Annotated in this window: 103 protein-coding genes and 1 other annotated feature (1 of these 104 only partly in view); of the genes, 29 read left to right on the forward strand and 74 right to left on the reverse strand. The window is 36.6% G+C overall.

Annotated features, from left to right (window positions below; all coding sequences use genetic code 11):
- Positions 1-168 precede the first annotated feature (168 nt).
- The 9 genes from MHI57_RS08770 to dnaE form a co-directional block, all read right to left on the reverse strand.
- Positions 169-558, reverse strand: coding sequence for an FxsA family protein (locus MHI57_RS08770; protein ID WP_095372307.1), 390 nt, complete (start codon positions 556-558; stop codon positions 169-171).
- A 114-nt stretch (positions 559-672) separates the two neighbouring features.
- A complete protein-coding gene (locus MHI57_RS08775) occupies positions 673-2,304 on the reverse strand; it encodes an SLC13 family permease (RefSeq protein ID WP_095372306.1) in 1,632 nt (543 codons plus the stop codon).
- 264 nt (positions 2,305-2,568) lie between these two features.
- Complete coding sequence (gene pyk / locus MHI57_RS08780) at positions 2,569-4,329, reverse strand: pyruvate kinase (protein ID WP_340975882.1); 1,761 nt, start codon at positions 4,327-4,329, stop codon at positions 2,569-2,571.
- Between the two features lie 29 nt (positions 4,330-4,358).
- Positions 4,359-5,318, reverse strand: a complete 960-nt coding sequence (gene pfkA, locus MHI57_RS08785; RefSeq protein ID WP_095372304.1) for a 6-phosphofructokinase — start codon at positions 5,316-5,318, stop codon at positions 4,359-4,361.
- 340 nt (positions 5,319-5,658) lie between these two features.
- Positions 5,659-6,636, reverse strand: a complete 978-nt coding sequence (gene accA / locus MHI57_RS08790; RefSeq protein ID WP_095372303.1) for an acetyl-CoA carboxylase carboxyl transferase subunit alpha — start codon at positions 6,634-6,636, stop codon at positions 5,659-5,661.
- Entirely contained in the window at positions 6,630-7,499 is an 870-nt protein-coding gene (accD, locus tag MHI57_RS08795; RefSeq protein ID WP_095372302.1) for an acetyl-CoA carboxylase, carboxyltransferase subunit beta, read from the reverse strand. The genes accA and accD overlap by 7 nt, the downstream gene beginning before the upstream one ends.
- A 194-nt stretch (positions 7,500-7,693) precedes the next feature.
- Positions 7,694-8,317 (reverse strand): FadR/GntR family transcriptional regulator, encoded by a 624-nt coding sequence (locus MHI57_RS08800; protein ID WP_340975885.1) that lies wholly within the window; start codon positions 8,315-8,317, stop codon positions 7,694-7,696.
- A gap of 9 nt (positions 8,318-8,326) precedes the next feature.
- A complete protein-coding gene (locus MHI57_RS08805) occupies positions 8,327-9,565 on the reverse strand; it encodes an NAD(P)-dependent malic enzyme (protein WP_095372300.1) in 1,239 nt (412 codons plus the stop codon).
- Between the two features lie 356 nt (positions 9,566-9,921).
- Positions 9,922-13,293 (reverse strand): DNA polymerase III subunit alpha, encoded by a 3,372-nt coding sequence (dnaE, locus tag MHI57_RS08810; protein WP_324837514.1) that lies wholly within the window; start codon positions 13,291-13,293, stop codon positions 9,922-9,924.
- Positions 13,294-13,453: 160 nt separating this feature from the next.
- On the opposite strand from dnaE, the gene MHI57_RS08815 reads away from it, so the two are divergent.
- Positions 13,454-13,792, forward strand: a complete 339-nt coding sequence (locus MHI57_RS08815) for a YtrH family sporulation protein (protein WP_095372298.1) — start codon at positions 13,454-13,456, stop codon at positions 13,790-13,792.
- Positions 13,789-14,295, forward strand: a complete 507-nt coding sequence (gene ytrI, locus MHI57_RS08820) for a sporulation membrane protein YtrI (RefSeq protein ID WP_095372297.1) — start codon at positions 13,789-13,791, stop codon at positions 14,293-14,295. Before MHI57_RS08815 ends, ytrI begins: the two co-directional genes overlap by 4 nt.
- Before the next feature lie 21 nt (positions 14,296-14,316).
- Here ytrI and MHI57_RS08825 read toward each other — a convergent pair whose 3' ends face one another.
- A complete protein-coding gene (locus MHI57_RS08825; RefSeq protein WP_322909667.1) occupies positions 14,317-15,261 on the reverse strand; it encodes a DHH family phosphoesterase in 945 nt (314 codons plus the stop codon).
- Positions 15,262-15,393: 132 nt separating this feature from the next.
- On the opposite strand from MHI57_RS08825, the gene MHI57_RS08830 reads away from it, so the two are divergent.
- Positions 15,394-15,705 carry a YtpI family protein gene (locus MHI57_RS08830; RefSeq protein WP_095372295.1) on the forward strand — a complete coding sequence of 104 codons (312 nt, stop codon included), beginning with the start codon at positions 15,394-15,396 and terminating at the stop codon, positions 15,703-15,705.
- A 113-nt stretch (positions 15,706-15,818) separates the two neighbouring features.
- Here the strand turns inward: MHI57_RS08830 and MHI57_RS08835 are convergent, their stop codons facing one another.
- The 3 genes from MHI57_RS08835 to MHI57_RS08845 form a co-directional block, all read right to left on the reverse strand.
- Positions 15,819-17,135, reverse strand: coding sequence for a CBS domain-containing protein (locus MHI57_RS08835; RefSeq protein ID WP_095373634.1), 1,317 nt, complete (start codon positions 17,133-17,135; stop codon positions 15,819-15,821).
- A 79-nt stretch (positions 17,136-17,214) separates the two neighbouring features.
- The gene (locus MHI57_RS08840; protein ID WP_328197335.1) at positions 17,215-17,460 is read right to left on the reverse strand and encodes a hypothetical protein; all 246 of its coding nucleotides are present in this window, start codon (positions 17,458-17,460) and stop codon (positions 17,215-17,217) included.
- A gap of 277 nt (positions 17,461-17,737) precedes the next feature.
- Positions 17,738-18,418 carry a metal-dependent hydrolase gene (locus MHI57_RS08845; protein ID WP_224935770.1) on the reverse strand — a complete coding sequence of 227 codons (681 nt, stop codon included), beginning with the start codon at positions 18,416-18,418 and terminating at the stop codon, positions 17,738-17,740.
- 170 nt (positions 18,419-18,588) lie between these two features.
- On the opposite strand from MHI57_RS08845, the gene MHI57_RS08850 reads away from it, so the two are divergent.
- Positions 18,589-19,686, forward strand: a complete 1,098-nt coding sequence (locus MHI57_RS08850) for a Xaa-Pro peptidase family protein (RefSeq protein WP_340975896.1) — start codon at positions 18,589-18,591, stop codon at positions 19,684-19,686.
- Positions 19,687-19,725: 39 nt separating this feature from the next.
- Here MHI57_RS08850 and MHI57_RS08855 read toward each other — a convergent pair whose 3' ends face one another.
- From MHI57_RS08855 to MHI57_RS08870, 4 genes are all read right to left on the reverse strand, one after another.
- Positions 19,726-21,222 (reverse strand): SLC13 family permease, encoded by a 1,497-nt coding sequence (locus MHI57_RS08855; RefSeq protein ID WP_233435211.1) that lies wholly within the window; start codon positions 21,220-21,222, stop codon positions 19,726-19,728.
- Between the two features lie 313 nt (positions 21,223-21,535).
- A complete protein-coding gene (panF, locus tag MHI57_RS08860; RefSeq protein ID WP_095372291.1) occupies positions 21,536-23,008 on the reverse strand; it encodes a sodium/pantothenate symporter in 1,473 nt (490 codons plus the stop codon).
- Positions 23,005-23,274, reverse strand: a complete 270-nt coding sequence (locus MHI57_RS08865; RefSeq protein WP_340975899.1) for a YhdT family protein — start codon at positions 23,272-23,274, stop codon at positions 23,005-23,007. The genes panF and MHI57_RS08865 overlap by 4 nt, the downstream gene beginning before the upstream one ends.
- Before the next feature lie 250 nt (positions 23,275-23,524).
- Positions 23,525-23,677 carry a hypothetical protein gene (locus MHI57_RS08870; RefSeq protein WP_340975901.1) on the reverse strand — a complete coding sequence of 51 codons (153 nt, stop codon included), beginning with the start codon at positions 23,675-23,677 and terminating at the stop codon, positions 23,525-23,527.
- 107 nt (positions 23,678-23,784) lie between these two features.
- On the opposite strand from MHI57_RS08870, the gene MHI57_RS08875 reads away from it, so the two are divergent.
- On the forward strand, positions 23,785-24,270 hold the full coding sequence (locus tag MHI57_RS08875; protein ID WP_340975902.1) for a universal stress protein: 486 nt from the start codon (positions 23,785-23,787) through the stop codon (positions 24,268-24,270).
- A gap of 26 nt (positions 24,271-24,296) precedes the next feature.
- On the opposite strand, the gene argH is transcribed toward MHI57_RS08875, so the two are convergent.
- From argH to pbp4b, 3 genes are all read right to left on the reverse strand, one after another.
- The gene (gene argH, locus MHI57_RS08880) at positions 24,297-25,685 is read right to left on the reverse strand and encodes an argininosuccinate lyase (protein WP_307319277.1); all 1,389 of its coding nucleotides are present in this window, start codon (positions 25,683-25,685) and stop codon (positions 24,297-24,299) included.
- On the reverse strand, positions 25,682-26,890 hold the full coding sequence (locus MHI57_RS08885; RefSeq protein ID WP_095372287.1) for an argininosuccinate synthase: 1,209 nt from the start codon (positions 26,888-26,890) through the stop codon (positions 25,682-25,684). The genes argH and MHI57_RS08885 overlap by 4 nt, the downstream gene beginning before the upstream one ends.
- Positions 26,891-27,193: 303 nt before the next feature.
- Positions 27,194-28,537, reverse strand: a complete 1,344-nt coding sequence (gene pbp4b, locus MHI57_RS08890) for a penicillin binding protein PBP4B (protein WP_445293216.1) — start codon at positions 28,535-28,537, stop codon at positions 27,194-27,196.
- Between the two features lie 134 nt (positions 28,538-28,671).
- Between pbp4b and MHI57_RS08895 the strand changes: the two genes are divergently transcribed.
- Positions 28,672-28,986 carry a hypothetical protein gene (locus MHI57_RS08895; RefSeq protein WP_095372285.1) on the forward strand — a complete coding sequence of 105 codons (315 nt, stop codon included), beginning with the start codon at positions 28,672-28,674 and terminating at the stop codon, positions 28,984-28,986.
- A gap of 39 nt (positions 28,987-29,025) precedes the next feature.
- Here the strand turns inward: MHI57_RS08895 and MHI57_RS08900 are convergent, their stop codons facing one another.
- From MHI57_RS08900 to MHI57_RS08930, 7 genes are all read right to left on the reverse strand, one after another.
- Entirely contained in the window at positions 29,026-29,538 is a 513-nt protein-coding gene (locus MHI57_RS08900) for a MogA/MoaB family molybdenum cofactor biosynthesis protein (RefSeq protein ID WP_328198105.1), read from the reverse strand.
- 9 nt (positions 29,539-29,547) lie between these two features.
- Positions 29,548-30,381 (reverse strand): EcsC family protein, encoded by an 834-nt coding sequence (locus tag MHI57_RS08905; RefSeq protein ID WP_095372283.1) that lies wholly within the window; start codon positions 30,379-30,381, stop codon positions 29,548-29,550.
- A 340-nt stretch (positions 30,382-30,721) separates the two neighbouring features.
- Positions 30,722-31,909 carry an acetate kinase gene (locus MHI57_RS08910; RefSeq protein ID WP_095372282.1) on the reverse strand — a complete coding sequence of 396 codons (1,188 nt, stop codon included), beginning with the start codon at positions 31,907-31,909 and terminating at the stop codon, positions 30,722-30,724.
- A 284-nt stretch (positions 31,910-32,193) separates the two neighbouring features.
- A complete protein-coding gene (locus tag MHI57_RS08915; RefSeq protein WP_307319286.1) occupies positions 32,194-33,183 on the reverse strand; it encodes a class I SAM-dependent methyltransferase in 990 nt (329 codons plus the stop codon).
- A 272-nt stretch (positions 33,184-33,455) separates the two neighbouring features.
- A complete protein-coding gene (gene tpx / locus MHI57_RS08920) occupies positions 33,456-33,956 on the reverse strand; it encodes a thiol peroxidase (RefSeq protein ID WP_095372280.1) in 501 nt (166 codons plus the stop codon).
- A gap of 181 nt (positions 33,957-34,137) precedes the next feature.
- Positions 34,138-34,593, reverse strand: a complete 456-nt coding sequence (gene ytfJ / locus MHI57_RS08925) for a GerW family sporulation protein (RefSeq protein ID WP_095372279.1) — start codon at positions 34,591-34,593, stop codon at positions 34,138-34,140.
- A 20-nt stretch (positions 34,594-34,613) separates the two neighbouring features.
- A complete protein-coding gene (locus MHI57_RS08930) occupies positions 34,614-35,309 on the reverse strand; it encodes a DUF2953 domain-containing protein (protein ID WP_340975910.1) in 696 nt (231 codons plus the stop codon).
- 601 nt (positions 35,310-35,910) lie between these two features.
- Between MHI57_RS08930 and MHI57_RS25045 the strand changes: the two genes are divergently transcribed.
- Together MHI57_RS25045 and MHI57_RS08935 are read left to right on the forward strand one after the other, a co-directional pair.
- Positions 35,911-36,240, forward strand: coding sequence for a transposase (locus MHI57_RS25045; RefSeq protein WP_251161713.1), 330 nt, complete (start codon positions 35,911-35,913; stop codon positions 36,238-36,240).
- A complete protein-coding gene (locus tag MHI57_RS08935) occupies positions 36,237-37,088 on the forward strand; it encodes an IS3 family transposase (protein ID WP_328200406.1) in 852 nt (283 codons plus the stop codon). The genes MHI57_RS25045 and MHI57_RS08935 overlap by 4 nt, the downstream gene beginning before the upstream one ends.
- Positions 37,089-37,159: 71 nt before the next feature.
- Here the strand turns inward: MHI57_RS08935 and MHI57_RS08940 are convergent, their stop codons facing one another.
- Together MHI57_RS08940 and sppA are read right to left on the reverse strand one after the other, a co-directional pair.
- Complete coding sequence (locus MHI57_RS08940) at positions 37,160-37,681, reverse strand: RDD family protein (RefSeq protein ID WP_095372277.1); 522 nt, start codon at positions 37,679-37,681, stop codon at positions 37,160-37,162.
- A 17-nt stretch (positions 37,682-37,698) separates the two neighbouring features.
- On the reverse strand, positions 37,699-38,709 hold the full coding sequence (gene sppA, locus MHI57_RS08945; protein WP_307316836.1) for a signal peptide peptidase SppA: 1,011 nt from the start codon (positions 38,707-38,709) through the stop codon (positions 37,699-37,701).
- A gap of 172 nt (positions 38,710-38,881) precedes the next feature.
- On the opposite strand from sppA, the gene MHI57_RS08950 reads away from it, so the two are divergent.
- Positions 38,882-39,679 carry an NAD kinase gene (locus MHI57_RS08950; protein ID WP_095372276.1) on the forward strand — a complete coding sequence of 266 codons (798 nt, stop codon included), beginning with the start codon at positions 38,882-38,884 and terminating at the stop codon, positions 39,677-39,679.
- Between the two features lie 228 nt (positions 39,680-39,907).
- On the opposite strand, the gene rarD is transcribed toward MHI57_RS08950, so the two are convergent.
- The 5 genes from rarD to hutG all read right to left on the reverse strand — a co-directional run bounded on the left by rarD (position 39,908) and on the right by hutG (position 46,678).
- Positions 39,908-40,837, reverse strand: a complete 930-nt coding sequence (gene rarD, locus MHI57_RS08955) for an EamA family transporter RarD (protein WP_095372275.1) — start codon at positions 40,835-40,837, stop codon at positions 39,908-39,910.
- Positions 40,838-40,913: 76 nt separating this feature from the next.
- Positions 40,914-42,503, reverse strand: coding sequence for an amidohydrolase (locus MHI57_RS08960; RefSeq protein ID WP_307316834.1), 1,590 nt, complete (start codon positions 42,501-42,503; stop codon positions 40,914-40,916).
- Between the two features lie 112 nt (positions 42,504-42,615).
- Entirely contained in the window at positions 42,616-44,202 is a 1,587-nt protein-coding gene (gene mbcS / locus MHI57_RS08965) for an acyl-CoA synthetase MbcS (RefSeq protein WP_322910342.1), read from the reverse strand.
- 305 nt (positions 44,203-44,507) lie between these two features.
- Complete coding sequence (gene gltS / locus MHI57_RS08970; protein ID WP_095372272.1) at positions 44,508-45,713, reverse strand: sodium/glutamate symporter; 1,206 nt, start codon at positions 45,711-45,713, stop codon at positions 44,508-44,510.
- Positions 45,710-46,678 carry a formimidoylglutamase gene (hutG, locus tag MHI57_RS08975; RefSeq protein WP_340975917.1) on the reverse strand — a complete coding sequence of 323 codons (969 nt, stop codon included), beginning with the start codon at positions 46,676-46,678 and terminating at the stop codon, positions 45,710-45,712. Before hutG ends, gltS begins: the two co-directional genes overlap by 4 nt.
- Before the next feature lie 154 nt (positions 46,679-46,832).
- Here hutG and MHI57_RS08980 point away from each other — a divergent pair, with 154 nt between their 5' ends.
- Positions 46,833-47,717 (forward strand): LysR family transcriptional regulator, encoded by an 885-nt coding sequence (locus MHI57_RS08980; RefSeq protein ID WP_307316827.1) that lies wholly within the window; start codon positions 46,833-46,835, stop codon positions 47,715-47,717.
- Between the two features lie 53 nt (positions 47,718-47,770).
- Here the strand turns inward: MHI57_RS08980 and MHI57_RS08985 are convergent, their stop codons facing one another.
- The 3 genes from MHI57_RS08985 to MHI57_RS08995 form a co-directional block, all read right to left on the reverse strand.
- Complete coding sequence (locus MHI57_RS08985; protein WP_066191274.1) at positions 47,771-47,971, reverse strand: alpha/beta-type small acid-soluble spore protein; 201 nt, start codon at positions 47,969-47,971, stop codon at positions 47,771-47,773.
- Between the two features lie 117 nt (positions 47,972-48,088).
- Positions 48,089-49,294: a tRNA uracil 4-sulfurtransferase ThiI gene (gene thiI, locus MHI57_RS08990; protein ID WP_340975920.1), complete on the reverse strand. Its 1,206-nt coding sequence runs from the start codon at positions 49,292-49,294 to the stop codon at positions 48,089-48,091.
- Positions 49,294-50,436, reverse strand: a complete 1,143-nt coding sequence (locus MHI57_RS08995) for a cysteine desulfurase family protein (RefSeq protein ID WP_307316820.1) — start codon at positions 50,434-50,436, stop codon at positions 49,294-49,296. Before MHI57_RS08995 ends, thiI begins: the two co-directional genes overlap by 1 nt.
- A gap of 380 nt (positions 50,437-50,816) precedes the next feature.
- On the opposite strand from MHI57_RS08995, the gene brnQ reads away from it, so the two are divergent.
- The gene (gene brnQ, locus MHI57_RS09000; protein WP_095372267.1) at positions 50,817-52,160 is read left to right on the forward strand and encodes a branched-chain amino acid transport system II carrier protein; all 1,344 of its coding nucleotides are present in this window, start codon (positions 50,817-50,819) and stop codon (positions 52,158-52,160) included.
- Between the two features lie 184 nt (positions 52,161-52,344).
- Here brnQ and ezrA read toward each other — a convergent pair whose 3' ends face one another.
- Complete coding sequence (gene ezrA, locus MHI57_RS09005) at positions 52,345-54,042, reverse strand: septation ring formation regulator EzrA (protein WP_340975923.1); 1,698 nt, start codon at positions 54,040-54,042, stop codon at positions 52,345-52,347.
- Between the two features lie 309 nt (positions 54,043-54,351).
- Between ezrA and hisJ the strand changes: the two genes are divergently transcribed.
- Positions 54,352-55,158, forward strand: a complete 807-nt coding sequence (gene hisJ / locus MHI57_RS09010) for a histidinol-phosphatase HisJ (protein WP_322910344.1) — start codon at positions 54,352-54,354, stop codon at positions 55,156-55,158.
- Here the strand turns inward: hisJ and refZ are convergent.
- Positions 55,144-55,785 (reverse strand): forespore capture DNA-binding protein RefZ, encoded by a 642-nt coding sequence (refZ, locus tag MHI57_RS09015; RefSeq protein WP_340975927.1) that lies wholly within the window; start codon positions 55,783-55,785, stop codon positions 55,144-55,146. The two genes, hisJ and refZ, sit on opposite strands and share 15 nt — an antisense overlap.
- 178 nt (positions 55,786-55,963) lie before the next feature.
- Here refZ and MHI57_RS09020 point away from each other — a divergent pair, with 178 nt between their 5' ends.
- A complete protein-coding gene (locus MHI57_RS09020; RefSeq protein WP_095372263.1) occupies positions 55,964-56,443 on the forward strand; it encodes a GAF domain-containing protein in 480 nt (159 codons plus the stop codon).
- A gap of 60 nt (positions 56,444-56,503) precedes the next feature.
- On the opposite strand, the gene megL is transcribed toward MHI57_RS09020, so the two are convergent.
- Both megL and MHI57_RS09030 read right to left on the reverse strand, forming a co-directional pair.
- Complete coding sequence (gene megL, locus MHI57_RS09025; RefSeq protein ID WP_322910345.1) at positions 56,504-57,691, reverse strand: methionine gamma-lyase; 1,188 nt, start codon at positions 57,689-57,691, stop codon at positions 56,504-56,506.
- 287 nt (positions 57,692-57,978) lie between these two features.
- Entirely contained in the window at positions 57,979-59,835 is a 1,857-nt protein-coding gene (locus tag MHI57_RS09030) for a sensor domain-containing diguanylate cyclase (RefSeq protein ID WP_233435210.1), read from the reverse strand.
- Positions 59,836-60,459: 624 nt separating this feature from the next.
- Here MHI57_RS09030 and rpsD point away from each other — a divergent pair.
- Complete coding sequence (rpsD, locus tag MHI57_RS09035) at positions 60,460-61,062, forward strand: 30S ribosomal protein S4 (protein WP_095372261.1); 603 nt, start codon at positions 60,460-60,462, stop codon at positions 61,060-61,062.
- A 258-nt stretch (positions 61,063-61,320) separates the two neighbouring features.
- Here rpsD and MHI57_RS09040 read toward each other — a convergent pair whose 3' ends face one another.
- The 9 genes from MHI57_RS09040 to MHI57_RS09080 all read right to left on the reverse strand — a co-directional run bounded on the left by MHI57_RS09040 (position 61,321) and on the right by MHI57_RS09080 (position 70,220).
- Positions 61,321-61,734 (reverse strand): MerR family transcriptional regulator, encoded by a 414-nt coding sequence (locus tag MHI57_RS09040; RefSeq protein WP_095372259.1) that lies wholly within the window; start codon positions 61,732-61,734, stop codon positions 61,321-61,323.
- A gap of 455 nt (positions 61,735-62,189) precedes the next feature.
- A complete protein-coding gene (locus MHI57_RS09045; protein WP_095372258.1) occupies positions 62,190-63,230 on the reverse strand; it encodes an NAD(P)-dependent alcohol dehydrogenase in 1,041 nt (346 codons plus the stop codon).
- Positions 63,231-63,659: 429 nt separating this feature from the next.
- Positions 63,660-63,890: a hypothetical protein gene (locus MHI57_RS09050; protein WP_328198123.1), complete on the reverse strand. Its 231-nt coding sequence runs from the start codon at positions 63,888-63,890 to the stop codon at positions 63,660-63,662.
- Complete coding sequence (locus MHI57_RS09055) at positions 63,887-64,021, reverse strand: hypothetical protein (RefSeq protein ID WP_340975934.1); 135 nt, start codon at positions 64,019-64,021, stop codon at positions 63,887-63,889. Before MHI57_RS09055 ends, MHI57_RS09050 begins: the two co-directional genes overlap by 4 nt.
- A 381-nt stretch (positions 64,022-64,402) precedes the next feature.
- Positions 64,403-65,365 carry a ketoacyl-ACP synthase III gene (locus MHI57_RS09060; protein ID WP_328198131.1) on the reverse strand — a complete coding sequence of 321 codons (963 nt, stop codon included), beginning with the start codon at positions 65,363-65,365 and terminating at the stop codon, positions 64,403-64,405.
- Positions 65,366-65,470: 105 nt separating this feature from the next.
- Positions 65,471-65,812, reverse strand: coding sequence for a hypothetical protein (locus tag MHI57_RS09065; protein WP_095372256.1), 342 nt, complete (start codon positions 65,810-65,812; stop codon positions 65,471-65,473).
- A gap of 249 nt (positions 65,813-66,061) precedes the next feature.
- Positions 66,062-67,453, reverse strand: a complete 1,392-nt coding sequence (locus MHI57_RS09070; RefSeq protein WP_370873355.1) for an APC family permease — start codon at positions 67,451-67,453, stop codon at positions 66,062-66,064.
- 11 nt (positions 67,454-67,464) lie between these two features.
- The gene (locus tag MHI57_RS09075) at positions 67,465-68,901 is read right to left on the reverse strand and encodes an aldehyde dehydrogenase family protein (protein ID WP_322910348.1); all 1,437 of its coding nucleotides are present in this window, start codon (positions 68,899-68,901) and stop codon (positions 67,465-67,467) included.
- The gene (locus MHI57_RS09080) at positions 68,898-70,220 is read right to left on the reverse strand and encodes an aminotransferase family protein (protein ID WP_095372255.1); all 1,323 of its coding nucleotides are present in this window, start codon (positions 70,218-70,220) and stop codon (positions 68,898-68,900) included. The genes MHI57_RS09075 and MHI57_RS09080 overlap by 4 nt, the downstream gene beginning before the upstream one ends.
- A 213-nt stretch (positions 70,221-70,433) precedes the next feature.
- On the opposite strand from MHI57_RS09080, the gene MHI57_RS09085 reads away from it, so the two are divergent.
- The 6 genes from MHI57_RS09085 to MHI57_RS09110 all read left to right on the forward strand — a co-directional run bounded on the left by MHI57_RS09085 (position 70,434) and on the right by MHI57_RS09110 (position 77,661).
- Entirely contained in the window at positions 70,434-71,822 is a 1,389-nt protein-coding gene (locus MHI57_RS09085) for a sigma-54 interaction domain-containing protein (RefSeq protein WP_095372254.1), read from the forward strand.
- Between the two features lie 288 nt (positions 71,823-72,110).
- A complete protein-coding gene (locus tag MHI57_RS09090) occupies positions 72,111-73,637 on the forward strand; it encodes a phytoene desaturase family protein (protein WP_340975939.1) in 1,527 nt (508 codons plus the stop codon).
- A gap of 12 nt (positions 73,638-73,649) precedes the next feature.
- Positions 73,650-74,513 carry a phytoene/squalene synthase family protein gene (locus tag MHI57_RS09095; protein ID WP_307316792.1) on the forward strand — a complete coding sequence of 288 codons (864 nt, stop codon included), beginning with the start codon at positions 73,650-73,652 and terminating at the stop codon, positions 74,511-74,513.
- Between the two features lie 12 nt (positions 74,514-74,525).
- Positions 74,526-76,016 carry a phytoene desaturase family protein gene (locus tag MHI57_RS09100; RefSeq protein ID WP_307316789.1) on the forward strand — a complete coding sequence of 497 codons (1,491 nt, stop codon included), beginning with the start codon at positions 74,526-74,528 and terminating at the stop codon, positions 76,014-76,016.
- Positions 76,017-76,021: 5 nt separating this feature from the next.
- Positions 76,022-77,155, forward strand: a complete 1,134-nt coding sequence (locus MHI57_RS09105) for a glycosyltransferase family 2 protein (protein ID WP_095372250.1) — start codon at positions 76,022-76,024, stop codon at positions 77,153-77,155.
- Entirely contained in the window at positions 77,152-77,661 is a 510-nt protein-coding gene (locus tag MHI57_RS09110) for a glycosyl-4,4'-diaponeurosporenoate acyltransferase CrtO family protein (RefSeq protein WP_095372249.1), read from the forward strand. The genes MHI57_RS09105 and MHI57_RS09110 overlap by 4 nt, the downstream gene beginning before the upstream one ends.
- Positions 77,662-77,706: 45 nt before the next feature.
- Here MHI57_RS09110 and tyrS read toward each other — a convergent pair whose 3' ends face one another.
- Positions 77,707-78,957, reverse strand: a complete 1,251-nt coding sequence (tyrS, locus tag MHI57_RS09115; RefSeq protein ID WP_095372248.1) for a tyrosine--tRNA ligase — start codon at positions 78,955-78,957, stop codon at positions 77,707-77,709.
- 65 nt (positions 78,958-79,022) lie between these two features.
- Positions 79,023-79,246: a binding site (T-box leader), on the reverse strand.
- Between the two features lie 179 nt (positions 79,247-79,425).
- Here tyrS and MHI57_RS09120 point away from each other — a divergent pair.
- On the forward strand, positions 79,426-82,344 hold the full coding sequence (locus MHI57_RS09120; protein WP_307316783.1) for a transglycosylase domain-containing protein: 2,919 nt from the start codon (positions 79,426-79,428) through the stop codon (positions 82,342-82,344).
- A 781-nt stretch (positions 82,345-83,125) separates the two neighbouring features.
- Positions 83,126-83,371, forward strand: coding sequence for a small acid-soluble spore protein Tlp (gene tlp / locus MHI57_RS09125; RefSeq protein WP_307316780.1), 246 nt, complete (start codon positions 83,126-83,128; stop codon positions 83,369-83,371).
- Between the two features lie 409 nt (positions 83,372-83,780).
- On the opposite strand, the gene acsA is transcribed toward tlp, so the two are convergent.
- The gene (gene acsA / locus MHI57_RS09130) at positions 83,781-85,499 is read right to left on the reverse strand and encodes an acetate--CoA ligase (protein WP_095372244.1); all 1,719 of its coding nucleotides are present in this window, start codon (positions 85,497-85,499) and stop codon (positions 83,781-83,783) included.
- Positions 85,500-86,189: 690 nt separating this feature from the next.
- On the opposite strand from acsA, the gene MHI57_RS09135 reads away from it, so the two are divergent.
- The 3 genes from MHI57_RS09135 to MHI57_RS09145 are packed head-to-tail and all read left to right on the forward strand — an operon-like array spanning position 86,190 to position 88,652.
- Positions 86,190-86,822: a GNAT family N-acetyltransferase gene (locus tag MHI57_RS09135; RefSeq protein ID WP_095372243.1), complete on the forward strand. Its 633-nt coding sequence runs from the start codon at positions 86,190-86,192 to the stop codon at positions 86,820-86,822.
- Between the two features lie 25 nt (positions 86,823-86,847).
- Complete coding sequence (locus MHI57_RS09140; RefSeq protein ID WP_307316775.1) at positions 86,848-87,489, forward strand: acetoin utilization AcuB family protein; 642 nt, start codon at positions 86,848-86,850, stop codon at positions 87,487-87,489.
- Positions 87,490-87,494: 5 nt separating this feature from the next.
- Entirely contained in the window at positions 87,495-88,652 is a 1,158-nt protein-coding gene (locus MHI57_RS09145) for an acetoin utilization protein AcuC (RefSeq protein WP_340975945.1), read from the forward strand.
- 426 nt (positions 88,653-89,078) lie between these two features.
- Here MHI57_RS09145 and MHI57_RS09150 read toward each other — a convergent pair whose 3' ends face one another.
- From MHI57_RS09150 to MHI57_RS09170, 5 genes are all read right to left on the reverse strand, one after another.
- On the reverse strand, positions 89,079-90,341 hold the full coding sequence (locus tag MHI57_RS09150) for a hypothetical protein (protein ID WP_340975946.1): 1,263 nt from the start codon (positions 90,339-90,341) through the stop codon (positions 89,079-89,081).
- Positions 90,342-90,393: 52 nt separating this feature from the next.
- Positions 90,394-90,840: a DUF6376 family protein gene (locus MHI57_RS09155; protein WP_307316769.1), complete on the reverse strand. Its 447-nt coding sequence runs from the start codon at positions 90,838-90,840 to the stop codon at positions 90,394-90,396.
- A 399-nt stretch (positions 90,841-91,239) separates the two neighbouring features.
- Entirely contained in the window at positions 91,240-91,695 is a 456-nt protein-coding gene (locus MHI57_RS09160) for a DinB family protein (RefSeq protein WP_095372239.1), read from the reverse strand.
- Positions 91,696-91,716: 21 nt separating this feature from the next.
- Entirely contained in the window at positions 91,717-92,082 is a 366-nt protein-coding gene (locus tag MHI57_RS09165; protein ID WP_340975948.1) for a cupin domain-containing protein, read from the reverse strand.
- Between the two features lie 2 nt (positions 92,083-92,084).
- Positions 92,085-92,639 (reverse strand): flavodoxin family protein, encoded by a 555-nt coding sequence (locus MHI57_RS09170; protein ID WP_095372237.1) that lies wholly within the window; start codon positions 92,637-92,639, stop codon positions 92,085-92,087.
- A 118-nt stretch (positions 92,640-92,757) separates the two neighbouring features.
- On the opposite strand from MHI57_RS09170, the gene MHI57_RS09175 reads away from it, so the two are divergent.
- Positions 92,758-93,669: a LysR family transcriptional regulator gene (locus tag MHI57_RS09175; protein ID WP_095372236.1), complete on the forward strand. Its 912-nt coding sequence runs from the start codon at positions 92,758-92,760 to the stop codon at positions 93,667-93,669.
- 296 nt (positions 93,670-93,965) lie between these two features.
- Here MHI57_RS09175 and MHI57_RS09180 read toward each other — a convergent pair whose 3' ends face one another.
- Complete coding sequence (locus tag MHI57_RS09180; protein ID WP_340978584.1) at positions 93,966-95,186, reverse strand: MFS transporter; 1,221 nt, start codon at positions 95,184-95,186, stop codon at positions 93,966-93,968.
- 143 nt (positions 95,187-95,329) lie between these two features.
- On the opposite strand from MHI57_RS09180, the gene MHI57_RS09185 reads away from it, so the two are divergent.
- On the forward strand, positions 95,330-96,217 hold the full coding sequence (locus MHI57_RS09185; RefSeq protein WP_095372235.1) for a LysR family transcriptional regulator: 888 nt from the start codon (positions 95,330-95,332) through the stop codon (positions 96,215-96,217).
- Between the two features lie 27 nt (positions 96,218-96,244).
- Here the strand turns inward: MHI57_RS09185 and MHI57_RS09190 are convergent, their stop codons facing one another.
- The 6 genes from MHI57_RS09190 to MHI57_RS09215 all read right to left on the reverse strand — a co-directional run bounded on the left by MHI57_RS09190 (position 96,245) and on the right by MHI57_RS09215 (position 101,786).
- The gene (locus tag MHI57_RS09190) at positions 96,245-96,784 is read right to left on the reverse strand and encodes a GrpB family protein (RefSeq protein WP_307316759.1); all 540 of its coding nucleotides are present in this window, start codon (positions 96,782-96,784) and stop codon (positions 96,245-96,247) included.
- 15 nt (positions 96,785-96,799) lie between these two features.
- Complete coding sequence (locus tag MHI57_RS09195) at positions 96,800-97,444, reverse strand: hypothetical protein (protein WP_307316757.1); 645 nt, start codon at positions 97,442-97,444, stop codon at positions 96,800-96,802.
- 150 nt (positions 97,445-97,594) lie between these two features.
- Positions 97,595-98,341 carry a flagellar motor protein MotS gene (gene motS, locus MHI57_RS09200; RefSeq protein ID WP_328198800.1) on the reverse strand — a complete coding sequence of 249 codons (747 nt, stop codon included), beginning with the start codon at positions 98,339-98,341 and terminating at the stop codon, positions 97,595-97,597.
- On the reverse strand, positions 98,328-99,149 hold the full coding sequence (gene motP / locus MHI57_RS09205) for a flagellar motor protein MotP (RefSeq protein ID WP_322910356.1): 822 nt from the start codon (positions 99,147-99,149) through the stop codon (positions 98,328-98,330). The genes motS and motP overlap by 14 nt, the downstream gene beginning before the upstream one ends.
- 214 nt (positions 99,150-99,363) lie before the next feature.
- Positions 99,364-100,362 (reverse strand): catabolite control protein A, encoded by a 999-nt coding sequence (gene ccpA / locus MHI57_RS09210; RefSeq protein ID WP_224938773.1) that lies wholly within the window; start codon positions 100,360-100,362, stop codon positions 99,364-99,366.
- Positions 100,363-100,712: 350 nt separating this feature from the next.
- Entirely contained in the window at positions 100,713-101,786 is a 1,074-nt protein-coding gene (locus tag MHI57_RS09215; RefSeq protein WP_285840908.1) for a bifunctional 3-deoxy-7-phosphoheptulonate synthase/chorismate mutase, read from the reverse strand.
- A gap of 239 nt (positions 101,787-102,025) precedes the next feature.
- Between MHI57_RS09215 and MHI57_RS09220 the strand changes: the two genes are divergently transcribed.
- Entirely contained in the window at positions 102,026-104,260 is a 2,235-nt protein-coding gene (locus tag MHI57_RS09220; RefSeq protein WP_322910357.1) for a cell division protein FtsA, read from the forward strand.
- 31 nt (positions 104,261-104,291) lie between these two features.
- Here MHI57_RS09220 and ytxJ read toward each other — a convergent pair whose 3' ends face one another.
- The 3 genes from ytxJ to MHI57_RS09235 form a co-directional block, all read right to left on the reverse strand.
- Complete coding sequence (gene ytxJ / locus MHI57_RS09225; protein WP_095372227.1) at positions 104,292-104,615, reverse strand: bacillithiol system redox-active protein YtxJ; 324 nt, start codon at positions 104,613-104,615, stop codon at positions 104,292-104,294.
- Between the two features lie 129 nt (positions 104,616-104,744).
- Positions 104,745-105,227 carry a YtxH domain-containing protein gene (locus tag MHI57_RS09230; RefSeq protein WP_095373626.1) on the reverse strand — a complete coding sequence of 161 codons (483 nt, stop codon included), beginning with the start codon at positions 105,225-105,227 and terminating at the stop codon, positions 104,745-104,747.
- A gap of 23 nt (positions 105,228-105,250) precedes the next feature.
- Positions 105,251-105,736 (reverse strand): DUF948 domain-containing protein, encoded by a 486-nt coding sequence (locus MHI57_RS09235; RefSeq protein ID WP_095372226.1) that lies wholly within the window; start codon positions 105,734-105,736, stop codon positions 105,251-105,253.
- 317 nt (positions 105,737-106,053) lie between these two features.
- Here MHI57_RS09235 and MHI57_RS09240 point away from each other — a divergent pair, with 317 nt between their 5' ends.
- Positions 106,054-107,169, forward strand: a complete 1,116-nt coding sequence (locus tag MHI57_RS09240; RefSeq protein WP_095372225.1) for an aminopeptidase — start codon at positions 106,054-106,056, stop codon at positions 107,167-107,169.
- An 80-nt stretch (positions 107,170-107,249) separates the two neighbouring features.
- Here the strand turns inward: MHI57_RS09240 and MHI57_RS09245 are convergent, their stop codons facing one another.
- The 7 genes from MHI57_RS09245 to MHI57_RS09275 form a co-directional block, all read right to left on the reverse strand.
- Positions 107,250-107,663 carry an acyl-CoA thioesterase gene (locus tag MHI57_RS09245; protein ID WP_340975961.1) on the reverse strand — a complete coding sequence of 138 codons (414 nt, stop codon included), beginning with the start codon at positions 107,661-107,663 and terminating at the stop codon, positions 107,250-107,252.
- 319 nt (positions 107,664-107,982) lie between these two features.
- Positions 107,983-109,278: a UDP-N-acetylmuramate--L-alanine ligase gene (gene murC / locus MHI57_RS09250; protein ID WP_095372223.1), complete on the reverse strand. Its 1,296-nt coding sequence runs from the start codon at positions 109,276-109,278 to the stop codon at positions 107,983-107,985.
- A gap of 273 nt (positions 109,279-109,551) precedes the next feature.
- The gene (locus tag MHI57_RS09255; protein ID WP_340975963.1) at positions 109,552-110,229 is read right to left on the reverse strand and encodes a hypothetical protein; all 678 of its coding nucleotides are present in this window, start codon (positions 110,227-110,229) and stop codon (positions 109,552-109,554) included.
- A gap of 29 nt (positions 110,230-110,258) precedes the next feature.
- Positions 110,259-112,895, reverse strand: a complete 2,637-nt coding sequence (locus MHI57_RS09260) for a DNA translocase FtsK (protein ID WP_340975964.1) — start codon at positions 112,893-112,895, stop codon at positions 110,259-110,261.
- 163 nt (positions 112,896-113,058) lie between these two features.
- Positions 113,059-113,868: a DUF1444 domain-containing protein gene (locus tag MHI57_RS09265; protein ID WP_224938783.1), complete on the reverse strand. Its 810-nt coding sequence runs from the start codon at positions 113,866-113,868 to the stop codon at positions 113,059-113,061.
- 338 nt (positions 113,869-114,206) lie between these two features.
- Positions 114,207-114,518 carry a thioredoxin family protein gene (locus MHI57_RS09270; protein WP_095372220.1) on the reverse strand — a complete coding sequence of 104 codons (312 nt, stop codon included), beginning with the start codon at positions 114,516-114,518 and terminating at the stop codon, positions 114,207-114,209.
- A protein-coding gene (locus MHI57_RS09275) for a PTS transporter subunit IIC (RefSeq protein WP_095372219.1) crosses the window boundary here: on the reverse strand, positions 114,515-115,343 show its 3' portion. It continues 206 nt past the right edge of the window; only the last 829 of its 1,035 coding nucleotides appear in the window; its start codon lies beyond the right edge, outside the window — the gene reads right to left on this strand; it ends in the stop codon at positions 114,515-114,517. The genes MHI57_RS09270 and MHI57_RS09275 overlap by 4 nt, the downstream gene beginning before the upstream one ends.

Genomic DNA, 115,343 nt, shown 5'->3' on the forward strand with positions numbered 1-115,343 from the left:
TCAGCCATTATAATAGATGCTAAATTTGAGGTACTCCTTTTTGAATCTCGACTACAAACCTATACTTCTCGCCAATGTAAAAATCCGAACATAAACGAATTGGAATATGTTCGGATCTCTTTTTGTCTATTCTTTTTTTAATATATGGGATCACCTTTGTCTAAATGCTCACCATTTTATCACTTTGATGTTACCATGGTTAATACGTCTTCTAAGGAAGTGATACAAAATAATTTTTAATTTATTTCTTATAAAAGGAATTAATAAAAGAACACCTATAAAATCTGAAATAAATCCTGGTAACACAAGGAAAATACCTGCTATGAATATACAAAGACCGTCTAGCATGGAATCACCCGGCATTTCCCCACGGCGCGTTTCCATCTGTACCTTTTTCATTACTTCCATCCCTTGCCTTTTTGCTATATAAACGCCAAAAACGCCAGTCAATATAATTAGAAGAAATGTCACGGCCACACCTAAAGCCTTACCGGCAAGAAGCAGTACAACAATTTCAATCGCCGGGATTAAAATTAGCGGTAATAATATATAGCGCATTTAGCCACCTCATTATATTTTATATATATAATGATATCAAAATTATGGGCTCGCGAGAAACATAACACATTTCCATCATTGGAAATTCCCACTTTATAAATTTTAGAACAAATGCTACTTAAACGAATTCGGGAAAGTACCTATATCGATACCCCATGCAATTGGCATATAGAAATAAATCATTACACCAACAAAGATAATTGTAAAAATACTTAACCAAAAACCGGATTTAGCCATATCACCTATCTTTAAATAGCCAGATCCAAAGACAATAGCATTAGGCGGTGTGGCAACAGGGAGCATAAACGCACATGAAGCAGCAATTGCAGCAGCTACCATAAGCGCATACGGATGAAGGTCTAACGCTAATGCTAAAGATGCCATGATAGGGAACATCATTGTAGCTGTTGCCGTATTTGATGTAATCTCAGTTAAGAATGTCACAAGTGCTGTTACGCATAGAATGACAATAACAAGATGCACACCCTCAAGAACGGTTAATTGCTCTCCAATCCATGTGGCTAAACCTGAATCCTTAAAGCCTTTGGCGATTGCTAATCCCCCACCAAATAGTAATAATATCCCCCAAGGAATATTCAATGCATCTTTCCAATTTAAAAGCTGAGCATCCTTACTACTTTTCGATGGTAAAAGAAATAGAATAATCGCTGCAGCAATCGCTATAATCGTGTCGTCGATTCGGCTCATAAAATCAAAAGGAATGAACGATCTTGTAATCCACGCAACCGCAGTAGCAAGAAACACTACTAATACTAATTTTTCCTCAAAAGATATATTTCCTAATCGTTTTCTTTCAGAAGAAATGATTTCTTTACCGCCTGGAAGCTCCTTGATTCTCATAGGAAAAGCCATTTTAACTAAGTAAAACCAGGCTACAAGTAATAAAATAGCCGCAAAAGGAACCCCAAATAGCATCCATGTAGCAAAAGAAATATCAATCCCATAAATTTCTTTTACAACACCTGCAAAAATCATATTTGGAGGTGTCCCAATTAAAGTACCTAAACCACCAATTGAAGCTGCATAGGCAATCCCTAGCATTAGTGACTTACCAAACCGGTTAGCAGATTCTCTTTCCGACTTCATGGAATCGTTTACATGCGTAATAACAGCAATGGCAATCGGCATCATCATCATGGCAGTTGCAGTATTCGATATCCACATTGAAAGGAAACCTGTAGCCACCATAAACCCAAGAACAAGCCTAGATGTACTAGTACCAACCACAGTAATGATACCAAGTGCAATTCTTAAATGGAGATTCCACTTTTCCATCGCAATGGCGATAATAAAGCCACCTAAAAATAAGAAAATGGTATTATCCGCATATGAACTCGTAATTCCTTCTGTCACTGCACCAGTAACGGGAAAGAGAATGATTGGCAATAGTGAAGTTACTGGTATAGGTATGGCCTCTGTAATCCACCAGACAGCAACCCATAGAGTACTTGCTAGCACAGCTTGGGCTTCTCTTGACATTCCTTCAGGTGAAACAAATAGGAGCGTTAAAGCAAAAAGAATGGGCCCTAATAATAATCCTATATTCTGTTTATTCGTTCTTTTTCTCTGTTTCGGATTCTCTCCATTATTTTCACCTGATTGCTTCAATTCATTTGAATGGTTCTTATCAGACTGGTTCTTCACTGAGAATAACCGTAATAAGTCCTTTATTTGATCATGCAACCTCCACATTTCCATCCAAAACCCTTGCATATAATTCAGCATATCCTCACCACTCCCTTTAATTATGTATTTATTTTTTTATTTCAATATTTCTATTCAAAATAATTTAAGAGATATGTTATCATTATAAATGTGATATATTATATTTAATATTATGTTATACTAATATAACGATATTGGCAACAATTATATTCTATTTTGAGTTAAAAATTTAATTAGGTTATCTAAATATCTTTTCAACCTTATTTTTCAATCTTATATAAAAAAAGAACTGCCGATTAATAATATCCGACAGTTCTTCTATATTTATAAGACACTCGCATGGCCGTTATAAATGACACCTCTTTGTGAGTCTACTGTAATGTCTTGACCTTCCTTAATTAATTTTGTAGCCATATCTAAACCGACAATAACCGGAATACCAAGGTTTAAACCAATTACAGCACCATGGCTCGTTAGACCACCTTCTTCAGTAATTAGAGCACTACATTTTTCAATAGCTGGGACCATTTCACGATCAGACCCAATTGTTACGAGTATTGAGCCTTCTGTAACCTTTTCCATTGCTTCTTTCGCATTGCGGGCAATAACTGCTTTACCAAATGCTGACTTTCTGCCAATACCTTGAGCTTTTGCAATGATATCGCCAACTACATGAATTTTCATTAAGTTTGTTGTTCCTGCTTCTCCAACAGGAACTCCAGCTGTTATAACAACAAGATCCCCCGAATGAACGATTCCTGTTTGTAGACTTTCTTCTACAGCTATATCTAGCATATCATCGGTTGTCTTAGCTTTTTGGCCAACTTGCGAATATACTCCCCATACAAGTGATAAGCGACGAGAAACGTATTCATGTGAAGTGACAGCTACAATTGGATTCACCGGTCTGAACTTAGCAATCATTCTAGCTGTATGTCCACTCTCTGTAGGTGTGATAATGGCGCTGACTCCCAAGTTTAGTGCTGTATGTGCAACAGATTGGCCAATGGCATCGGTCACATTATGTTTATTATTTTTACTTCTTTGAGATAAAATTTCTCTATGATTTAAGGCTGTTTCTGCACGAGAAGCGATATTATGCATCGTTTTAACTGCTTCTACTGGGTAAGAACCCGCTGCTGTTTCCCCTGATAACATGATTGCATCCGTGCCATCAAAAATGGCATTAGCAACATCACTTGCTTCCGCACGAGTTGGGCGAGGGTTTCTTTGCATGGAATCTAACATTTGTGTTGCTGTAATAACCGGCTTTCCAAGCTCGTTGCATTTTTTAATTAATTGCTTTTGTACAAGCGGTACTTCCTCCGCTGGAATTTCAACACCTAAATCTCCACGCGCTACCATTAAACCATCTGACACTTCTAGAATACCTTCAATATTATCCACGCCTTCTTGGTTTTCGATTTTGGGGATAATATGAATATATTCTGCATTATTTTCTTCAAGTAATTGACGAATTTCTAAAACGTCTGATGGTCGTCTAACAAAGGAAGCGGCAATAAAGTCAACTTCTTGCTCAATTCCAAAAAGAATATCCTTGGCATCCTTTTCTGTGATGCCAGGGAGGTTAACTGAAACACCTGGTACATTCACACCTTTTTTATTCTTTAACGTACCGCTATTTAAGATTTTCGCATGAATTTCTTTTTTCTCTTTATTGATAGCATTGACTTCCAAAGCAATCAACCCATCATCTAAAAGAATACTAGAGCCGATGTGAACATCATCAATGAGGCCACTATATGTAACAGAGAATATGTCTGTTGTCCCTTCCACTTCATTCATACTCACAATGATATTGTTACCCGCTTCTAATTCAATCGCACCGTCTTTCATATCATTCGTACGTATTTCTGGACCTTTTGTATCTAATAGGATTGCAACTGTCTTTCCAGTTTGCTTAGATGCTTCACGGATATTAGCAATTCGCTCACCATGTTCTGCAAAATTTCCGTGTGAAAAATTTAATCTTGCTACATTCATGCCAGCATTTATTAATTCAATAATTTTTTCAATACTTTCACTAGCTGGTCCAATTGTACAAACAATTTTCGTTTTACGCATATTAATATATACCTCCTAATTATGTACGCTTAAATTGAAAGCTCTCTTGATAACTCGTATAGGTCTAAATCTAACCTATTATGTTGACTTAAAACATCACGCAAGCTATTAGCTACGACTTGGTTATTATTCAAACCAACTGCTTGTCCACCTTTTTCTTTGGCAAGTAATTCCACTGCATGAGCACCTAAACGACTAGCTAAAACACGATCAAATGCCGTTGGAGATCCGCCTCGTTGGATATGACCAAGAACAGACACTCTCGTTTCAAGTGAGGTTGCACTCTCAACTTGTTTTGCGAATTCTATACCACTACAAACACCTTCAGCCACAATGATAATACTATGCCTTTTTCCTCTATCAAGTCCACTTTTGAGTTTTGTTGCAATTTCATCTATATCGTAATTTACTTCAGGAATAAGGATTGTTTCTGCTCCACCAGCTAAGCCTGCCCATAAGGCAATATCGCCTGCATCTCTACCCATTACTTCTATAATAAAGGTCCTTTCGTGTGAACTCGCTGTATCCCTGATTTTATCTATGGCATCAATGACTGTATTTAATGCTGTATCAAATCCAATAGTATATTGTGTACCTGCAATGTCATTATCGATCGTTCCTGGTACACCTACACATGGAAAACCTGCTTCAGTGAGGGCAAGCGCTCCTCGATAAGATCCGTCTCCACCAATCACAACCAGACCTTCTATTTGATGTGCCTTTAAGTTCTCTATTCCCTTTTGTCTTCCTTCTTCTGTTTTAAACTCTTCACATCTTGCAGAATAAAGAATCGTACCGCCACGATGAATAATATCACCAACAGATCCTAATTCTAGCTTTTCTATATTACCATGAATTAGACCAGTATAACCGCCATAAATACCATATACCTCGATACCATCATGAATGGCTTTTCTAACAACTGCGCGAACGGCCGCATTCATTCCAGGTGAATCTCCTCCACTCGTTAATACACCAATTCTTTTCATTTTCTCTATCACCTCTATTATGGGAAAACAATTTGTATTCTATTAATATGAACGAACCTAGGGGAAAGGAAAAAAGAGGACCTACAAAAGGTTAATAAGCTTCTTCTACTGTTAAAATAGCACGAAAAAATAAACATCACAATTATAATTTATTAAGTTTCGTTAAAGAATTATTACTAAAAGCACATTCAAGCCAAATATGAACAAAGGTATACATTGTATTTTGAAGCATATCAGAGTTTATATAAATTACTTTATAGCTGCTCTCGTTTGGTACAGATTATTATAATCTTTTTTAAAATAACGTGGATAATAGGAAAAACGTGCAATTCGCACGTTTTTATTTTACCCCAATATAATCTCTTAAAAACGAATATTTCCCAATTGATTTATATTTCTCATAACGATGGTCTACTAATTGTTTTTCATCTAGTTGAGATAAATCCTTTAATGACTGATAAAGAATATCTTCAATTGCTAGTGCTTGCTGCTCAACATCCTTATGAGCTCCACCTTTTACTTCAGGTATGATTTCATCGATAACTCCAAGCTCCTTTAAATCTGGAGCAGTAATGCGCATCGACTCAGCTGCTGTTTGAGCTTTCGCCGCATCTTTCCAAAGGATAGAGGCAGCTCCCTCTGGTGAAATAACAGAGTAAGTAGCATTTTCTAGCATATGAATATAGTTACCAATGCCCAACGCCAAAGCGCCGCCACTTCCGCCTTCTCCAATTACTATGCATACAACCGGTACTTTCAAACTAGCCATTTCAAAAAGGTTTTTAGCTATCGCTTCACTTTGACCTCTTTCTTCAGCTGCCTTGCCTGGATAAGCACCTTTCGTATCTATAAAACAAACAATTGGACGGCGAAACTTCTCCGCTTGCTTCATTAAACGCAACGCTTTTCGATAACCTTCTGGATGTGGCATACCGAAGTTTCTACGGATATTTTCTTTTGTATCTTTTCCACGTTGATGACCGATCACTGTAACAGGATGTCCTCTAAACTTAGCTATCCCACTAACAATCGCTTCATCATCTCCGAATACACGATCGCCATGACATTCAAAAAAGTCATCAAACAAATACTCTATATAATCTAATGTAGTAGGACGATTAGGATGACGAGCAATTTGCACTCGATCCCATGGTCCTAGATTTTCATATATATCTTTTTCTAACTTGGCTAATCTTGTCTCGAGCTTATTAATTTCAGCTCCTAAATCAACATCTGCTGTCTTCGTAAATTCTTTTAACTCAGCTATTCTTTTTCTTAGTTCAATAATCGGTCTTTCAAACGTTAATTCAGTTACCATTTAAGCTCACCTCCTGGCTGATGAATAGAAAGAATGTTAGCAATCTCCTCTCGCAGCTTAGAACGATGAATAACGGCATCAAGCTGCCCATGTTTCAATAAGAATTCTGCTGTTTGGAAGTCCTCTGGCAACTCTTCACGAATTGTCTGTTCAATAATACGACGACCCGCAAAACCAATTAACGCTTTAGGCTCAGCAAAATTAAAATCTCCTAATGAAGCGAAACTAGCAGAAACACCACCAGTAGTAGGGTGTGTCATTATCGAGATAATTAAGCCACCATTATCACTGAATCGCTTCAGCGCCACACTCGTCTTCGCCATTTGCATCAAACTCAATACACCTTCTTGCATTCTTGCACCACCAGAAGCAGTAAAGATAATGAATGGCACTTTCAATTCATCCGCCTTTTCAATTGCCCTTGTGATTTTCTCTCCGACCACAGAGCCCATGCTTCCCATTCTAAAAGTCGAATCCATTACGGCCAGAACAATTTGAAAACCATCCAATTCTCCAATTCCTGTCATTACCGCTTCATTCATGCCTGTTTTCTTACGGTCTTTTTCAACTTTTTCAAGGTAATCTGGAAAAGCAAGCGGGTTTTCTGATATCATTTCACGATCTAGCTCTTGAAATGTTCCCTTATCTAGAAAGCTCTCAAAACGTTCTGCTGCATTCATTGGGTGATGATGACCACAATTAATACATACCTTCATGTTTTTCATTAGTTCTTTCGTATACATTATCTTCTTACATTCAGGGCATTTAGTCATGATTCCTTCTGGGACATCTTGCTTCGCTGCCTCAGAAGGAATAGTTGCATATTTTTTCTTCTTTGATTTTGTAAAGATGTCTTTTAGCAAGGTGAAACCTCCTTGTAATTACAAAGTAAATAACAAAAGTGAAATTTACCTTTCCTACTTTAGTAATCATTACCATTTCCCTAGGTGGCCAGACCACTGAGAAAAAAACAATTGCCTATCGACGCAAGTGCGAGAATATAGCTTGTCTCATCACTATACAATAATAGGCTTAAAAAAGATGGAAAACATTGTCGTTAAATGCTCGACAAATTTCTTATTAAACAATATTGAATTTTTGCTGCTTGTTCATCTTTCTCTATCATCGCATCTATTAATGACAGATAGGTTTTTTGATCAACAATAGCTAAACCAAAGTCTAACGAATTATAATAATCGGTTAAAATCGTCCATAGACGCTTAAATAAATGGTTATCTGCTATGAGAACGATGCGATAAAAATATTCATTCTCTTGAAACACCTCAGAAGTGACCCAATTTCTAAAAGCTTCAAGTTCTTTTGGAGTTGCTTTTCTCATCGCTAACCATATACAATCCCATTCTACCAAATATTTCGTTTCTTTAATATCAGTTTTTGCTTGTTTGTCTTGCAGAATAAATGTACTCAGTAATTGTACCAGATTATGACCGCGAAAATCTTTAATAAAGGTTCCTTCGCCTCTTCTCGTCTCTATTAAACCTAGTAGCTCTAACGCACGAAAAGCTTCACGAACGGAAGAACGCCCAACATTTAGGCGTTCTGACATTTCACGTTCTGAAGGTAGTTTGTCACCTGTTTGATAACCTTCTTCTTGAATAATATTTCGCAGCTGTTTCACGATTTCTATATATAATTTCGTTGAATTGTCCAGCGAACTCACCGCCTATCGTTATTTATCTTTTCCGATAGCTGCAAGTTGTGCTGTTCTTTGCTTCACTTCTTCTGGGTCAACTTTAATTCTAGCTACGCCAGTTTCCATAGCTGATTTAGCTACTGCAGATGCTACTGCTGGTGCCACTCGTGGATCAAATGGAGCTGGAATGACATAATCAGAATGTAAGTCGTCTTCAGCAATCAATTCAGCAATTGCTTCAACCGCAGCAATTTTCATATGCTCATTAATATGAGTTGCACGAACATCTAGAGCACCCCTAAAGATTCCTGGGAATGCAAGAACATTATTTACTTGGTTAGGGAAATCTGAACGACCTGTACCAACAACAAGCGCTCCAGCAGCTTTTGCCTCTTCTGGCATGATTTCTGGTGTTGGATTAGCCATAGCAAAAATGATTGCCTTGTCGTTCATTGATTGTACCATATCAGCTGTCAAAGCACCCGCCACTGATACACCAATAAATACATCTGCATCTTTAATTGCATCTGTTAAACTACCTTTAACTTGGTTACGGTTTGTGAACCGGGCAACTTCACTCTTAATATCATTCATCCCGTTTGGACGCCCTTCATAGATAGCACCCTTTGTATCACACATAATAATATCTCTTACACCATAACGGTATAGTAATTTAATAATGGCAATACCGGCTGCACCAGCACCGTTTGCAACCACCTTTATTTCGCTCATCTTTTTACCAGCAAGTTTAAGGGCATTGACAAGTCCAGCAACAGTTACAATGGCTGTCCCGTGTTGATCATCATGGAACACTGGAATATTTGTCTCTTTTTTCAAACGTTCTTCAATATAGAAGCAATTCGGTGCTGCAATATCCTCTAAGTTCACACCGCCAAAAGTCGGCTCCATTAACTTCACCGTATCAACGATTTTATCAATATCATTGGTATTCAAGCAAATTGGAAAAGCATCAACACCTGCAAAGCTTTTAAATAACACAGCTTTCCCTTCCATTACTGGTAAGGCTGCTTCTGGTCCGATATTACCAAGTCCAAGAACAGCCGTTCCATCAGAAACAACCGCTACCATATTGCCTTTCATTGTATAATCATAAACCGTTTCTGGTTTATCATAAATTTCTTTACATGGCTCTGCAACGCCGGGAGAATAAGCTAAGCTTAACTCTTTCGCATTTGTAACAGCTACTTTTGATTTAGATTCTAATTTACCTTTATGAACCTTATGCATATTTAATGCTTCATCTCTTAATGACATGACCTACACCCCTTAGTGCTTTTCTTATAATTCTTCACAAACCCAATATACTAGCTGTCTCTTCTTTCTTAATATGTAAATTTTCTCTCTCTTATTCTTCAATACATATATCAAGAATGTGGCAAAAACAACCAAATACCTAGGACGTTACAAAATAGCAGTCGACCTCACAATAAACATATACTAGAAAAATGATTCAGTATTCATTAATAAGAATTGCTTCAGTACTAGAGAACAATTTACCTATAAATAAGGAAATGAAAGCAACACTTAATGCAAATTCTTTAAAAATCAACTTCATGGTGGTCTGACCAGTTTATGATAACAATATAACATATCTGAAAAACTTGTAAAGGCTAACGCTTAAAAACAATATTCTCTCCTCCAAATAATTCTTTTAAGCGTTCAGTCAATTTTTCGCTGTATGATACATATTCATCTTGACTAAGTTTGATGGATCTACGATCATTTTCATAGAATAAAACGACAGGTGATTGCCCTACTTCATATTGTAAAATTTCTTTTAACAATGTTAATTTCTCATCTGATTCATTCTCTTTCGTAATCTTAATGTAAAGGGTAGGTGGCTTAGATTCCTCCTTTTCAATCACTTCTTCTACTTTTTCAACACTTCTAATAATCCATTGTTTCTTTCCATTCCTTACCTCTACTTCACCTTTCATAAAGACAATATCGCCAGCTTGCATGATAGAAGAATACTTATTATAGATTTTCGGAAAAGCGACTGCTTCCATATCTCCAGTTTGATCACTAAGAAGTAAAAATGCCATCGCTTCTCCTTTTTTGGTCCTAATCTTCTTCATTTCTGAGATATACACGACTGATTGAACAATTACTTTTCTCTCTTGACTCTCAATGTATTGTAGCGTTTGAGATTTTAACAGTGAAAAAAATGATTCATAGGTTGTTACCGGATGCGCAGAAAGATATAACCCCAAAGCCGCCTTTTCGTTAGCAAGTTTATCTAACAAGGGAATCTCTTCAACAGTTGCGTATTTTGGTTTAGGGAAAAATTCCTCTTCACTAAACATATCAAATTGATCATCATCTGGCTGAACTAACTCGGCATGCTCTAAGGCAATATCTAAGCTAGCAAGTAGTGTCGCTCGGTCCTCACCAAACTCATCAAAACTCCCGGAATGAACAAGCATTTCAAGCATTCGCCTATTGAATACTTTCCCTGACATACGGATACAAAAATCAAATAAATCTTGGAATGATCTACCTGCTCTCACTCGAACAATTTCCTTCCAAGCATTTACCCCGATCGTCTTCACTGCTGCTAAACTATAGCGGATTCCTTGATTTTCCACCTGAAAAGAAAAGATACTTTTATTAATGGAAGGAGGTAAGATCTCAATCCCCAATTGCTTCGCCTCATTTACATATTGGGCTACTTTCGCATCATTACCAATAGCTGAAGTTAACAATGCCGCCATGAAATGTAGCGGATAATGGGCTTTTAAATAGGCAAGTTGATAAGAAATCATACTATACGCTACTGCATGACTTCTATTAAATCCGTAATTAGCAAACTTAACGATGTAATTATATATTTGATTGGCAGTTTCTTCTGTATATCCTTGGTTAATCGCACCATGCACAAAATGTGCTCTTTCTTTATTCAGAACTTCTTCTTGCTTTTTACTTACAGCCCTTCTTAATAAGTCAGCTTCCCCTAGTGAAAATCCTGCCATCTTTGCTGCAATCTGCATAATTTGTTCTTGGTAAACAATGACACCATAAGTCGGCTTCAATATATCTTCTAAATCTTGATGAGGATAGGTAATTTCCTCCTCACCATGCTTTCTCGCAATAAATAACGGAATATTTTCCATCGGGCCTGGGCGATATAATGCATTGACTGCAACAATATCCTCAAATGTAGTCGGTTGCAGTTTCTTTAATACATTTCTCATCCCACTTGATTCTAACTGAAAAATTCCTGTTGTTTCTCCCCTAGATAGTAATTCATAAGCTTTTTGGTCTTGAAGTGGCACTTCTTTTATTGGAATAAGTTTTCCTGTTTTCTTTTTAATAGACTGTAAAATATTTTCAATAAGTGACAAATTACGTAAGCCAAGAAAATCCATTTTTAATAGGCCACGATCTTCCAAGTGCTCCATTGAAAATTGTGTTAGAAAAACATCTCCATGTCCCCCGGTAATTGGTACCACTTGAACAAGTGGGCGCTCACTTATGATAACGCCAGCAGCATGTGTAGAAGTATGTCTTGGCAATCCTTCTAACTTTAGTGCTGTATTAAATAATCTTTTATATAACGATGATTGATTAATCAATGTTTGCAAAGAATGTGACTCTTGCCAAGCTGATTTTAAGGTAATACCTAGTCGACTAGGTACCGCACGAGATAGCTGATCTAGTTCCTTTGAGTTTAAGCCAAAGGCCCTACCAACATCTCTAAGTGCCGCCTTAGCTGCTAATGTTCCAAACGTAATAATTTGCGCGACATGTTGCTGACCATACTTGCTTGCCACATATTGGATTACCTCATCTCTGCGATGGTCAGGAAAATCAATATCAATATCAGGCATAGAAATCCGCTCAGGGTTTAAAAACCGTTCAAAAAGCAAATTGTAACGAATCGGATCAACATCTGTTATATAAAGCACATATGCTACAATTGAGCCGGCTGCCGAACCACGTCCAGGTCCAGTGAAAATTTTTTCCCTTCTACAAAACTGCATAAAATCCGCAACAATTAAAAAATAATCACTAAAATTCATTTTCTTCAAAATAGAAAGCTCATACATAAGGCGATTCCTAGCTTTCTCATTTCCATCAGGATATCTCTCACCCCACCCTTTCATACAGAGCTGCTCTAATTGCTGATCGGCTGTCAGATGGCCATCAGTGGGGAATTTCGGCAAGCTTTTTATTCCAAGGTCCATCTCCACATCACATTCACTGGCAATCATATTCGTCTTTATAATCGCCTCTTCCTCTTCTACAAAAAGGTCAACCATTTCTTTCACACGTTTTAAAGAATATTGATCAGATTGTAATCTTTCCCAACTCTCGTCTTCTAATTTTTCTCCATTGCGTATAGCAAGTGCACATTGTTGAGCAAAGGCATCTTCTTTATTTAAATAATGAACAGCATTTGTCACAACTAGTGATATATCACTTTGCTCTGATAAATCCTTAAGCAACGGCAATACTTTCTCTTCCTCTGTTAGCCCATGTCTTTGCATAGAAAGATAAAAATCACCAGAAAAAATCTCTTTATACATACGAGCATATTTTTCAGCATCCATAAACCGGTCTTCTAGCAAGTAATTCTCAATTACGCCTTCTAAACCAGGTGTTAAAGCAATTAATCCATTTGAGTAAGCCCTCAACCACTTGAGCGGGAGTCCGCCTTCTGCTGCCGTTTGCAGGCTACTCGTTATTTTGAGTAAGTTTTGATAACCTTGGTTATTTTTTGCTAGTAATACTATTGGGTTCGTCCCTTCTTCTTGTTCCTTTTCAATATCGACAGTCAACCCAATAATAGGTTTAATATTATTTTTTTTACATTCATTATAAAACTGTGCTGTCCCGTACATTACATTTCTATCTGTAAGGGCAATTGCTGGATACCCTTTTACTTTGGCATCTGCTACGAGTTGTTCAACACTAGCTGTGCTCATTAATAAACTATAGGCACTATATACTTGCAAGTGAATAAAAGACAACTTTCTCACACCCTCATTTTTCTTCTTCTTTTATTATAGAACGTTTGTTTCTTAATGAAAACTCTCATTGTACAATCCCATATGAATTCATTGAAGAATAAACATAATTTATGATGTTCGTCCATATGATGGAATAGAGAGAATTCATCACTAAAAGGCGGTTATGTAAATGAATGAGCAACCCTTCTTTTCTTCTCTTTTAGAAAGTTACTTTATTGCTCTTGGTGTTTTGATTGGCGGTTCAATCATCGGTGGCATTGCCGCGTTTTTCACAGGAAAACCTCCCTTAACAGAAATTTTCAATCTATCGAATTCTATTAGAATTTGGGCAATTATCGCTGCTATTGGAGGTACTTTTGATACGGTTTATAGTTTTGAGCGTGGAGTCCTTGATGGGCAAACGAAAGATATTATCAAACAATGTCTCTTAATTCTCTCAGCTTTTGGTGGGGCTCAAACAGGCGCTCAAATCATCATCTGGCTAACTCAGGAGCATTTACCTAAATGAGAATCCCCCCTTATTATCGCAGACCTTCTTGGCAGCGTTTTTTTGCTGGAATGGCTATCGGAGGCGTATTAAGTTGGTGTGTTTTCGTTTACATTTTTGGTGAATGGCAAGAGCGTTATAGTTTAGAAATCCACACACAGGAAGCTGAAATTAAGGAATTAGAAAATGAAAAGGAGATATGGCAGAAGGAATTTAAAAAATTGAATAAAGAAAACGAAGAATTATTAACTGTCCAAGAGATCGTTGTTAAAATCGACCAATCTGCACTCAAGAAATATAATTTAGACGAATACAGCCTCTATCAAACGGAGGATGCGATCAAAGAAGATATCAGTATTTTAATGGCGCGAGATATAAAAAGCGTCGGACAAAGTATCGAACTCGTAAAACGCATAATTGTGAATAAAACCCACCCCATTAATGGGAAGCGCTACCGAGCTGATATTCAATCCATTATTATAGATACAACACTTGTATTAGAGGTTGAGCTGTTATTAAATTAATTGCTCAACCTCTATTAATTATTAAATGGTCCACGATTCACATAAATCATTTAAGTCGGAAATCACTTTTTCAGCTTCATCCCAGCTATATATAGATGCACCTGCTGCAAATGGATGTCCCCCACCTTTATAGCACCGAGCTAGTTGATTAATGATCGGACCTTTCGACCTGAAGCGCACTCTTATTTGATCTTCTTCTTCTATAAAAAACACCCATGCCTTCAATTCTTTAACATGGCCGAGCTCTCCGACTAAAACCGACGCCTCAGCAGGTGTAGCCTCGTATTTTTGCAATAAACTACTGTCCATTTTCACCACTGCCGCTCCGCTATCAAGCATATGAAAATGTTGTAAAATATATCCCTGGAGCTTAATTAGATTGGGTGCTAATTCATACATTCTATCGAAAAGCTCTGTCCTTGAGAACTGATATTTAATTAGTTCTCCTGCATAAGCAAAGGTTTTATTCGTTGTACTTGGATAGATAAACCGCCCTGTATCACCGACAATGCCAGCGAAAATCAGCCTTGCTGCCTCATCTGTCATTATTAAACCATCATTTTGACCACTTAGAAAAAACTCATAAATCATTTCACTTACAGAGCTCGCCTCAGTATCTACCCAAAGCAAATCTCCATACGGATCCATATTAGGATGGTGGTCAATCTTTATTAATAGATCACCCTTTGTGTACCGTTGATCACTAATGCGCTCCGTATTGGCAGTATCACAAACAATCACTAAAGCTCCTTCGTAGACTTCATTACTTATCTTGTCCATTTTACGCAAATAGAGCAGGGTTTCGTCCTCTTGCCCCACTGTATATACTTGTTTCTGCGGAAAAGAAGCTTTTATTATTTCTGCCAACCCTCCTTGCGACCCGTAGGCATCTGGATCTGGACGAATATGACGATGGATAATGATTTTGTCATACTTTTTGATCGCGGACAGAATTTTACTCTTCATTGTATACTCCTCTCAAATAACACACAAGAAAGAAAAGCATCTTGCAATTATAATAATTATTCTCTCTCTTCTAGCAATTTCCTCTTATAGAAGTTAAAATAAAGACATATGTTTATTTATGGAGGTTTGTACATGCTTGTACTTGCAGTTTTTATTGCACTATCTTTTGCTTTGTACGTATTCTATAAAGTGAAATACGTACGTTCTAGACGTCCTGCAGAAAAAGAATGGATTTCAGCTAAATCACGTATGGCGCTAGGTGCCTTTATATTCTTTTTCGGTGTCAACCAACTATTTCTTTATAGCGGTACGATTACGTATGTTATCTCTGCTCTTTTTATCATTATTGGCGGAATCAGTATTTGGGCTGGTATGAAAGCCTATAAATATTTTCTTCCTCGTGCGATTGAAGAATCCGAATGGATTAAATCGAACCAAAACTAAAACCTTACAATTTCACCTGTGGTGGCTCCAATTGTAAGGTAGTAAGTAAATTCGGTCTAGTTGATGTTTTACTAGCTATTAGAAGATGTATCCATCAACTAGCCGATTTATGCTTATCTTTCTGTTAATTGACACATCATCATCGCTTTTCCAACCAATACCCCGCCATTGAAGACTTCTACATCTACTTTCCCAAACTTTCTTCCAACATCAAGCACTCTTGGAAAAATATCAAGCATACTCTCAATTTGAACTGGTTTTAAAAAGTATATGGTCATATTTTCAACTACAAGGTCACCTTTTTTGTACATTCGTAAAACGCGATTAGCAGCTTCTGTCACTATCGTCGTGAAAACACCGTACGAGATGGAACCAATATGGTTCGTCATTTGCGGTGTAACTTCACAGCGATACATCGCTTCATTCTTCGTTTTTCCATTCGCTAATACCAACTGATTTGTCACCGTATCATCAATTGTTTCACCAACTTGTGGTTGCCGCTGAATGACTTGAAGCGCTTTTAACACATCCTGTCGACTAATGATTCCCTCTAACTTATGCGATTGATCAACAACTGGGAGGAGTTCAATCCCTTCCCAAACCATCATATGTGAAGAAGAAGCCACACTTGTTTTACCACCAACTGTCATCGGGTTTTTCGTCATGACCTTTTCAATAGGTGTATCTGTTTTATGGCCCATAATATCTTTGGAAGTAACCATCCCTTGAACCTTCATATGTTGATCAACAACCGGGAAGCGACTATGACTCGTCTCTCGATTATGTTTTAAATATTCCTCAATCGTATCTGTTGTTTGCAAGCTAATCGTTTGAGTAACAGGTGTAAGCACGTCTTCTACTAAAACAATTTCTTTCTTTATTAACTGATCATATATTGCTCGGTTAATCATCGTTGCTACTGTAAAAGTATCGTAGCTTGTTGAAATCACCGGTAACTCTAATTCGTCAGCAATCCGCTTCACATCTTCTTCCGTATCAAAACCACCCGTAATAAGAACGGCTGCTCCAGCTTTTAACGCTAGTTCATGGGCATTCGTACGGTTTCCGACGATTAATAAGTTTCCAGCCCCAGTATATCTCATCATTGCTTCTAACTTCATCGCACCGATCACAAACTTATTCAATGTTTTATGGAGTCCTGCTCGTCCTCCTAGCACTTGTCCATCAACAATATTGACAACTTCTGCGTAAGTAAGCTTTTCAAAGTTTTCTTTCTTCTTTCTTTCTATTCTAATTGTACCGACTCTTTCAATCGTACTCACATACCCTTTATTTTCAGCATCTTTAATGGCACGGTAAGCTGTTCCTTCACTCACCGATAGTGCCTTTGCAATTTGTCTAACGGAAATTTTTTCTCCGACTGGTAACTCATCAATATAATGTAAAATCTGCTCATGCTTTGTAGCCAAGACATCACCCTCTATTTTCATCCTTCATAGCCTTATTATAGAATGAAAAGTTGTGATGTTCAACGAACGAGCAATATTATTAATAAGACCTCATTCGTTTGCGATTAGATGTAACCACTTTTCGCCTTGTCCTTACATTTACCTTTGATTTCGGCTCATATAATAAGGCTGTCAAATTTCCGGCAATAACAATCAATGCAAATGCTAACCAAGTAATGGTAAAAACACCCTCAAGACCACTGCTATAAACATCTAAACGAGGGACTGCGTAAAAGAGCATAGCACCTGCAAGCAATAAACAAATAATATAACGATATCTCCTCATCTCATCCTCTCCTCTCATAATCTATATTTATGCAGAGAAGAAAGCGGACATGACCAGTAATCGTCTTCAATACTAGTGTATTTATTATGTGAAAAAGTATTGATATGTACCCAGTTGCCTTTTCAATTCTAATCCCACTATATTAGAGGTTTAATCAATTGTATTAGCTTACGCACTTTTCCATGAAAAAGTGTAACTAGTTGGTTCACAAATTGAAATCAAAAATGCCACAGACAGTCATCTGTGGCATTATCTCAGTTTCTCTCAACAATATTTATTATAATTCAACAACTTCTCCAGCTTCCATTACTTTTACATCAGATCCTTTTACTAATTTAGCGAAAGCGTGTGGATCTTGTTTAATTGGTGGAAATGTATTGTAATGAACGGGAACGACTTGTTTCGGTTGCAGCAACTCTACAGCATAAGCAGCGTCCTCTGGTCCCATTGTAAAGTTATCACCAATCGGGATAAATGCTAAATCAATCGGATGTCTCTCTCCAATTAATTTCATATCCGAAAACAAACCTGTGTCTCCTGCATGATAGATTGTCTTACCATCAATTGTTAGTAAGACACCAGCCGGCATACCTAAATAAACAATTTGGTTATCCTCAGTTACGAGCCCTGTTCCGTGTAAAGCTGGAGTTAATTTCACTTTCCCAAAATCAAAATCATACGCACCACCAATACTCATGCCGTGTGCTTCAATACCATGGAAACCTAGATAATATGAAAGTTCTGCATTACATATCACTAGAGATTGATTCTTCTTAGCCAGTTCAATTGTGTCTCCTAAATGATCACCATGTCCGTGCGTCACGATAATAACATCCGGTTTTTCTTCTTCAACCTTAAGGTCTGTTAATTCATTCCCAGTAATAAATGGATCAAATAAAATTGTTTTATCCTCTGTTTTTACTTTTACGATAGAATGGCCATGAAATGATACTTTCACAAATGATTCTCCTTTCTGTTTTTCCTATGTAATTTTTTCAACATAAATATGAAGTTATCCTGTCTCTTCCCTTATTTCTTTCAATTTAAACAGTTCAAAAAGTTTACTTTTTCATATATAGTTGATACGCTTGCTTATAGCTTACTACATAAAGACCAGGAGGGACTACCATGAAGCAAAGAATGGATATTTTATCATCATGGATGAAAGAAAACAAAATTGATGTATCTTTTATTACATCAACAGAAAATGTATTTTACTTGAGCTCTTTTCATAGTGATCCTAATGAGCGTTTACTAGGATTAGCCGTTTTCCAAGATGCTGACCCTTTCCTTGTCTGTCCAAAAATGGAAATAGAGGATGCCAAAAACGCTGGTTGGAATGGTGATATTATTGGATATACAGATATTGAAAATCCATGGAAAATGATTAATGATGCCATTGTTACACGTCTTTCAACAGTTAATAAAATAGCCATCGAAAAAGAACATATGAATGTTGAACGTTATGAAGCGGTGAAAGAACTTTACCCTCATGCAAGTATGGTATCTGCTGAAGAAAAGCTTCGTACATTACGAATGGTAAAAAGTGAAGAAGAGCTTGCGATTATTAAAGAAGCTACTGCTCTTGCAGATTTCGCTATTGAAACAGGCTGTGCTGCCATAGCAGAAGGAAAGACAGAACTGGAAGTTTTAGCTACAATCGAATATGAATTAAAGAAAAAAGGCGTTAATGAAATGTCCTTTTCAACAATGGTTCTAACTGGTAAAAACGGAGCATCTCCGCATGGTACACCAGGTATGACAAAAATTCAAAAAGGCGACCTTGTTCTATTTGACCTTGGCGTTGTTTGGAAAGGCTATTGTTCAGACATTACGAGAACGGTTGCTTATGGTGAAATAAATGAGAAACAAAAAGAAATTTATGACACCGTGCTCAAAGCGCAATTAGCAGCAATAGCAGCATGTAAACCTGGTGCAAAAGCATCAGAAGTTGACTTAGCAGCAAGAAAAATTATTGCAGATGCCGGATATGGAGATTACTTCCCACATCGCCTCGGTCACGGACTTGGTATTTCCGTCCATGAATATCCTTCATTAACAGAAACAAATGATTTGCTTCTACAAGAAGGCATGGTGTACACAATTGAACCAGGTATTTACGTACCAGGAGTAGCCGGTGTTCGTATCGAAGATGATCTTGTTCTAACAAAAGACGGTGCTATACCATTAACACAATTCCCAAAAGAGTTACAAACCATTAAATAACATAGAGAAGACCCCGTCATTATACTCGGGGTCTTCTTTTTATATCGTAATACCAAAGACGATTGGCATCCAGTAATAAACCGCTAATGTAATCACGATTACACTAACTGCGTTTAGCCAAACACCCGCTTTAGCCATATCGGCTACTTCCAGTTCACCCGCACTAAAAACAGCGGTATTCGGTGGAGTTGCAACAGGAAGCATATAACATGATCCCGCTGCTAAGGCAACAGCTGCCATCATAATTAAAGGATCGATCCCAATAGCAACACCTAAACCTGCTGAAATTGGTAAGACGAGGTTGGCAACAGCAGTATTTGACAGTATTTCTGTCATACCTAATACAATGACAACAAGTAGAAGAATAATGATAAACGGTGTATATGCTTCTAATCCTTGTAATGCTACGGCAATAAAGTCATTCACACCCGAATGCTCAAGACTTGACGCTAACGCTAAGCCACCACCGAACAAAATTAATACACCCCATGGTAGTTTCGCTAAATCTCCCCACTCTAAAATTCTCTCACCTTTTGTACTTGGTAAGAAGAATAAGAGGATAGCACCCATCATAGAAATGCTTGCGTCAGGCAATGAACCCAACCTTTCTAAGAATGATAGAAAACTTACTTGATCTGCAATCCAAGAAATAGCCGGCTTGCCGACCCATAAAGAAACCGTTAATAAGAAGACAGCAATAACAACCCACTCTTCGGTTTTTATCTTCCCAAGATTTCTTTTCTCTTCCTTAATAAAAGACACTTCTGTTTGGTTCTCAGCATTTACCTTAAATTTCATTTTTGTTAAATAGAAATATAAGAAAACAAACATGATAATCGCAACCGGACCTGCAAAGATTAACCATTGCAAAAAGGTGACCTCTACATCAAATTGAATCTTAGCAATACCTGCGAGTGCAGCATTTGGAACAGCCGCAACAAGCGTAGCTAAACCGCCAATTGTTGCTGTATAGGCAACAGCAAGTAAGATAGACTTAGCAAAAAAGTCAATATTTTGACCTTCTAAAATTTTCTTATCTCGCATTTCTGAAATTAAAGCTAATGCAACTGGTAACATCATTAATGCCGTCGCAGCATTCGAAATAAACATTGTTAACAATCCTGTGGCAAGCATAATACCGAGAATAATTTTATGGCTTGACGTTCCAATCATGTCAATAATATTGAGTGCAATCCTTCTGTGTAAATTCCATTTTTCAATGGCAATTGCCAAAATAAATCCACCCATATACATAAAAATAACGGATTCTCCGTAAGATCTTGAAACCACATCAATCGGGGCACCGCCAAATAACGGAATAAGAACTAACGGTAATAACGATGCAACCGCCATCGGTACCGCCTCTGTCACCCAATACGTACCAATCATCATTATACTAGCAATAACTACCCTTCCTTCATAACCAATCATATCACTTGGTAATAAAAAGAATACAATTAATGCAAGTATTGGACCGAGAAATAACCCAATCAATTTTCCTTTTGTATACCCTTGTTTTTTCACCTCATTCGCCAATTCATCTCACCTTCATTCCCAAAAAATAAATATTTTAAAATACTTTAACATATATATATTTAGAAAATATAGATATGTAAACGCATTCATATAAATACTATCACACTTTATTGCACCAACGTAATAATAAGATAATTCTAATAATAATTATTTTAGAAAACATTTTTCCTCTTGTGTTTTCATTTAGAATAAAAACACCGCAATGTATACCTTCACTTTTTTATTAAACTTGCTAAGAAAGAAAAAACCTGAACATACACAATTGGTTGTGTTTGTTCAGGTTTTATTTTACTTTGTTTCATTTAGAAAATAACTACTTTGAAACATACCAAAATTTATCGATAATCTCCTGTTGTTGAGTTGGTTTTTTATATTGTGTGAACAAACTAACAAGGACATAAAGTATAAAAGATAAAAACACTGGGACAACGACCGGGTGCACGCCTAATAAGTCCGGAAATAAACGGTCAATAATAATATAACTACTTACCCCTGTAATCATAGAAGCAAGAGCCCCATAGGCATTTCCTTTTTTCCAATAAAGCCCCATAATAATTGGCCAGATAAACGCTGCTTCTAATCCACCAAAAGCAAATAAATTAAGCCAGATAAGAAGATCAGGTGGCTCTATACTTACAATATACACTAGAATACCAATGATGGCTGTCACAGATAACGTCAACTTTTTAATAAACTGATCTGTTGCTTTACTGTTAATATAATTTATGTAAATATCTTTCACCAACGATGAACTGACAAGAAGTAACAATGCATTGACTGTTGAGATGACCGCTGCAATCGGAGCTGCCAACACAATCCCTGCTAACCATGAAGGTAAAATGGTTAGTGTCAATTGCGGCATCACCGTATCCCCGACTTCAATTCCAGGAATCACCACTCGTGCAAATACACCTGTAAGATGCATACCTAGCATAATAGCGCCTGTAACAAGTGTACCGATAATCATCGCCGTATGCATTGCCTTTGCGTTTTTGTAAGACATTGCTCTGACAGCAATTTGGGGCAAACCAACCACACCAACACCAACCAGAAGCCAAAAACTGGATACGTATAAAGGCGTTAATGAACCGTCTGCACCGAAGGGTGTAATCAAGTTAGGATTTTCTGCTGTTAATTTCTCGATAATATTCGGTACCCCACCACCAGCAATGATTGTTCCTACTAAAATAATAATTGTACCAATTAACATGATCATACCGAGAACTGTATCAGTGATGGCAACTGCACGAAAACCACCAATCACAACAAAAATAAGAACAGATAATGTAAAAATTAAAAGTGCTGATTGATACGACAATCCCATAAACGATTCTAATAATCGGCCACCACCAATCCACTGCGCAGACATGGAAGCGAATAAGAAAACAACTATACAAATTGACGATAAGATGACTACCCATTTACTTTGATAGCGTTCTCTTAAGAAGTCATTTAAAGTAACCGCTTTTGTCTTCCTAGAGATAATGGCAAACTTTTTACCTAAGATAGCGAGTGTAAAGTAGCCTGTTACCACTTGTGACATCGACAATAACACCCAGCCAAGACCCATATTATAAGCAATTCCAGGTCCACCGATGAAGCTTGACGCACTCCCATATGTAGCCACCATCGTCATCGCCAATAATAAGCCACCAAGATTTCTTCCACCTAGAAAATATTCTTGTAAAAAATCAGGTCCATGCTTTAAATATTTTGTTGCATAAATCCCAAAAAAGAATAGTGAACATAAAAAAATAATTAATGGTATAGCTACTCCCCAATTCATTGTTCTTCCTCCTCAAAAGGTACATCAGAGAACAAGAACTTAACAACCAACCAAACGATGACTGTAATAATTAGAAACCCTAACACACAGCTATAGAAAAACCACGAAGGTAATCCAAAGATATATTGATACTCTTCAACAGGCTTACTACCTAAGCCGTAGGCAAAAGAATACCATATGAAAAAGTTGATTATCGCAATACCGACACCGATAAGCGCTTCTCGATTAGCAACTTTATATCTTGGATCAAGCTTTTTTTGCTCCATCTTCTTCTCCCCCTTAATAAACCTTTCCCCTATCGTTCTATTCTAATATAAATGGCTATCAATGGACATGACCTAAATTGCTTCCTGTAATCAACCGTTTTTTTACATCTTTTAACATAGTGGGGTAACTACAATATATCCATCACAAAATTATTTTAACAGTAAAGGTGTTTTTGTCTACTCTTATGAAGTTTTTTAAATACAAGCTCAAAAGGCGCTTGTCATATGACAAAACGCCTTTTATATTACTTTAGCTTAATTCATCTTCATTGGATTCGTTCGTCAATTGTTGGCGACTGACTGCACCACCGTTATATGCCTCCATTATTGAATCGCTAATAGATTGTTCTGCTTCATTTTCATCATACAATTGATTCCATTCATTTCTTTCTTCTTTTTTCAAGATTGTTCACTCCTTTGTCATTATTTTTTCCTCATTATTGTTTGAAAAATGGCTACATTTATTCATAAAAAGGGTATGTATAATAATAGGTAAAGGAGGAGATTTAAATGAGTAAACATTATGAAAACATTTTAGTCGCAGTAGATGGTTCAGTAGAAGCAGATGAGGCATTTAATCAAGCAATTGAAATGGTGAAGGATAGTGCCAATCTCATTTTAGCTCATGTTGTCGATACTCGTACCAATGCTATTGAAGCTTATGATCACTCTACTTCTGTTAGAGCTACAGAATTTGCTGAGAACTTAATGGCACGTTATAAGGAAGTTTGTACTCAAGCAAACGTTACTAAAGTAGAGTATATAATCGAATATGGATCTCCCAAAATAATCATAACCAAAGATATCGCGAAAACAAAGCCAATCGACCTTATTATATGTGGAGCAACGGGGCTGAATGCTGTCGAACGCTTCTTAATTGGTAGTGTATCAGAATATATTACACGCCACGCACCTTGTGATGTACTTGTGGTCAGACCGAATAAATCCGCAAAGCAAAAAAGTGGGGAGGCAAACGTGGCAGAGAAGCACTCCTAAAAAAAAGCGAAGAAGAGCATGCGCATCTAGGCATGCTCTTCTTTATTTAACTTAGCTTTCGCTTTATCTATAGCGATTCTCACCTGGTCGAAGCCTGTTCCACCCGCGCTATTTCTTCTTTCAACAGCGGTATATGGATCAAGCACCTTATAAATATCGGCTTCAAATAAATCATTAACAGCTCTGTATTCCTCAAGTGATAAATCCATTAAGAAACAACCTTTTTGTACGCAAGTAAGCACGAGCTTACCAACGATTTCATGCGCTTCACGGAATGGTACACCTTTACTTGAAAGATAATCAGCTAGTTCAGTCGCATTAGAGAAATCATTCTTTGTCGCCTTCTCCATTTGTGTTGTCTTCACCTTCATTGTTTCAATCATTCCAACAAAGATTTTTAGAGAACCAACGACCGTTTTGACAGTATCAAACATGCCTTCCTTATCTTCTTGCATATCTTTGTTATAAGCAAGTGGTAAGCCTTTTAAAACAGTCAACATCCCCATAAGATTTCCGTATACTCGTCCCGTTTTACCGCGTATTAACTCAGCCATATCCGGGTTCTTCTTTTGCGGCATAATACTGCTTCCTGTTGCGAAACTATCATCTAATTCAATGAATTGAAATTCTTGACTTGACCAGAGAATCAATTCTTCACTTAATCGAGATAGATGCATCATCAGTGTTGAACTTGAAGATAAGAATTCCAAAATAAAATCGCGATCACTCACAGCATCTAAGCTGTTTTCATAAATCCCTTCAAAACCAAGCAATTCGGCTGTTTGATAGCGATCAATCGGAAAAGTTGTTCCAGCCAATGCACCAGCTCCAAGTGGAGAAATGTTAATGCGTTTGAGGCTTTCTTGATAACGTTGTTTATCACGATCAAGCATCCAGAAGTATGCCATTAGGTGATGCGCAAATGAAATCGGTTGTGCTCTCTGTAAATGGGTATATCCTGGCATCACCGTTTCAACGTTCGCTTCCGCTTGTGTAAGTAATGCATTTTGCAGTTCTTCAACAAGCATAATAATGGTTTGAACCTGCTTCTTTAAATATAAATGCATATCAGTAGCAACTTGATCATTTCGGCTACGAGCTGTATGTAGCTTTCCGCCTACAGGACCGACAAGTTCAGTTAATGCACTTTCTAAGTTAAGGTGAATATCTTCAAGTTTAACTGAATACTCAATTTCTTCATTAGCAGCTTTTTCTTGTAATGTTTGCAAGCCAGATTTAATTTTTTCAGCATCCTCTTCGCTAATAATACCATTTGCAGAAAGCATTGTTACATGAGCAATGCTTCCTTGCAAATCTTCTTGTACTAGCTCCTGATCAAAGGAGATGGATGCGCCAAATTCATCGACCCATTCTTCAGCAGATTTGGTGAATCTGCCTCCCCAAAGCTTTTTCACACTGTCACCTTCTTGTTACCTTGCACCGCACTTTGTACTTTTGTTGGTAGACCCCATAATTTAATGAAACCGATCGCTGCGTTATGATCAAATTCATCATCAGAAGTGTATGTGGCAAGTTTTTCATCATATAGAGTATAAGGAGACTTTCTTCCTTCAACAATCGCATGGCCTTTAAATAATTTCACTCTTACTGTCCCTGTTACGTATTTTTGCGACTCTTTTAAGAATGCTTGGAGTGCTGTTCTTAATTGAGAGAACCAAAGTCCGTTATAGATTAATTCAGCAACCTGCTTCTCAATAATTGGTTTAAAATGCGCTAATTCTTTCACAAGTGTTAAATCTTCCAGCTCTTTATGTGCTTTCATTAAAGTAGTAGCACCTGGCACTTCATAAATTTCACGAGATTTAATCCCTACTAAACGGTTCTCAACATGGTCAATACGTCCCACACCATGTTTTCCAGCAATGTAATTTAACTCTGTAATTAGCTGAGAGAGCATATATGATTTCCCATTTAATGTCACAGGTACGCCTTCCTCAAAACCGATTTCAATGATTTCTGGTGTATCTGGCGTATTTTCGAGACTATTTGTTAAATCATATGCATCTTCTGGTGGTGCAGCCCAAGGATCTTCTAGAATTCCGCACTCATTACTTCTTCCCCATAAGTTCTGGTCAATAGAGTATGGAGAATCTAATTGAATCGGTACAGGAATACCATTTTCTTTTGCATAAGCAATTTCTTCTTCACGAGACCATTTCCAATCACGCACTGGTGCTAATACTTCTAAGTCAGGATTTAATCCCGCAATAGCCACTTCAAAACGGACCTGATCATTCCCTTTACCCGTACATCCGTGTGCAACTGCAACCGCACCTTCTTTTTCAGCTACTTCCACTAATTTTTTTGCAATCAACGGACGAGAAAGCGCTGATACTAATGGATATTTATTTTCATATAATGCATGTGCTTGTAAGGCTACAAGAGCAAATTCTTGCGCGAATTCCTCTCTTGCATCAATCACGTAAGAAGCAACCGCACCAACCTGAAGTGCTTTTTCTTTTACGAAATCAAGGTCTTTTCCTTCACCAACATCTAAACAACAAGCAACAACAGCGTAACCTTGATCTCCTAACCATTTAATTGCAACTGAAGTATCTAAACCGCCTGAATAGGCAAGAACAACTTTTGGATTTGACATTTTTATTTCCTCCTTGAAGTGGATACGTATAAATATTCAATAACTTATATTTTTATTCAACTGATTATGTTAATACTTTAACAACCTTTCCCTAAAATTGCAATAGGTTATCTACAATTTCTATAAAATATCCACAAATGCATAAATCCACATAAATATCCGTCCAACCGAAACAAGTGAAAGTGTAGAAAAGAGCAAAATTTCCAGCATATATTGCAAACCATTATAAAAAAAGATAAAAGCCTTATTGGCTTTTATCTTAGTTTCCTTACTCTTGTTTTTATTTATTTATAGCAATGATTGCTAAGAGATTATCGCCTTATAAATAAGGTCTATCACTTTCCCATAATTACTAATAACTGACTGATCGCCGGCAAAAACATTGGGATTCTTATAAGGGTCGATTACATGTGAGTGTCTTTTATTTGTTAGTAAACATATGCCAAGTTGATTTTCCTTATCAATAACAGTCATCGTTCCTGTCCAGCCTGTATGACCAATGGCAGTGCTCGGTGCACTTTCACTAAAAAATTGATGCATATGATCGTCACTATTTATCCTCCAACCTAATGCAAAAGAAGAGTCAGGCGACGAAGGGGTTGTAAACTGATTAATGGTTGACTGATTAAAAAGTTCAAGATTCCCGTAGCCACCTCCATTTAACATCACTTGTAATAATACAGCCATTTCCCTCCCAGTAGAAAATAGGCCCGCGTGTCCTGATACACCTGCCATGCTATAAAACGCCTTTTCATCATGGACTTCTCCTTGTAATGTATGCTTCCTTATATGGGGAAAGGAAATAGCACCATCTCTTGCATTACCAAATAACTCAGTTGCGGCAAATTCATTTTGGCTTTCTCCTTTTTGTAGAGGGTTATACTTAGTATGAATAAGGCCAAGGGGTTTATATATTTCCTTTTCAACATAATCGTCTAATGATACACCTGTCACTTCTTCAATAATTATCCCTAATAACATATAATCAATATCACTATATATTTGTGCTGTATGGGGCGGATGCTTCAGTGGTGTAGCTATGACCATCTTTTTAGTTAACTCTCTATCTTGAGAATATAACACGCCCGCTTTTTTTGGATCGTGATAGTGAATACTGCTCGGTAGTCCAGCAGTATGCTGCAACAGATCGGTTACTGTTATCTTTGCTTTTCCTTTTATCTCGTCGTTATCACGATCTTTAAATGCTGGTAAATAATATTGGACAGATTGCTTCAAGTCAACCTTCCCTTGGGAAACTAACTGTTGCATAGCAAAATTTGTACTGAACATTTTTGTATTTGATGCGAGGTCAAAAATCGTTGTTGTTTTCATTTTTATTGGTTGCGACAATACGGAATGCCCATCATATCGTTTGGCGAATCCATACGCTGAATCCTTAATGATTTTTCCATCCTTAATGATTACTAAAACAGCACCAGGAAAACCACGGGATATTTCCGTTGTTATACATTCATCAACGACTTTTAAACGCTCACTACTGATACCCACATCTTCTGGCAGCCCAATTTGTAATTTTGTATAATAGTTTTTTTTTGCTTGCATGGTGTTTGTATTCGATTTAGCATTAGAGGGGGATGGAGAAAGGCAAAGCAGAATAAATAGAAGAATCCAAACGATATTTTTCAACACTTGCCATTCCTTTCTCATTATAATTACTTTACTATATTCACTTGGCCAAGCAAACGGAAGGGTATATAGCTATGATTTGAAAAAGAAGATACACTTATAAATAATATAAATATTAGCAGAGGGGGCAAACAATGCATCAGCATTTTACGTTTAACCAAAGATTATCTATCGATTTACCGACTATAAAAAAGGATTGGGAGGCATTTTCATCTATTGAGCAACAACAAATTTTAGTTCATTGGGAAACCATTCGAGGGAAAATTCCAGACCGTATAAAAAGTATAGAAGTCTTGATTAATAGGAAACAAGAAGAGCTCTCTAATGAAAGCGACTTTGAAACTTCTTGTAAACTCAATCACGAAATCGCCGAATTAGCCTCACAAATTAATGAATTATGGCTTTGGTTCCGAACAGGTCAAGATGTAACACTTAAAGGTCACTATTAATGAATAGGCCCGAACGTAAATGGTTCGGACTCATTCTCATTAAAATAAATCTTTACGCAATTCTTTCACGACATGACTGATCTCAGGTAATATCAATTTATTCATCGCTAATTTGACAGCACCAGAGGATCCAGGTGTACAAAACACCGCTTTATGCTTAATCACACCTGCTATTGCTCTGGACATAATGGCACTAGAACCGATATCCTCTGTATAACTCAGCATACGAAATAACTCACCGAAGCCATCAATCTCTTTATCAAACAAACGTTGCACCGTTTCAATGGTGACATCACGTAGAGCAATGCCAGTACCACCATTCGTTAATATAATATCAACATCCTCTTGGTTATATCCAGCTCGTACACTTTGTTCAATTGCGACACTTTCGTCTTTGACAATTTCATAGGCATTGACTTTATGACCCGCTTGTTCAAGTAATGCGATCATTAATTGCCCACTTTTATCTGTTTCCTCATCTCTTGTATCACTTACTGTGATAACTTTACAGCCAACAGTTAACGAATCTTTCTTATGTTCCGTTACGCTCATCGTTTACAATCACCCTGACTTATTTAATAGATAGCGATACTGATAATACTTATGAGCAAAGTCCGTTACATTTCTCGTTAATTGGTAATTAGTACCCGCTCCTATTGCCATACTAATGACTGGTATTCCTTGTAACGTTTTTTTTCTAAGTAAAACAATCGCTACTGCTTTAAACATTTGTTTCATCGGTTGTTCTAACCATGTAATATCTGTTAATTCTTCTTTTCCCTCATAAAAATATAAATCGTCATGCTGCTCTAGGTCATTCATTAAGTCCTCCCAAGCTTCTCCTTGGATTCTCCTTGGTAAGGTAGCTGCATGAAAGACTTTTAATGAACTCATCATTTCAAATGGTGTATTGACTTCGACACCATAAGTCATGGCAATTAACTGCACGACTCTTAAATTAATGACAGCCATTGCCGGAATATCACTCCCTAGCATCATAAGCCCGCCAGTTCCTGTTGCACCACCTTGTGCTAAAGAATACATTCGATGCCTAGCAATTTGCTGTTTAGCTATGTATGATAATTGATCAATCGTCAAAGCATTCATATCATGTAATGTATCAATATCTTTTTGAAAAATCCTCCCTGAAGACAGAATTCTTTCTTTTGCATCAAGCTGTAATTGTGATCCTTGAATGAGTGCATGTAAATGAAACATCCAACTATCCATCATAGAAAACACTTGCTTTTGAACATTCTCTGGTAATAATGCAAAAGAGTATTCTAAATAATGTTCATATGAACGCTCGATATCATTCGCTTCGTAGCTATATAATTGATTTTCCCATTCACGGATTTCGTTAAGTACCATTTGTTCACGTGCAGATAATGGCATCTCCTTATCCTCCATTCGCTACTATATTTTGTTAATAGTATAGCAAATTAACTGATAATAAGCACGTTGCTCTTATGATCAAAACTTACTATTCTTTTTACTAATACCATTATTTGTTTATGACTATAAGATTCTTTAGTGAATGATCGCTGTTAGTCAGACGAATAAGATTTTCTAGGCTAACAAGGCGATTTTCTAATGGTAAATAGAGAATCATCCTGTGCAATCTTTCATCGTTTACTCTCTGTTTATATAAAATGATATTTCCTTACCCATTTGCTTATAAAAAAATAAAAACCGACTCCACCAAAAAGGCGAGTCGGAGCAAATGTTAATTCCATTATGATATTAATTCAATCGTATCTCTTGCAATCATTACTTCTTCGTTTGTAGGAATGATGATGACTTTTACCGGACTATGCGGATAATTTATAAACGCCTCACGACCCCGGACTTTATTAAGAGCAGGGTCCCAATAAACACCCATAAACTCTAGTCCCCTTAATACTCTTTCTCTTACAACGTCACTGTTTTCACCGATACCTGCAGTAAAGATTATAGCATCGACACCATACATTTTCGCTGCATATGAACCGATATATTTGTGAATATGGTTTGCGAATATTTCTAATGCTAATTCAGCTCGATCATTGCCCTCTTCCGCTGCCATCTCAATATCTCTTAAATCACTTGAAAAACCAGTAACACCAAGCATGCCACTTTGTTTATTTAATACATCTAACACTTCATCTGCTGACTTTTCGGTTTTTTGCATGATAAAGGGAATGAGGGCAGGGTCAATATCTCCTGATCTTGTTCCCATAGTTACGCCAGCTAACGGCGTAAAGCCCATGGATGTATCGATAGATTTTCCACCTTCAATCGCTGCAATACTCGCACCATTACCTAAGTGGCAAGAAATTAATCGTAATTGCTCAAGTGGTCTCCCTAACAATTCAGCTGCCCGTTCCGATACATATTTATGTGACGTTCCGTGGAATCCATACTTTCTTATACCATACTCAGTATAATAACTATACGGCAGACTGTATAAATAAGAGCTTTCCGGCATTGATTGATGGAAGGCTGTATCAAAAACCGCTACTGCTGGAACATCTGGTAAGACACGTTTGAATGCTAGAATCCCCGTTAAATTTGCAGGATTATGTAGCGGAGCTAAATCCGATAGTTTACTGATTTTATCCATCACTTCATCTGTAATCAACACAGATTGCGAAAAATCTTCTCCACCGTGGACCACACGATGACCTACACCAACGATTTCATCAAGTTCAGCAATAATTTCATGTGCTGTTAACTCATTTAAAAGCAATTGCACAGCTACTTCATGATTGGGAATCTCTAGTTCTTTTGTTCTTTTTTCACCTTTCACTACTATTGTAAAAACCGCATGTGCTAATCCAATTCTTTCTACTATTCCTTTTGTAATTACTTTTTCTTCTGGCATATCGAATAATTGAAATTTCAAAGAAGAACTACCTGCATTAATGGCAATAATTTTTGTCAAATGATTCACTTCCTTATATCTAATATCTCCTACCCTATTTATAAAATCATCGTTTATTGATTGAATTATATTTCATCAAAAATTCATTTAAACATGAGATTCATCATATTTCAAGAAATAATAACAGGAAATAGAAAATAGTTAAATTCGGAATATTGTATTACATAAAAATAAGACTTCATTATTACATGTCTGAATAATTATAATCGTATACTAATGAAGTTTATAATCTGCAAAAATGAAAAAGGACCTCGGTATTTTTTACCGAAATCCTTTCATCATCATTAGGAACCTTTGTTTTCTCTAATCCAATTACTCACTTTTGTTAAGACACGATCAACGTCATCTGCTTTTGACAAGGATGGCAAATTAACAAGTAATGATTCTTTTGGAGGTTTGACAGCTTCACCTTTTTTCTGAAGGATAAATATACTTTTAGCTGCTTGTTCATTTTTGAATAAATTCAATGGTAAATGTAATAACCCTTGAATAATTGCGTACTTCTTTAAAAAGTCATGTAACTTTGGTGCTTGTGGACTTTCAAACAGACCGTTAGGAATTAATAAGAACAGAAATCCGCCCTCTTTTACATGTTTAAAGCTTTGTTCTATAAATAAGTGATGGGCATAAGCATGACCTTCATCAGCTTTAAGCTCATAATCTTGCGCGCGTAAATCGTTTGGATAATAGCCAACTGGTAAATCACTTACAACCACATCTACTTCATTAATGAATAATGGCTCTAAGCTATCTTGATTGTAGAAGCGGATAGGATGCTCCTGCCAGTTCGCATTCACATAAGCAAGTTTAATTAAGAGATCATCAATTTCCACACCTGTTGCTTCTACCATTTTACCAGATTGTGCATTCATCACTGTTGTGATGAGGTTACCGGTTCCAACCGCTGGATCTAATAAGGAGAAAGAAGATTGATCAATAAACTTATTAACTAAATAACCCATTAACAATCCAATAGAATCTGGTGTCATTTGATGGTTAGGTTGAACATTTTCTTTCATGCCTTTAAGAATAGCCAGTTGAAATCCCTTTCTTAAATCTTCTTTTTCAAATTTACTTATATGAAAGGATTCATAACTTTTCTCAAGACGCTTAGTTGTCAGTTCGCTTAGTTTCTCTTGAAGTATTGCTCCTTGAAATACATTTTCTCCCGTTTCTGCTAATGCCTCAAGATATGTAACATTTAATTCTTCCTTCAATAACTCAGCCGTTTCATTTAATAATGTAAACACTTCTTCCACCGGCAAAACTTTCATTGTTCATCATCGCTCCCGTTCCTATACTCTATCTCCTTATTGTACCTAGCTTTATAACCATTCACAAGTAATGAAGTTTATTTCATATTTTCTAACAAATTGATTTCAATAAAAAACGAAGTAAAACATATCATGTATAGCTTTTTACTGGGGGAGAGGTGCAAAGAGACAACTGATAGGACAACGAATTGGTGAGAGAAGGATTGTACTAAAAAGCACAAGCAACTTCTGAAAATGATTCAGAAACTGCTCGTGCTTATTATTTATCCTACTTACTTTGCTGATTTTGCTGCTTCAATTGCCGCTTCATAGTTTGGATGATCTGTTCCTTCTCCAACATATTCTACATAAACCACTTGGTCATTAGAATCTACAACAAATACCGAACGAGCTAACAAACGAAGCTCTTGCATTACAACACCATACGCTTCACCAAAAGATAAATCTCTATGATCTGAAAGAGTTTGCACATTTTCTAATCCGGAAGCAGCACACCAGCGTTTTTGAGCAAATGGAAGGTCCACACTAACGGTTAATACCTCTACATTATCTAGTCCAGATGCTTCTTCATTAAACTTTCTTGTTTGTGCATCACAAACGCCTGTATCAACTGAAGGAACCACACTAATTAAACGGATCTTCCCTTTTGTATTAGCTAGAGTAACTTCAGATAAATCATTGGCTAAGACAGAGAACTGAGGCGCCTGATCCCCAACTTTCACTTCACTTCCTAGCAGTGTAACAGGATTCCCTTTAAATGTAACTGATGCCATCATTACTTCCTCCTTTATTTATAAGTATGTACGTTTAAATGATAGCTTTTCAGAATCTTTTTTGCAATTGAAATGAATCCAATGAAAAAAAAGACAGGCACAAAGAAAAATCCGAACGATTCAAACCTCCTACAGTCGAATTTGAATATTGTTCAGATTTTTAATTGAGAAACATATTTGTTTAAAAGTCTAGATTATTTTTCTCATGATGCTCTTTCTCATTAGATGATTCTTCTTTATGGTCCTTTTTATTAAATAAATGTTGGATTTTATCTACTGCTTGAGGTGCTAAATCTAAGATCTTTTCATATAGATGAGTGCTCTCATCTAAGTGAACCATTTTTACTTCATGAGAGTTAACGATAAGAAATGCGATTGGTGTGATAGAAACACCTCCACCGCTACCTCCACCAAAAGGATGACCCTTGGATTCACCATTATTGCTATCTTTTTTGCTTGCATCCATCATAAACTCCGAGCCTCCAGCAGCAAAACCAAAGCCCACTTTTGAAACTGTAATAATCACACTGCCATCGGGTGTTTCTACTGGGTCACCAATTATCGTATTTACATCTACCATTTCTTTCAGGTTTTCCATTGCAGTTGTCATCAAGCCTTGTATTGGATGATCAGACATTCTCAATCGCCCCTTCTCATCTAGTATGTTTTAGGTTTATCACCTGATAAAACAGAAAGCTGACTCGTCTTAAAATGAGCTTTGCCACCTTTCCAAAATTTAATCAGTTTAAATCCTGCAAGCATAGCATGCCCGATACGAAATTGAATCATACATATAAAAGAGGTTTGGGCAACCGCAAATTGAAACTGTGGAGAAATAGCAATATCCGGTCTTGTCTTTAATTTCATATAATGGCTTAACACACCAATTATACTTCCTTTCACAGACCAAAACCCACCAGTTAAGACACCCGTTACCGCTGCATTACCTACACCAATAACTGTATGCCAACGCAGCTGACGAACAATGACCTTACTCATGAAATGACGAATAATATGATACAGAGAAACAACATGCTTTAAGAGCTCATCCATATCCTTAAAACTATTTAACAAATCTTCTGCAGTTATATTCTTCGAGTCCTCTTTCGTCTCTCCTCCTGATGCTGTTTTTTCTTCCTTTATTTTAATTTCAGTATTTTGCGGGTCAACTTCCATCAAAGGTATATCAATTGTATACTTAAGCCATTTCCAAAATTTTAACTTTATACTGAGGTGACTTTGTTTATCATAATGATAAAAGTGAACAGTAATGGAGAGTTTTGAAAATAATATAACTAAAATAAGAAGTAAAAATAAAAGAATAAGACCAGCAATTATGATGAACCAAACCATATGAGCACCCCTGCCTTTCAAGCAATTAGTATGGTCATTTTTACCTTTTGTTAAACTTTCCTAAATTAACATCTGCAAATTTTATTGCTCATTTGGTACCAATTAGCTTCGCAAAAGGTTAACTCTACTTTCTTCTATGATTATTCTTATAGACCACTTTGGGTTGGTACAGCACCTGATACAGGTATTAAAATAATTAACATAGTAAAAAATTCAACAAGAGTTAATTATCAACTAAAACATGATGTAGGAATACCTTTCGGAGATGCCCTTTCACCAGATATTACTTACATATTAAGCCACAGTATTTAAAAATAGTAGTTACAATATAACCGGTCAACATGATCAAGCTCCGTCCCATGAAATGTATATTTTTATACCAAACTCTGATGTTTCTAATAGAATTCATGCTTTTGCAAATAAAGGGTTCAAGTATTTATGGCCATATGAACCAAATCACAGGTTTAATTCATCATATTAACAATAATAACGATAAAAAAAGAAAAAGCCTTATTATGTTAATGTCCCCTTTAAGTAGACATTCAAAAAAACCTTCATGTTACCATGAAGGAAAGAATGCTACCTTGGAGGGGATTTTTCTATGGCAAAGAAAGGACAAACTTTTAATAGTTATTCGGAAGAGTTTAAACATAATGCCGTCATGAAATATGTGAATGGGTCTAAAAGTTATAAAGCATTGGCAGAGGAACTGGGAATCCGTCACTGCAGCCAGCTTAAAGTGTGGGTTAAGAAATGGAAAGAAGGAGCCCCGTTTGATGAGCGTAAAGGAGTTTCTAATCCTTTAAAAGGCAGGCCTAGGACTAAATTTAAGTCGGTTGAAGAGGAAAGGGATTATTTGAAAGCACAAGTTGAATTTCTAAAAAAGCAGTATCCAAATCTGGTAAAGGAGGAGAAAACCCCAGACGAATGAAATATGAATTGGTGGATGAGTTAAGGGTTACCTATCCGGTCTCCTGGCTGTTGGAGATTGCCTATATCAAACCGGCTAGCTACTACAAATGGAGAAAAAACAATCATAAACGCGAAGCAAAAGTTAGGGATGAACAAAAGATTCGAGAGCACATTTTGGGCATACATTTTATGCATCCCGAATATGGACGACCCCGTATTACAGACGAATTAAATGAAAACGGGTATTTAATTAATCACAAAAAGGTCTACCGATTGATGACGGCAATGAACATACAATCAGTCATCCGAAAAAAGAGAAAACGACATGGTCATAGTCCTTCTAACCTCTTTCCTAACCGTCTGAAAAGGAAGTTCAAGGCGGTAGGACCTAATCAAAAAATGGTAACGGATATCACATTTGTGTCTGTTGGCGAAGAATATTATTATTTATCGGTCATACAGGATCTCTTTAATAACGAAATAGTAAGTTGGGAGCTAGCCCAAAGAAATGATTTGGAACTTGTGTTAAAAACGGTAGAGAAATGGACAAAGAAAAAAGACGTGGCTGGAGCCGTTCTCCATTCGGATCAAGGCTTCCAGTACACGTCAAAAATATACGGCAACCGATTAAAGGATTATGGCATCAAAGGCAGCCACTCTCGCAAAGGAAACTGCCTGGACAATGCCTGTATAGAATCATTCTTTTCACACCTCAAAACCGAGAAGCTGTATATAAGTAAGTGTAAGGGAGAAGAAGAACTAGAGCAAGCTCTTGAGGATTACATTTACCATTACAATTACAAACGAAGACAAAAGAAACTAAAGAAACGCGCGCCGATTGAATATCGACACGCGCTCACTGCTTAGCTTTTTATGTTGTCTACTTGACAGGGGCAAGACCACTTAAAGGAATGACTTTTATATGCCTAGCTATTCAATTATCTCTCATGGACAACTGTTGTATCAGCAAACAGGTCATGTATGCCCTTCTTTTTTGGATGAAAGGCAACGACAAGGTAAGGAAGCATCATCACTGTACCTGAAATGAAGCGACCAATCCACTCTCTAAAAAGAATCGTTCCCCAGGAAAGCTTGCCTCCGTCTATTTGAATGACTCTTAAACCGAATACCATTTTTCCTAAAGTTTGCCCGAGGTATTTCGTCATAAGAACAAAATACAAATAGAAGGTCAACGCGGTTGCAATGGCGACAGCAGAAAAGTAAGATGAGTTATTTAAAGAAACATCTAACGCTCTAAAAACAGGGTAAATAAGGATACCATTAATGCTACCAATAATGATCCAATCTAATAAATACGCCCAAAACCTCATCCAAAACCCCGCTAACCGATATTCTTCAGTCATTGTTATCAATTGCCCAGGTTGTTCGGAAAGCACCGCTTCTTCAGAACCTTCTTGTTGGAACAATTCCTTATTTTTTGGTTCGTCTTGATTATGCATCCTAAAGCGCCTCCTTTCTATTCAGCATATAAATACATTAGGCGTGGGGAATTCGGCTGTGTAAGAAGCTTCATTACACCTTCCATTTGCAGATCATTCCCAGCAACTTTATTTGCTGCTACACTAAGAAATGAGCCAAAACCAACATTATCGCTATATTGAATAACAGCAGCGTCTTCTAAGCCCACATCGTTTTTCATCTCATTAATAACATCTTCTGCATAGCCTAACCCGTCAATCAATTGATTATCTAATGCTTGGCGACCATCATAGATACGACCATCTGCTAGTTCACGGACTTGATTTTCTGACATCTCTCGCCCAGAAGCAATCACTTCTACGAATCCTTGATAAGCATTATCTATCATATCTTGTAAAATATTTTGTTCTTCTTTAGTCATTTCTCTCGTTTGACTCATAATATCTTTAAATTCGCCACTTTTAATTGTATTAAATTCAATGCCTATCTTATCTGCAAGCTCAGTAATATTCACCCCTTGCATGATGACACCTAATGATCCTGTCATTGTATCTGCACTAGCGAAGATTTTTTCCGCCGGAGCTGAAATATAATACCCACCAGACGCAGCCATAGAACCCATAGAAATATACACAGGTTTATTCGCCTCTTCTTGAATTTCAACAATTTTATCGTGAATTTGCGCACTCTCAACAACGCCCCCACCTGGTGTATTCACTTTTATTACAACACCTTTAACAGTGGAATCATCTTTCACATGGTTTAATAATTTCATAAAACGATTGTGGTTATATGTAGAAGTTGCTAATAATGAGCCACTCTCACCCGTATCCTGAATCGTCCCATTTAAATTTAATACAGCAATTTTATTTAAAGAGTCTCCTGTTTCGATCATTTCTTCAGTAAAAGAATCTTCGCCTGTGGCCATCAAGTTTGAAAAGGTATCTTCAAAATTCGTTGACGCCAAGTTAGACATGAAATTAATTCCTACCGAAAAAACAAATAAAACAGCAGCAATTCCCAAAGCAGCCCATCTCTTTGCTGTCATTCCATCATTCCTCCTTTGAATTATACATCATCTTCCCATAGAATAAGAATGGAGAAGAGTAGGTTATCTCTTCTTATGATAGCAAAAAATGTCACTTCTTCAAATCATAAGCACCTTTATTCATTCTATCTTTCCAACACATTTTTTATGAAACATTAAAGGAGGTTTTTTCATGCATCAACGACTTTTATATTTCTACCATAAACAAGACGCCGAAACACTTGTAATTGTTGAAAATTTAAAACAACAAGCAACCCATCATGGATTCACTATAGTAACAGATCCGAGAGAAGCGACCATTATTGTTAGTATTGGAGAAGATGGGGCTTTCTTACAAGCAGTAAGAAAAACGGGATTCCGTGATGATTGTCTATACGCTGGAATTTCGACACATGGGCCATTAGGTATTTACTGTGACTTCCAATTAAATGAGCCTTCGAAAATGCTAGAAGCAGCACAAAACGAAAATATAGAAGTCCGTAAATATCCCACAATCCAAGTTACAGTTGATGGTGAAACCTCATTTCAGTGTTTAAATGAATTCTCCATCCGTTCTAGTATTATCAAAACATTAGTGATGGAAATCTATATTGATGGTCAATTATTTGAAACATTCCGTGGAGATGGAATGATTGTTTCCACTCCTACTGGTAGTACCGCTTATAATAAATCTGTCAACGGTGCAATTGTAGACCCCATGCTACCTTGTCTACAAGTAAGCGAGCTTGCCTCTTTAAATAATAATAAATATCGCACACTAGGTTCTTCATTTATTTTAGGAGAGCAAAGAACCTTAACATTAAAGATTACACACGAGGGAAATGATCACCCTATCATGGGGATGGATAATGAAGCGTTAAGTATCCAGCATGTAGATGAAATAAAAATCACCTTAAGTCCACACAGTATAAAAACCGTTAAGCTAAAAAACAACTCCTTTTGGGAAAAAGTGAAGAGAACCTTTTTATAAGAATTGTCAGGACAACAAATAAACGCTATGTAATAAGTGTTTGAATCGAATGGTAATATCGAAATGAAAAGCCGTTGAAATTTTATAATCTTAAAATTTCAACGGCTTTATTCAAAATGGTATACACAATAGTTAAGTTTGCATCCACCAACTTAAGTGACCTTTATTTAAGAAAATTGCCGATATCTAAGGAAAAGATATTAGACAAAGGTGATATCAGCCGAATCTTCACATTCCTATTTGTTTTCCTCTGGCTATTTTACTTTCCCATAATAAAACCCACTTTGTACGGGATAAAGAATAGATAGTCAGCGAAATCCATATAAACAAAAAGGATAAGAAATGTGCTTTGGAGAAATATTCACCATATACAAACACACCTAAAATAAGCATGATTGTTGGCGCAATGTATTGTAAAAACCCTACCATTGAAAGGGGTATTCTTTGGACCCCGTTAGCAAAAAGGAGTAATGGTACGGCTGTTGCTACTCCAGCACCTATTAACAATAAATCTAAACCTACATTTTCATTAAACAGCATCTGTCGTTGCTGCACAAACAAACTACCCATATATAGTAAAGCAATGGGTGTAATGACCATCGTTTCAAGTGTAAGACCAATGGCTGCATCTACTTTTACCATTTTTTTCGCTAACCCATACAGTGCGAAGGTTAAAGCAAGTAAAAAGGAAATCCAAGGAAATGAACCATACGAAACTGTTAAGATAATCACACCAATGGCTGCTAGGGCAAAAGAAACATATTGAGAAACAGATAACCGCTCTTTGAATACGACCATCCCTAGTAGTACACTAATCAACGGATTAATATAGTATCCCATACTTGTTTCAATAATTTGTCCATTATTTACAGCCCATATAAAGATAAACCAATTCGCACTTACTAATAGAGAAGCTATAATTAATCCGTACAACTGCTTCTTTGTTTGCCATAGTCCTTTTACAACAATCATAAAAGCACGCAACTTACCTAATAATAGCAATAGAATCAGCATGAAAACAAAGCTCCAAATGACCCGGTTAGCAAGTGTTTCTAAAGCACTAACCCCACCTATCAACTTCCAATAAATCGGCAGTATTCCCCATAACACATACGACAAACCTGCATAAATTACACCTTGCTTAACATCTTGCGCCATTTCCCATCCTCAATTCTTTCTATTATCGAAATAAAATGTATTATACGCCTAAAAGAATGGAATAGACAATAGTTTTTCAACTTTTTGTATAAACAATTTCCTCTGCCACCACAGTCATTTCTATAGAGATGTTGGGAATTTCTTGCACAGGAATGTTAAAGATATCTTCTTTTAAAATCGTAAAATCCGCTACAAACCCCTCTACAATCATCCCACGTTCATGCTCATGACTACATGCATAAGCACTTCCTCTCGTGTATAACCATACCGCCTCATAAGATGAAAGTGTTTGGTTGATATCATAAACGGTTTCATTCGGATCATTCACATTTGTTCTGGTAACTGCTGCATGTATACCTAGCAGAGGGCTTAGTGGTTCAATAGGTGCATCCGATCCACCTGCACATATTACACCCTCTTCTATAAGAGTACGCCAAGCATAGCACCATTTCATATACTCTTCTCCTATTCGATCAATTACCCAAGGAAAGTCAGATGAAACAAAACTCGGTTGAATATCAAGAACTAATGGTTGTTTTTTCGCTCGCTCAATCAGCTCTTCCGTTAATATTTGCGCATGGATGATTCGATCTCTATCTTTAGTATGTTGTGGATGTGCCTCTATTGCAGTTAAGGCCATTTCGAATGCTTGATCGCCAATCGCATGTATGGCAACAGGCATAGAATACGAACGAGCTTTCTCTACTAAGTTATTTAACTCCTCTTGTGTAAATATTGCTACTCCACTTGTTTCCTTATCATCTGCATATGGGTGACTTAATAAAGCAGTTCTTCCGCCAAGTGCTCCATCTGCAAATATTTTCATCGCACCAAATTCAATAAATGGATGTGGAGAAACCGCCTTCGCTTGCTGTTCATCGACCACCTCGTGATGAACGAGTAAGTGCGCTCTAAACGGAAGATTGCCCTCTTTTATCACCTTATTAAAAGTTTGATAGGTCTGTTCAAATCCACCGTAATAATTCAGGTCTTCTGTATGTCCCCCTGTAAGACCTAATCGGTGTGCATCACGAATAGCGGCTTTCATAGCCTTCAGCATATAAGCATCAGTTACTGACGGTATGACAGTTGTAATCAGCTCTTGTGCTTGATCCTTTAATAACCCATTCGGTTGTCCACCCTCATCTTTTTCAATTACACCACCTGAGGGACAGACTGTCGTTTTTGAAATGCCTGCAAGCGCCATTGCCATTGTGTTCACACTAATTGCATGCCTACATACTCGTTTAAGCATAACAGGGTGATCATTTACCCATTTGTCTATATCACTAGCAACGATAGGTTCTGCTTCATCCCAGAGATTCTCATTCCAACCCTCTCCAATAATCCACTCCCCAGGGTTGGCATCTTTACTATATTCTTTTAGAGCTTGTAAGCTCGCTTCTTTTGACGTGAATTGCGATAAATCAAGGCGAATAAGTTTTTCCCCATGACCAATTAAGTGCATATGACTATCAACAAAGCCTGGGAGCATTACACTACCTTTTAAATCCACTAATTTTGTCAACTCATGCTGATAGAGATGTCTCAACTCAGCTTCATTCCCTGTTGCAATAATTCGCCCTTCTCTTGTAAAAACAGCTTCAACATAATCATTTACTGCTTGCATTGTATACACTTTTCCGCCAAACCAAAGTGTTCCCATTCCATTTGACTCCTTTTATTATTTTTCTTCAGTATAACAAAAAAAGCACATTCTTCTATATCACTCAATATAAAAAGACAGAAGATTTTTATTTTCTTCTGTCTCTTTATATTTAGTTTGCGGTCGTTTTTGAAGCCTCTTGTTTTCGTAACTCTCTTCTCATAATTTTTCCTGAAGTTGTTTTTGGTAAATCGCTGACAAATTCAATTTTTCGTGGATATTTATAAGGAGCCGTGAGCTCTTTTACATGATGTTGTAAACTTGGAATTAGATTAGCATCATTTTCATCGACGTCGTCTTTTAAAACGATAAAGGCTTTAACTATCAAACCTCTTACTTCATCTGGACTACCTACAACTGCACACTCTTTGACGGATGGATGCTTCACGAGGGCATCTTCAACTTCAAATGGTCCAATAGTATAACCAGAGCTAATGATAATATCATCACCGCGTCCTTCAAACCAAAAATAACCATCTTTATCCATCTTGGCTTTATCCCCTGTTATATAATAATCTCCACGGAATTGCATGGCCGTTCTTTCAGGGTCTTTATAATAATTTTTAAATAGTGCTGGCGTATCAACATGGACAGCGATATCCCCTACTTCACCTACTGAACATGGCCTGCCGTCTTCATTAATGATCTCTACTCTGTTCCCTGGTGTTGGTTTACCCATTGAACCTGGTCTTAACCCCATACCTTTCGTGACACCTACAAGCAATGTATTTTCCGTCTGTCCATATCCGTCTCTTACTTCAAGCCCGAAATGTTTTTCAAAAATATCAATGACTTCTCGGTTCAAAGGTTCTCCTGCTGAAACAGCACTATGAAGCTTTGATAAATTATATTGACCAATACGATCTACTTTTGCCATTAAACGATATTCTGTCGGTGTACAGCAAAGCACATTCACTTCATAATCCTGCAAGAGCTGTAAATATTTTTCCGGTTCAAATTTTCCGTTATAAACAAAGCCTGTTGCGCCTGATCCTAATACGGAAAGAAATGGGCTCCATATCCATTTTTGCCAACCTGGACCTGCAGTTGCCCATACAGTATCCCCTTCCTCAATACCAAGCCAATGTGTAGCTGCAGTTCTTAAATGAGCAAATGCCCACCCATGGGTATGAACGACACCCTTTGGGTTGCCAGTTGTTCCCGAAGTATAGGAAAGAAAAGCCATATCGTCTTTCTTCGTTTCTACTATTTTAAACGACTCATTCGCTCTTTCCATTTCTTCATCTAAAGAAATCCACCCTTGCGCATTTCCTCCAATAATGAATTTTGGCAGATTTTCCGCTTCTTTTATCTCGTTGAATTCAGATACATAAGGTGCATAACTAATAATTGCTTTGACATCACCATGGTTAATACGATATTTTAAGTCTTTAGTTTTTAACATTTCTGAGCTAGGGATGACAACCATTCCTGCTTTAAGCGCAGCTAAGTATGTTTGGTAAGCTTCTACAAGACGAGGAATGATTACTAGAACAACATCGCCTTTTTCTAAGCCTTTATCCACGAAAACGTTTCCAATTCTGTTCGCTTTGTTCATTAATTGCTTATATGTAATTTCCTTTTTCTCACCCTGCTCATCTTCCCATTGAATCGCCAGTTTATCACTATTTTGCGCATAGTGCTCAACCTCTGAGACTAAGTTATAAACCTCGGGTGCTAATAAATCCTCTCGTTTCATCCAAAAATCTCTCCTTTTTCTCAAGATCTATGCGGAATTCAAGATGTCACTAATAATTATACTAAATTATTTAAATTATTTAAATAATTTATCTTTCTCTATCTCAATAGTTAGTTGATAAACACCAACTTCCCCTCTCTGAAATATGGGTAAATATCCCCCTTAACACTATCTTTTCTTTTTCACTTTAAATTCTCTTAATTACCAATATCTGAGTCCAAATTAAATTTATCAAAAAAAAACCGAGCTATATTCTCATCCCCTGAATGGAATAATTGCTCGGATTCTTCGTACAGTATGTTTGTTTAAGATAATAAATTGATGCTCGTTATGATAATCGGCATAGCAAAGACATCTATGAGAAAAGCCCCTACAATTGGTACAATTAAAAACGCTTTTGGGGATGGTCCATATTTCTCAGTAATGGCAGACATATTCGCCATCGCGTTGGGTGTTGCCCCAAGACCGTGACCCGTAAAACCACCGACCATTACAGCAGCATCGTAATCTTTTCCAAATAGCTTAAATAGAACAAAGATAGAGAACAATACGATAAAGACCACTTGAATAAATACAATGAATAGCATCGGAAGAGCAAGATCAGCAATTTCCCATAGTTTAATGCTCATCAGCGCCATTGAGAGGAATATACCTAATGTAATATCACCAATGAAATTGATTGATTTCATATCAATGATGCGTCCATTTACTTTATCGACAATATTTCTTACGATTACAGCAACAAACATTGCTCCAACATAGCTTGGTAATACAAAACCTGTTGCATTGGAGAATAACTCTCCTAATAATGATCCAACCGTCATACAAAAAGTAATAATGAGAACTTGTACCATAAAATGATTAGTAGAAGTTGGTGAATGATCTTTTTCCTCTTCTAATGTTGGAGCAATTTCACTGGCTGAATCACTTGATTGTTTAGGTGTTAATTTGTATTTATTGATTAAATACTTAACTGTCGGCCCCCCAACTAAACCACCAGCTATTAAACCAAACGTAGCAGCAGCTAATCCAGTGGATAGTGCAGACTCTATTCCTAATTCCTCAATGGTTCCGCCAAATGCCGTTGCAGCACCATGTCCACCTTCCATAGAAACAGCCCCCATCATGACACCTAGTAACGGTTCCAGACCAAGAGCGGTTGCTAGAGAAATACCAATTGCACTCTGACACAAGGCAAGTACGCCACAGGCAATCCAGTAGAAGATAAGTAGCTTGCCACCTAGCTTCACTAATTTAAAACTAGCCCCTAAACCAACCGTCGTAAAAAAGGTAAGCATAAAAATGCTTTGTAGTGATGTATCTAATTCAATGTTCATTAGCCCTGTTTGTTTTAAAATTAAAATAAGTAGAGCAAATAATAATCCGCCCACTACTGGTGCAGGTATACAATAACGATTTAACCATGTCACCTTTTTTATTAATACGCTACCGATTAACAAAAGGGCGACAGCAAGAAACAATGTTGAAATTGAATCTAAAGTGATGTTCATCTCTTTGTCCTCCTGTGAAATGCGCTGATTGCTTCACTCACCAATTGAGCTGCAACTGCTGCTGTTTGTCCATCTCTGTCTAATGAAGGATTAACTTCGGATATATCAAACGAAACCGTCTTATCATTATTTGTAACCAATCGAACAATTTCCCTTACCTCAAATGGAGTTAAGCCAAATGGAGATGGTGCACTTACACCTGGTGCGTAGGCAGAATTAACTGCATCCATGCACAGAGTTAACAGGCACACATCACATTCTTTAATAAAATTATTTATTACTTGTTTTGTTTCTTTTAAACCTTCCGCATGAATGGTTTCTTCTAGAATATAGGTTACACCTAGTTTGGAGGCAGTCTCGAAAAGAGAAGCAGTATTTCCTTGTTTTTGTATACCAAGGCATAAATAATTTGCATTTTCGTCTTGATCTAATATTTGTTTAAACATCGTACCCGATGACGGCGCTTCATCATATGATCGTAAATCAAAATGTGCGTCAATATTAATGATACCTAATTTCTTTTGTTTACCTATCGACTTCCTAACACCTAAATAATGACCGTAAAGTGTCTCATGACCACCACCTAATATGATAGGTGTAGATTTTTTATCGAGAATTAAGCGAACAAAATCCCCTAATTCTACTTGTGCTTCTTCCAACTGCTGACTATCACAAACCACATTACCAAAATCATAAATATTGGTATCAACATCATATGGAAAAGGTAATTTAGCAACTGCTTGTTTTATAGCATTTGGTCCCTCTTTCGCTCCTAGTCTACCGTTGTTTCTTCTTACTCCTTCTTCACATTCGAATCCGATAAGTCCATAGCTAGATATTTGCGTTTTATCACTCGGTGTGAGAAGATTTTCCGTTTTAATAACCTGATGGTATCTAAAACTCTTTCGATCTTCTAAAGAGTCAATTCTGCCTATCCATTGATCTTTCCTTCCTTGACTGTACATTGCGAACTCCCTCATTTTTATTAAATTTCTGAACTTTCTGTGTAGATACATTTAGAAACGTTTCGTATAAAAAAAGTATATAAAGAGTTATGCTATAATGACCAATACCAAATATATATATATCTATAGCTTTTAACTATAAGCAGGTGAAAAAATGGAAATAAGGAAATTAAAGTATTTTATTACAGTAGCTGATGAGCAGAGTTTTTCTAAGGCAGCACAAATTTTACATATATCACAGCCATCATTAAGTAATGCCATTATAAAATTGGAAAATGATTTAAAGATGGCGCTATTTAAACGAGATACAAGAAGCATTTATTTGACAGATATCGGAAAGGTTTTTTATCAAAGAGCTCTACATATAGTAAGACAATTCGAACATTTTCAACTAGAAGTTGCAGAAATGGCCGAAACAGGTGACGGTCATATTAATATTGGCATTATTGAATCTGCCAAGTTTTGGCTATTCAAAGTCATAAAGGAATTTAAAAATACCTATCCTGATATACACTTTCAATTTAATGAAGTACTTGGCCAAAAAGAAGTTATTTCTTCCATATTAGAAGGGGATGTTCATTTTACGATTACCAATCAGCCTATGCATAATCAATTAATAACTTCACACCCGCTTTATCATGAGCCTTTTATGTTAGCAGTTTACGAAACACACCCACTTGCTCGTAAAAATTCTGTAGAGCTCACCGATATTGCTAATCAGGCATTTATTATTAGTCGTGAGGGTTTCCAAACGAGAGGAGATGTGCTGCAAGCTTTTATGAAGGAACAGCTTTATCCAAAAATTGAATATGAAATCGAGCGCTTAGAAACTGCTTGTAAAATGGTTGAAGAAGGTTTAGGCGTGACTATTTTGCCTAAAAGCTATTTAGATTATAATCCTACACCTCATATTATTGGCTTGCCAATCACTTCTATTTTTCTTAATAGAACTGTTTACCTTGCTTATTTGAAAGACAGATCAATGACGCCTGCCATTCAAAAACTTTTAAACAAAATACGTCAATTTGAAGTTTTTTAAATATAAAAAAGGGCGAAGTGAGTACTCCGCCCTTTTGTAGCCATCATATTAAATTATTTTTGGTAACCACCTAATTGTTGTTCAGCCATTTGAACTAAACGTTTAGTGATTTCTCCACCAACTGAACCGTTAGCACGAGAAGTAGTTTCTCCACCAAGGTTTACACCAAATTCAGTTGCGATTTCGTATTTCATTTGATCAAGAGCTTGTTGTACACCAGGTACTACAAGGTTATTTGAGCTGTTGTTTGCCATGTGATTTCACCTCCTTGTGAGTATAGAATGTGTAGAATCACATGGCACTATGCAATAAATATTTGGTAATTGTTTCATTTAAATTTCTTTTTGTAATCTTTTTGTAATAAAGGTCGTTTAAAAAAGATCTTCCATCTCTTTTTCTATGTTTGAATTCGGCATAATAACAAGTTTTTCGGTATTTTCAACTGCTTTTTGAATATACGGCTCGAAGTCTGTATAGCTTTCAAAGTGTTGAACTTTTTCAAGCTTCGGCTTCGTTTTAGGTGATGAAGGTACAAATACGGTACAACAATCCTCAAATGGACGAATAGAAATATCATGCGTATCAATAGTTTGAGCTATGTCGATTATATCCGCTTTATCCATCATAATCAGAGGTCTTAAAATGGGTGTGCTAACCACCTCATTAATAGCATACATACTTTCCATCGTCTGACTGGCAACTTGCCCAAGACTCTCACCAGTAATAATGGATAATCCTTGATATTTTTCTCGTAGCGCGTCTGTTATTCTAAGCATTAACCTTCTTGTCGTTGTCATTGTATAGTTATCAGGAATTTGTTTTTGTATCAGCTGTTGTATTTCAGTAAAAGGAACAATATGAAGCGCCACGCCACCATTAATTCGAGAGAGCTTTTCCGCTAGATCAATGACTTTTTGTTTTGATCTTTCACTTGTAAATGGAGGGCTATAAAAATGAACAGCCTCGACTTCAATTCCTCTTTTCATGGATAAATACCCTGCAACAGGGCTATCAATCCCACCAGATAACATGAGCATACCTTTCCCACTTGAACCAGCTGGTAAGCCAACAGCTCCTTTAATATTCTCACATGAAATATAACTTGCTTCTTTTCTCATTTCAATAACTAAGTTTATACTTGGTTTTTTCACATCAACTGAGATAGAAGGCATATTTGTTAGTATATGTGCACCAAATGCTTGGTTAATACCAAACGTATCTAATGCAAAACTTTTATCTGCTCTTTTCGCAGTGATTTTAAACGTATCGCCTTCTTGATAAACCTTTTGAATTAATTGTAATGCCTTTTCCTTCATTGTATCTAAATCTTTTTCAACCTTCAAAACCGGACTAAAAGACTGGATACCAAAGACACCCTTTAATCTCTCAATAATCTCTTCATGTGGTTGGTCATTAAGCAGAACAAACATGCGATCTCTTTGCCCCTCGACCTTGATTTCAGGAAAATCATGTAGTACTCTCTTTACGCTTTTTCTTAATTTATCTATAAAATTTTTACGATTTCTTCCTTTAGTTGAAATTTCTCCATAACGAATTAATATTCTATCGTATTTCATTACGCTTTCATTACCTTTCTCAGTTGAAATATAGTGTGTTTCACTTCATGAATAAACTTTTCTACCTCATCAGCCGTTGTATGATAACTTAAACTCACTCTAACAGCACTCAAGGCAATTTCTTCTTTTACACCCATAGCAAGTAATGTACTACTCGCTTGAGCATGTTTAGATGAACACGCACTCGTGGTAGAAATATAAATATCATTCTCTTCCAAGGCATGAACAAAAACCTCTGACTTAAAGCCTTTAACAGAGAAATTAAGAATATGTGGGGCTGTCGCCTTTATTGGCGTATGGATAATGACATCTTCTATTTCACTCAATGCTATTCTAATTTCATTCATTAAATGAGAAAGTTTAGAGCTAGAGTTGAAATAATCATTAGTCATCCTCAACGCTTTAGCCATCGCGACAATTCCACCAGTATTTTCTGTGCCGCTCCTTAATTCACTTTCTTGGTTACCACCTGCAAGGAGGGGCATTAGGGTTACTCCTTGTCGTAAATATAAAATACCCGAACCCTTTAGGCCATGAAATTTATGGCTTGACATTGTACATGCATCAATACCAAATTCATATAACTCCAGTGGGACTTTGCCTACTGATTGAACAGCATCGACATGAAAGAAAACCTTAGGATATTCTTTTAATAAAGTTCCAATAGCTTTAATTGGTTGAATGGTCCCTATTTCATTATTGACATGCATAACAGAGACAAGAATCGTTTCTTCCTTTATAGCTACTTGTAAATCATCTAGAGAAATTCTCCCATCCCCATCTACAGGTAGATAAGTCACTTCAAATCCTTCTTTTTCTAACTGCTTCATTGTCTCAATTACAGAAGGGTGTTCAATGGTTGTTGTAATTAAATGATTGCCACGATGCTGATATTGTTTAGCAATTCCTTTAATTGCCATATTATTACCTTCCGTACCACCTGAAGTAAACAGCAATTCTTTTTCTTTTACTTTAAGCAATTGTGCTATCTGTCTCCTCGCTTGTTGCAATAGTTTTTCAGCTTTCTCACCAACTCCATGGAGGGATGATGGATTACCAAAAAAGGTAGAAGAAACTTTTACAAACGCATCAATTACTTCTTTATATGGTTGAGTTGTTGCACTATTATCTAGATAAATCATTACGGCTCCTCCTTGAAGAACACTTATGCAATTTTTAATCATAGCATAATTTTCGCTTAGATAGAAATGTTATTTGTATAAAGACGAAATGTAATTTCACTATTTTGTAAAAACAAATTATTACGATACACAACCGAAAAAAAATTTGTGTATTAATACAGGTTTTGCTTTATAATTTTGGGTTTTTAATTTATAATGAAAATAATTGGTTTAAAAAAACTCCGAAAATCTATTCCTTTCAAAGTTTGCCACCGTTATTTCAATATACCCAAAATTACAACATTTTTATAATTCGACACATTTCGTCAAAACCATGGTACTATAGTTTCTGTTGAAAATTTTATAGTGACTATTGACGAGCGACTTAGGGGGTAAATTGTATGAATAATAACACACTTTCGTTCAAACAAATCTTTTCAATAGGTTTAATGCTCTTTGCTCTATTCTTCGGAGCAGGGAATATGATATTTCCACCATTTTTGGGACAAGAAGCTGGTACTTCTGTATGGGTAGCAATTATTGGTTTCCTAATTACTGGTGTTGGACTACCACTCATTGCTGTTATTGCCATTGCAAAATCTGGTGATGTACAGACAATGGCAAATCGAGTTCATCCATTGTATGGATTAATTTTTACTGTGGCAATGTATTTAGTCATTGGTCCACTATTTGCCATTCCTCGTACAGGAACAGTTTCTTATGAGATTGGAGTATTGCCGTTTTTATCTGAAAACGCTGCCAATTCAATTTGGCCACTTTTAATATTCTCAATTGTTTTCTTCGTGCTTACGACTTTATTAGCTATGAATCCAGGTAAGCTTGTAGATGTAATCGGTAACATTCTAACGCCACTACTATTAATTATTCTAGCTGTAATTGTAATAAAAGCGATTATTTCACCAATAGGAGACCCTCAAGCTCCAACAGGCGCTTATGTAGACAGTGCCTTCTTTAAAGGGTTTATTGAAGGGTACTTGACAATGGATACGATTGCCGCTCTTGTATTTGGTATTATCGTGATCAGTTCAATTAAAGGCTTTGGTGTTACGAAAAAAGCTTCAATTACAAAGATTTGTATTGCCGCTGGACTTATTGCCGCAGCTGGTCTAGCCATTATTTATGTATCACTTGCTTATATTGGTTCTACATCTCCAAATACATTAGGTGTACAACCAAATGGCGGTGCGTTATTATCAGTAGCCGCACAATTTTTATTTGGTTCTGCAGGTGGTTATATTCTCGGATTTGCGATCATTTTCGCTTGTTTAACAACATCTGTGGGATTAATCTCCTCTTGCGCAGCTTACTTTAATAAACTTGTACCAAGTATTTCATATAAAAAGTTCGTTATTATTTTCTCAATTTTTAGTATGGCCATTGCAAACGTCGGCTTGACACAATTAATTAATTTCTCAGTACCAGTGCTAACATTCCTTTATCCATTAGCTATTGTGCTTATCCTTCTCACACTAATAAACAATGTATTTAAAGGAGCATCTATTGTATATATTTGCGCACTCATTCCAACAGGAATCATTAGCATAATTGATGGATTAAATGCAGCTGGTCTTGGGAGCGAAGGACTAAATAACACACTTTCTATCTTGCCGTTATTTAGTGTAGGTATTGGATGGCTTGTACCTGCTATCATTGGTGCAATTGTTGGTTTTATTATCGCTTTCAATACAAACCCGAAAGAACAGTTACAAACTCAAGAAGATTAAAAAAAAAGAAATAGTCACTAAGAAAAGCGAAGGAAAAGGGGCCTTCGCTTTTTTCTTATTGTTATTCATTTCTTTTGAGTTTTGTTCAGACAGTCAGTGCACTAAATTAAGTTCGTAATCACTTATAAACGAATGAAACAACTATAGCAAGCGAATTCAAACTAAAAAAACTGATGTAGCCACATCAGTTTTTTTCCTCTTCATTTATCCAATCTTTAATCTTCTCTAACGCTCCTGGTTCTACTTCTTCAATCGCGGTTGCTGCCAGTTCAAGTGCTGCTTTGTATTCATAATTCCTAAAGGCAAGCTCGGCATTCGTAAATTTTTCCTTTAACTCTAGGTGACGACTGCGATATCTATTACCATATTGAATGACCTTTTCAGTTAACGAAAATGTCTCTATCATATCCTCCGTGTATTCAACTGCTTTCTCTACTGATATTAAGGCTATTTCCATATAATCGTTAACAGAAGCAATATTTAGTGGCTTTTCTTCGAGTCGTAAGATGACCTCTTTAATCTGATCGTTTGCTTCTTTCATTACAAATTTATATTCTTCTGGTAAACCCGGAATATTACTTTTTGATACTAAGCGAGCTACGTCACTAACCTGCTTTTTTAAATCATTAATTTTTTCCCTAGCTACCATTTCGTCTTTACGTAATGCTTCTAATTTTTCACTAAAACGAGTTTGTTCCTCATTTATCATATCTAATTCTTCTTTTACAGTTGTCAATTCTTCTTTTAAAACTGTATGGGGGACTTTTTGTTCCTTGATTTTATCTTCCAATACTTCATATCTTTTGATGGCATTAGTGAGTAGCTTCTGAAGTCTGTCCTGTGTATCACTTTCCGTGTCTGGTACATGATATGTATCGGAAATAACTCGCATTTCTTCTATTAAATCCATATGTCTTTCACTACTATCAATCAAGAGATCTTTCGCCTTGCTTTCTTCTTTAGAAACGAAGTGTTTCGCCATAACTTCCTTTTCTAGCTGTTCATATAAACTATCAATTCGTTCCTTAATTTCATCTTGGAGTTCAGAAGCAGCTTTCACGTTTATCTCTTCAACTAACTCAATTATTTTTTTAACTTCTTCTTCGATTTCAGTTATATTCTTTTCTACTTGGAGGTGTTCGAGTAGGTACCCTTGCTCTTTCATCTCCTCAAACCCATCCTTTAATTCTGCTAACTGATTAGGCAATTTATTATTGACTTCAACTAGTAATACAGGAATTTGATCTATATGATCATTCATTTCTTCCATCTTTTGATTTAAAGCAAGAACTAATTCTCGTGCCTCAAGATAGTTTCCTTCATTTGTTTTTTGAGTATATAACTCGAATTCATTATGCATTTCACCTAGCCTATTTTCGAGTTGTTCCCCCGGCTTGCCATAGGCATGACGTTGTGTTAGTAATCGCTTTTTATAATTGCGGTATGTATCTTTTAACGCTTCCATTTCGAGGCGGTTCTTTTCTTCACTTCCTACTAACTCTTTTAGCTCTATTAAAATCTGGTCGATTTGTTCCTCTACTAGGTTCAATTCCGCTTCAATTTTATTTAAGCTTTCCTTTGCTTTATTGAACCGATATTTATCTATGTATTCTTCCGCATCAAATAATGTCGTTTCAACCTCAGGAAGCTGTGATGTGACGATTTCGTCCCAAGCACTACGCCATTTTTCAAATAATTTTTCTGTTTGACCTGTCATATTTAGTGCCTTCACCTTCGATAATTCATCCAAAACAGGGCGATCTATAATTTCAAGCTTCCATGTCTCTAGTCGATCCACTTCCTTGAAGTATTTCTTCTTAAAAAAATACCCTGTAAAATAAATGCATATGAAAACTATGAGTACACCAATTACATATCCCATCTGTAAAGCCCCCTGTTCTGTTACCGAACCAAATATATATACTTAAATTAATCATTTTCTTGTTCATTTCAATGCTTTTATGATACCATGTAAACGACATTTTTTGACTATTATTTTAAGATTTTATTGAAATAATTGGACAAAATTCGTATAATCAATCTTTTTACATCTTAAATTGACCAGAAAAACTTCTATTTCCCCGTAAAAATAACTGAATAAAGTTAAATCTGCACGTATAAATGATTATTTTTATTTATCTCATATATTGCACGAAATAACAATTATTTCGCTATAAAAAGGAGCTTTCACGTGAAAAAAGATGGTCATATTCATACGCCTTATTGCCCTCATGGAACAAAGGATCATATGAAACATTATATTAATAGAGCGATAGAGCAAGGCTTTACTGATATCACTTTTACTGAGCATGCCCCTTTACCTATTGATTTTATTGACCCGGCGCCAGCCAAAGATAGTGCTATGAAAAATAGTGATATTGCCAATTATTTAGACGAAGTTGAGCAGTTAAAACAACAATATAAAAAGGAACTCAATATCCATATCGGACTAGAAGTGGATTATATTGAAGGGTATGAAGACGAAATAACGGCATTTTTGAATAAAATCGGCCCAAGTATCGATGACGCCATCTTGTCTGTTCATTTCCTAAAAGGGGAAAATGGTTATCATTGTTTAGATTATAGCCCTGATGTCTTCCAAGATATGATTAATGAATACGGGTCTATCGATGCCGTATATCAACATTATTTTCGTACAGTTCAAAAGTCCATCTTAAGCGACCTTGGTCAGTATAAACCAACGAGAATTGGACATATTACTTTAGTTAAAAAATTCCAAAAAAAATTTCCCGTTGAACAGGAATTTGAAAAGGAACTTAGTGATATTTTGAATGCTGTTAAAGACAAGCACTACGAACTGGACTATAATGCCGCTGGGCTCATTAAGCCGCTATGTCTTGAAAGTTATCCTCCTGCATCAGTCGCACAAAAAGCAATGAGTATGGGCATTCCACTTGTATACGGCTCCGACGCTCATCAAGCAAAACTTGTGGGATACGGTTGGAGTAAATTAAATTCCCAGTTACAAAACATTTAGCAATGTCACCTGCTGCTCTTTTGGCTCTTTTCTACAAACAAAATGATCAATCCAAGCATGAGTCTCACGTACATACTTCTCCACAAAATAACTTTCATGGGGAACAAGGTAAAGCACTTCTGTTAAGTAATGACTATTAAGAAACGGCATAGTAAGCAGACTCTTCCATTGTAGGATTAAATACGCCGTCGTGTTTAAGTGGAATTCTTTCGTCTTGAATCCTTGTTCAAAGATTCTATTTAGATAATACTTTTCCTTTGTTAAATAAGTGGACATAATTTCTCGGACCATTTGCGAATCGATCGACATTTCTCTAATAATCAGTCTCGTTAATTGCACATTTTCAAATTGGAAATAAAGGATATTTTCAGCAACGGCCTTTAGGGAATGTGTCGGTCCTCGGTCTAAGAGATTAAACCCTTTCTCAATTTCTTGAATATATGCTTCATAATATTCCGTTAAACATTGCTCTAACAAACCATTTTTATTACCAAAATAATAGGATATATTAGCAACATTTGTTTTTGCTTTACTGGCGATATCCCTGACAGATGTTCCATTAAACCCTTTATGGTTGAAGAGATAGATAGCTGCATCAATTATTGCCACTTTAGCATTTTCTTTCATGCGCTCTTTCGCCTCCCTATAACAAGATTTTTGTTCAAATATCCTCTGTTCTTGTTATAATAAATCTATTCTTGCATAAAAGAGATTTTCCTTTTATTAATTGTCGACAAAGTCTCCCCTTTTAACCTATTTTATGGCATAATACCTTAAATACTTAAAGAAAGCATGGTGATGTATGATGTTTAACGTCGAAAATTATCAAGGAAATAAAGAAGAAAATTATCAACTAGTAATTAAGCAACTTGCTGCATTATTAGAAGGTGAAAAAAATACAATCGCCAACTTAAGTAATGCTTCTGCCTTATTAAATCAATTTTTAGACCGTACAAATTGGGTTGGCTTTTATTTAATGGAAGACGGAGAACTTGTTCTCGGACCATTTCAAGGATTGCCCGCATGTGTAAGAATCCCAGTTGGTAGAGGTGTTTGCGGCACTGCTGCTTCTAGACAAGAGACGCAAAGAATTGCAGATGTCCATGCTTTTCCTGGCCATATCGCATGTGATGCGGCTTCTCAATCGGAAATTGTCATTCCTATCGTAAAAGATGGAACATTATTAGGTGTCTTAGATATTGATTCTCCTGAAAAAGACCGCTTTGATGAAATAGATGAAAAGATGCTAGAAGCATTTGTAAAAGAATTAGTGAAGTTCTTATAATTTCAAGAAATGCGAACAAATAAGGATATATACATTTGTTCGCATTTTGATTAGATGATGTTATTTGAATTGATTTAACGCTTCAGAGAGATCTGCTTTAATATCTTCGATTGCTTCTAATCCCACTGAAAGCCGTAATAAATTATCTCCAATCCCCATTTTTTCTCTCTCTTCTTTAGGAACGACAGCATGTGTCATCGTTGCCGGATGTTGAATTAAAGTTTCTGCATCACCTAAACTTACAGCCACTTTAATTAGACTTAGATGATTCATCAATGCCTGCGCTTCTTTTTGTCCTCCTTTAATTTTAAAAGAAATAAGCCCCCCGGGTTGCTTCATTTGTTTTGCGATAATCTTAGCTTGTGGGTTATCAGCAAAACCTGGGTAATAAACCTGCTCAATTTTTTCATGATTTCGTAAAAATTCGGCAAGAATAGTAGCTTGTTGACTGTGTCGGTCTAATCGAATAGCTAATGTCTTGATACCTCTTAATAATAACCAAGCATCAAAGGGAGATATAATACCACCTATATCCTTTCTTGTATGTCTCGCAATGTCGTCCATCCACACTTTTTTACCTGCCACAATGCCAGCAATGACGTCTCCATGGCCACATAAATACTTTGTTGCACTATGGATAACAATATCACATCCAAATGAAATTGGATTTTGCAAATAAGGGGAACAAAAGGTGTTATCTACTACAACAGGGATTTGTTTTTCTTTACCTATTGCTGCGACCATTTCAAGATCAACAATATCAAGCGTTGGATTAATCGGTGTTTCAATGTAAATACAAGTGGTTTCTGGTGTAATACAACTCATTAACTCTTCTCTAGAGCTCATAGTAGAAAACTGATGTGAAATCTGGTACTTTTCTTCTAATAAATGCAATAGACCATATGTGCATCCATATACTCCTTGTGAGCATAAAATATGGTCTCCCGCTTTCGTTAATGTCATTAACACAGATGAAACAGCTGCCATTCCAGATCCAAATGCTAATGCCGCTTCTGCCCCTTCTAATTCTGCCATTCGTTTTTCTAAGATCTCAACAGTCGGGTTCCCTAAACGTGAATAGACATACCCTGCTTCTTCAGAGGCAAACCTGCGAGCACCTTCCTCTGCACTTGAAAATGTAAATGTAGCTGTTTGAAATAAAGGTGGTATTAAACTGCCGTTATATAATTGACTATCATAACCAGAATGAATACATTTGGTCTCTATTCTTTTCTCGTTACCTTCCAAGGATATCTCCTCCAGGATTATGATTGAAAACGCTTACAATAATAAAAGTACAAAACATTAACGTTTAAATATAAAAAAGATTCCTATAATTCAGAATATGCTACCACACAAGAATTTTCAACGATTATTATTATTTATCGGTGTCTAATTAAACAAAGAGGCTGGTATAAGTGGCGTTAACTAAATAGGATTGGGCGTTTGTGAACTAAGTGTCCAGTTTGGACATTAAAAGTTCTCATTCTAAACCCCATCTATTTAATTTCTATCCAACTAAACTAATCAACCTCTTAGTCTCTATCTTTTTCTAAAAAAACAACTTTATTTTTCCCTGCATTTTTCGCTTCATATAATGCTACATCAGCACGGTGAAATAAGGTTGCATAGCTCTCCTCTTCATTAGCTTTCCAATGTGACACTCCACAGGAAATACTCACATTTGGACTCGTTAATCGACTCACTTTTTCCTTTAACCTTCTAGCGATAGAAACACCGATCTTCGCATCTACATTTGGAAGATAAATCGCCAGTTCTTCTCCTCCCCATCTCGCGCCCACATCACTCGCTCTAATATGATGAATGATGATATCTGCTACTTGAATAAGAATATCGTCGCCGACTTGATGACCATATTCATCATTAATCATTTTAAAATCATCAATATCGATTAATATTAAAACACCTTTTTCATCACTTTTTAGTGAGTGTTCCACTTGATTATCCAAATAACTTCGTGAAAAAAGTTGCGTTAAGTGATCGGTTACGACTAACTTTTCTAATTCCTCTCTTAATAACGAATTCTTAAATGCAAGTGTTGTATGATGAATTAATGCTTGGAGTAATTTAAATGAATCAAACGGAAAGTAATAAGGCATAGGGTGCAAAATCACGACAAACCCCCACATATCCCCTAAGTTTCCCATTGGTACGGCCATAAGAGAACGGTAACTAGCTTTCATATAGGGAATCGTTAAATCGCCAATAAAGAGCGCATCTTTCTTCTCTAACATCAGTTTTTGCACATATGTTACAAAAGCTTTCGATTTCTTTGCAAAGAAGAAACTTGTGCTACCACTTAATGGAGTCCATTTTTCACCATCTTGAGACAAGAAAAAACCCACTTCTTCTGCATGAAATGATTTCTTTATTTGTTCTGTCATAAAATGAATCGTCTCTGTAAAACGCAAATCAGCATTTAATTGCTGTGATGTTTCATTTATAAATTGCAAATCACCAATTAATTGTTGTGACTGTTGATGTAATTGAATATTTTCAATGATTGCTCCTGTCATTTTCGCAATTAAACCAAAATACTTTTGATCTGCTTTAGGAATGGCATATATCCCTTTAGTAATCACTTGGAGAACACCATACACCCCCTGGCTTCCTAAAAAAGGAGCATATAGGACAATGTCAGTTGATGTTTGTTCTATTGTTACTTCGCCTGATACATACGCTTCAAGTGCGAGACTGTTTTCCTCCTGATAATCTAGATCCCTCACTGGTAATTGATTGATTTCTTCATAATCATGTGTCAACAATAAATAATATTGAAAAGAAGGATATAGCCTATCCAGAATTTTTAACATTTCACTTAATAATACGTCCAATTTTAATATTCTATGAAAACTAAAACGTTCGACAAATGCGAACAATTCCGTGTAATGCAGTTTTTCATCGTATAGCTCATTTATTTTACCTTTAAATAACACATAGGAACTCAAGACTTCTGTAAGCTCATTCATAAATGGTTGGCTCAACATAAATTGCTGATCCTCCCTTAGCAAAACCAAATACTCTGGTAAACCATCTAACCGCTGAAGGAAGAAGATGAGTAAGCATCCATCTTTACTCGAATAAGTTCCCTGTTTTTTATTAATATAGAATGGATGATCTTCACGATAAACCTCATCGATAGGAATAATAGCAGGTAAAGACAATAACTCAGCATGGTATTCTCCTTCAATGAGATATGCCCTTTTCCACTCATTTACGAAATAAAATCCCGCTGCTATACATCCTAAACTAGTAGCAACCTCTTTAACAAAATCATCAAATTGATTCTTAGAAATGTTCCCTTTATATATAAGGTCCAATATTTTACTTTTTATTTCTAGTAACGCTTTTACTTCATTTTCCTTATCCATAGTTATATCACCTATATTCAAAAGTGGTTTGTTTATCACCCACATTTTAGATAGAATATGTACTAAATCCAGATGTATAAAACAGACATAATTAATCGTCTCTTAAATGGTATGAAGATTGTCATTTTTATGACTTAACAAATGACAAAAAAAGATAATCACACTTAAATATATTTATTATTACACTTAGCTATTTTTTTCTATACTATAGTTCTTTTAACCTACTCCAAAACAGATACTTTAGAACTATATTATATCATATATTTTACAATATCAATCATTCTTTATTATAGTTTTTACTATGTTCATAAGGAATTGACTCATTTTCATTAATTGTTTTCAACTTACAACCTCGACATTGAAGATTACTGATTGACTACATATTACACTCAGCAAAACATTGACTTCTAATGAATAAAGATTGTATAATAGTCTTTGTGTAAAATATCGCAGCTTTTGTGTGTACTTTAATGTTTCATTTTGTTCCTCTAACAATCTTTGTTGATGGGGTATTGTGTAACCCTCTGCTGCGAGGGCGAAGATACTTGAAAACAAAATGTGCGTAAAGATGACCACAACTGTTTTTATTTTACCCAAATAAAAACAAAAAGGAGGAGTCATATTATGGCTCGTTATACTGGCCCAAGCTGGAAATTATCTCGTCGTCTTGGTATTTCTCTAAGCGGCACTGGTAAAGAATTAGAAAAGCGTCCTTACGCTCCTGGACAACATGGTCCTAACCAACGTAAAAAATTATCTGAGTACGGATTACAATTACAAGAGAAGCAAAAGCTTCGTCACATGTATGGTGTAAATGAACGCCAATTCCGTAACTTATTCGATAAAGCTGGTAAAATGACTGGTAAACACGGTGAAAACTTCATGATTCTTTTAGAATCTCGTTTAGACAACGTTGTTTATCGTCTAGGTTTATCTCGTACTCGTCGTCAAGCACGTCAACTTGTGAACCACGGTCACATCTTAGTTGATGGCAAGCGTGTAGATATCCCTTCTTACCGCATGCAACCAGGTCAAACAATTACTCTTCGCGAAAAATCTCGTAACCTTGATATCGTGAAAGAAGCAGTTGAAGTTAGCAACTTTGTTCCTGATTTCGTATCTTTCGATGCAGATAAACTTGAAGGTTCTTTCACTCGTTTACCAGAGCGTTCTGAACTTCCAGCAGAAATTAACGAATCTCTTATCGTTGAGTTCTACTCTCGTTAATATTAGCATTAAGCATTTTAATGCTAATAAACCCCTTGAAATGTTGTTAGATCAACATTTCAGGGGTTTTTTCGTTTTTATTTACTTTGCAAAACAGGGTAAGATAATGCTTTTTGGGACCAAGTTGGGGCCAAAAAATAATAGGAAGAGTGCCCGTTTGCTTCATATTATTACTCATTCTTCAAATCCCGAACATCGTACTTGACGGTTCACAAGGAATAAAAGAACTTACAGAATGACTTTGTCTTAGAACTATATTTAGTTAAAAGGAATTTCTATTTTATTATTTTTATGAATATCTTCAGTTCCGGAATCCAAAGCTGTTCTGTAATACCAACATTTATGCTTGATGAGTTCCATTGTCTTGTTTAATTCCTCTAGTTGTGATTCCACTATAGCTTTTCGTTCCATGAACATATCAAATCTTTGTTGCAAGGTGGAATCTCCTTCAGAACACCAATCAATAAAATTTTTTATTTCTTTAATAGGCATTCCGGTGGCTTTTAAACATTCAATTATTTTTAAAGCTTCGATATCGGATTCTTTAAACTGTCTTGTTCCCCTAGCAGTACGTTCTATAAATGGCATAAGTCCTTCTTTGTCGTAGTAGCGCAAGGTATATACGGTAAGATTCAATTCTTTAGCAACCTCGCTGATAGAATATGTCTTCATTATTACTCTCCGTTTCTTTATTTACGATATAGATTTCGAGTTAACTCTAGAAATGAAAGAAATTATATCATGGTATTTGTTGATTGGCAAAGTCATCTGTTCATTAGAAATTGGGTAAAAAGAATAAATGGGTCATTTTAGCTAGAGTTAACTGTAATATATAAGAGAAAAAAAGCAAGATTTGATATGAATAGAGGCTATTTTAAGATGAGTTCTTAGTTTAATCTGGTATAAGTGTTATAAAAAATGGATTAGGAATGATAGAGCGTCAGATTCAGAAAAGGTATATTTTGAAGAATACAGTAAATTGATGAAAAGCAAAAATTGGGATTTGTAAAGAAAAATTCAGAACATAGGTCTTAACGAACAAATAAAGACGTCTTTTTAGTTACTAATATTTAATTTTTATAGGGGTACCGCCATTGGCTGTACCCCATAAATATCGGTTACGTCATTCACATTGTACTGATGTCAATTACAAATCTATACTTCACATCGGAAGCTACTACTCGTTCATAAGCTTCGTCAATTTGATCAGCTGAAATCACTTCAATTTCAGGAGTAATATTATGTTTAGCACAAAAATCCAACATTTCCTGTGTCTCCCGGATGCCTCCAATCATAGACCCAGCAAATGAACGACGATGACCGATTAGATTGAACACGTTTAGTGACAGTGGTTCTGCAGGAGCGCCTACGTTTACTAGCGCGCCATCAAGATTGAGTAGTCCTAAATAGGCATCCAGATTAATCTTTGCACTTACCGTATTAATAATTAAGTCATAGCATCCAGCAAGTTTCTCGAATGTTTCTGGGTCACTTGTTGCATAGTAATGATCTGCACCTAACTTCAGACCATCGTCCATTTTCTTCAATGTTCGAGACAGAACAGTGACTTCAGCACCCATTGCATGTGCAATTTGAACAGCCATATGTCCAAGCCCCCCCATACCAACAATTGCTACTTTCTTGTTAGGACCTGCTCCCCAATGATTTAACGGAGAATATGTTGTAATACCCGCACAAAGTAATGGTGCTGCTACGTCAAATTCAATATTATCAGGTATTCTGAGTACGAAATCTTCCGATACGACAATGTGGGTTGAATAGCCACCTTGAGTGGGCTCCCCGTATTTATCAACACCTGCATAAGTATCGACTTTTCCTTTTAAACAATATTGCTCTTCTCCTTTACGGCAGTTCTCACACTCACCACAAGAATCAACCATACATCCGACTCCTACTCGGTCCCCAACCTTATACTTTGTCACCTCGGCTCCAACATCTGTGACGATTCCCGCAATCTCGTGTCCGGGTACAAGTGGATAGTTCACTGGACCCCATTCACCATGAGCAGTATGAATATCAGAATGACATATGCCCGCATATTTAATTTCTATCAGAACATCTTGTGAATCAAGATCACGTCTTTTAATTTCTGCAACTCTAAATGGTTTGTCTGGACCGTCTACTGCCCTTGCTTTAGCTGTTATCATTTGTTTAAACCTCCAATAATTTGATTTTAAAGAGAATTGACCTGTTTGTTTCTTACAAAACTAGAATAACCCCTCTAGTTAACTCTAAGTCAAGGTATAAGTTTATATGCAGAATCAAGCCAGCAAAATTATATAATAGTGATACTCCTTATGTGGAGTGTTTTGTAGGAATATACCTTTCCATTGTGTGAACAAACTAAAAATGTAAATACTTGTAAAAAGAAAGATGAGATGTATTTGATAAACAGAGTTGATGAATTTAGAAAAGGAGCGAGGTTTGAACCAAAGAGATTTCGCTAAAGCAATTCGTTAAGACAAACTGGCTAGAAGCGAATTTACTTAATTAGTAATTAATTTGTGAAAAGATGTTCTTTAAAACAAACAGCTGTTCAGGTAAAAAGCCCCTCTCGATTGAGAAGGGGCTTTTTACTAAAACTCGTCATAACTTACTAAGGAAAAGTCATCCTTATTTAATTTCCTTTTACAAATATCCATATAATCACAAACATTGTTCTTGAAGTTTTTTATAATGTCTACTAAGGCATCCTCAATTTTTAAGCCATATCCTACTGCTCCTTCAAAACCACCTAAAGGATCTTTTAGTTTTAGATTTGTATAACCAATAAAGGTATTAGATTCTTTTTGTTCATAGATTCTCACTTTAAAGGAACCAAAAGGAATTTGGTCACCTTCATATACTTCTTCAAAAAAAGATAAAGCAGAACTTCAAACTCAGCCACTAACTTTTCAATTGTATTAATTTTCTCTATATCTAAATCCCTCCAACTCATTCAATCCCCCCATTTTTTTTGGAGCTTAACATTTTACTTTCATTCTTTTTATATCTAACCATGCCGTAAACTTCACCTAATACATGAGTTCCAGAGTATTTCCCCCAAAGGAAACTGCTTAGGCAATTCACATATGGAGAACTTTTTTGGATTACTATATCAGGTAATGTATTTCAGAAAAGCACGCTACTCATTTGAGAAAATTAAAGGAGAGTAGATCATTCATTATATAAATAAACGCATAAAGAAAAAATGGCAGGTATGAGTGGTTCAATACCATGTTCATGCCAGCCAAATCGTTGCTTAATATAAAGCTCTAACTTTTAGGAGTCACTACTATATGTTGGTTTTTCTTTATTTAATAATGATATACCTCCTTGCTTAATACTTAAACAACATGGCAACCATCTCATGCCCCGCACCAATAGTCCAAAATAACACCGTATCGCCTCTTTTAATCCTTCCTGTTTCAATACCTTCATATAAACAAATAAAAGGACTACTTGTAGTGGTATAACCGTACTTATCACCTATGTAGATGATCTTTTCCTGTGTGATTTCAAAATGTGATTGTATTTTCTTAATGTTTGATAAAGCAAATTGAGAGAAACAGTAAGCATCTACATCTCCTATTGTTAGGTTATTTCTTTCAAGCAACTCTTCAATCATTTCACAAGCTACTGGAATGGCCATTGCTCCATCAAAAGGTAGGAAAACAATATTTTCTGCTTGTCCTCTCGTTTGAGAAAAACCTGCCTGCGGATAGACAATATTATCTTTATTCGCAGAATCCACTTCGAATATGGCATCAATAAAACCTGTTTCTTCTGTTGTTTTTTCTAAAATAAGAGCTGCTGCTCCATCAGCAAAGTTGGCAAAGGTAATCTCTTGCTGAGGGTGAGATATGAGGCTATTCGCATCCGATCCAATCACCAATGCTTTTTGCACACGTGGATTGGCCATCATGTAACGTGACACATTTTCCACTGTTAAAGTCATACCTGCGCAATTTGCATTACTATCATATATCATTGTATGATTCTTGGCACCAATGGCCTCATGTACATACATCGCATGACTTGGAAACGTCCTTTCAGGTACCTGTGTGGAAAAAACGATCAGATCTATATCCCCTCCAGCCATTTCAGCCTTAGTTAATACCTTTTTCGCTGCTTCTATTCCCATTGATAAGCTATTCTCCTTACTGTTATCAATGATGTATCGCTCTTTTCTACCCATGATTTCAAGGAAATGTGTAATATCCCTCCCTTGTTTCTTAAAATGTTCAATATAAAAATCATTTGTCACAACATTCTCAGGATGATAAATAGCTATTGCACGCATTTTAATATTCTGTTCTGTCACTTTCAATTCTCCTCTTGATATGATTTATTTTCCATATAAATAAGTATGAAGAGCTACCCAAATAGAATAGCTCTTCATACTTATTTAAGCCTCTTCAACACTCGCTTGTAAAAGACCCGCGTTTCTCGCCACTCTTGCCAATTGCATTTTGAGGACTACATTTTCCTTAATCGTATAGATGACTTTCTTGAAGCCTGTCTCTTTATACATTTTCATCACTTCTGTCAAATTATCAGACAGCTCTTGAGATAAAAGCTTCATTTCCGTACAATCAACAAAAAGGTCATAATCCGGACCATTGATAGGACCGATTTTTGCCACATATTCCTCAACAAAAAGCTTTGCATCCTCCATCGTCATCTGCCCTGCTACAGACATATTTACTATTTTACTTGCTTCATTCACATGAATCGTTGCTTTTTTCATTTTCCTATAACTCCTTATTATTTTTTACTCACAAATAGGTCTTTACACCCATAAATAAGTTATAAGACTATATCAAACTATTAGTCTACTATAATAATATCGGATGATTAATAAAAATTTTACTAGAATATAGGAAAATAGGCACAAAAAAAAAGCACCCTGTTAGGGTGCAAAATACTTTTATCACTCATATGCTAGCAAAATCTTCTTTGAAAAAATTTCTTGCTACATTCGTAAACAAATGAATGGTTACATTGTTTTTGAACTAGATATATCTTTGCTACTCTTCATATAAGTTTCCCGTTTAAGATAGATTAATAGACCACCTATAACCCACCAGCCTGCAAAGATGACCCATTCATATGGCCAGATTAATGCAGCAGGCATTCCTGGGAAAAAGAGGATAATAAAGCCAATACTTAATAGAACCGCTAACCATCCGACAATATTAGAATTCCCTGCTTTGAATGGTCGAAGCATATCTGGCTCATTTTTACGTAATTGCAAAAAGGCAATAGAGACGATTAAATAGGCAAAGAGAACGGCCAACCCACCAGCGTCTACTAACCATACAAGCATTGGACGACCTAAGAGTGGCGCTAACATTGATAGTCCACCAATAAACAGAATCGCATTCGTTGGCGTTTTATTTTTCGGATGTAAGCGACCAAACCAAGCGGGAATCATTTCCTTCTCTGCCATTGAGCAAAGAATACGACTACCTCCAATAATAAAGGCATTCCAACTCGTCAATATCCCAGCAATTCCTCCAAGAATCAAAATGGTGGCAAAATGATCAGAACCATATATGATTGCCATCGCATCCGCGGTTGGTAAAACCGATGTCGAAAGAGTTGTTTTATCTACTGCTATTCCTACTGCTATGACTACTCCAATATAGAATATAACAGCAAAGGCAACTGACATTATTAAAAGGCGTCCAATCGATTTTGGAGGTATATTCATTTCCTCAGCCGTTTGTGGGATAACGTCAAAACCGACAAACATAAATGGAGTCATCACTAGAACAACAATAATACCTGAAACGCCCCCTACAAAAAGTGGTTCAGCATCTGCTAAGCTTCCAGTCACACCGGCACCTGCAATGAGCATGACACCAATTAAAGCAATCACGATCGTCAATACCATCTGTAAAAAGGCAGCTGATTTCACACCAAAGAAGTTAAAAATGGTAACAAATAGGGCACCTGCGACTCCTACTAAAACCCAGGATAGATAGACATCATAATCATTGATGGTGTACATATAACCAACTTTATAATTAGGAAACAAATATTCTACAACGGTCGGCAGGGCAACTGCTTCAAAAGCGACGACTGATATATAGCAAAGTGCTAACCCCCAGGCAGCAATAAAAGCAGACTTACGTCCAATACCTCTTTCTGCAAAAATCATCGTTCCCCCATTTGTCGGCATTGCTGATGATAATTCTGCATAAGCAAGTCCGACAAAAGAAACTAAAATACCGCCAACAATAAAGGCAATCGTTGCTCCAACAGAACCAGCAGTATGAACCCAGTTGCCTGAAAGCACAACCCACCCCCAGCCAATCATTGCACCAAAAGACAAAAACAACACATCGAATCGAGACAGGACTTTATTCTTGTTAATAAAATTCAACCCTTTCAGATTTAATTGCCATCTAATGTTTCAAAAGTTTGTATAGATACTGTTTTTATCTCTGTAAAAAACTCAATTGCTGCTTGTCCCTGTTCTCTGCTACCTGAGCTTGATGCCTTCATTCCCCCAAATGGTGCTTGGGGTTCTGCACCTCCAGTCTCTCCATTAACTTGAACCATACCTGCTTCAGCATGTTGAATAAAATGAAATGCTTGGTGAAGATTATTCGTGAAAATAGAAGCGCTTAGGCCATATTTAGAGGAATTCGTTGCTTCTAATGCCTCCTTGTAATTCGCTACTTTCCTTAAACAAAGAACTGGGCCAAAGATTTCTTCCTTAACAATCGTCATGTTTTCTTTCACATTTTCAAAAATTGTCGGTTGAATATAGTAACCATTTTGCCAATATGTATCAGCAAGCGACTTCCTACCGCAAACAAGCTCTGCACCTTCTCCCAATCCTTTTTGGATATAGGATTGTACTTTTTCATATTGTCTCTTTGATACCACCGGACCAATATCTGTCATCTCTGATAATGGATCTCCTATTTTCAATTCATTGATTGTATCCTCCAATATCGTTTTAAAAGAATCATAGACTGCCTCCTCAACATAAACGATGCCCGTTGCTGTACAGCGTTGTCCTGATTGTTTCATTGCACCGTCTATACATGATTGCGCAGCAAAAGATAAATCACAATCAGCCATTACAATCGCAGGGTTTTTCCCGCCTAACTCAAGTTGGTACTTCTTTTGCTGAGATGCAGCAGTAACAGCAATTTGATTGCCTACTTGGTTTGACCCTGTAAATGTAACTGCAGTTATTTCTTTATGACGAACTAATGCCTCTCCAATCGTTGCTCCTGAACCATTAACCATTTGTAGCACATCTTTAGGTAACCCTGCTTGCCACAGAATTTCTGCTAGTTTTATTGCTGTTAATGTAGATTCCTCTGATGGTTTCCAAACAACTGTATTTCCGAAAACTAATGCTGGGGCCATTTTCCAGATTGGGATGGCGATTGGAAAATTCCATGGAGAAATAACAGCTATCGGTCCAATCGGCACTCTAGAAGAGTAGAGAGTTTTTCCAATAAACGCAGAAGGAAGATGCTCTCCAATTTGTCTCCATCCTTCTTGCCCATAATATCGGAGAATCGCTGCTGCTCTTCCTATTTCACCTCTCGTCTCTCTTATAACCTTTCCTGTTTCTTTTGTCGCAAGTATAGCCAGTTCTTCCATATTTGCTTCTAATAGATCTGCAGCTACTCGTAAAATTTCCCCACGTTCAATTGAAGGCTTGTTTTTCCATTTTAAAAAGGCTTGCCTAGCAGAAGTAGCCGCTAAGTCTACTTCCGCTAGGGATGATTCTTCTACTTCTCCTATTAATTCATCAGTATTAGCAGGGTTATAGCGCATATACTTTTTTTTATTTGTATCAATCTTCAACCTTTTAACACCTCTCTCTTTACATTCGAAATCGCCTGGTCAAGGATATTAACCATCTGCTCTACTTCTGCTTTGTTTATGATGAGCGGCGGTGAGAAAACAATCGAGTCATGATCATACGTAACTGTTCGCAAAATCAACCCTAGCTTCGCAGCTTCCTTCACAATGAGTGGACTTAAATATTCAGCAAAACGCTCACCAGATTGACTATCTTTGACAATGTCAATGCCACCAAGTAAACCAAACCCTCTTGCATTTGTCACGATTTCATGTTTTTCTTCTAAGTACTTTAGCCCTTTATACAATTCCTCTCCCATTTTTTTTGCGTTCTCAATAAGACCATTTCTCTCAATGATTTCAATATTTTTCAAAGCAACATTACAAGCCACTGGATGACCGCTATACGTATAACCATGCAACAGAGTGCCCTTTGAGAGAGTCTTAAAATCATTGTGTAGGCGATCATTAAGTGCAACTCCACCTAATTGGGCATATCCACTTGTTACACCTTTGGCAAAACAAAGCATATCTGGTTGAATCTCTTCATGTTCAATGGCAAAATATTTTCCTGTTCTTCCAAAGCCAGTAATGACTTCATCGATAATCATTAAGATGCCATATTCATCACATATTTTTCTTATCTCTTTAAAGTAGCCTTCTGGTGGGAGGTTGACTCCGCCTGCACCTTGAACAATCTCAGCAATAAAAGCGGCTATTGTCTCAGGTCCTTCCTTCTCTACTAATGTACGGAATTCTTCTACGCTCGAATTTACATAGTGAAAATGGGGCGCATTAGCATTTGTAAAATCACGAAACGGTTTTAACCCTGTAGCACTTGTAGCCCCCATTGCAACACCATGATACGACATTTTCCGGGAAATAATTTTTTGGCGCTCTGGTTGATCCTTTAATATCCAATAATGTCTTGCTAATTTAAATGCCGTATCGTTTGATTCGGAACCCCCTGATGTAAAAAAGACAGCATTCAGATCTCCTGGTAGTATTTTTGACAACTTTTCTGCTAAGCGGATCGCTGGCTCATTACTAAAAGTGCTAAAATTAGATGTAAAGGCGAGTTTAGACATTTGTTCATAAGCTGCTTCAGCCATTTCCTTCACACCATGGCCTATATTGACATTCCAAAGCGAGGACATACCATCAATAACTTTATGTCCGTTTGTATCTGTCAAATATACGCCCTTACCCTCTGTAAATATATGGCTCGGACCTTCCGCCTGTTGCTGGGCAATTGAGCTAGTTGGATGGATAAAATGCTTCTTGTCTAATTCAGATAACTCTGTGGTTAATAATGTCGTCATGTCAATTCCTCCATTATGTGATTATTTAGAATATTACTATTTATAATGCAATTCTTATGCCAAATTTATAAAACTTATTAAATGAAGAAACTTCTTTATCATTAATGAATTTAATAATTCATTTTTGACTTTTTTAATCAATAAATTAATTATTAATTATATTTTGAATTATTGTATAATTAAAGAGAGGTTTATATGCAAAGGAGTTTTTATATGGAAAATTCATCACTTCATCATTTAATAGAAACAATCGTTCTCACATCCAATAATAATATTACAATTACAAATGGCGTAGGCGAAATCTTATATTTCAATCCAAAACATTGGTCTGTTTATGGTGTAAGGCAAGAAGATTGCTTAGGTAAAACAGTTTATGAATTAGAGGCAAAAGGCGTATTTAACCCTTCAATTACAGCACTAGTAATAAAAAAGAAACAACAAGTAGAACTGATGCAGCAAACGCTAACAGGAAAAATCATTATGACTACCGCCTACCCAATATTTGATAATAACAATCAAATACAATTCGTAGTGAGCTATGCTCAAGATCAAACAGAAATAAATAAACTTCATTTACAATATAAAGAGCTAGAGCGACAAATCCAAAATTATCAGCAGGTCGTAAAAGCACTTAGAGAACAAGAAAATGCCCAATATCGTAACAAAAAAATGGAAGAAATCAAACGAACGATTCATCGGGTAGCCAATACAAACGCAACCGTCTTATTATTAGGTGAATCTGGTGTTGGAAAAAGTATGTGGGCAAGAAAAATCCATCAACTAAGTAAAGAAAAAAAAGAACCATTCATTGAGGTTAACTGCAGTACCATTCCAGAAAGTTTATTCGAAACGGAGTTTTTTGGCTATGAACCAGGGAGCTTCACTGGGGCCCATAAGCATGGAAAAAAAGGGTTAATTGAACAAGCACATCATGGCACATTATTTTTAGATGAGATTGGAGAATTGTCGTTATCCTTACAGGTCAAATTATTAAAAGTACTTGTAGAAAAGAAGTTTAAAAGAGTTGGCAGTAATACAGAGCGAACGAGTCACTTCAGACTGATTACAGCCACGAATCGCCCATTAGAGGAAATGGTCAATAAAGGTGATTTCCGCCTTGACCTTTATTATCGTATCAATGTAATTCCCATTGAAATTCCCCCTTTAAAAAAACGGAAAGAAGACATCATCTTTTTAGTAAGTCATTATCTGTCCATCATGAACAATAAATATCATATGGAGAAAGAGATTCATAATGAGACTTACGAATACTTAACAGAGTATCATTGGCCAGGAAATGTGCGCGAGCTTGAGAATTTAATAGAAAGACTTGTCTTAACAGTTGATTCTGTCATTATTTACCCAAGTCACCTACCCCAAGCACTCTTTAAGAACAAGCAAATCGAACCAGACCTTATTGACTTACCACTACAAAAGAATAATGAAAGCTTAAAAGAGAGAATAGAAAGAATTGAAAAACATATTCTCTTACATACGTATAAACAATATCCCTCAAGCTATAAAGTAGCTGAATTACTAGGAATTAGCCAAGCATCTGCTGCTAGGAAGCTAAAGAAATATCGCGCAAATAGAGAGCTATAGCTTCTATTTGCTTTTTTACTATACAAAACAGGTCCACTCAATTTCTTCTACTATTTTTTTATTCAGCAACATATATAGATAAAGAGATAAATATTAAAAATGATATGAGATAAAAGGGAAAAAATCTTAGAATAAATAAATTTTTAAAAAAAGGTTTGAAATAAGACTATTAAGGATATTTATCTATTGTAAAAGGAAAGGTTTTTTTTTAACTTAAGTGACATATGTGTCACTTAAATTCTAGACTTTCTCCTTTTCATTAGGTACAGAAAAAAAAGGAGCGAAGCAATGGAAAAGACAAAAAGTGTTGTAGTCATCGGAGCAGGTGTTGCAGGATTAGCTAGTGCGATACGATTACAAAAAGCAGGCTATGATGTAGAAATTTATGAAAGAGATAGTAATCCTGGAGGTAAAATGAATCGTATCGAAAAAGATGGCTTCACATTTGACCTCGGGCCGACTATCGTGATGATGCCCGAACTATACAGAGAGATATTTGAACTTGCCGGAAGAGATCCTAATGATTATATTCCTATGCAAAAACTCGATCCGATGTACGCTGTTTTCTTCAGTGAACAGTCTCAAGATCATTATGAAATATCCTCAAACTTAGTTGAATTAATGAAAACACTTGAAGATATTGATGAGAAAGATGCCCATGGATTCCTCACCTATTTAGAAAAAATATACAAACGGTTTTTAGTTGCCAAAGAACACTTTCTACAAAAACCTTTTAGGAATGGAAAAGATTTTTACAACCCCAAAGTATTGAGGCAAGCTCTCAAATTAAGAACATTAGATAGTGCAGATTCATTTATTGGAAAGTACATCAAAAATGACAAAATAAAAAGTATGCTGAGCTTCCAAACATTATATATTGGGGTTTCTCCTTATACTGGACCATCTTTATATACGATTATCCCAATGATTGAAATACTTTATGGGGTCTGGTTTATAAAAGGTGGAATGCATACGATGGCAAAATCAATGGAAAAACTTTTCTTAGAACTAGGAGGTAAAATTAATTACAACTGCGACGTGCAACAGATCTTAATAAAAAATGGCAAAGCATATGGTATACAGGCAAACAACCAAGTTGTCCATTCTGATTATGTTATGTGCAACGCAGACTTTCCTCATGCCATGAAACACCTCATTCAAGATCAGCGCACTAAAGGAAAGAAATATACAGATAAAAAGATTGATCAAATGAAATATTCATGTTCCTGCTTTCTCATGTATATAGGGTTGGATAAAAAAGTGGAGCAACTAGACACTGTCCATAATTTTTATATTAGTCAATCTTTAAAGAGAAACATTGACGATATATTCGAAGGTAATCAATTAAATGACCCCTCTTTTTATGTTTATATCGGCTCAAAACTTGATGAAACAATGGCACCTAAAGATAAAGATGGTCTCTATATACTTGTTCCTGTTTCTGAGCTCTCTACAGCTAAGGATGAATGGACGCATGAAACCTCGCAACACTACCGCGAGCAAGTCATGAAAAAATTATCAACCATGCCTGGATTCGAAGATATTGAAGAACACATTATTTCTGAAACACATATCACTCCAATGGATTTCAAACATCGATTTAACGCTTATAATGGAGCGTGTTTTGGATTAAGACCAAATTTGACCCAAAGCAATCACTTACGCCCGCAAAGTAAAGCTACTTATTGTGAAAATCTTTACTTTACCGGTAGTAGTACACATCCTGGCGCAGGCGTACCGATTGTATTATTATCAGCAAAAATTGCCTCAGAGGAGCTTATATTAGATGACGAGAAAGCATACGAGAAAATTTAAGGGGGGCATGTAATGAATCAGCAGCTATTAGCCGATTATTATTATTGTGAAAAAATCATTCAAAACTATTCAAATAGTTTTTACTATACCTTTTCTCATCTACCGAAGGAAAAAGCGAATGCAGTGTATGCCATTTATGCTTTTTGTAGAATGGCAGATAATGCAGTCGACCTTCATGACAGTACGGCGGAAAAAGTTAACCGTCTGGAGCAACTACACGATGAACTTGTCCTGTTTCAACATAATAAGGAGCTAGATTTACCTTTATGGAGAGCATTACGAGATGTATTTAACCGCTATGAAATGAATATTCAACCTTTTTTTGAACAATTAGAAGGACAAGCAATGGATATTTCCTTCAAAGCCCCTCGTACAATAGATGAGTTGTTGAAGTATAGTTATCATGTAGCCGGAACTGTCGGCCTTATGCTGCTACCTATTATCGCTAAGACGCATTACCAACAACTAAGACCAATAGCTATTAAATTAGGAAATGCTATGCAATTAACAAATATTTTACGAGACATTGGTGAAGATTATCGCAATCATCAACGTATATATATCCCAGAAAATTTGCTAGTAAAATATCAATATTCAACTGGAGAACTTTCAAGAGGTGTGATTAACCCTTCATTTATTTCAATATGGGAGGAACTTGCCCAAAAGGCTGAAAGCGAATATGACAGCTTTGAAACGAGCTATCATCTATTTGATCGTGACTCTCAATTCCAAGTATTATCCGCTGCAAGAGTTTATAGAAGCTACTTAGCACAAATTAGAAACAAACAATATAACTGTTTTAAAGAAAAGCATGCGATGATCTATGATGATGTGGCGGATATATTAAATAATACAAGAATGGATTTAGCTAATTAAGGGGGATAATTAATGAAGCGAACAGCCATTGTCATCGGCGGTGGACTCGGCGGACTGTCCACTAGTATTTCCTTAGCACAGAGCGGTTTTCAAGTTTCATTATATGAAAAAAATGCTCACCTCGGTGGAAAATTAAATAGGCTTGAGCAAGATGGGTTTGGTTTTGATCTTGGACCAAGTATTTTAACCATGCCGCATATTTTTGAAAGATTGTTTAACGGCAGTGGCAAACAGATGTCTGAATATATTCCAATAAAGGAAGTAGCACACCAATGGCGTGCTTTCTTTCCAGATGGAAAAATGCTTGATCTCTTCTCAAATTTAGAACAAATGCTCACTGAAAATGATGATTTAACATCCAAGGATATAGAAGAATATGAGCAGTTCCTTCATTATTGTAAAGGGTTATATGAAATGACTAATGAAGGTTACTATAAGCATGGGCTTGATTCAACATTAGAAGTAATCAAACATCACGGAATCATCCGCTCACTTAGAGGGTTTGATTTATTTTCCACAATGTATGATGCCATCGAGCATCATATTAGTCATCATCATCTCAAGAGAATGCTCTCTTATTTTATCAAATATGTTGGCTCTTCACCTTATGATGCACCAGCTATACTTAATATGATGATTTATATGCAGCATAAGCAAGGGGTATGGTATGTGCCTGGTGGTATGCACAAAATTGCAGAAGGTTTAACAAAACTTGCTCAAGAAATTGGTGTTCATATTTACCACGGTCAAGAGGTAACAAAATTATCTACTAGCAAAAATAAAGTCACAGAAGCCATTCTAGCAGATGGTACCACCCTAAAGGCTGATTATTATATTTCCAATATGGAAGTCATTCCAACCTATCAATTTTTATTGAATGAAAACATAGGCTACATTAATAAACTTGAAAAAAAGTTTGAGCCCTCTAGCTCAGGTTTAGTGATTCATCTTGGTGTTAAAAATCAATACCCACAATTACGTCATCATAATTTCTTTTTCTCAAGAGATTTAAAGACGCAGATGAATAAAATATTTCATAAAAAACAACTACCAGATGATCCAACGATCTATTTAGTCAATGTCAATAAAACAGACCCAAGTCAGGCTCCAGTTGGCCATGAAAATCTTAAAGTGCTGCCACATATCCCGTATATCCAAGATCAGCCCTTCACAAAAGAGGATTATTTGCACTTAAGGACGACTGTACTCATTAAATTAGAAGAAATGGGATTGACTAATTTACGCCAATCCATTGTTACAGAGGATTTTTGGACGCCTGAAGATATCAAAGAAAAATACAACTCTCATCGTGGTTCTATCTATGGAACCGTTTCTGATAAGAGCAAAAACAAAGGCTTTAAACACCCTAAACAAAGTGAAAAGTATAAGAATTTATTTTTCACAGGCGGAACCGTAAACCCAGGTGGCGGTATGCCAATGGTCACACTTAGCGGTATGCAAGTGCGTGATAAAATAATGACTGCTGAAAAAGAAAGGGCGTAACATTCATGGTTCTGACCGGTATTCTCACCGTACTTGTCTTGTTCATTATATTTGGCCTCCTTTCTGGGAAGCTAATGTTATGGGAAATTCCCACTGCTGAAAAAAAAAGTACAAAACTGGTTTCACCACTTATAGAACAGGTATCTATCATTATACCCGCACGAAATGAAGCGAAACGATTGCCGAACTTACTCACTTCATTACAGCAACAAATTATGCAGCCAAGAGAAATTATTGTCATCGATGATGGTTCGGTAGATAGCACAGCTTCTATTGCTATGCATTACGGTGCAAAGGTTTTAAATACCAACACATTAAGAGAAAATTGGAAAGGAAAGTCAGCGGCCTGCTGGCTTGGCGCGAACGAAGCGAATGGTGATTTCTTATTATTCCTTGATGCTGATACATTCTTTGAACATCCTGATAGCTTGCAGAATTTAATGCAAACATATGAACGATACGGAAAAACCGGTATTCTCTCTGTACAGCCTTTTCATCGTATTAAAAAATCCTATGAAAACTTATCCTTACTATTTAATATGATTGTTTTTGCAGGCATGAATGTCTTTACCATTTTTCGTCAAAAAATACCACCTGCAGGTGCATTCGGTCCGTGTATCTTATGTAATACACATGAATATCTACAGACAGGCGGGCATCAAAAAGTCGGGGAAGCGATTATGGATGATCTTGTGTTAGGAGGAATTTTTAGTAAAGAGGGATTCCCAGTCCATTGTATTAGCGGTAAAGACCTTATCAGCTTTCGTATGTACCCAGAGGGGATCAAAGGTTTGATTGAAGGTTGGACTAAAAGCTTTGCTACAGCTTCAAAGGCTACTCATTCTTTTATTACCATACTAATAAGTTTATGGATTGCCGGTGCCTTTTCTTCCGTTGCATTCATCTTATTGTCACTATGGCAAAGCAGTCTTAGCTTATTACTTATTTCATTAGGATTTTATCTTCTTTACATCTATCATCTTATTTTGCAGTCTCAAAAAATCGGTCGTTTTCATATAGCGAGTATTGTCCTTTATCCATTTTTATTTTGTTTCTTTACACTAACATTTGTATATTCTCTTTATTTAACGCGAATTAAAAAAAGGGTGAACTGGCGTGGTAGGAAGGTAAAAGTATGAATATTTTTCCGATTTTCACCCTTACACCACTCGCTCTTTTGACAGTTAATATTCTTGCATGGGGTTTCATTCACATCAGTTTATCTCTTTTACTAGCTTCTCTACCACTCCGTTGGTTTAAAAATGATTCTCATCTTTATCAATCAAAAAAATGGGAGAAAAACGGAGAGCTTTGGCAATGGCTGGTTAAGGTAAGACAGTGGAAACATAAAATTCCAGATGGTAAGCATATTATTTCTAAAGGATACGAAAAACAAAACTTACAGGGTGTTTCTCTGTCAGACCTTGAAGTTTTCTTATATGAATCTAGAAGAGCAGAGCTCACCCACTGGCTATCCATACCACCTGCATGTTTATTTTTCATTTGGAACCCCATTTGGGCAGGTTGGGTAATGATTGCCTATGCATTAATATTTAATTTACCTATTATTATCGTACAACGCTATAATCGGCCACGCTTAATACGCTTAATAGCATTAAAAAAATGCAGAAAAACTGTTTACTAAAGATAAGTAGCCTATCTCTAATTTTTAGAAATAGGCTACTTCATTTTAATATTGAATTAATGTATATTTCTTCTTCCCGCGACGAATAACTGTAAATTGACCCTCTATTTTATCTTGCTCACTCAACTGATAATCAACCTGTTGCATACGATCACCGTTAATGTAGATTGCACCGTTCGTTACGTCTTCTCTCGCTTGTCTTTTAGAAGGCGAAATTTTAGCCTCTACAAGTAAGTCAACAATATTGCCCTCTCCAGTATGTTGATAAGAAGGAACATCCTTAAACCCTTCCTTTACTTCCGCAGCGGTTAACTCTTTAATTTGTCCACTGAATAAGGCTTCAGTAATTTTCAGCGCTTGGTTCAATGCTGCTTCACCATGTATTTGTCTCGTCATTTCTTCTGCTAATGCCTTTTGTGCTTTACGTAAATGAGGCTCTTCTTGGACAGCTACTTCCAAAGCTTCGATGTCTTCACGTGATAGGAATGTGAAGTATTTCAAGTATTTAATGACATCTGCATCTGCTGTATTAATCCAGAACTGATAAAACTCATAAGGTGATGTTTTTTCGGCATCTAACCAAATGGCTCCACCTTCTGTTTTTCCAAACTTCGTACCGTCAGCTTTTGTCACAAGCGGAATGGTCATACCGTATGCTTTTGCACCTTCTCCAACCATTTTACGGATAAGCTCAAGCCCAGTTGTAATATTACCCCACTGATCACTGCCGCCAATTTGAATTTTACATTGATGATTTTCATAAAGATGCTTAAAGTCCATCCCTTGTAAAATCGTATAAGTGAATTCCGTAAAAGAAATACCTGATTCTAATCTTTTAGCAATCGTATCTTTAGCTAACATATAGTTAACCCCAATATGTTTACCGTAATCCCTGAGGAAAGTGACAATATTCATACTCGATGTCCAGTCGTAATTATTGACTAATGTCGCTCCATTATCTCCTTCAAAATCAAAAATACGTTCTAATTGCTGTGATAAAGAAGCAACATTTTCTTGTACTTTCTCAATCGTTTGTAGTGTTCTTTCTTCTGTCGCCTTTGGATCACCAATTAACCCAGTTGCCCCCCCTACTAACACAATCGGACGATGCCCAGCATTTTGAAACCTTCTCAATGTTAAGAAGGGTAATAAATGACCAATATGCATACTATCACCAGTCGGATCCATCCCACAATATAAGGAAATCTTTTCTTTTTCTAAAAGATCCTTCATCCCCTCTTCATCTGTTTGTTGATAAATAATGCCTCTCCACTGTAAATCTTCTAATAAATTCATCCACTTTTCCTCCTTTATTTCATAAAAGATAAATTTTTATCCAAAAAAAATACGCCCCTGCTCATTGCAGGGACGCATTTCTTTGCGCGGTACCACCCAGTTTGAGAACACTATTATTCTCCACTCTTCACTGATAACGGAAATACCGTTTACTACTACTAGATATATTCATTCGCAGTAAAAGCTCCGGGAGGTATTTCGCACTTCTATTTGTATCGACTCACAGCAAACCGTCGACTTTCTGAAAACAGGGATAGAATGACTACTTATGACCCATCAACGCTAATATTAAATTGAATCGTAATAATGCATTTTTATCATAAAAGAATAACCAATGTCAATATGACGTTTTTTTAACTTTTTTTCATCCCAATAGGAAAAATATGAATTTTGTACTTTATGACGAACCTTGTCATATTACCTGTTAGGTTATGCTATAATGTATTTGATTTTAGGAGGGATGAACGAATGAATGAGACCTTCAGCAAGATAAAAGAAAAAGCAAAAGCCGCGTTCGGTTTTTTAACTCATAATAAAACCAAAAAAGGCGCACGTATTACATATCAAGTTATATGGAACTTATTATTAATACTTGCAATTACCGTTATCTTAGGTGGGGCATTTGCAGGTGCCACAGGTATTGGCTATTTTGCTTCTCTTGTTAAAGATGAACCCCTTCGTTCTTATGAAAATATGCAAAAAGATATCTATAATTATGAGGAAACCTCAAAATTATATTTCGCTGGTGATGTATATTTAGGAAATGTAAGAACGGACCTTGAAAGAGAAGAAGTGAAGCTAGAAAATGTTTCACCATATTTGAGAGATGCTGTTATTGCCACAGAGGATGAGTACTTTTATGAGCACGAAGGTGTAGTGCCAAAAGCTATCCTACGTGCACTGTTTCAAGAAGTAACTAACGCCTCTACTCAATCTGGAGGAAGTACATTAACTCAGCAACTGATAAAAAACCAGATCTTAACAAACGAAGTTTCTTTTGATCGAAAAGCAAAAGAAATCTTACTCGCATTAAGGTTAGAGAATTATTTCGATAAAGAGGAGATTCTTGAAGCTTATTTAAATGTCTCTACTTTTGGCCGCAATGCGGAAGGTAGAAATATCGCTGGCGTTCAGGCTGCTGCCCAAGGTTTATTTGGTGTTGATGCTAAAGATGTGTCTATACCGCAAGCAGCTTTCATTGCTGGTATGCCTCAGTCACCTTTTGGTTATACACCATTCCAACAAGGTGGTGGCTTAAAGGATGAAGAGTCTCTACAACCAGGCATTGATCGTATGAAAGTCGTACTTAAGAGAATGTACGATGATGAAAGAATTACTGAAAAAGAATATAAAGAAGCTAGTGAGTATGATATTGTTGCTGACTTTAGAAAACCGAAAAATGATGATGCAATTGAAAAATACCCTTATTTAACTTATGAAATTCAAGACCGCGCCAAGGAGCTTTTGGCATCCATCTTAGCAGAACAAGATGGCTATGAAGAAGCTGATTTAACTGGTGACCTTAAAAACGAATATCTTATTTTAGCTGATCGAGCATTAAGACAGAATGGTTATCATGTTCACTCAACTATTGATAAAGATATTTATGAAGCTTGGCAAAAAGTTGTTAAAGATTATCCTAACTACGGCCCAGCCAAAAGTGCAACCTATGTAATCGATGGTGAAGAAAAAGAAGTAATGGAACCAGTGGAGGTTGGTGGACAACTTATTGAAAACAGTACAGGGAAAATTCTGAGCTTTGTTGGTGGTCGTGGCAAGGGTGTATCCTTAAATGAAGACCTTAACCATGCAACCGATACGTTAAGACCAAACGGCTCAACCATGAAACCATTACTTGTTTATGGTCCTGCATTCGAACTTGGTGCAGCACAACCAGGAAGTATTCTTCCCGATGTGCCACTGCGCTTAAATCCAGGTTCAAGTGACTATTGGCCAAAAAACTATTCTTTTACCTACCATGGTTTAGTTTCAGCAAGGTATGCCGTTGAACAATCTTATAACGTCCCAGCGGTTAAACTTTATACCGATATTTTGAGCCAAAATCCGGCACAATATCTTGAAAAGATGGGTATAACCACATTAACCGCAGAAGATAAAACGAATAGATCAGCTGCATTAGGTTCATTAACAAATGGTGTTTCCGTTGAGGAAAATACGAATGCATTTACTACATTTGCTAATAACGGTAAATTCGTAGATGCTTATATGATTGATAAGATTACTGATAAAGAAGGCAATGTCATCTACGAGCATGAAACGAAGGAAGTAGAAGTCTTTACTCCGCAAACAGCTTACTTAACAATAGATGTGATGCGTGGGGTTATTAATAGTGGGACAGCCACTGCTGTTAAAAACCGTTTAAAATTTAGTGCCGATTGGGCAGGAAAAACAGGGACAGGTAATAACTTTGAAGATGCATGGTTCGTCGCGTCTAACCCAAATGTAACCGCTGGTCTATGGAGTGGCTACGATACGCCTAAGTCTCTAAAAGCAAGTGGTAGTTTATCTTATAGCGCACGTAATAATTACTTATGGGCTGATTTGATGAACGCTGCTTATGATGTAAATCCTGAACTCATGAAGCCAGATAAAACCTTTAAACGACCTGATGGTATAGTCAGTCGCTCATTCTGTGCAATTAGTGGTTTAATCCCTTCTCAAGCTTGCTCTGAAGCAGGACTTGTTGATACTGACATCTTTAATGCAAAATATGTTCCGTCTAAATCAGATGATAGTCTTGGAACAGGTAGAATTGTCTATATAGGGGATAAAAAGTATTTGGCACTTGAATCCACACCAGCGGAATTTTCTGAGCCTGGTATGGTCATAGATGCCGATTATATTGAAAAACTATTTGGCATTAGAGCGAACCCAAGTGATTTATTGCCGAAAAGGGATAAATGGGCTAAAGTACTCGTTGCAGCCGATAAAATGAGTGAAAATGGCAAAAAGCCAGCTGCACCAAATGCTAAAGCATCAGGTAACTCCATCACTTGGGGGCAACATCCTGAAAATGACGTCATTGGTTATCGTGTATATAAAGACGGTAAAAAAGTAGCCAGTATAAAAGCCGGTGACTCCTTAGGCTATAAAGGTGGCAATGGTGAGTACCATGTTACAGCAGTTGATATTGCCGGTAATGAATCTTCACCTTCAAGCAAAGTCCAAGTTGGCAAAGTGAAGGAAGAAGAGAAGCCAAAACAAGAGGACAAAGTAAAAGAAAACGAGCCTAAAGAGGAACAAACAGATAAGGAAACAGAAACGGATAGCAAACCAGAAGAAAAACCGGAAGAGGAAAAGCCTCAAGGTGAAACAGAAAATCCTCCTGCGGAAGAAGATCAACCGGATACGAGTGATGAAGAATAGAATGAATCTGGCCATTTCATTTTCAACTCAAATCAAAAGAGATATCATTCGCACAAAATTAAACACCTGGTGTAAATTCCGTTTGATTAGAATTAATTGGCGATAGTCTAAAATCAAAGCTGAAGAATACGAAAAGAGACAGATAATCGGGCATGTAAGAAAGAGTTTTTTTATAGAAAAAAACACAATGACATTTGTTACTACCCTAAAATAACTAAACAAAGTAAATCATTCTTGAAGTGGTACTATTAAAGTTTACCAGTTGATTAATGTCCCCTTAAAGTAGATATTCAAAAAAGCCTTCATCTTACCATGAAGGAAGAATGCTACTTGGAGGGGATTTTTTTATTGCAAAGAAAGGATAAAGTTTTAATAGATATTCATAGGAGAGTTTTCACATAACACCGGGTAAAGGATATATGAATAGATGAATTAGGGATTCGTCACTGCAGCCATCAAAAATGTGTGTTATGAAATGGAAAGAGTGAGTATCTTTTGATGTACGGAAGGATTCTCAATATCTTTTAAGAGGAGTGTAATAGCAATTAAGTAGAGTTTTTCTTCTTCATATCAATTAAAAATCAAACTACATTACATCTAATCTTTTCTAAAAAAATTTCTACTTATTCAATTTTTTGTATAAAATATTTAACGAAAATAGTCTAGAAAACGGGCACCATAAATCAATTTATGATCCATTATATAGCGAAAAAAACTTAGTAAGAATATTTCCGAAGTGTTAGGAGAAAATACTGAAAGAATTAATCTTAGGAGGGATAATATGACGAATGCCAAACCAGACAACCGTTCAGATAATGTGAGAAAAATTCAAAATAACATTGACAATACACTTCAGAATATTAATGAAGCTGAGGACTACACTAAAGCTCACTCAGAAGAGTTGAGTGCCCAAGAAAAAAATGAAATATTGGATAAAAATGAAAGACGGAGAAAAAGTATCGACGGTTTACGCTCAGAAATTAAAGATGAAGCTTCGCATAATGAATATAATAATGATTTAAATTAATTTCTAAATATGTACTAAATAAAATTGTGAAGCAATTGACTGCCGACCTTGAAAATAACATAAATTTTAAGCGGCCATTGCTCTATATTCTATAGAGCTGTGGCCATTTTGTTTTGCATTCTATTGTGGTTATAAAAAAGAGGTTAGATTAATTTATCAAATTTTTACGTATATGTAAATAATAATTCCCACTTTAAACATCTATTAAAACAAGGAGAACATTCATTATAGCTATTAACCACCCTTTTATGTGTAGATAGCATAAAATGTTGCTTTCCTAAAAAACTTTCCTCAAATACTAAAAAACGAGTCAATAAGAGAGGAATCCCCTATCATTGACCCGCAATTTCAAAAAACCCAACAATCTTTCTCACTACTCTATCTATATGACTTGTGTGTGGTTGTTAGATCAGTCTTCCATTGTAGATAAGTCGCCCGTAGGTAAATCTAATTCCCAAGCCTTTAATACACGGCGCATGATTTTACCACTACGTGTTTTTGGCAGTTTGTCGCGGAATTCGATTTCACGAGGTGCAGCGTGTGCAGCTAACCCCTTTTTAACGAATTGACGAATATCTTCTTTCAGTTCATCTGTTGCTTCATAACCATCGATTAGCGCAATAAAGGCTTTTATAATCTCGCCACGAACCGGGTCCGGTTTTCCTATGACACCAGCTTCAGCAACAGCTGGATGTTCGATGAGCTTACTTTCTACCTCAAATGGTCCTACCCGTTCGCCGGACGTCATAATTACATCATCGACTCTCCCTTGGAACCAAAAATATCCATCTTCATCCATATAAGCGGAATCACCTGAAACATACCAGTCACCTGGCATAAAGTAAGAATCATATTTCTCTTTATTATTCCAAATGGTGTGCATCATAGATGGCCACCCTTTTTTTATGGCCAGATTACCCATGCGATTTGGTGGTAGTTCATTCCCTTGGTCATCGACAATGGCTGCTTTTACCCCTGGAATTGGTTTACCCATGGAGCCAGGTTTAATTTCTAGGCTTGGGTAGTTACAAATGAGTTGAGCACCCGTTTCAGTCATCCACCACGTATCATGAATACGCTTATTGAATACTTTCACTCCCCATCTCACCACTTCAGGATTCAATGGTTCACCTACACTTAACACATGTCGTAGAGTGCTTAAGTTGAATTTCTTCACTACTTCATCCCCAGCGCCCATTAACATACGAAAAGCTGTTGGTGCACTATACCAAACCGTAACACCATAATCTTCAATCGCCTGATACCATGTTTCTGGGCTAAATCTGCCTCCGACAATAAGGTTTGATGTTCCTGTCAACCAAGGTCCGAAAATACCATAAGAAGTTCCTGTTACCCAACCTGGGTCAGCCGTGCACCAATAAACATCATCTTCTTTTAAGTCCAATACCCATTTCGCCGTTTGATAATGTTGAATCATCGCATTGTGAACGTGCAGCACACCTTTTGGTTTACCAGTGGAACCAGAAGTATAATGTAAAATTAGACCGTCTGTCGGTTCTACCCATTCAATTTCTAATTCTTTACTAGCCTTTTGCATATATTTACGGAAATCTAATAATTTTCCATTTTCTTCTACATTCTCACCAACAACAAAAATATGTTTTAAGTTTGGTAATTTATCAGCGGGTACACGATCTAATAGTTCAGGAGTCGTAATAAGGACTTTTGCTTCGCTATCCTCTAAACGGTCTGTTACTGCTCCCTCCATAAAGGCTTCAAATAGTGGTCCGACTATGGCACCTAGCTTGATTGCGCCAAGAACTGAGAAGTAAAGTTCTGGTGAACGTCCCATAAAAACAAATACGCGATCACCTTTTTCAACGTCTCCATGTGCTTTTAGTACATTAGCCGCTTGGTTTGAAAAGTCCTTCATCTCTTTAAAGGTATACTTCTCTTTATTCTCACCTTCACGATAATAGAGCGCTACCTTGTTTTTCTTATCACTTTCAGCATGGCGGTCAATTGCTTCGTACGCCAAATTCATTTTCCCTGTTTCGTACCAAGAAAATTGCTTTTTCGCTTCTGTCCAATCAAAACTATTATACGCTTCCTCATAATTTTTCAAATTATGGTTACCTTGTATTGCTGGCAGCGCTTCCAATTTCATGTTCATTTATCCCCCTTTAAACTTGTTTAAACTATTATAATATAAATACTTTTTTTTCACAATTTTTTAAATTATAAGGCAGTAAATTATCTATAAAGACTTATTAAATTGTATGTTAAGAAGGGATAACGATTAAAAGCTGATTCCTTCTGTGTTATTGATACGATTTTTTTATAATCAGGGATAGCTCAGGAAAAGGGATTTGTGCGTACATCTGAAGGTAAACGGGCAAGGATAGTTGAGGAAAAAAGGATTTGCTTGTGCAGCCACTTTTTTCAAAAATGTCAACAGTTCGATCAGCTAGCTGTTTTTTTATACTTACCTACTGTGAAGTAAGATTTTACATTCTCCCTTACTTCATCTGGTGTTGAAGCTACTCTGGGTTTTTAATTTTATACTGATAGCTTTAACAAACGTTCTTACTTCTTTTATTGCTATGATTTTCTTCACGGCTACATTGCCTGTTAAGAGTAATCTAAAAAGGCTGACGTAAATATTATGTTAAATCCTCCCTTTCCATTGATCAAATATAGGGCAATTAAAATAAAAAGGTTTCAATTCCCACTAAAATTTTTATATAATCTACATATTATTTTAAATTGTCATTAAATTTATATTTTTTATATGAAAGCGCTTCAGCAGTTTATGTATAATAGATAGTAAGATTACTTGTTTTAGGCGGTGAATGAATTGCAGCATCTGAAAACGTATAATGCGATGAAACTGAATACGGCAAACGGAGAATTAATCATTGAAGGACCGATATCTGCCGACGTTCTAAAAACCTATGACTTTCATCATGATCTTGTTGCTTTCAGACCTCCAGAGCAACAGAGGAAGGCCTTAATTGAGATTGCTGGATTACCTGAAGGAAGAATCATTATTGCTAGATTTAGAGATACGATCGTAGGCTATGCGACTTATTTATATCCAGATCCGTTAGAAAGATGGTCAGAAGGGAAAATGAATAATCTCATAGAACTAGGGGCAATAGAAGTGATTCCTGCCTTTCGAGGAACGGGAACAGGAAAAAGTATCTTACGCGTATCGATGATGGATGATGCGATGGAAGATTATATTGTTATTACTACCGAATATTATTGGCATTGGGACTTAAAAGGAACTGGTTTAAACGTATGGGAGTATCGCAAAATCATGGAAAAGATGATGAATGCAGGGGGACTTGTTTGGTTTGCTACCGATGATCCAGAAATCAGCTCCCATCCTGCTAATTGTCTAATGGCCCGGATTGGTAATCGGGTAAGCACAGATTCCATTCAACAGTTCGATAAACTTCGATTTATGAATCGCTTTATGTATTAGTTTTTCTTAAAAAGGGGGATTTTAAATGATTGTTGAAGAAATGATGAAGAAGGAAATCTTTACACTTACAGAAAATCACCTCATTGCTGATGCACTCCAACTCATGCGTGATCAAAAAATCCGCCATTTGCCCATTATCGATGAAGCCAATCACCTGATCGGCTTAGTAACAGATCGAGATATACGGGATGCGACGCCTTCTATACTAGATACAGTTCAATTAAAAGAAGGCCTCTCACAACCAATTAAACGAATTATGAAAACGGACATTATTTCTGGACACCCATTAGACTTTGTAGAGGATATCGCTGCGACCCTTTACGAGCACCGCATCGGTTGTATGCCCATTCTCAACGATAACCAATTAGTCGGCATTGTGACTCAGACAGACCTCCTTCATACTTATGTAGAATTAACAGGTGCCCATCAGCCAGGGTCACAAATCGAAGTAAGAGTGCCTAATCGTACAGGTAAGCTATTTGAGGTTACCTCCGTATTTCGTAATTTAAAAGCCAATATTCTTAGTGTCCTCGTCTATCCAGATAAAGAGGATAGTAATTATAAAATTATAGTCCTTAGAGTCCAAACAATGAATCCGCTTTCTCTTGTAGACAAATTACGTGAGGAAGGACATTCTGTACTCTGGCCTATAGATCCAAGGAAGTGAACATCATGGACCGTTCTGTTTTTTTATATTCTGATGCATTACTTAACTATCGCTTTAATGCTGAGCACCCTTTTAATCAGCAACGCTTAAAATTAACTTTAGATTTACTACAATCTATCCATGCGATAAAAGACACGCAAATGATTGCACCTAGAATAGCAACAGAAGAAGAATTATTACTCATTCATGATCCAGGTTATGTTCGTGCTGTAAAGTTAGCAGGTAATGATGAGCTTCCCCAAGAGCAGGCAGAGAGTTACGGGCTTGGAACCGAGGATACACCTATTTTCCCTCAAATGCACGAGGCCAGTAGCTTACTTGTTGGAGGCGCATTGACTGCCGCTGATTATGTCATGCAAGGGAAGGCAGAACACGCCCTTCATTTAGGCGGGGGACTTCATCATGGCTTTAGAGGTAAGGCATCTGGATTTTGTATCTATAATGACAGCTCAGTGGCAATCAAATATTTACGAGAAAAGTACAATGCCCGTGTCCTTTATATTGATACGGATGCTCATCATGGTGATGGTGTACAATGGGCGTTTTATGATGACCCAAATGTATGTACATTATCTATCCATGAAACCGGTAGATACTTATTTCCCGGAACAGGGAATATTAACGAAAGAGGTCATAGTCATGGATATGGCTATTCTTTTAATATACCTTTAGACGCTTTTACAGAGGATGATTCGTGGCTACATGCATACGAAACGTCCTTTAAAGAAGTAGCAGCGTTTTTTAAACCAGATATTATTTTCACCCAAAATGGTGCTGATGCGCATTACTTTGATCCGTTAACACATCTTTCGGCAACAATGAGAATATATAAAGAAATACCAAGGCTCGCTCACCAACTCGCTCATCAATATTGTGAAGGAAGATGGATAGCCGTTGGTGGGGGTGGATATGATATCTGGCGGGTAGTTCCGAGAGCTTGGTCACTTATTTGGTTAGAAATGATTGAAAATTCAAGCGGAACAGGACCATTACCTTCTGATTGGATTGAAAAGTGGGAAAAGGAATCTCCATTTAAGTTGCCACAAACTTGGGAAGATTCATCGGATATATATGATCCCATTCCAAGAAAAAATGAAATCACTGAAAAAAACGCTAAAACGGTGGAAAAAGCGCTTTATCCCATAAGAGGAAAAAATGAATGAAAAATGAAGTAAGGCGCAAAGTTTTGGGACAGAAGTTATTAAGTAATGATAAAGGTTAGGAAACATAACTAACATCACCTATTGATCTATGAGCTAAATTATCAATATAGAAAGCTGAACTATTGTAGCATGTTCCCGATGTGTGAGCTTGTCTAATCATAGTTCGGCCTTTTTAGTTGAGTTGCTGCAAACCTTTTGTCCTAACCTCTTCTCTTTTATGAAGAAGTAGCTAAACATTGTAACAGAGTGTAAGCAGCTTGCTGGGCGCTGACAGTAAGAAACACATATTATGATTCGTATTCTTTTATATTTACTGTTATATTCTTATTTTTCCGGCAGAAAAAAATCCTGCGAAGCATTCAGATCTTGTTTTCCTTTTGAGTAACTGGCTAATCCTTTTTGCGAAGCGCTCAGCTCTGGTTTTTCTTATGAGTGACTTGCTATTCCCTTTTGCGAAGCGCTCAGCTCTGGTTTTCTTTCTGAGTGACTTGCTAACATCTTTTGCGAAGCGCTCAGCTCTGGTTTTTCTTCTGAGTGACTTGCTATTCCCTTTTGCCAAGCGCTCAGCTCTGGTTTTGTTCCTGAGTAATTTGCTATTCCCTTTTGCCAAGCGCTCAACTCTGGTTTTCTTTCTGAGTGACTTGCTATTCCCTTTTGCGAAGCGCTCAGCTCTGGTTTCCCTTCTGAGTGACTTGCTAATCCTTTTTGCGAAGCGCTCAGCTCTGGTTTTTCTTCTGAGTGACTTGCTATTCCCTTTTGCGAAGCGCTCAGCTCTGGTTTTCCTTGTGAGTGACTTGCTAATCCTTTTTGCGAAGCGCTCAACTCTGGTTTTCTTTCTGAGTGACTTGCTATTCCCTTTTGCGAAGCGCTCAGCTCTGGTTTTCCTTGTGAGTGACTTGCTAATCCTTTTTGCGAAGCGCTCAACTCTGGTTTTCTTTCTGAGTGACTTGCTATTCTCTTTTGCGAAGCGCTCAACTCTGGTTTTGTTCCTGAGTAATTTGCTATTCCCTTTTGCCAAGCGCTCAACTCTGGTTTTCTTTCTGAGTGACTTGCTATTCCCTTTTGCGAAGCGCTCAGCTCTGGTTTCCCTTCTGAGTGACTTGCTAATCCTTTTTGCGAAGCGCTCAGCTCTGGTTTTTCTTCTGAGTGACTTGCTATTCCTTTTTGCGAAGCGCTCAGCTCTGGTTTTTCTTCTGAGTGACTTGCTATTCCCTTTTGCGAAGCGCTCAGCTCTGGTTTTCCTTGTGAGTGACTTGCTAATCCTTTTTGCGAAGCGCTCAGCTCTGGTTTTTCTTCTGAGTGACTTGCTATTCCCTTTTGCGAAGCGCTCAACTCTGGTTTTGTTCCTGAGTAATTTGCTATTCCCTTTTGCCAAGCGCTCAACTCTGGTTTTCTTTCTGAGTGACTTGCTATTCCCTTTTGCGAAGCGCTCAGCTCTGGTTTCCCTTCTGAGTGACTTGCTAACATCTTTTGCGAAGCGCTCAGCTCTGGTTTCCCTTCTGAGTGACTTGCTACTCCCTTTTGCGAAGCGCTCAGCTCTGGTTTCCTTTCTGAGTGACTTGCTATTCCCTTTTGCGAAGCGCTCAGCTCTGGTTTTGTTCCTGAGTGACTTGCTATTCCCTTTTGCGAAGCGCTCAGCTCCGGTTTCCCTTCTGAGTGACTTGCTATTCCCTTTTGCGAAGCGCTCAACTCTGTTTTGTCCCAGTCTCTGCTTGTTTTAACTTAATAGGATCACGGGCATCTATTCTCCAAGATTCTCAATTTCATTGTAAATAGATGTGATGTCATTAATTGTTTGCATAAATTCTTGGTCCTCGATGAATGCCTCAGATAATGTCCCTTTCTCCAAACCTTCCTCAAGCTTAACTAAATGCGTAGATAATGCTTCATTTTGTTGCACCAACTCAGCATGCAGACTATCAATTAATTCTGGTGCTTCAGTGTTTTCAATTGTATCGATGGCATTTTGTAAATCCTCTACATTTTTTTCCAGTGATGCTGCAACATTCTCATCCGTTATCGCTTGCTCTGCTTGTTCCGGAAATTCGTTGGCAAACTGTGTAATCTCATTCATATAATCTTCCACATCATTTACGTAAGCCAACGTATTTTTTGTATCTTCAATTGGCGAACACGCAGACAAGCTTAACAACATACCAAAAGCTGCAAGGTAAACTTTTGTTTTCATCCCTTATCTACCCTTTCTTTTCTTTAACTGTTCTTTTATGATTGGCACTGCTTTCTTCTTCAAAAACTTCACGCCTTCTTTTTGAATGAGTCTCTTTAGTAATTTTTTCACAGCCATTAGTCTTCACTCCTTCATAAATGAGTTAGTGTTTCTTTTTTAAAAGCACGACAAAAACCCTTACCAAAGAAACTTGGTAAAGGTCTCGCAAACAACGAATGTTGCCAATAAAGCCGAGGGAGAGTCCCTGTATTGACGACTTTACTGTAACTGCTACTCCCCTTTAGACAAAAGGTAGTTGTATATTTAAGTTTTCCCAATTATACCATGCCAAAATTTAACCTGCAACTGATTGCAACCTTCATCTGAAAGAACAAGTCGATGACAGTAGCCCAATCAAGCTTAGCCTTCCACTCCTTGGGATGCATCCCACTTTCCTTGTAATTTGCGCAACAAGATGATTTGACCCGTATGATACGCCGTATGCAAATAAAGATGACTCAATGCCTCACTGGCATTATTCATCACTAAATCATCCGCTGCTTCTAGGTTTTTTTTCCAATCATTATATAATTGATGAATCCTCTCTCTCGTGTGAGAAAAAGTTACCCCTTCAGCCAACTGAAAAGTATTTTCTTTAGCTTCATCAACTGGCTCTTCTTTGAAGCGATGCAAGTATCTTTCGTTATAATAAAGAAGATGTGTCGTGATTTCATGGATACTATGAACGTCTTCGTTCGGTTTCCAATTTGCTTCTTCATCACTCAAGTTTGTTATGCTATTCAGCAAACTAACAAACCACCCATTTTCATGATGTGATGCATTTAATTGCTCGTTTAATACCTCCCTTAATTCCATCACTTTGCCCCCTTTTGCATCTTATATCCAAACATCATTTTCAGCCGTCAATGATAATTTCACCTCTCCTGTATTAATCACTCCTTTCGGTTCAATTAATATGACATGGCACTCTTCTTTTGCATATGGACAATGTTCTACTCCCTGAGGGACAACGAATAAATCACCATTCTTTAATACCACATCTTCTTCTCTCATGCGAATCGTTAATTCACCTTTAACTACCAAAAATACTTCGTCTGTATCATCATGCTTGTGCCACACGAACTCCCCTGAGAATTTAGCGACCTTCAATTGATAATTATTCATTTCTGCAACAACTTTTGGAGACCAAAACGTATGAAATTTTGTTAGTTTTTCTTGAATGTTAATGGGTTGATTGTTCATTTTTATGCCTCATTTCCTTGTGAAATAACTTTATTCATTTCTTTTGCTGCACTGATTGCCTTCGTATCTTTTTCGATATCTCTCGGTTTATTTCCTTCACCCAATATATATCCTAAAAACTTCATTCCCATAAAATCAAAGATGTACTGAAATTGTTGAATCATTGGTAATCCCTTGATCGTTGGCTGATCTCCACCAACAGCTATGACATAAGCTTGTTTATTTTCCATGCACTTCTTAAAGTGTTTCATTTCGGGATCCCTGAGTGTTTGGGACCAACGATCGATAAAATTCTTCATCATACCGGACATACTATACCAGTAAATAGGTGTAGCAAATATTAACGTTTCATATGTCATTATTTCTTGAATTAATTGTTGATAATCATCATCCACTAGAGGAAAACCGCCTTCACTATGTCGATGATCCTTTATAGCATCTATTTGATAGTTAGATAAATGAAATTCCTTAACTTTCACCCCATTTATCACTTGTTTCGTCAACCATTCAGTATTCCCGCTTTTACGTGTTCCACCATATATAACTGCTATTTTCATTACGATTCACTCCTCTAGTTTCCTATCATATTAAGTTTAATCTGTTTCTATTAATAGATACAGATGATAATATAGATATCATCAATCGAAAAATACGATCAATGCAGAAGGTGAAAAAATGGATATGAAGCAATTAAAGACCTTTCAAACAGCGGCCACTACTTTGAATTTTACAAAAACTGCAAAAATGCTTAATTTTGCACAATCAAGTGTAACCGCTCAAATTAAAGCATTAGAAGCAGAACTGCAACACCCACTTTTTGAAAGGTTGGGAAAAAAGCTTGTCTTGACCGCTACCGGTAAAGAATACAAGAAGTATGTTGACCAAATGTTAAGGTTAAATGATGAGGCACTACAAAAAATAAGTGACAAACAGTTTAGAATAGCCTCCTTAACAATTGGCGCACAAGAAAGTCAATGTACTTACCGACTTCCACGAGTTTTACAATTATTTAAATCACAGTTTCCTCATGTAAAATTGACGTTTAAACCTGCCCATTCTGATGATTCAGCAAGAGCACTTATAGATGATGGTACACTCGACCTTGCCTTTATCATGGATGTGAGAAAAACCCCTGAGACCTTACTGACAGAGACATTAATAATTGAAGAGTTAAAAATGGTGGCAGCGCCAGAGTATGCAATTAAATCAAGCGTTACCCTAAAAGATTTACAAAATGAATCATTTCTCTTAACCGAAATCGGATGTGCCTATCGCACTTTATTGGAGCAGACTTTAGCGGGGGAAAATGTCTTTTTGCATAACAGTATTGAGTTTGTGAGTATAGAGGCCCTTAAACAATGTGTAATAGCTGGACTAGGTGTGGCTTTTCTTCCCGCCATGGTCGTCAATAAAGAGCTTCACAACGGTCAATTAAAAGAAGTTATTTGGCCAAACGAACACATTCAACTCTATACACAAATAGCTTGGCATAAAAACAAACAAATGACACCACCACTACAAGCATTTATTGATTTAACTAGAAACGTATTTAAAGAGGAGAGAAAAAAAGCTGTTAGTTCTTATTAATAAGAGTTAATCCTATTATCGATAGCTTGGCAGTTACTATTTAATGATCGTCTCCACTATGTGAAATAATGTCGTAACAAGTTGTAACGCAAACAATCTAAATTTGCGCAAGGAAACAAAATTTACTAATGAAAAGGCTAACACCACCATCGCTCGGCTTTCACTTCTGCTTTTCCACTCTTGTCCATCATTTCCTTATATGAAAAAACCCAATCCGATTTGATCAGATTGGGTTTTTACTATCGCCTATTACTCTCATAAAAATATTTGATTGAGCGCTCAATCATCAATCATTTTTATTTATAAGAATGCCACTGTTGTTTCAACACTACATTGTTTTTTTGCATATATTGTAGACTTGCAACAAGCGCAAATCCTATCATAAGAAAAATGACAACCATGCCGATGACTCCATGCCATTCGTAGCGCGACCAAAAGAATCCAGCAACTGTACCACCGACACTAGAGCCGAAATAATAAAGAAATAAATAGAGCGAAGAGGCTTGTGCTTTGTCATGTGTTGCTCGTTGGCCAACCCAACTTGAAGCAATGGCGTGTGCCCCGAAAAAGCCAAATATAAAGATGGATAAACCTAAAAGAATGCCGATGATATGAGGTATAGCCGTACAAACTGTACCTACTATGGCCAAGGTGAAATAACTAACTAACATCTTCTCTTTACCGTAAGAACGAACAAGTTTTGCGTTAATTGTAGAACTAACTACACCGATTAAATAAATAAGAAATAACCAGCCAATCGTTGCATGACTATATGAAAATGGCTCGCTCATTAATAAATAACCAACATAGTTAAACAATGCCACATTGCTGCCTAATAGTAAAAAACCGATAAAAAACAAAGCTAACAACATTGGATCTTTAAGATGGTCAATTAAAGAATTGGATAATGAACGAAGGTTTAATAATCTCGGTTTAAAGAATTTAGAATCAGGTAAACTTCGTTGAAAATACATTGTGGCAATAAAGCCAATCAGTCCCACGCCAAGGATAGCAATTTGCCAGCTGAAGTAATCTGTAATAACACCCGTAAACACACGCCCAAAGACAGCGCCTGTGGCATTCCCACTAATATAAAGGCCCATTGCCTTTCCTAAACTTTTCGGATCCATTTCCTCAGATAAATAAGCCATTGCAATAGAAGGCAAGCCTGCAAGTGTCACACCAATGAGCACACGATAAATAAGTAATATCTCAAAAGAAGGACTAAATGCTGTCAAAATACACAGAAATGAGGAAATGAACATGGAATAAACCATAATCGGTTTTCTTCCCCACACCTCTGATATAGACCCAAAAAATAACATACTAATCGCTAAAACTACTGTTGTCAGGGAGAGGGAGAGACTTGCTTCTGCTGGGGTAATAGAAAAAATCTTCGAAAACTCCGGTAGTAATGGTTGCATGCAATAGAGTATGGCAAAAGTATTAAAACCCGCTGCAAAAAATGCGATATTCACTTTTTTAAAAAGGTTGGTACCTTGCTGTATGCCGTTCATCAATTCATGTTCTCTTCTTTCTTTTAGAATAGTCCTTCTAACATATTCTTTAATATTAAACATCGTACCACCTTTGAATCGATATGTATAATGCATTATAATAATAAAAATAATGCATTAATGTAATGGAAAAGAGTGAGTCTATGGATATTCAACAACTGCTTTATTTTCGAACTCTTGCGGAAACAGAACATATGACACAATCAGCAGAGAAACTATTGATTTCTCAGTCTGCATTAAGTCGTTCCATTGCAAGGTTAGAAGATGAATTAGGCGTGCCATTATTTGAAAGACAAGGGCGTGCTATTCACCTTAATGCTTATGGGGTTATTTTTTTGCGAAGAGTAGAGAAAATCATTCAAGAATATGTAGAAGCTAAGCAAGAAATTCAAGACCTTATTCAACCGCATACTGGAACGATTTCTCTTGGCTTTCTCCACACATTAAGTACCAACATTATCCCCGATATGATTTCACAATTCCGTGATTCTTACCCTGAGACACATTTCCGACTTAGTCAGGGAGCTTCACATGTCATGTTAGAGCAACTCTATAATGGGCAAATTGATTTATGTTTTATTGCACCTAATGAAAAAGATGATCAGGTAGGCTGGATGAAGTTATGGGAGGAAGAACTTTTTGCTGTCGTACCTAAAAACCATCGGCTAGCAAAGAAAAAATCTATTACACTCGAAGAACTAAAATATGAACCAATCATCCATTTAAAGAAAGGTTATTCTTTAAGAGAAACCGTTGAGGGGCTCTTTTTAGATGCAGGCCTCACGCCAAAAATTACGTTTGAAGGAGATGAGGCAGATACAGTCGCAGGGTTAGTTGCTGCAGAGCTTGGGGTTTCAGTTTTACCTGATTTGAAAGGTATCAACAAAAGTAAGATTATACAAATTCCAATCAGTCGACCACATTGTTTCCGTATGATTGGTATTGCCTGGTTAGAAAGCCGTTATATGTCACCCATTACTAAAACGTTTAAAAAATTTGTGACAGACCAATATATCTCTTCTGGATGGTAAAATACAAAGCCATCCAGAAAGATATATTCAAAACCGATGTTGATGAAGATTCCCGAACCTTTCAAACCATGCTAATGCCTTCTGTTCAACTTTTTTCACATAAGCATTTTTTCCTTCTATATAGGCATGGATATCTGTCGAGTGCTTGATGGCCAACGATTCTTTTAAGGCACCATATTTTCCAGCTTCTAATGGATGAGTCCGTAAATAATCACGAAAGGCAAGATGTCTAATAATCTCCTTACTGTCTTTTGCAAAAAAATGAAGATGATGCGTACGATTATCATGTCCTTTTTGAAAATATCTTCTTCCTCTTATACCATTCTCTCCTCTTGCCTCATACCCTAATGCATTCATTTCAATTAAGTAATCATCAACCTCTGTAATATCTTTGACAACCGGTAATATATCAATAATCGGCTTGGCTTTAAGACCTGGTACTGAGGTGCTACCGATATGAAAAATGACTATCATTTTATCTTTGAAGACTCGTTTTAACTTCTGTGCCTCTACTTCAAAGGCCGTAGACCATTGTCTATCATAATTAAGTACTTCTACTTTCCTCATGATTACCTCCATTTCCTAGGATTGAATAGTCCCTCTATCTGTTCGAATAACGATTGGCGCTTCTTTAGCGTATTTATTTGAGAAAATCCACCTTCTACCAACAGGAGCAACAATAATATAAACTCCATCATCATATTCTCCGAAAAAGTTTAAATATTTCTCGTGTTTAATTGATTCGTTGTTTCTCACTGGTATTCCTTTATCTTGTAATTGCTGAGCAAGCTCTATTATATGGTTTGTAGCGATACCTACCTCACTTATATTTAAAAAATGAGCCTTATGAAAATGCGATTCACTAGCTACTGCTGACGTTTTTCTTGCAATCAATTCAACGATATTACCGGATGGATCCTCGAAATAGATCGCTTTTGCTTTCGCTTCCTTAAAGTCTGCCTCATCTTCCCCCTCCTCCATTGCCAATTTAACTCTATTACTTAACCAAACTTTCGCTGATTGAAGTAAGTTAGGTGGAATATTAATAGCAAAATGATAAAAAGATGCCTGTTCAATCTCCTCTTGAATGGTTAACAGACTTGTACCGACCTGAAATGTAATCTGTTGTTTAGATTCTTTATATACATTTAAACCCATCACTTCTTCATAAAATTTTCTCGTTTCATTGTAATTACCTACATATATTGTCAGCTCTTTTATTTGCATACGTTTCTCCTCCTTACCGTTTCTTTCATTATACAAAATGACCGCTGTTTAAAAGTCAGTCTATAGGTTGAGAAAAAACAGTTAAATATTATATGGTAAGGAGTAGGCATAGCTTTTTTTGGGACCAAAAAAATGAAAAAAGCTATAGAATCAATTAGATGATTCCATAGCTTCATTGTGTTTATACTCAGGATCAAGAATAATAACTTCTACTCTGCGATTTTTCTCCCAATTTTCTGAGCTATTATTTGCGGCAATCGGCCTTGTTTCACCGTATCCTACTGCAGTAAAACGAGACGGTTCTATTTCATTATTCTCCACTAAATAACGAATAACACTACTTGCTCGGGCTGAAGATAATTCCCAATTCGATGGGTAGCGATACGTTTCAATTGGGCGATTATCTGTATGGCCCTCGACTCGGATAAGATTAGGCATTTCTTTGAGCATGACCCCTAAGCTTTCGAGAAAACCAAATGAATCTTCAATAAGATCGGCTTGGCCCGTTTCAAACAATACTTGCTCTTGCAGAATGAGCACAACACCTCTTTCATTTCGATTGGCTGTAATCACATTTTCCAACCCATTAGATTTTAGATAACTCTCAACTTCCTGAACAAGTGAATCAAGTGAATGTGGTGTACCTGTCTCTGTTTCATCTGGCACAGATTCACGTCCATCATCAGGTAATATTGATGAGCTAGATTGGAATATCCCTACTTTATTAAATGAATCTGAGACAGCCTTAAACTTCGTCATATCCACTTGTGACATCGAAAACAGAAGGATGAAAAAAACGAGAACGAGCGTAACAAGATCTGAATAGGTCACCATCCAAAGGGGAGCACCCTTTTTATTGTTCCTATCTCTTTTAGAACGGCGGTTATTGCGCCTCATGTTCAAAGTCCTCCGTTAGCTCTAGTCGCCCCTCGATAGATTTTTTCTCAGTTTCGGACAAGTAAACACTTAATTTCTCTCGTAAAATCGTTGGGTTCTGTCCCGTTTGAACACCAATTACTCCTTCAATCACAACCTGTTTATAAAAAATTTCATCATCCGTTTGTGATTCAAGTTTCGCAGCTAAAGGATTGAAAAAAAGATTTGCTAGTAAAGAGCCATATAAAGTCGTTAAAAGAGCAATTGCCATTCCGGAACCAAGTTCTGAGGGGTCATCCATATTTTTCAACATAAGGACTAGTCCAATTAATGTACCAATCATTCCCCAAGCTGGTGCATAATCCCCTGCTTTTTCAATAATATTCCTCCCTTTTCGATGGCGCTCTTCCATTGCATCAATATCGGCATCAAGTATATCCCTAATCATTTCTGGTTCAATTCCATCAACCGCCAACAACACACCTTTACGGATAAAAGGATTTGGTTCATTTACAACTTCTAACTCTAAAGATAATATACCTTCTCTTCTAGCACGGTCTGCTAACTTAACAAAGGTCTCAATCAGGCTCTCGATTGACCTTTCTTCTTTAGAAAAGCCTTTTTTCATTACTATAAAAGTCTTTCGTAAATCCTTCATTTGGAAGGATATAAAAAGACCTGCAACTATCCCACCAATGACAATAAAGATGGAAGAGAAATCAAAAAAATACTTGACCCCAGTCCACCCACCGGAAGCAACAATTCCAAAGATAATCATGATTACACCGACCATTAAACCAACTGGTGTTAACTTGTCTAACTTTCTCATTCTCTCTCTCCCTAATGACGAAATTAGAAAACTCGCCTATTGGCGAGTCTTGCAAGAGGTGAAGACAAGTTGTTCCTTATTAGCTGCAAAGACACTTATCTTCTCACTTGACCATTTTTTCTTACCTTAACATGTAAAAAGTGAGAATTACCTTGTCAACTCGGTAAACTCACTTTACATGTCTTTCCCTCTTTTTCTCATATCGGTCGGATGATTATTTTGTTGAGTTACGCTGTTCAATTCGGTGCGGAAGTACTACTGTGTGATCTGTGACTTCTTCCTTATTCATATACTTCGTCAATAACCTCATTGCAACTGCACCTATGTCATATAACGGTTGTACAACAGATGTAAGTTGTGGTCTCACCATTAAAGCTAATCTTGTGCTATCAGAGCTAATCACTTCTACATCCTGAGGTACGTGATACCCTTTATCTTGCGCCCCATGAACGATGCCCAATGCCATTTCATCTGAACCAGCAAATATAGCAGTTGGCTTGCTATCTAACTCTAACAACCGTTCAAATGCTTCCAAACCTGAGTCATATGTGTAGTCCCCTTCAATTACCCATTCTTCATGATACGGAATACTCGCGTCTTGAAGAGCTCTCTTATAGCCTTCTAATTTTTTCTCTGCATTGATTGGTTCTCTTAAAGGGCCAATCAGCAAGGCAATTTTTTCGTGACCTTTTTGAATAAAGGCTTCCGTGGCATCATAAGCTGCTTGTTCATAATCGATGTTAACAGAAGGAATGGTTTGCGACTTTTCAATAGAACCAGCAAGTACAATAGGTACAGGAGATTTCTCAAATTCCGTCACATGTGCTTCCTCTATATTACCGCCCATAAAAACAATCCCGTCCACTTGTTTTCCTAACATCGTGTTTAATAGATGTAACTCCTTGTCCATATTTTGATCTGAGTTACTTAAAATAATATTATACTTATACATCGTTGCGATATCTTCGATTCCTCTAGCTAACTCCGCGACAAAAGTACTCGATACATCGGGTAATATCACCCCTACCGTCGTAGTTTTTTTACTAGCAAGTCCCCTTGCAACAGCATTAGGGCGATAGCCTAAACGTTCAATTACCTCTAATACTTTTTTTCTTGTTGTCGGTTTGACATTAGGATTCCCATTGACAACCCTTGAAACAGTAGCCATTGAAACATTTGCTTCGCGTGCTACATCATAAATCGTAATATTCATGTCACACACTCCTTCTACTTTTTCTATATTAATAAAATGTATTTATGTATGTCATTCTTCTACAAACCTTATTTGTTCAGCAAGAATTGTAATTATGTATAATCATACGATACTTTTCTCTTCCCTCGCAACTTCATGCTGAAATATTTATGAAAAAGTCAAAAAATAGTTAGAATCTAACCTACATAACTGATATCCCAAAGTTCTATCCTATTGTTCAATTCCTCACATAATCTTGTAAAAAAATTAGAAACCACAACCAGCTTACTACAAATTTTTTTAAAAAGATATAAAAAAGCCGACTCAAGTGGGACGGCTACCATTCCCCTTAAATCAGCTTTATTATACCATTACACTTGAATTTGTGAAGGAAGTTTAAGTGCGTTCATGAATTGATCAAATTGATTTAAATCCATTTGCTGAGCGGAATCAGATAACGCCACTGCAGGATCTGGATGTACTTCTGCCATAACCCCATCAGCACCAATTGCAAGTGCTGCTTTTGCAGCTGGAAGTAATAAATCTTTTCTTCCAGTTGAATGAGTGACATCAACCATAACTGGTAAATGTGTTTCTTGTTTTAAAATTGGAACAGCCGTAATATCTAACGTATTTCTTGTTGCTTTTTCATATGTTCTTATACCTCGTTCACAAAGAATAATTTGGCCATTTCCTTGTGCCATGATGTATTCAGCTGCATTAATGAATTCTTCAATCGTTGCAGACATACCACGCTTTAAGAGTACAGGCTTATTGATTTGTCCTGCTGCTTTTAGCAATTCAAAATTCTGCATATTTCTAGCTCCAATTTGAATAACGTCTAAGTACTGCACTGCAGTTTCCATATCATTTGGGCTTACGATTTCTGAAATAACAGCTAAACCATATTCATCTGCTACACGTTTTAAGATCTTCAAGCCTTCAACACCCAAACCTTGGAAATCATAAGGAGAAGTTCTAGGCTTAAATGCGCCGCCACGTAACAACTTCAAGCCTTTAGCTTTCACAGCTTCAGCAACTGATGCCACTTGCTCATATGATTCTACTGCACATGGCCCAAAGACAAGATGCGGCTGTCCGTTACCGATCTGCTCTCCATTTATATCAACAATTGTATTTTCAGATTTTTTCTTACGGGATACTAATAATGCTTTGCGATGGTCATCCTTTTGTAATTCTAAACCAGCTTTAAAGATCTCCTTGAACATATGCTCAATTGTTGAGTTCTCAAAAGGTCCATTATTATTCTCTTTGATTAGATCCAACATCGCTCTTTCACGGACAGGATCATAACGATAGACTCCTTGTGTTTCCTTTACCCTTCCGATTTCTTGTACAAGTTCTGCTCTCTCATTAATTAAAGAAAGCAACTGAAGGTTAATTTCATCCACTCGGTTACGCAATTGCTCTAGTTCTTTACCCATAATAGTCCCATCCTCTCAATTGTTATTACATTAAAGCTTAATTCCGAAAAAGCGAAGATGAGTACAATACTTTCTTGCTTCATTCAGATATCACTTATTTGTTTTGGTGATAATTATAATACATTTTTTATAATTGTTGTTATTATATATGAAATATACGCTTCTGTCACTAATTTTATCTTTATTAATTAGACGCTTTTAAGCAATAAAGCAAATTGATTCAAAAGGATGTGATTCTTTTGGGTGAGAAGAAACAATTTTTTGTCTTAGATATAGGAACAAGGTCAGTCATTGGTCTCTTTATTCTTTTTGAAGAAGGTGAGTATAATTGTGTTGATTACTTTGTAAAGGAACATGATGATAGGGCAATGATGGATGGACAAATTCACAATATCCAATCGGTTGCAGAAACAGTTATTGTTATTAAACAATACTTTGAAAAAAAACATGGTCCCCTTCAAAAAGTATTTATTGCTGCAGCTGGTAGATCATTACGAACCGAACGCATAATGGCTAGTATGGATATAAGAAATTACCCTCCTTTAACTGCTGACTATATTCAATATTTAGAATGGCAAGCTCTTCAAAAAGCACAATCTACTATTACAAATAAAACTCATCATACAGAAATCCAAACAGATTATACCTTTGTAGGCTATACACCACTGTATTATTTTATTGACCGACAGCCTATTGGGAGTTTATTACATCAACAAGGTGCTCAAGCGAGTATAGAAATTATTGCCACCTTCTTACCTAAGCTTGTTATCACCTCTCTAGAAGCAACTGTACAAAGAGCAGGGTTAACGATCGATGGACTAACACTCGAGCCTATTGCTTGTGTACAAACTTTAATTCCTCCATCCTTACGACATTTGAATATAGCTGTATTAGATATCGGAGCAGGTACATCTGATATTGCCATTACTAATGAAGGAACAATTACTGCTTATGGGATGGTGCCACAGGCAGGTGATGAAGTGACAGAGTTCATTCAGCAATTAACACTAACCGATTTCCATGAAGCAGAGCGGATCAAGCGGCATTTGGTCGACCATGAATCCTTCACATTTGAAACATTAAATAACACAATACAACATATCTACTCAAAAGACTTAATGAGTAGGCTTTTTCCCTTTATCGAACAACTTGCTCATTCACTTTCAAAAAAAATACAACAGCTAAATAATAAAAAGTCACCTCTTGCCCTCCTAATAATTGGCGGTGGAAGCTTAACACCAGGCATTCAAGAATTACTTAGAGACCAATTAGATTTGCCTCCTCATCAAGTCATGCTTAAAACTTTAAATAGCTTAAAACATCTATCATTTCCAGAAGAGCTAGCTTCTCACCCGATGTATGTCACACCTTTTGCAATCGCAATTGCAGCCAACGAAACTCCGCTCAGATTTGTTCCTATTACAATCAATGGAGAGACAGAACGATTGCTAAAAATCAAGACTCTCACAGTAAAGGATGTCTTATTAACTGCAAAATATCTCACAAGGAATTGGTATGGAAAAATTGGCTCTCCAAAAGTAATTACCGTTAACAAACAACAAATGACCATTCCAGGAAGTCACGGAAAACCGCCATATATTTATTTGAACGGTAAAAAGGCAAAATTAAATGATGCCGTTCACGCTCATGATGAAATAAGTGTCGTAAGAGGAATGAGTGGGGAGCCAGCGACTATTAGAGTATCTGATTGTGTCGGAGAAACCGAGAATAAAAGTATTTATATTCACGATGCAAAATACACCATTATGCCCTTAATAAAGGTGAATCAAGTAACAGCATCCACTCAACAGCTACTCGAGGACGGTGATCATATTGAATATATGATCCCATCGACAATTACAGAAATCTTTCATTCATTAGATTTGACACATCTATTAGAGAGCGTAAAGCCATATCAACTGATCATCAATGGGAAGCAGACAATCATTCCACCGCATAAAGGAAAAGTTATTTGCAATGGAAATTCGATATCTTTAACTAGTCATGTCAACCATTTAGATCGTTTAGAGATCATTGAGCCGCGCCCATTAACACTGGTAGAATTCATAAAATATAAATCTTTACAATACAAGGCCAGTATAACGATTAGTGTCAATAATAAAGAAGTTACGCTTTATAAACAACTTTTGCACATAATCAGAGAAAAAGAGAAATTAGTTGAGGAATCACTTATACATTCAGGAGATGTACTAGAAATAATAAAGGAAGATGACCAAGCAAGGTTTTATTTTCATGATGTGATTAAATTTGCAAAAGTTCAAATTCCTTATCATGGTAAACTTCAATGTACATTATTTAAAAACGGCAAGAAGTCCTCTTTATTAGAGGAAATACAAGAGGGGGACAATTTAAAAATTCACTGGTCAACTAAAAATTACACACTCGTGCGGAAAAAACACATAACTCCTTCAACCAATTTAAAAAATGTTCCGAACGACTCACGTCCATATTAGACAAATAAATCGTTCGGGATAGATAACTTCCTTAAGCTTGTACAGCCTCATTTAGGGTATCATATGTAATTTTACGGTGGGATGTATGCCAAGCCACTTCTTTATTAACAAAAAGAAAAGCTTGTGGAGATTCGTGTTTTACTTCAAATATTTCTGCAATCTCGTTTGACAATGGGCGATCTTCTTGAACAACTAAGTAATAAGCTTTCACATCACTATTTTCATTTGTGTATTTTTCATATTGCTCGTAAGCATCTGCGCTGATTGGGCAAGTGTTACTGTGCTTAAGTAATAACATCTTCTCATTCTCTTGCAGTGCTTGTTTAAATGCTTCTTTTGTATTTAATCTTTCCATTTGAATTACCTCTCTTATTATAATTATGGTATACCCCACATTATTTTACTAAAAAAGAAGCACCTATGACAAATCGAGATCATAATAAAGCGGTAAAGAATAGATGGCTCTTTACCGCTTTATTGAATACTATTGATTTACTTTTTCTTCTGTTTGGTCAAAAGCTACTTTCGTTTCTTCTAATCTCTTTTGTGCTTCTGCTTCCGATGTTGGAGCATTTTCTTCAGCTACTGCGTCATCTTTTGCAGTCATTTGTTTAATTTTATCTTTCATATCTGCAGACTGCTTTGAGACTGTTTGTTGTAAGTCACTAGATTTTTCTTTTGCTGATTGGACAATTTCATTGCTTTTTTCTTTAGCAACCTGAACCCATTCAGTACCTTTTACTTTAGCAGTATCAGCGATATGGCTAGATTTTTCCTTTAATTGAGAAGCTTGTGTATTAATATCACTTATTAGTTCCTTACCTGATTTAGGTGCAAGTAATAATGCTGTACCAGCACCTACAATACCACCAATTAGTGCTCCGATGACGAAATCCTTTGTATTGATGCTATCTTCATTTTTGGCCACTTGTTTTGATTCATTTTCTTGACGATCTTGGTTACTCATCATTATCATCCTCCAAATTGAATTTATGACCTTGCTCTTTCTCTTTTCTTGCTAGGAACTGGGATAGGATCCTCAGCTGTATAGGTTTGCGCTGGTGCTTGCTTACGTTGTTTATATTTCTCTCTTAATTCTAAGATGACATTACCCCAGCTAATAGCTTGTGCGACTTTTTCTTTATTCGACTCTAGCTGCTGACTGACTGAAGATGATATATTTTGAATAGAACCATTAAAGGTTCTTACTGAGTCCCCTACTTCTTTTACGGCACCAACAACATTATTCAAGCTTTCAGATTTCTTTTGAATATCTTCTGCTAATGCATTCGTTTTATGTAAGAGTACTGTTGTTTCCTTGGTCACTCCATCAAGCTGTTTTTCTAACCCGTCTAATGTCTTAGATACACTTGTTAACGTTACTTGTAGCGATGAGAGTGTTTTAGAAAGGTAGATGACTAAAACTAAAAAAGCAATGGCAATAACCGCTACACTCAAATACAAGATAATTTCCATTAGGCACACCTCCGTATTTTCAAAATAAGAATGATTCAAAGAAAAGAGCAAAGTATTTAATTTATTATTGCTTTTCCCCAATTATGAGAGAATAAACGCTCTTTCCAAATAATCCTTTTTATTTTATCTGTAAATATTATCATAATATAAACAATTACTTAAATGAAGCGATTAGACCTAACGGGAACCTTACTTATCTATTTTATCCTAAGAAAATCATTTATTCTGTCTTTTTCTCTAGTTATTTTCGAACAAACATCCCACTTTAGGTTACAATAAGAAGGTAGTAATCAATTTTTTATTCGGAGGGATATGTAATGAAAGATCCTCGTATTGAACAATTAGCTAAGAACTTAATTAATTATTCAATTGGTTTACAAAAAGGAGAAAAGGTTCTCATTGAGAACTTCGGTTTACAAAAAGAACTTGTAACTGCTCTTGTAAAAGAAGCCTACGCCGCTGGTGGTCACCCTTTTGTCACGATAAAAGATAATACAGTTGACCGCGCACTTTTATTCGGCGCAAATGAAGAACAATATAATATGATGGCTTCATTTGAAGCAAATGTCATGAGCCAAATGGATGCTTATATTGGTTTACGTTCTGGAAATAACATTAACGAACAAGCAGATGTACCAGATGAAAAAATGCGTATTCACGGATCAACAATCGGCCAAAAGGTACATAGAGAAATTCGCGTGCCAAAAACAAAATGGGTCGTACTCCGCTATCCAAACGCTTCAATGGCTCAATTAGCTAAAATGAGCGTGGAAGCATTCGAAGACTTTTACTTTGATGTATGTAACTTAGACTACAGTAAAATGGATGCAGCCATGGACAATCTCGTTTCATTGATGAATAAAACAGATAAAGTTCGCTTAACAGGACCTGGGACTGATTTAAGTTTTTCAATTAAAGATATCCCAGCTATTAAATGTTCTGGACAAATGAATATACCAGATGGTGAAGTTTATACCGCTCCAGTGCGTGATTCAGTGAATGGAGTTATTTCTTATAACACACCATCTCCATATAACGGTTTTACGTTCGAAAATGTAAAACTAACTTTCGAGAATGGTAAAATCATTGAGGCCACTGCTAATGATACTGAGCGTATTAACAAAATATTCGATACAGATGAGGGAGCTCGCTTTGTTGGAGAATTTGCTATTGGTGTTAACCCTTATATTCTACACCCAATGCAAGATATCCTTTTTGATGAAAAAATTGACGGTAGCTTTCACTTCACACCAGGACAATGCTATGACGAAGCATATAATGGGAACAAATCAAATATCCATTGGGACTTAGTCAATATCCAACGTCCTGATTATGGTGGTGGAGAAATCTACTTCGATGATCAATTAATCCGCAAAGACGGCAAATTTGTAATTGCAGAATTAGAAGCTCTCAATCCAGAAAACTTAAAATAAGCTAACAAATTCGACTTTTTCCATGTACCACGAACAAATTTTTGTTCGTGGTTATTTATGTATTGCCATATTCTTCGGGTTTAATTGTTATAATTTTCCTTATTTACTAATTCTGTAATTTCCTTAACAACAGGTACACCCTGTCTTGTAATTGTATTAAACATGACAAATGTCTTCTTACATGTTGTTAATAGCTCTTGATTCTCATTATATATTTCTTGATAAATATATAAGCTTTTATTACCTACGTTACGCAATTCTGTGAAAATTGTGAGTTCTTCATTCACCCGTGCCTCTTTTTTATAGGTAACATCAAAGTTAACCATTACTGTTCCTAAATGCTGTTGATCTAATTGCTCTCTTCCAATGCCAATTTCTCTATACCAGTTAGATACTCCCTTCTCTAAATAGACAAGATACTTCATATAATTCATGTGTCCTAAATGATCAATATCATCTTGTTGAACACATACCTTTAATATATTTTTTCGCATACTCATTCCCCCGTAATTTATCCGTCATTTTTTTATATTATATTTTATCAAAATAGTAAGAAAATGAATACCATCAACTTTCATCATTCAAATTTACTTAGTTCAAAGTAATTGATTAAGGAGAGTATTTGAAGAAAAAATGATTGTTGTGTCGTTTTCGACGGCCTGATGTGAGTGCAACTCAAAAATTACGCAGCTATCTTTGCCGATTTCACTTCAATTGCACGCACAAATTCCTTTTTTGCTCTAATGGAATTGAACCACAAATTGAATTTATAAAACAAAAAATAGTCCCCCACTCACATGAGGAACTACTCGCTTATAGTTGCATTTCGTATGCTTTCTGGAATTTTTGAATGTCGCCTGCACCCATAAAGATTAAGACACCATCGTGGTGATCTTTTAAGATATTCGTATCGTCTTCGTTTAAAATAACAGCACCATCGACTTTTGCTTGTAAATCTTCAATAGAAAGCTTTCCGTGGATTTCCCTAGCGGATCCAAAGATTTCACATAGATACACTTGGTCTGCCAAGTTTAAACTTGAAGCAAAATCATCTAAGAATGTTTGTGTCCTTGTGAAGGTATGCGGTTGGAAAACACCGATGATTTCTTTATCAGGGTATTTTTGACGCGCTGCTTCAATTGTTGCTTTTATTTCAGTCGGATGGTGAGCGTAATCATCGATAATGACTTGATCACCAATTTGTTTTTCTGTAAATCGTCTCTTTACTCCTCCAAAAGTGAGGAGCTGCTCTTGAACAATCGAAGCATCAATATCTTCGTAATGACACACGGCAATAACGCTTAAAGCATTTAAGATGTTATGATCTCCGTATGATTTGATCGTGAACGTATTATAGAAGGTATTCCTTACAAATACATCAAAGGTTGTACCGCTTGTTGACTTGATGACATTTCTTGCTTGAAAGTCATTTTCTTCACCAAAACCGTAAAAAACAACAGGTACTTTTGCTTGCACTTTTTGTAATTGTTCATCATCACCACAAGCGAAAATTCCTTTTTTCACTTGTAATGACATTTCTTGAAACGCAGAAAAAACATCATCAAGACTTGCAAAATAATCTGGATGATCAAAATCAATATTTGTCATGATGCAATAATCCGGATGGTATGACAAGAAATGGCGGCGATATTCACATGCTTCAAAAGCAAAATATTCGGCCAGTTTATTTCCTCTCCCAGTACCATCACCAATCAAATAAGCAGTAGGATTCGCACCTGTAAGTACATGTGCAAGCAACCCAGTCGTAGAAGTTTTACCATGTGCTCCTGTAACAGCGATACTTGTAAAATTCTTCATGAAATCACCGAGGAACTTGTGATAGCGAATGATTGGTAAACCAAGTCTTGTCGCTTCTTCTATTTCCTCATGTGTATCAGGGAATGCATTACCGGCAATGATTGTTAAGCCAGGTTGTATATTATTTTTATTAAATGGCAAAATTTTTATTCCAGCTTCCTCAAGTGCCACTTGTGTGAAGAAGTGCTTTTCAACGTCTGATCCTTGAACATTATAATTCATATCATGTAGAATTTGTGCAAGTGCACTCATCCCTGACCCTTTAATACCGACGAAATGGTAAATAGTCATATAAAGAAACCTCCAACCATCGTATATCTGTAAAACAGTATATGACATATATCTATTTTTGCTCATAATCGTTTATTTCAAGTTTCCATAGTTCTTTTTAATTCACATTTAAACATTATATCATTATTCCCTTTGAAAAACTATGTATCACTTGTCCCGATCATTATAATTTTTTTCAACTTATAAAGCATTAGCATTTTCTTACCTACAGTACAGTATAACAGCCTTTTCTACCTAAAAAGGTTGTTTGTTTTCAGACAATAAGAACGAGGACTATTGACTCAATACTTCCCAATATTGGCTTTCTGGTAATATGTCCAATGCTCTGTGCTTTAAAAAAGATCTCAATGTATCTTTTTTGCCCATTCTTTGATAGTTTGTACGTAATTCACTAAAAGGATGAACATCTTGACATAGTAGGAGAGGGGTGAAAGCGAAATTATTCTTTATACCAGGAATTCTCCTTAAAAAAACAACCGTTCCTCTTACGATAGTTAAAGAAGAATGCTCCACTTTATTTAAAGATACAACTTGTTCTTCCTCATTTAAATCATATCCAACTATAGTCTTTCCATCATAGTTTGTAATTAACAATGGTTCCATAACAGCAGCCATACATAGGGCAGCTTGAATCATTTCATATTCATGCATCTGAGTTCTTTGTCTCTGTAAAAATAGCTGAAACACGCTAACCCCATGAATGGTTTGGTAGTCAAAAATTAACCAATCCGTAAATAGCTGGTACATACTTGATGGAATTTCATCCTCCTCCTTTAATTGGAGGTGTAGTTTAAAAATATGCTTTGCACGGACCATTTCACGAATATTTAAGTGGCGTTCACTGTACCTTTTAACCTTTTCAATTAACTGAAAACTAGCTTCCTCACCTTGCAGTTGCTTTTTATCACGAAACTTGTGCAAATGAACGATGGGTGTATCATTTTCAACCATCATGACCCTTCCTTACCTTTCTTCTAACATCATTCACTATTTTGTTCAATTTCATTTAGTTCCATTTCAGTAATGAGGACATCTCTTGGCTTACTGCCCCGATTTTCAGATACGAAGCCTTGTTCCTCCATCATATCTATTAAGCGTGCTGCTCTGTTATAACCAATTTTAAACCTTCTTTGTAACATAGAAGCGGATGCTGCCTGATGATCAATCACAAAATAACATGCTTCAAAGAATAATTCATCTGTTTCTTCAGTTACTTTCGCTTTCTTTAATAACTCATCTTGTTCAAATAAATATTGTGGTTTCTGCTCTTTCCTAACATGTGCTACGACATCATCAATTTCTTGATCAGAAACAAAAGTTCCTTGCAAGCGAACTGGCTTTGATGAACCGTTTTCTAAAAAGAGCATATCTCCTCTACCCAAAAGCTTTTCAGCACCACTAATATCTATTATTGTCCGCGAATCCACTTGTGAAGAAACAGAAAAGGCAATTCTTGTTGGTACATTTGCCTTAATGAGACCCGTGATAACATCAACTGACGGTCGTTGAGTCGCAATAATTAAGTGAATCCCGCAGGCCCTTGCCTTTTGAGCGATACGACAGATGGCTTCCTCAACATCCGCTGGGGCCATCATCATTAAATCGGCTAATTCATCTATGACAATGACAATATACGGCAGTTTTTGATGGTATTGCTTATTTGCCTCTGCATAATCATTGAAACGATTAATATCTCGTACGCCCGAATGAGCAAATAATTCATATCTTCTTTCCATTTCTTCTACTGCCCACTTCAGTGAGGCTGTTGCCGCCTTTACATCGGTTATGACCGGACTAACAAGATGTGGTATTTGATTGTATGGTGCTAATTCTACCATTTTAGGATCAATGAGCAAGAGCTTTAACTCCTCAGGATCAGCTTTGTATAAAAGACTAATAAGAATAGAATTTATACAAACACTTTTACCAGATCCTGTTGCACCTGCAATTAAACCATGGGGCATTTTGCGTAAATCTGTGACAATTGGATCGCCAGCAATATCTAGACCTAATACAGCAGTTAATGGTGATTCTGATTGCATAAACTCTTCACTATGAATGATTTCGCTAATTTGTACAGGTCTACTCTTTTGGTTAGGCACTTCTATGCCTATCGCATGTTTTCCAGGGATAGGTGCTTCTATTCTAATATCCCTTGCAGCAAGACTGAGTTTGATATCATCAGCTAGGTTTGTAATTTTATTTACTTTCACTCCCGGCTCTGGTTGCACTTCAAAACGAGTAACGGCAGGACCTTTCGTTACTTGTATCACATGAGCTCGGACATTGAAGTGATGTAGGGTGGCATTTAATAATTCCTCTTGTTCTAATAACCATTCTTCATCTGTGTCCATATTAACTGGAGGATCTAACAACCTCATAGATGGGAAGACATAATTAGGCAAATTTTCTTCTATTTCCTCATCTCTATAAAAGTCATTTTTTTTTACTTGTGACGATGAATCAAATGCTGCCGTCTCATTGACATTTAACTTTTTCTTATCCGATTGCAACATCATTACATTAAAGGGCAGATGACTCCGCTTCTGTGATTGATGAGACGATGTTCCAGTTTCTATCTCTTCTTCCACATTGGCGTGAGCTTCTTCCATGCTATGTATGTTTGTTTGTCCTTCATCCTGTGCCTCATCTTCATACATCCGTTTTTCTTCAACTTCTTCATACTGGTTCGAATAAGGAATGGATTTTTCAAGTGCGACAGCAGTTTGATTTTGTGAAACTGTTAGCTCATCTTCGACCTGAAAGGATGCTATCACTTGTTCCGGCTCATTGTTAGTCGCGACAATCGGGGCTTCTTCCATCCTCTCATCCACTTGTTCCGGCTCATTGTTAGTCGCAACTATCGGGGCTTCTTCCACCCTCTCATCCACTTGTTCCTGCTCATTGTTAGTCGTCACTATCGGGTCTTCTTCCACCCTCACATTCACTTGTTCCGGCTCATTGTTAGTCGCCACTATCAGGTCTTCTTCCACCCTCACATTCACTTGTTCCGGCTCATCGTAAAGAGACAATTGATTGTATTGTTCTTCAAGTGAAGCAGATTCTTTTCTGCCACGAGCAATACCAAGGTCATATTCAGTAGGTTCTATTCTTTCATACTGTTCAAGTTTCGTTTCCTCTTTTATTTGACTTTTTCTTTGACCAAAACCATATATAGGAGAAGGAATTTCTGATGGTTTAAATGGCCCTGCATTCAGCTTAATTTCCGTTTTTTTTATTTGTTTCTTTTCTAATGGACGATGATTTTCTTGCTGATTTTCAATATTTTCTTTTGTTGAATGACTTCTTCTTTGTCTTGTTTGAAGATTTTTACTATCTTTTGGCTTTTCGTCTGCTAATTTATTTTCACGTTCTCTTGGCTTTCTTCTTTCCCGTGTCTCATCTGGGATGAGAGGAAAACGGAATTCACCTTTTGGATATTGATAAATTACTTTTGCTTCGATCTCTCTATGTGTTTCATATGGTTCTTTAGTTTGAATTTTATTAGTGTTATTTGTAGGTTTATCTTCTTGAGTTGTATTCGTTGGATCATATTCCTTGAACTCATCGGCATCATAGCCATTAAAGTAGGCTTTTATTCTTTTAAACCAATTCATTCTATCAACTTCCTTTTCTGTTCTAACTTACATTCTATCAGTAAACCTACTATGAATGATAGCAATTATGTAATCTGAGTTATCTTTGATAAGTTTTTGATATCATTGAAAAAGATGACACACAAATGAAAAATGGACCGCCTATAGCGACCCATTTCCATGGTTATTGTTTCTTTTTATTCTTGCCTAAAATAAATATTGGTTCTAACTCCCCATCTTCATATAAGAAAGACAGAGCTGTAATTGGTACATGACCACTTGCAAAAAAGCTCATTGTCATTTGTGCCAGGATATCGTATCCTGTTTCATTCATAATATCAGCAATAATTAATACATCTTGATGAGGAACAGCTACAGCCATATTTCCTTTGACCTTTGTCGCCATATTTTTGAGAAAAGACTCGTTTAAGATACGACTAGCATCATACCCATCTTTTTTATTGAGGAAATAAAAATCGTTACCAGCTACTTGATCTATTTTCATTTCTGTAGAAAGCGACCGAACATTAAACTGAGCAACTTCTTTTATTCGCTCTTTTTCCCAGCCTTCTTTTTGAAGCAATTTTTCATCAATTAATCGGTAAGTGCTCCCTAAGTCAAGCGCATAAAAAATTCGCGTTTCTGCGGTATGCTCATCATATACAAAGGGTACTTCATCACCTGTTTCTAGTGGAAAGGAAGTTGAGCGAATAACGGGAAAAATGTTTTTCTCTTTACCGGAAAAACGTTGTTCTCCTGTCATGGCTTCTAAGCCTTCTTCTACATAATAAACAACCTCATCAATTGCTTTTTCCTTTTGCTCTTGATATCTCGCGACAATGCCAGGCAATTCTATCGTAATCCCTTTGCCAGTATGTTTATTTTCTATACGTAATTGATCTTTTTCTCTATCGAAAGTCATTAGGCGATCCTCTTTATGAAGACGCTTTTCTAATTCTTCTTTCATACGCTTACTTGTCATTTTATTCTTCATTCTTATCCCTCCTTACAGGGAAGATTTTCGGTACTTAGTTTACACTAAAATGAGCAGAAACAAAAGTGTCCCGCTTCCATAACCGATGATATGGCTATTATCCATGTAGAACAAATATCTCCATCTATCCTATCAAAACAACCAAACTATTTCGTGGGAAAAACGATATAAAGGAATGAACAAAATACCTTTTATTGATATACAGGGTGGATTCATTTGCCATTCAAACAAGATTGTCATTGATTCGTGGTGTGAACAAGAAATAACACCGATGATCTCCAAATTCGTATTGTAAAAATAAAAAAACGGCCCTTATAAGGAGCCGTGCAAATCTATTTTTAAAGCGCTGCAATAAATTCCTCAATTTCATCTTGTGTTTTACGATCCTTACTGACAAAACGACCAAGCTCTTTACCATTTTCGATAGCTACAAAGCTCGGAATGCCGAAAATATCAAGTTCCACACAAAGATCGATGAACTCATCGCGATCTACATAAATAAATGTAAACTCTTTATACTTATCAGCTACTTCAGGCATAAACGGTTCAATAAACCGGCAATCCCCGCACCACTGTGCTGAAAACATTAAAATATATTTTCCGTTTTCCTTTAATTGCTCATACTCTTCCATTGACGCTAATTTTCTCATTGTTTTTCATCTCCCATATCAAGCTTCATATCGCCGAATTTAATCCAGCCTTTTTTTCTCATATATTCTGATATTATCAAGCTAATGATTGCAGGTCCAATAAAATGTATTACAATCACTTTTAATAGTACAGTAAGATTAAATCCCATTGTTGTAAAAGTCATTATTTGGCCGACTAAGCCACTCGTACCCATTCCCGCACCAGCAGCAATACTTTCCATATTAAAAATAATAATGCCAATTGGCGCAAGTAAAAGCCCTGCAATTGTGGGTGGGATGAGTATGAATGGATTTCTCATAATATTTGGCACCTGCAACATAGAAGTTCCTAGCCCTTGTGCAACAAGGCCACCAAATTTATTCTCCCTATAACTCGAGACAGCAAATCCAACCATTTGAGCAGCACAACCAATTGTTGCTGCTCCTGCAGCTATACCATTTAAATCAAGCATCATCGCAATAGCTGCTGCTGATATAGGGGCTGTTAAAGCTAGACCCATTAGTACAGCTACAATCATTCCCATCACTAGTGGTTGCTGCTCTGTCCCCCACATAATCAATGCTCCAAGATTTTTTATTCCAAGATCTATAAAAGGACCAATTAAAGACGCTACACTATATCCGGAAAACACAACAACAAAAGGTGTCACAATAATATCAAGCTTTGTTTCCTTACTAATTAGTTTGCCTAGTTCAGTAGAGATGATTGCTGCAACAAAACTACCTGCTGGTCCACCTAATACCGCACCAGCTGCCCCACTTAATAAAGAAGCAAACAAGACGAGAGGAGGCGCTTTTAGACTATACGCAATAGCAACCCCGATC

This window comes from Cytobacillus sp. FSL K6-0129 (assembly GCF_038007625.1).
Taxonomy (GTDB): Bacteria; Bacillota; Bacilli; order Bacillales; family Cytobacillaceae; genus Cytobacillus; species Cytobacillus kochii.

Excerpts from the sequence above, each read along its gene's own strand:
- MHI57_RS08770 (WP_095372307.1), bottom strand. The coding sequence starts at position 558 with ATGCGCTATATATTATTACCGCTAATTTTAATCCCGGCGATTGAAATT.
- MHI57_RS08775 (WP_095372306.1), bottom strand. The coding sequence starts at position 2,304 with ATGCTGAATTATATGCAAGGGTTTTGGATGGAAATGTGGAGGTTGCAT.
- pyk (WP_340975882.1), bottom strand. The coding sequence starts at position 4,329 with ATGCGTAAAACGAAAATTGTTTGTACAATTGGACCAGCTAGTGAAAGT.
- pfkA (WP_095372304.1), bottom strand. The coding sequence starts at position 5,318 with ATGAAAAGAATTGGTGTATTAACGAGTGGAGGAGATTCACCTGGAATG.
- accA (WP_095372303.1), bottom strand. The coding sequence starts at position 6,636 with ATGGTAACTGAATTAACGTTTGAAAGACCGATTATTGAACTAAGAAAA.
- MHI57_RS08805 (WP_095372300.1), bottom strand. The coding sequence starts at position 9,565 with ATGTCATTAAGAGATGAAGCATTAAATATGCATAAGGTTCATAAAGGT.
- MHI57_RS08815 (WP_095372298.1), top strand. The coding sequence starts at position 13,454 with ATGAATGAGCAACCCTTCTTTTCTTCTCTTTTAGAAAGTTACTTTATT.
- ytrI (WP_095372297.1), top strand. The coding sequence starts at position 13,789 with ATGAGAATCCCCCCTTATTATCGCAGACCTTCTTGGCAGCGTTTTTTT.
- MHI57_RS08825 (WP_322909667.1), bottom strand. The coding sequence starts at position 15,261 with ATGAAGAGTAAAATTCTGTCCGCGATCAAAAAGTATGACAAAATCATT.
- MHI57_RS08830 (WP_095372295.1), top strand. The coding sequence starts at position 15,394 with ATGCTTGTACTTGCAGTTTTTATTGCACTATCTTTTGCTTTGTACGTA.
- MHI57_RS08840 (WP_328197335.1), bottom strand. The coding sequence starts at position 17,460 with ATGAGGAGATATCGTTATATTATTTGTTTATTGCTTGCAGGTGCTATG.
- MHI57_RS08850 (WP_340975896.1), top strand. The coding sequence starts at position 18,589 with ATGAAGCAAAGAATGGATATTTTATCATCATGGATGAAAGAAAACAAA.
- panF (WP_095372291.1), bottom strand. The coding sequence starts at position 23,008 with ATGAATTGGGGAGTAGCTATACCATTAATTATTTTTTTATGTTCACTA.
- MHI57_RS08865 (WP_340975899.1), bottom strand. The coding sequence starts at position 23,274 with ATGGAGCAAAAAAAGCTTGATCCAAGATATAAAGTTGCTAATCGAGAA.
- MHI57_RS08875 (WP_340975902.1), top strand. The coding sequence starts at position 23,785 with ATGAGTAAACATTATGAAAACATTTTAGTCGCAGTAGATGGTTCAGTA.
- MHI57_RS08885 (WP_095372287.1), bottom strand. The coding sequence starts at position 26,890 with ATGTCAAATCCAAAAGTTGTTCTTGCCTATTCAGGCGGTTTAGATACT.
- MHI57_RS08895 (WP_095372285.1), top strand. The coding sequence starts at position 28,672 with ATGCATCAGCATTTTACGTTTAACCAAAGATTATCTATCGATTTACCG.
- MHI57_RS08900 (WP_328198105.1), bottom strand. The coding sequence starts at position 29,538 with ATGAGCGTAACGGAACATAAGAAAGATTCGTTAACTGTTGGCTGTAAA.
- MHI57_RS08905 (WP_095372283.1), bottom strand. The coding sequence starts at position 30,381 with ATGCCATTATCTGCACGTGAACAAATGGTACTTAACGAAATCCGTGAA.
- MHI57_RS08915 (WP_307319286.1), bottom strand. The coding sequence starts at position 33,183 with ATGAAAGTTTTGCCGGTGGAAGAAGTGTTTACATTATTAAATGAAACG.
- tpx (WP_095372280.1), bottom strand. The coding sequence starts at position 33,956 with ATGGCATCAGTTACATTTAAAGGGAATCCTGTTACACTGCTAGGAAGT.
- ytfJ (WP_095372279.1), bottom strand. The coding sequence starts at position 34,593 with ATGTCTGATCATCCAATACAAGGCTTGATGACAACTGCAATGGAAAAC.
- MHI57_RS08930 (WP_340975910.1), bottom strand. The coding sequence starts at position 35,309 with ATGGTTTGGTTCATCATAATTGCTGGTCTTATTCTTTTATTTTTACTT.
- MHI57_RS25045 (WP_251161713.1), top strand. The coding sequence starts at position 35,911 with ATGGCAAAGAAAGGACAAACTTTTAATAGTTATTCGGAAGAGTTTAAA.
- MHI57_RS08935 (WP_328200406.1), top strand. The coding sequence starts at position 36,237 with ATGAAATATGAATTGGTGGATGAGTTAAGGGTTACCTATCCGGTCTCC.
- MHI57_RS08940 (WP_095372277.1), bottom strand. The coding sequence starts at position 37,681 with ATGCATAATCAAGACGAACCAAAAAATAAGGAATTGTTCCAACAAGAA.
- sppA (WP_307316836.1), bottom strand. The coding sequence starts at position 38,709 with ATGACAGCAAAGAGATGGGCTGCTTTGGGAATTGCTGCTGTTTTATTT.
- MHI57_RS08950 (WP_095372276.1), top strand. The coding sequence starts at position 38,882 with ATGCATCAACGACTTTTATATTTCTACCATAAACAAGACGCCGAAACA.
- rarD (WP_095372275.1), bottom strand. The coding sequence starts at position 40,837 with ATGGCGCAAGATGTTAAGCAAGGTGTAATTTATGCAGGTTTGTCGTAT.
- MHI57_RS08960 (WP_307316834.1), bottom strand. The coding sequence starts at position 42,503 with ATGGGAACACTTTGGTTTGGCGGAAAAGTGTATACAATGCAAGCAGTA.
- mbcS (WP_322910342.1), bottom strand. The coding sequence starts at position 44,202 with ATGAAACGAGAGGATTTATTAGCACCCGAGGTTTATAACTTAGTCTCA.
- gltS (WP_095372272.1), bottom strand. The coding sequence starts at position 45,713 with ATGAACATCACTTTAGATTCAATTTCAACATTGTTTCTTGCTGTCGCC.
- hutG (WP_340975917.1), bottom strand. The coding sequence starts at position 46,678 with ATGTACAGTCAAGGAAGGAAAGATCAATGGATAGGCAGAATTGACTCT.
- MHI57_RS08980 (WP_307316827.1), top strand. The coding sequence starts at position 46,833 with ATGGAAATAAGGAAATTAAAGTATTTTATTACAGTAGCTGATGAGCAG.
- MHI57_RS08985 (WP_066191274.1), bottom strand. The coding sequence starts at position 47,971 with ATGGCAAACAACAGCTCAAATAACCTTGTAGTACCTGGTGTACAACAA.
- thiI (WP_340975920.1), bottom strand. The coding sequence starts at position 49,294 with ATGAAATACGATAGAATATTAATTCGTTATGGAGAAATTTCAACTAAA.
- MHI57_RS08995 (WP_307316820.1), bottom strand. The coding sequence starts at position 50,436 with ATGATTTATCTAGATAATAGTGCAACAACTCAACCATATAAAGAAGTA.
- brnQ (WP_095372267.1), top strand. The coding sequence starts at position 50,817 with ATGAATAATAACACACTTTCGTTCAAACAAATCTTTTCAATAGGTTTA.
- ezrA (WP_340975923.1), bottom strand. The coding sequence starts at position 54,042 with ATGGGATATGTAATTGGTGTACTCATAGTTTTCATATGCATTTATTTT.
- refZ (WP_340975927.1), bottom strand. The coding sequence starts at position 55,785 with ATGAAAGAAAATGCTAAAGTGGCAATAATTGATGCAGCTATCTATCTC.
- MHI57_RS09020 (WP_095372263.1), top strand. The coding sequence starts at position 55,964 with ATGTTTAACGTCGAAAATTATCAAGGAAATAAAGAAGAAAATTATCAA.
- MHI57_RS09030 (WP_233435210.1), bottom strand. The coding sequence starts at position 59,835 with ATGGATAAGGAAAATGAAGTAAAAGCGTTACTAGAAATAAAAAGTAAA.
- rpsD (WP_095372261.1), top strand. The coding sequence starts at position 60,460 with ATGGCTCGTTATACTGGCCCAAGCTGGAAATTATCTCGTCGTCTTGGT.
- MHI57_RS09040 (WP_095372259.1), bottom strand. The coding sequence starts at position 61,734 with ATGAAGACATATTCTATCAGCGAGGTTGCTAAAGAATTGAATCTTACC.
- MHI57_RS09045 (WP_095372258.1), bottom strand. The coding sequence starts at position 63,230 with ATGATAACAGCTAAAGCAAGGGCAGTAGACGGTCCAGACAAACCATTT.
- MHI57_RS09055 (WP_340975934.1), bottom strand. The coding sequence starts at position 64,021 with ATGAGTTGGAGGGATTTAGATATAGAGAAAATTAATACAATTGAAAAG.
- MHI57_RS09060 (WP_328198131.1), bottom strand. The coding sequence starts at position 65,365 with ATGCGTGCAATAGCTATTTATCATCCTGAGAATGTTGTGACAAATGAT.
- MHI57_RS09065 (WP_095372256.1), bottom strand. The coding sequence starts at position 65,812 with ATGAAAAAAGCAACGATTCATGTGAATGAAGCAAGTAAAATAGTAAAT.
- MHI57_RS09080 (WP_095372255.1), bottom strand. The coding sequence starts at position 70,220 with ATGACGACATTATTAACCACAGAGTTATCTGAATTAGACAAGAAGCAT.
- MHI57_RS09085 (WP_095372254.1), top strand. The coding sequence starts at position 70,434 with ATGGAAAATTCATCACTTCATCATTTAATAGAAACAATCGTTCTCACA.
- MHI57_RS09090 (WP_340975939.1), top strand. The coding sequence starts at position 72,111 with ATGGAAAAGACAAAAAGTGTTGTAGTCATCGGAGCAGGTGTTGCAGGA.
- MHI57_RS09095 (WP_307316792.1), top strand. The coding sequence starts at position 73,650 with ATGAATCAGCAGCTATTAGCCGATTATTATTATTGTGAAAAAATCATT.
- MHI57_RS09100 (WP_307316789.1), top strand. The coding sequence starts at position 74,526 with ATGAAGCGAACAGCCATTGTCATCGGCGGTGGACTCGGCGGACTGTCC.
- MHI57_RS09105 (WP_095372250.1), top strand. The coding sequence starts at position 76,022 with ATGGTTCTGACCGGTATTCTCACCGTACTTGTCTTGTTCATTATATTT.
- MHI57_RS09110 (WP_095372249.1), top strand. The coding sequence starts at position 77,152 with ATGAATATTTTTCCGATTTTCACCCTTACACCACTCGCTCTTTTGACA.
- tyrS (WP_095372248.1), bottom strand. The coding sequence starts at position 78,957 with ATGAATTTATTAGAAGATTTACAGTGGAGAGGCATTATTTATCAACAA.
- MHI57_RS09120 (WP_307316783.1), top strand. The coding sequence starts at position 79,426 with ATGAATGAGACCTTCAGCAAGATAAAAGAAAAAGCAAAAGCCGCGTTC.
- tlp (WP_307316780.1), top strand. The coding sequence starts at position 83,126 with ATGACGAATGCCAAACCAGACAACCGTTCAGATAATGTGAGAAAAATT.
- acsA (WP_095372244.1), bottom strand. The coding sequence starts at position 85,499 with ATGAAATTGGAAGCGCTGCCAGCAATACAAGGTAACCATAATTTGAAA.
- MHI57_RS09140 (WP_307316775.1), top strand. The coding sequence starts at position 86,848 with ATGATTGTTGAAGAAATGATGAAGAAGGAAATCTTTACACTTACAGAA.
- MHI57_RS09145 (WP_340975945.1), top strand. The coding sequence starts at position 87,495 with ATGGACCGTTCTGTTTTTTTATATTCTGATGCATTACTTAACTATCGC.
- MHI57_RS09155 (WP_307316769.1), bottom strand. The coding sequence starts at position 90,840 with ATGAAAACAAAAGTTTACCTTGCAGCTTTTGGTATGTTGTTAAGCTTG.
- MHI57_RS09160 (WP_095372239.1), bottom strand. The coding sequence starts at position 91,695 with ATGGAATTAAGGGAGGTATTAAACGAGCAATTAAATGCATCACATCAT.
- MHI57_RS09165 (WP_340975948.1), bottom strand. The coding sequence starts at position 92,082 with ATGAACAATCAACCCATTAACATTCAAGAAAAACTAACAAAATTTCAT.
- MHI57_RS09170 (WP_095372237.1), bottom strand. The coding sequence starts at position 92,639 with ATGAAAATAGCAGTTATATATGGTGGAACACGTAAAAGCGGGAATACT.
- MHI57_RS09175 (WP_095372236.1), top strand. The coding sequence starts at position 92,758 with ATGGATATGAAGCAATTAAAGACCTTTCAAACAGCGGCCACTACTTTG.
- MHI57_RS09180 (WP_340978584.1), bottom strand. The coding sequence starts at position 95,186 with ATGAACGGCATACAGCAAGGTACCAACCTTTTTAAAAAAGTGAATATC.
- MHI57_RS09185 (WP_095372235.1), top strand. The coding sequence starts at position 95,330 with ATGGATATTCAACAACTGCTTTATTTTCGAACTCTTGCGGAAACAGAA.
- MHI57_RS09190 (WP_307316759.1), bottom strand. The coding sequence starts at position 96,784 with ATGAGGAAAGTAGAAGTACTTAATTATGATAGACAATGGTCTACGGCC.
- MHI57_RS09195 (WP_307316757.1), bottom strand. The coding sequence starts at position 97,444 with ATGCAAATAAAAGAGCTGACAATATATGTAGGTAATTACAATGAAACG.
- motS (WP_328198800.1), bottom strand. The coding sequence starts at position 98,341 with ATGAGGCGCAATAACCGCCGTTCTAAAAGAGATAGGAACAATAAAAAG.
- motP (WP_322910356.1), bottom strand. The coding sequence starts at position 99,149 with ATGAGAAAGTTAGACAAGTTAACACCAGTTGGTTTAATGGTCGGTGTA.
- ccpA (WP_224938773.1), bottom strand. The coding sequence starts at position 100,362 with ATGAATATTACGATTTATGATGTAGCACGCGAAGCAAATGTTTCAATG.
- MHI57_RS09215 (WP_285840908.1), bottom strand. The coding sequence starts at position 101,786 with ATGGGTAAAGAACTAGAGCAATTGCGTAACCGAGTGGATGAAATTAAC.
- ytxJ (WP_095372227.1), bottom strand. The coding sequence starts at position 104,615 with ATGGAAAGATTAAATACAAAAGAAGCATTTAAACAAGCACTGCAAGAG.
- MHI57_RS09230 (WP_095373626.1), bottom strand. The coding sequence starts at position 105,227 with ATGAGTAACCAAGATCGTCAAGAAAATGAATCAAAACAAGTGGCCAAA.
- MHI57_RS09235 (WP_095372226.1), bottom strand. The coding sequence starts at position 105,736 with ATGGAAATTATCTTGTATTTGAGTGTAGCGGTTATTGCCATTGCTTTT.
- MHI57_RS09240 (WP_095372225.1), top strand. The coding sequence starts at position 106,054 with ATGAAAGATCCTCGTATTGAACAATTAGCTAAGAACTTAATTAATTAT.
- MHI57_RS09245 (WP_340975961.1), bottom strand. The coding sequence starts at position 107,663 with ATGCGAAAAAATATATTAAAGGTATGTGTTCAACAAGATGATATTGAT.
- murC (WP_095372223.1), bottom strand. The coding sequence starts at position 109,278 with ATGACTATTTACCATTTCGTCGGTATTAAAGGGTCAGGGATGAGTGCA.
- MHI57_RS09255 (WP_340975963.1), bottom strand. The coding sequence starts at position 110,229 with ATGGTTGAAAATGATACACCCATCGTTCATTTGCACAAGTTTCGTGAT.
- MHI57_RS09260 (WP_340975964.1), bottom strand. The coding sequence starts at position 112,895 with ATGAATTGGTTTAAAAGAATAAAAGCCTACTTTAATGGCTATGATGCC.
- MHI57_RS09265 (WP_224938783.1), bottom strand. The coding sequence starts at position 113,868 with ATGAAGAATAAAATGACAAGTAAGCGTATGAAAGAAGAATTAGAAAAG.
- MHI57_RS09270 (WP_095372220.1), bottom strand. The coding sequence starts at position 114,518 with ATGAGAAAATTAGCGTCAATGGAAGAGTATGAGCAATTAAAGGAAAAC.